At 33.0% G+C, this 84,933-nt stretch carries 79 protein-coding genes and 1 tRNA gene; 42 read left to right on the forward strand and 38 right to left on the reverse strand.

Annotation, left to right across the window (positions count from 1 at the left end):
• Positions 1-223 precede the first annotated feature (223 nt).
• The 10 genes from ASF10_RS07860 (at position 224) to ASF10_RS07905 (ending at position 11,247) form a co-directional block, all read left to right on the forward strand.
• On the forward strand, positions 224-910 hold the full coding sequence (locus tag ASF10_RS07860; protein WP_055095513.1) for an ABC transporter ATP-binding protein: 687 nt from the start codon (positions 224-226) through the stop codon (positions 908-910).
• A gap of 123 nt (positions 911-1,033) precedes the next feature.
• Positions 1,034-1,603, forward strand: a complete 570-nt coding sequence (locus tag ASF10_RS07865) for a cob(I)yrinic acid a,c-diamide adenosyltransferase (protein ID WP_056247423.1) — start codon at positions 1,034-1,036, stop codon at positions 1,601-1,603.
• A 279-nt stretch (positions 1,604-1,882) separates the two neighbouring features.
• Entirely contained in the window at positions 1,883-2,104 is a 222-nt protein-coding gene (locus ASF10_RS07870) for a DUF2795 domain-containing protein (protein WP_007138072.1), read from the forward strand.
• Between the two features lie 87 nt (positions 2,105-2,191).
• Positions 2,192-5,536, forward strand: coding sequence for a preprotein translocase subunit SecA (gene secA / locus ASF10_RS07875; protein ID WP_056247426.1), 3,345 nt, complete (start codon positions 2,192-2,194; stop codon positions 5,534-5,536).
• A gap of 286 nt (positions 5,537-5,822) precedes the next feature.
• Positions 5,823-6,200, forward strand: a complete 378-nt coding sequence (locus tag ASF10_RS07880) for a hypothetical protein (protein ID WP_241774928.1) — start codon at positions 5,823-5,825, stop codon at positions 6,198-6,200.
• 117 nt (positions 6,201-6,317) lie between these two features.
• Positions 6,318-7,121, forward strand: a complete 804-nt coding sequence (locus ASF10_RS07885) for an MbnP family protein (protein ID WP_056247428.1) — start codon at positions 6,318-6,320, stop codon at positions 7,119-7,121.
• Between the two features lie 162 nt (positions 7,122-7,283).
• Complete coding sequence (locus ASF10_RS07890) at positions 7,284-8,324, forward strand: cytochrome-c peroxidase (RefSeq protein ID WP_056247429.1); 1,041 nt, start codon at positions 7,284-7,286, stop codon at positions 8,322-8,324.
• Between the two features lie 332 nt (positions 8,325-8,656).
• Positions 8,657-9,616, forward strand: coding sequence for a hypothetical protein (locus ASF10_RS07895; protein ID WP_056247431.1), 960 nt, complete (start codon positions 8,657-8,659; stop codon positions 9,614-9,616).
• 108 nt (positions 9,617-9,724) lie between these two features.
• Positions 9,725-10,360, forward strand: coding sequence for a DUF2306 domain-containing protein (locus ASF10_RS07900; RefSeq protein ID WP_056247433.1), 636 nt, complete (start codon positions 9,725-9,727; stop codon positions 10,358-10,360).
• Complete coding sequence (locus ASF10_RS07905; protein WP_056247435.1) at positions 10,357-11,247, forward strand: YARHG domain-containing protein; 891 nt, start codon at positions 10,357-10,359, stop codon at positions 11,245-11,247. The genes ASF10_RS07900 and ASF10_RS07905 overlap by 4 nt, the downstream gene beginning before the upstream one ends.
• A gap of 101 nt (positions 11,248-11,348) precedes the next feature.
• On the opposite strand, the gene ASF10_RS07910 is transcribed toward ASF10_RS07905, so the two are convergent.
• From ASF10_RS07910 to cysC, 5 genes are all read right to left on the reverse strand, one after another.
• A complete protein-coding gene (locus ASF10_RS07910) occupies positions 11,349-12,011 on the reverse strand; it encodes a TrmH family RNA methyltransferase (protein WP_056247437.1) in 663 nt (220 codons plus the stop codon).
• Positions 12,012-12,072: 61 nt separating this feature from the next.
• Positions 12,073-12,441, reverse strand: coding sequence for a hypothetical protein (locus ASF10_RS07915; RefSeq protein ID WP_131726518.1), 369 nt, complete (start codon positions 12,439-12,441; stop codon positions 12,073-12,075).
• 33 nt (positions 12,442-12,474) lie between these two features.
• Positions 12,475-13,434, reverse strand: a complete 960-nt coding sequence (locus ASF10_RS07920) for a sulfotransferase family protein (protein ID WP_056247441.1) — start codon at positions 13,432-13,434, stop codon at positions 12,475-12,477.
• Between the two features lie 6 nt (positions 13,435-13,440).
• The gene (locus ASF10_RS07925) at positions 13,441-14,124 is read right to left on the reverse strand and encodes an aspartyl/asparaginyl beta-hydroxylase domain-containing protein (RefSeq protein WP_056247443.1); all 684 of its coding nucleotides are present in this window, start codon (positions 14,122-14,124) and stop codon (positions 13,441-13,443) included.
• 21 nt (positions 14,125-14,145) lie between these two features.
• The gene (gene cysC / locus ASF10_RS07930; RefSeq protein WP_056247445.1) at positions 14,146-14,676 is read right to left on the reverse strand and encodes an adenylyl-sulfate kinase; all 531 of its coding nucleotides are present in this window, start codon (positions 14,674-14,676) and stop codon (positions 14,146-14,148) included.
• Between the two features lie 223 nt (positions 14,677-14,899).
• On the opposite strand from cysC, the gene ASF10_RS07935 reads away from it, so the two are divergent.
• The 3 genes from ASF10_RS07935 (at position 14,900) to ASF10_RS07945 (ending at position 19,551) form a co-directional block, all read left to right on the forward strand.
• A complete protein-coding gene (locus tag ASF10_RS07935; protein ID WP_056247447.1) occupies positions 14,900-15,613 on the forward strand; it encodes an SIR2 family NAD-dependent protein deacylase in 714 nt (237 codons plus the stop codon).
• A gap of 169 nt (positions 15,614-15,782) precedes the next feature.
• A complete protein-coding gene (purB, locus tag ASF10_RS07940; RefSeq protein ID WP_056247449.1) occupies positions 15,783-17,129 on the forward strand; it encodes an adenylosuccinate lyase in 1,347 nt (448 codons plus the stop codon).
• A gap of 172 nt (positions 17,130-17,301) precedes the next feature.
• Positions 17,302-19,551 (forward strand): cation:proton antiporter, encoded by a 2,250-nt coding sequence (locus ASF10_RS07945; RefSeq protein WP_056247450.1) that lies wholly within the window; start codon positions 17,302-17,304, stop codon positions 19,549-19,551.
• A gap of 97 nt (positions 19,552-19,648) precedes the next feature.
• Here the strand turns inward: ASF10_RS07945 and ASF10_RS07950 are convergent, their stop codons facing one another.
• From ASF10_RS07950 to ASF10_RS07965, 4 genes are all read right to left on the reverse strand, one after another.
• On the reverse strand, positions 19,649-20,287 hold the full coding sequence (locus tag ASF10_RS07950; protein ID WP_056247453.1) for a peroxiredoxin: 639 nt from the start codon (positions 20,285-20,287) through the stop codon (positions 19,649-19,651).
• Between the two features lie 229 nt (positions 20,288-20,516).
• A complete protein-coding gene (locus tag ASF10_RS07955) occupies positions 20,517-21,740 on the reverse strand; it encodes an MFS transporter (protein ID WP_056247455.1) in 1,224 nt (407 codons plus the stop codon).
• A 17-nt stretch (positions 21,741-21,757) separates the two neighbouring features.
• On the reverse strand, positions 21,758-22,672 hold the full coding sequence (locus tag ASF10_RS07960; protein WP_056247457.1) for an AEC family transporter: 915 nt from the start codon (positions 22,670-22,672) through the stop codon (positions 21,758-21,760).
• Between the two features lie 64 nt (positions 22,673-22,736).
• A complete protein-coding gene (locus ASF10_RS07965) occupies positions 22,737-23,819 on the reverse strand; it encodes a serine hydrolase domain-containing protein (RefSeq protein ID WP_056247461.1) in 1,083 nt (360 codons plus the stop codon).
• Positions 23,820-23,996: 177 nt separating this feature from the next.
• On the opposite strand from ASF10_RS07965, the gene ASF10_RS07970 reads away from it, so the two are divergent.
• The 3 genes from ASF10_RS07970 (at position 23,997) to meaB (ending at position 26,416) form a co-directional block, all read left to right on the forward strand.
• The gene (locus ASF10_RS07970) at positions 23,997-24,404 is read left to right on the forward strand and encodes an RrF2 family transcriptional regulator (RefSeq protein ID WP_056247463.1); all 408 of its coding nucleotides are present in this window, start codon (positions 23,997-23,999) and stop codon (positions 24,402-24,404) included.
• Between the two features lie 56 nt (positions 24,405-24,460).
• Positions 24,461-25,102 carry an NAD(P)-dependent oxidoreductase gene (locus tag ASF10_RS07975; RefSeq protein ID WP_056247466.1) on the forward strand — a complete coding sequence of 214 codons (642 nt, stop codon included), beginning with the start codon at positions 24,461-24,463 and terminating at the stop codon, positions 25,100-25,102.
• 222 nt (positions 25,103-25,324) lie between these two features.
• Positions 25,325-26,416, forward strand: a complete 1,092-nt coding sequence (gene meaB, locus ASF10_RS07980) for a methylmalonyl Co-A mutase-associated GTPase MeaB (protein ID WP_056247469.1) — start codon at positions 25,325-25,327, stop codon at positions 26,414-26,416.
• A gap of 250 nt (positions 26,417-26,666) precedes the next feature.
• Here meaB and ASF10_RS07985 read toward each other — a convergent pair whose 3' ends face one another.
• The 3 genes from ASF10_RS07985 to ASF10_RS07995 all read right to left on the reverse strand — a co-directional run bounded on the left by ASF10_RS07985 (position 26,667) and on the right by ASF10_RS07995 (position 30,379).
• Positions 26,667-28,601, reverse strand: a complete 1,935-nt coding sequence (locus tag ASF10_RS07985) for an LTA synthase family protein (RefSeq protein WP_056247472.1) — start codon at positions 28,599-28,601, stop codon at positions 26,667-26,669.
• A gap of 60 nt (positions 28,602-28,661) precedes the next feature.
• Positions 28,662-28,889, reverse strand: a complete 228-nt coding sequence (locus ASF10_RS07990; RefSeq protein WP_056247475.1) for a hypothetical protein — start codon at positions 28,887-28,889, stop codon at positions 28,662-28,664.
• A gap of 104 nt (positions 28,890-28,993) precedes the next feature.
• The gene (locus ASF10_RS07995) at positions 28,994-30,379 is read right to left on the reverse strand and encodes an MATE family efflux transporter (RefSeq protein WP_056247477.1); all 1,386 of its coding nucleotides are present in this window, start codon (positions 30,377-30,379) and stop codon (positions 28,994-28,996) included.
• Between the two features lie 191 nt (positions 30,380-30,570).
• On the opposite strand from ASF10_RS07995, the gene ASF10_RS08000 reads away from it, so the two are divergent.
• Positions 30,571-31,089 carry a hypothetical protein gene (locus tag ASF10_RS08000; RefSeq protein ID WP_056247479.1) on the forward strand — a complete coding sequence of 173 codons (519 nt, stop codon included), beginning with the start codon at positions 30,571-30,573 and terminating at the stop codon, positions 31,087-31,089.
• 288 nt (positions 31,090-31,377) lie between these two features.
• On the opposite strand, the gene ASF10_RS08005 is transcribed toward ASF10_RS08000, so the two are convergent.
• From ASF10_RS08005 to ASF10_RS08015, 3 genes are all read right to left on the reverse strand, one after another.
• On the reverse strand, positions 31,378-33,153 hold the full coding sequence (locus tag ASF10_RS08005) for a cytochrome-c peroxidase (RefSeq protein ID WP_056247481.1): 1,776 nt from the start codon (positions 33,151-33,153) through the stop codon (positions 31,378-31,380).
• A 95-nt stretch (positions 33,154-33,248) separates the two neighbouring features.
• Positions 33,249-34,700 (reverse strand): hypothetical protein, encoded by a 1,452-nt coding sequence (locus tag ASF10_RS08010; RefSeq protein ID WP_056247483.1) that lies wholly within the window; start codon positions 34,698-34,700, stop codon positions 33,249-33,251.
• A gap of 447 nt (positions 34,701-35,147) precedes the next feature.
• Positions 35,148-36,026 carry a PPK2 family polyphosphate kinase gene (locus tag ASF10_RS08015; RefSeq protein ID WP_056247486.1) on the reverse strand — a complete coding sequence of 293 codons (879 nt, stop codon included), beginning with the start codon at positions 36,024-36,026 and terminating at the stop codon, positions 35,148-35,150.
• A 127-nt stretch (positions 36,027-36,153) separates the two neighbouring features.
• Here ASF10_RS08015 and ASF10_RS08020 point away from each other — a divergent pair, with 127 nt between their 5' ends.
• From ASF10_RS08020 to ASF10_RS08050, 7 genes are all read left to right on the forward strand, one after another.
• Positions 36,154-36,990 carry a DUF6929 family protein gene (locus tag ASF10_RS08020; RefSeq protein WP_056247488.1) on the forward strand — a complete coding sequence of 279 codons (837 nt, stop codon included), beginning with the start codon at positions 36,154-36,156 and terminating at the stop codon, positions 36,988-36,990.
• 368 nt (positions 36,991-37,358) lie between these two features.
• Entirely contained in the window at positions 37,359-37,859 is a 501-nt protein-coding gene (locus tag ASF10_RS08025) for an RNA polymerase sigma factor (protein ID WP_056247491.1), read from the forward strand.
• Between the two features lie 2 nt (positions 37,860-37,861).
• Positions 37,862-38,827 carry a hypothetical protein gene (locus ASF10_RS08030; protein WP_056247493.1) on the forward strand — a complete coding sequence of 322 codons (966 nt, stop codon included), beginning with the start codon at positions 37,862-37,864 and terminating at the stop codon, positions 38,825-38,827.
• Positions 38,828-38,862: 35 nt separating this feature from the next.
• Positions 38,863-41,025, forward strand: coding sequence for a VWA domain-containing protein (locus tag ASF10_RS08035; protein WP_056247495.1), 2,163 nt, complete (start codon positions 38,863-38,865; stop codon positions 41,023-41,025).
• A gap of 90 nt (positions 41,026-41,115) precedes the next feature.
• Complete coding sequence (locus tag ASF10_RS08040) at positions 41,116-41,703, forward strand: phospholipid scramblase-related protein (RefSeq protein WP_056247497.1); 588 nt, start codon at positions 41,116-41,118, stop codon at positions 41,701-41,703.
• Between the two features lie 112 nt (positions 41,704-41,815).
• Positions 41,816-42,532: a 3-ketoacyl-ACP reductase gene (locus tag ASF10_RS08045; protein ID WP_056247498.1), complete on the forward strand. Its 717-nt coding sequence runs from the start codon at positions 41,816-41,818 to the stop codon at positions 42,530-42,532.
• Between the two features lie 49 nt (positions 42,533-42,581).
• A complete protein-coding gene (locus ASF10_RS08050) occupies positions 42,582-43,091 on the forward strand; it encodes a hypothetical protein (protein ID WP_056247501.1) in 510 nt (169 codons plus the stop codon).
• A gap of 206 nt (positions 43,092-43,297) precedes the next feature.
• Here ASF10_RS08050 and mtaB read toward each other — a convergent pair whose 3' ends face one another.
• On the reverse strand, positions 43,298-44,632 hold the full coding sequence (mtaB, locus tag ASF10_RS08055; RefSeq protein ID WP_056247503.1) for a tRNA (N(6)-L-threonylcarbamoyladenosine(37)-C(2))-methylthiotransferase MtaB: 1,335 nt from the start codon (positions 44,630-44,632) through the stop codon (positions 43,298-43,300).
• A gap of 502 nt (positions 44,633-45,134) precedes the next feature.
• Between mtaB and ASF10_RS08060 the strand changes: the two genes are divergently transcribed.
• Positions 45,135-45,659 carry a hypothetical protein gene (locus ASF10_RS08060; RefSeq protein WP_056247505.1) on the forward strand — a complete coding sequence of 175 codons (525 nt, stop codon included), beginning with the start codon at positions 45,135-45,137 and terminating at the stop codon, positions 45,657-45,659.
• Between the two features lie 106 nt (positions 45,660-45,765).
• On the opposite strand, the gene ASF10_RS08065 is transcribed toward ASF10_RS08060, so the two are convergent.
• The 12 genes from ASF10_RS08065 to hisS form a co-directional block, all read right to left on the reverse strand.
• Positions 45,766-46,293, reverse strand: a complete 528-nt coding sequence (locus ASF10_RS08065; protein ID WP_056247506.1) for a GNAT family N-acetyltransferase — start codon at positions 46,291-46,293, stop codon at positions 45,766-45,768.
• 10 nt (positions 46,294-46,303) lie between these two features.
• Entirely contained in the window at positions 46,304-47,107 is an 804-nt protein-coding gene (locus tag ASF10_RS08070; RefSeq protein ID WP_056247508.1) for a Cof-type HAD-IIB family hydrolase, read from the reverse strand.
• A 65-nt stretch (positions 47,108-47,172) separates the two neighbouring features.
• Positions 47,173-47,391, reverse strand: a complete 219-nt coding sequence (locus ASF10_RS08075; protein ID WP_056247511.1) for a putative signal transducing protein — start codon at positions 47,389-47,391, stop codon at positions 47,173-47,175.
• 27 nt (positions 47,392-47,418) lie between these two features.
• On the reverse strand, positions 47,419-48,234 hold the full coding sequence (locus tag ASF10_RS08080; RefSeq protein ID WP_056247513.1) for an alpha/beta hydrolase: 816 nt from the start codon (positions 48,232-48,234) through the stop codon (positions 47,419-47,421).
• 70 nt (positions 48,235-48,304) lie between these two features.
• Entirely contained in the window at positions 48,305-48,970 is a 666-nt protein-coding gene (locus tag ASF10_RS08085) for a DEAD/DEAH box helicase (RefSeq protein ID WP_056247515.1), read from the reverse strand.
• A 101-nt stretch (positions 48,971-49,071) separates the two neighbouring features.
• Positions 49,072-50,235 carry a sigma-54-dependent transcriptional regulator gene (locus ASF10_RS08090; RefSeq protein WP_056247517.1) on the reverse strand — a complete coding sequence of 388 codons (1,164 nt, stop codon included), beginning with the start codon at positions 50,233-50,235 and terminating at the stop codon, positions 49,072-49,074.
• 108 nt (positions 50,236-50,343) lie between these two features.
• Positions 50,344-51,660 (reverse strand): ABC transporter permease, encoded by a 1,317-nt coding sequence (locus tag ASF10_RS08095; protein ID WP_056247519.1) that lies wholly within the window; start codon positions 51,658-51,660, stop codon positions 50,344-50,346.
• Between the two features lie 100 nt (positions 51,661-51,760).
• A complete protein-coding gene (locus ASF10_RS08100; RefSeq protein ID WP_056247521.1) occupies positions 51,761-52,681 on the reverse strand; it encodes an ABC transporter ATP-binding protein in 921 nt (306 codons plus the stop codon).
• 164 nt (positions 52,682-52,845) lie between these two features.
• Entirely contained in the window at positions 52,846-53,961 is a 1,116-nt protein-coding gene (gene dnaJ / locus ASF10_RS08105; RefSeq protein ID WP_056247523.1) for a molecular chaperone DnaJ, read from the reverse strand.
• Between the two features lie 91 nt (positions 53,962-54,052).
• Positions 54,053-54,631: a nucleotide exchange factor GrpE gene (locus tag ASF10_RS08110; protein ID WP_056247525.1), complete on the reverse strand. Its 579-nt coding sequence runs from the start codon at positions 54,629-54,631 to the stop codon at positions 54,053-54,055.
• A gap of 475 nt (positions 54,632-55,106) precedes the next feature.
• Positions 55,107-55,177 (reverse strand) — tRNA-Trp (locus ASF10_RS08115).
• A gap of 519 nt (positions 55,178-55,696) precedes the next feature.
• Positions 55,697-57,124: a histidine--tRNA ligase gene (gene hisS, locus ASF10_RS08120; protein ID WP_056247527.1), complete on the reverse strand. Its 1,428-nt coding sequence runs from the start codon at positions 57,122-57,124 to the stop codon at positions 55,697-55,699.
• A 179-nt stretch (positions 57,125-57,303) separates the two neighbouring features.
• Between hisS and ASF10_RS08125 the strand changes: the two genes are divergently transcribed.
• Positions 57,304-58,548, forward strand: coding sequence for an ABC transporter permease (locus ASF10_RS08125; RefSeq protein ID WP_056247529.1), 1,245 nt, complete (start codon positions 57,304-57,306; stop codon positions 58,546-58,548).
• Between the two features lie 30 nt (positions 58,549-58,578).
• Here ASF10_RS08125 and prmC read toward each other — a convergent pair whose 3' ends face one another.
• From prmC to ASF10_RS08140, 3 genes are read right to left on the reverse strand one after another with little or no spacing between them, the layout of a single operon-like run.
• Positions 58,579-59,442, reverse strand: coding sequence for a peptide chain release factor N(5)-glutamine methyltransferase (gene prmC / locus ASF10_RS08130; RefSeq protein WP_056247530.1), 864 nt, complete (start codon positions 59,440-59,442; stop codon positions 58,579-58,581).
• A 33-nt stretch (positions 59,443-59,475) separates the two neighbouring features.
• The gene (locus ASF10_RS08135) at positions 59,476-60,291 is read right to left on the reverse strand and encodes a hypothetical protein (protein ID WP_056247532.1); all 816 of its coding nucleotides are present in this window, start codon (positions 60,289-60,291) and stop codon (positions 59,476-59,478) included.
• A 4-nt stretch (positions 60,292-60,295) separates the two neighbouring features.
• Entirely contained in the window at positions 60,296-60,781 is a 486-nt protein-coding gene (locus ASF10_RS08140; protein WP_056247534.1) for a GNAT family N-acetyltransferase, read from the reverse strand.
• A gap of 106 nt (positions 60,782-60,887) precedes the next feature.
• Here ASF10_RS08140 and ribD point away from each other — a divergent pair, with 106 nt between their 5' ends.
• The 3 genes from ribD (at position 60,888) to ASF10_RS08155 (ending at position 63,369) form a co-directional block, all read left to right on the forward strand.
• Positions 60,888-61,937: a bifunctional diaminohydroxyphosphoribosylaminopyrimidine deaminase/5-amino-6-(5-phosphoribosylamino)uracil reductase RibD gene (gene ribD / locus ASF10_RS08145; RefSeq protein WP_056247537.1), complete on the forward strand. Its 1,050-nt coding sequence runs from the start codon at positions 60,888-60,890 to the stop codon at positions 61,935-61,937.
• Entirely contained in the window at positions 61,930-62,532 is a 603-nt protein-coding gene (locus tag ASF10_RS08150; protein WP_056247538.1) for an HAD family hydrolase, read from the forward strand. Before ribD ends, ASF10_RS08150 begins: the two co-directional genes overlap by 8 nt.
• Positions 62,533-62,736: 204 nt before the next feature.
• On the forward strand, positions 62,737-63,369 hold the full coding sequence (locus tag ASF10_RS08155; RefSeq protein ID WP_056247539.1) for an IMPACT family protein: 633 nt from the start codon (positions 62,737-62,739) through the stop codon (positions 63,367-63,369).
• Positions 63,370-63,400: 31 nt separating this feature from the next.
• On the opposite strand, the gene ASF10_RS08160 is transcribed toward ASF10_RS08155, so the two are convergent.
• Positions 63,401-63,805, reverse strand: a complete 405-nt coding sequence (locus ASF10_RS08160; protein ID WP_056247541.1) for an acyl-CoA thioesterase — start codon at positions 63,803-63,805, stop codon at positions 63,401-63,403.
• Between the two features lie 187 nt (positions 63,806-63,992).
• Between ASF10_RS08160 and dnaA the strand changes: the two genes are divergently transcribed.
• The 10 genes from dnaA to scpA all read left to right on the forward strand — a co-directional run bounded on the left by dnaA (position 63,993) and on the right by scpA (position 73,926).
• The gene (gene dnaA / locus ASF10_RS08165) at positions 63,993-65,420 is read left to right on the forward strand and encodes a chromosomal replication initiator protein DnaA (protein WP_041517015.1); all 1,428 of its coding nucleotides are present in this window, start codon (positions 63,993-63,995) and stop codon (positions 65,418-65,420) included.
• A gap of 7 nt (positions 65,421-65,427) precedes the next feature.
• On the forward strand, positions 65,428-65,892 hold the full coding sequence (locus ASF10_RS08170) for a low molecular weight protein-tyrosine-phosphatase (protein ID WP_056247543.1): 465 nt from the start codon (positions 65,428-65,430) through the stop codon (positions 65,890-65,892).
• A 40-nt stretch (positions 65,893-65,932) separates the two neighbouring features.
• Positions 65,933-66,646 (forward strand): SAM-dependent methyltransferase, encoded by a 714-nt coding sequence (locus ASF10_RS08175; protein WP_056247545.1) that lies wholly within the window; start codon positions 65,933-65,935, stop codon positions 66,644-66,646.
• Between the two features lie 53 nt (positions 66,647-66,699).
• Complete coding sequence (locus tag ASF10_RS08180) at positions 66,700-67,827, forward strand: methionine aminotransferase (protein ID WP_056247547.1); 1,128 nt, start codon at positions 66,700-66,702, stop codon at positions 67,825-67,827.
• A 78-nt stretch (positions 67,828-67,905) separates the two neighbouring features.
• Positions 67,906-68,787 carry an SDR family oxidoreductase gene (locus ASF10_RS08185; RefSeq protein WP_056247549.1) on the forward strand — a complete coding sequence of 294 codons (882 nt, stop codon included), beginning with the start codon at positions 67,906-67,908 and terminating at the stop codon, positions 68,785-68,787.
• Between the two features lie 254 nt (positions 68,788-69,041).
• On the forward strand, positions 69,042-69,650 hold the full coding sequence (gene udk, locus ASF10_RS08190) for a uridine kinase (protein WP_055095441.1): 609 nt from the start codon (positions 69,042-69,044) through the stop codon (positions 69,648-69,650).
• Positions 69,651-69,801: 151 nt separating this feature from the next.
• A complete protein-coding gene (locus ASF10_RS08195; RefSeq protein WP_056247552.1) occupies positions 69,802-70,137 on the forward strand; it encodes an FtsB family cell division protein in 336 nt (111 codons plus the stop codon).
• Positions 70,138-70,160: 23 nt separating this feature from the next.
• Positions 70,161-71,525 (forward strand): methylmalonyl-CoA mutase subunit beta, encoded by a 1,365-nt coding sequence (locus ASF10_RS08200; protein ID WP_056247554.1) that lies wholly within the window; start codon positions 70,161-70,163, stop codon positions 71,523-71,525.
• Between the two features lie 44 nt (positions 71,526-71,569).
• On the forward strand, positions 71,570-71,770 hold the full coding sequence (locus ASF10_RS08205) for a hypothetical protein (protein WP_056247556.1): 201 nt from the start codon (positions 71,570-71,572) through the stop codon (positions 71,768-71,770).
• 17 nt (positions 71,771-71,787) lie between these two features.
• Positions 71,788-73,926 (forward strand): methylmalonyl-CoA mutase, encoded by a 2,139-nt coding sequence (gene scpA / locus ASF10_RS08210; protein ID WP_056247559.1) that lies wholly within the window; start codon positions 71,788-71,790, stop codon positions 73,924-73,926.
• Positions 73,927-73,969: 43 nt separating this feature from the next.
• Here the strand turns inward: scpA and ASF10_RS08215 are convergent, their stop codons facing one another.
• The 4 genes from ASF10_RS08215 to dapF all read right to left on the reverse strand — a co-directional run bounded on the left by ASF10_RS08215 (position 73,970) and on the right by dapF (position 77,638).
• Positions 73,970-74,623 (reverse strand): hypothetical protein, encoded by a 654-nt coding sequence (locus tag ASF10_RS08215; RefSeq protein ID WP_056247561.1) that lies wholly within the window; start codon positions 74,621-74,623, stop codon positions 73,970-73,972.
• Between the two features lie 570 nt (positions 74,624-75,193).
• A complete protein-coding gene (mltG, locus tag ASF10_RS08220; RefSeq protein WP_056247563.1) occupies positions 75,194-76,234 on the reverse strand; it encodes an endolytic transglycosylase MltG in 1,041 nt (346 codons plus the stop codon).
• A gap of 10 nt (positions 76,235-76,244) precedes the next feature.
• Positions 76,245-76,778, reverse strand: coding sequence for a GNAT family N-acetyltransferase (locus ASF10_RS08225; RefSeq protein WP_056247565.1), 534 nt, complete (start codon positions 76,776-76,778; stop codon positions 76,245-76,247).
• 77 nt (positions 76,779-76,855) lie between these two features.
• On the reverse strand, positions 76,856-77,638 hold the full coding sequence (gene dapF / locus ASF10_RS08230) for a diaminopimelate epimerase (protein ID WP_056247567.1): 783 nt from the start codon (positions 77,636-77,638) through the stop codon (positions 76,856-76,858).
• A gap of 138 nt (positions 77,639-77,776) precedes the next feature.
• Here dapF and ASF10_RS08235 point away from each other — a divergent pair, with 138 nt between their 5' ends.
• A complete protein-coding gene (locus ASF10_RS08235; protein WP_056247569.1) occupies positions 77,777-79,177 on the forward strand; it encodes a trypsin-like peptidase domain-containing protein in 1,401 nt (466 codons plus the stop codon).
• A 231-nt stretch (positions 79,178-79,408) separates the two neighbouring features.
• Positions 79,409-80,857, forward strand: coding sequence for a glyceraldehyde-3-phosphate dehydrogenase (locus tag ASF10_RS08240; RefSeq protein ID WP_056247571.1), 1,449 nt, complete (start codon positions 79,409-79,411; stop codon positions 80,855-80,857).
• 65 nt (positions 80,858-80,922) lie between these two features.
• Here ASF10_RS08240 and ASF10_RS08245 read toward each other — a convergent pair whose 3' ends face one another.
• Positions 80,923-81,381: an Lrp/AsnC family transcriptional regulator gene (locus tag ASF10_RS08245; protein WP_056247573.1), complete on the reverse strand. Its 459-nt coding sequence runs from the start codon at positions 81,379-81,381 to the stop codon at positions 80,923-80,925.
• Between the two features lie 199 nt (positions 81,382-81,580).
• On the opposite strand from ASF10_RS08245, the gene ald reads away from it, so the two are divergent.
• Entirely contained in the window at positions 81,581-82,699 is a 1,119-nt protein-coding gene (gene ald, locus ASF10_RS08250; RefSeq protein WP_056247574.1) for an alanine dehydrogenase, read from the forward strand.
• Positions 82,700-82,827: 128 nt separating this feature from the next.
• Here the strand turns inward: ald and pafA are convergent, their stop codons facing one another.
• Positions 82,828-84,444: an alkaline phosphatase PafA gene (gene pafA / locus ASF10_RS08255; RefSeq protein WP_056247575.1), complete on the reverse strand. Its 1,617-nt coding sequence runs from the start codon at positions 84,442-84,444 to the stop codon at positions 82,828-82,830.
• Positions 84,445-84,933: the final 489 nt, after the last annotated feature.

Raw genomic sequence — 84,933 nt, forward strand, 5'->3', positions numbered from 1 at the left:
AAAATAATTCAATAAAAAATTAAAAATATGATAATTATGTAAAATCATTTTATAATCATATAACAATTTTTTGAATCAATGAAATATACTAATATTAAAAAGTATTGCTTGAGGAAAGCGAAGTCTTATAAACAGTTGTTTTTGTAACAAAAATCAATTTCAGGCTACTTATCGTTTATTGAAAAGTGTTTTGTACTTTTAAATCCAAAAATTGTAAATCGAAATGGCAAATCCATTAATTAAAATAACCAATATCAAACGAGATTTCGTATTGGGTAACGAAATTGTTTATGTTTTAAAAGGTATAGATTTAGAAATCAACAAAGGAGAATATGTAGCTTTAATGGGACCGTCAGGATCTGGAAAATCGACTTTAATGAACCTGTTAGGTTGTTTAGATACGCCAACTTCCGGAAATTATGTATTAAACGGAAAAGATGTAAGCCAGATGAAAGATGATGAATTGGCGGGAATTCGAAATAAGGAAATTGGATTTGTGTTTCAGACCTTTAATCTTTTACCCAGAACTACCGCTCTGGATAATGTTGCATTACCTATGATTTATGCAGGACATTCAAAATCTGAACGTAATGAGCGTGCAATAGAAGTTCTGAATCAGGTAAATCTTGCTGACAGAATGGATCATCAGCCTAATCAGCTTTCAGGAGGACAACGTCAGCGCGTTGCCATTGCCCGAGCTTTGGTTAATAAACCTTCGATTATTTTGGCAGATGAACCTACCGGAAATTTAGACAGTAAAACTTCTGTAGAGATCATGAAGCTTTTTGGTGATATTCACGCACAAGGAAATACTGTAATTTTAGTAACCCACGAAGAAGACATCGCTGCTTATGCACATCGTGTCATTCGATTACGAGATGGCGTGATAGAAAGTGATACAACAAAGTAATTTTAGAATCGTTTAAAAATTTTAGATTTCTGATTTTAGATTTTAGATTCTTTTCTAAATCTATTTTTTAAGTTTTAATTTTTTTTCAATCTAAAATCATAAATCTACAATCTAAAATAAAAAATGAAAGTATATACAAAAACCGGAGATAAAGGAACAACAGCTCTTTTTGGCGGTACTCGTGTTCCCAAAGATCATATAAGGATTGACAGTTACGGAACTGTTGACGAATTGAACTCTTACATAGGACTCATTCGTGATCAGGAAATGGATTCGCATTATAAAACGATATTAATAGAAATCCAGGATCGTCTTTTTACTGTTGGAGCCATTTTAGCAACTCCGGCAGAAAAAGAAGTTTTAAAGAACGGTGAACTACGATTGAAGAATCTCGGAATTATTGATTCTGATATTGAATTACTCGAAAACGAAATTGATAAAATGGAGGAAAGTCTTCCGCAAATGACGCATTTTGTATTACCGGGAGGACATCCAACTGTGTCACATTGTCATATTGCACGTTGTGTTTGCCGTCGTGCAGAGCGTTTGGCAGTACATTTAAGCCATAATGAACACGTTCCTGAAATCGCAATCAAGTACTTAAACCGACTTTCTGACTACCTTTTTGTCTTGGCACGGAAGTTGTCGTCAGACTTAAAAGCGGATGAAGTGAAATGGATTCCGAGGAAATAAACAGTTTACAGTTGCAGTCACAGTTTTGCACTGAAAATTGAATATTTCGAAAAGAAGTAAAACAGTCGCAGTTTTTCAGTCTTGGGACTACAAACTGCAACAAAAACTGAATACGAAAAAACACAGCAATTAGTAGCAAATTTCAATTTTACCACTGAAAAATGACACTGAAAACTGAATATAAATAGAGACGTTCTTAAATTTTATTAAAATAAATCAAATTTTACTTGTCTTTTTCAGTAAAAAATTTATTTTTGCACAAACTAAACAAGATAACAGATGTATTGGACATTAGAATTAGCATCTTATTTAAGTGATGCGCCATGGCCTGCTAACAAAGACGAACTTATAGACTACGCTATTAGAGCTGGTGCTCCATTAGAAGTAGTAGAAAACCTTCAGTCAATTGAAGACGAAGGAGAGATATATGAATCAATGGAAGAAATTTGGCCAGATTATCCAACAGACGAAGATTATCTTTGGAATGAGGATGAATATTAAAAAATAAACCAAAGAAAAAAGTCTCATCACCGAGGCTTTTTTTTTGGTTCAAATACACATTTACACAAAATAGAAATACAATAAATCATGAGTTTCATAAACAGTATTATAAAAGTCTTTGTAGGTGATAAATCACAAAAAGATGTCAAAGCTTTACAGCCCTATTTAACTAAAATTAAAACATTCGAAACCAGCTTAATGGATTTGTCTCATGACGAATTGAGAGCTAGAACCGTTTTTTTTAAACAAAAAATAAAAGAAGCCAGAGCTGATAAAGATGCTAAAATTGCTTCGCTTAAAGCAGAAGTAGAAAACATCGAAGACATCGACAAAAGAGAAGATCTTTATGATGCTATCGATTCTCTTGAAAAAGAAGCATACGAAATCTCAGAGAAAACTCTATTAGAGATTCTTCCTGAAGCATTTTCTGTTGTTAAAGAAACTGCACGCCGTTTTAAAGATAACTCATTTATTGAAGTTACTGCAACTGCAAAAGACCGCGAACTTTCTGCAACTAAATCATATATCGCTATTGAAGGTGATAAAGCAACATGGGCTAACAAATGGAACGCTGCCGGTAAAGAAATTACCTGGGACATGATTCATTACGATGTTCAGTTAATTGGTGGTATGGTTTTGCACGAAGGTAAAGTTGCCGAAATGCAAACAGGTGAAGGTAAAACTTTAGTGGCTACACTTCCGCTTTACTTAAATGCTTTGACAGGAAACGGAGTTCACTTGGTAACGGTGAATGATTACTTAGCAAAACGTGATAGTACATGGAAAGCGCCTTTATTTGAATTTCACGGTTTAACTGTTGATTGTATCGATAATCACCAGCCAAGTACTGAACAAAGAAAAAAAGCATACGACGCTGATATCACTTACGGAACCAACAATGAATTTGGTTTTGACTACTTAAGAGATAATATGGCACATTCGCCAGCAGATTTAGTACAAAGAAAACACAATTATGCTATTGTCGATGAGGTCGATTCTGTATTAATTGATGATGCAAGAACACCACTTATTATTTCAGGACCGGTTCCTCAGGGAGATCGTCATGAATTTAATGAGTTGAAACCAAAAATCGAAAACTTAGTATCTCAACAACGTCAGTTAGCGAATGGTTTCTTAGCAGAAGCTAAAAAACTAATCAAAGAAGGAAACACTAAAGAAGGTGGTTTCTTATTATTGAGAGCTTACAGAAGTTTACCTAGAAATAAAGCATTAATTAAATTTTTGAGTGAAGAAGGAGTTAAACAATTGCTTCAAAAAACCGAAAATCAATACATGCAGGATAACAATCGCGAAATGCATAAAGTTGATGAAGCTTTGTATTTTGTAATTGAAGAAAAAAACAATCAGGTTGAGTTGACTGATAACGGTATTCAATACCTTTCAGGAGATACAGATCCGGACTTTTTTGTACTTCCGGATATTGGAACTGAAATTGCGGCGATCGAAAAACAAAAACTGGATAAAGACGGTGAAGCAGAAGCTAAAGAAAGATTATTCCAGGATTTTGGAGTAAAAAGCGAGCGTATCCACACTCTTACTCAACTTTTAAAAGCATATGCTCTTTTTGAAAAAGATGTAGAATATGTAATCATGGACAATAAGATTATGATTGTCGATGAGCAAACAGGTCGTATCATGGATGGTCGTCGTTATTCTGACGGTTTACACCAGGCGATCGAAGCTAAAGAAAATGTAAAAATCGAAGCTGCTACACAAACTTTTGCAACTGTTACATTACAGAATTATTTTAGAATGTACAGCAAATTAGGTGGTATGACAGGTACAGCGGTTACAGAAGCTGGAGAGTTATGGCAGATTTATAAATTAGACGTAGTTGAAATTCCAACGAACCGTGCTATTTCAAGACAAGACAAAGAAGATTATATCTATAAAACTACACGTGAGAAATTCAACGCTGTAATTGAAGATGTTACTGAATTATCAAATGCAGGAAGACCAGTTTTAATTGGAACTACGTCTGTAGAGATTTCAGAATTATTAAGCCGAATGTTGAAAATGAGAGGCGTTACACATAACGTTTTGAATGCTAAAATGCACAAACAAGAGGCACAAATTGTTGAAGAAGCAGGAAAAGCCGGAGTTGTAACTATTGCAACAAATATGGCTGGTCGTGGTACCGATATTAAATTATCTCCAGAAGTAAAAGCTGCCGGAGGTTTAGCAATCGTTGGTACAGAGCGTCATGATTCCCGTCGTGTAGACAGACAGTTACGTGGTCGTGCAGGACGTCAGGGAGATCCGGGAAGTTCTCAATTCTATGTTTCTCTTGAAGATAACTTAATGCGTTTATTTGGTTCTGAAAGAGTTGCAAAAGTGATGGACAGAATGGGACTTCAGGAAGGTGAAGTTATCCAGCATTCTATGATGACTAAATCTATCGAGCGTGCTCAGAAAAAAGTAGAAGAAAACAACTTTGGTGTTCGTAAACGTTTATTAGAATATGATGACGTTATGAACTCTCAACGTGAGGTAGTATACAAACGTCGTCGTCACGCATTATTTGGTGAGCGTTTGAAACTGGATATCGCTAATATGTTATATGACACTTGCGAATTGATCGTAAGCCAAAATAAACAAGTTAATGATTTCAAAAATTTCGAATTTGATTTGATCCGTTATTTTTCTATCACTTCTCCAATTTCTGAAGCTGATTTTGGAAAACTATCTGATATCGAAATTACAGGAAAAATATACAAAGAAACACTTGCTTTCTATACAGAAAAAACGGAACGCAGCGCAAGAGAAGCTTTCCCAATTGTTAAAGGTGTTTACGAAGAGCCAAACAATCATTTTGAGCGTATCGTAGTTCCATTTACTGACGGAATCAAAACTTTGAATGTTGTTACAGATCTGAAAAAAGCGTACGAAAGCGAAGGTGCACAGTTAATCGCTGACTTCGAGAAAAACATCACTCTTTCTATCGTTGATGAGGCATGGAAAAAACATTTACGTAAAATGGACGAGTTGAAACAATCTGTTCAATTAGCCGTTCACGAACAAAAAGATCCATTACTTATCTACAAATTAGAAGCTTTTAATTTGTTTAGAGGAATGTTAGACAACGTTAATAAAGAAGTTATTTCATTCTTGTTTAAAGGTGATTTACCGGCTCAAAACGTTCCTGAAATTCACGAAGCAAAAGAAGTACGTCAAAAAGAGAACTTCAAATTAAGCAAAGACGAAATTGTAAACAGTGAAGACATTAACCGCGAAGCTGGAGAAACACAACAACGTCAGGTTACAGAAACCATTGTGAGAGATAATCCAAAAATCAATCGTAATGACAACGTAACAATTCAGGAAGTTGCAACTGGTAAAACAGAAACAATGAAATTCAAAAAAGCTGAAACTCTTTTAGCTTCAGGAGCCTGGATTATTGTAAAAGAATAATTTTTAGTATTCGGTTAAGTATTCAGTCGCAGTTTACACTAATACTGAAATATTTAATACTATATATCAAACCAAACCCGACAGATCTAAAGATTTGTCGGGTTTTCTTTTTTAAATGGTTTATAGTTAAATCTCCATTTTATGTTTGAATAATAAAAACTGTGACTGAAAACTGTGACTAAAAACTAAGTACTGATACTAAAAAACTTTTATGTTAAATGATAAAAATCATAACGAATAAAAGGAATAAAATGTATTTTTGCATTCAAAATAACGAAATCAACTCTTGAAGAAGTTTTATATCATATTACTTTCCTGTATGTTATTAGTGCCATCATTTGGCAGCTTCGTTGTTTATACCTCATTTAAATTAAATCAGGACGAAATTTCTAAAACCATTTGTGTACAGCGCAAAATGGTTTATAATACTTGTAACGGTCGTTGCGAACTTCAAAAAAGTTTGAAAAAATATGCCGACAACGAGAAAAAAATGCAAAACAACCTGAAAGAAAAGTCAGAAGTAGTTTACATTCAAAATACCATCACAAACGAATTCAAATTGGTATCTCCAATAATTTCTAAAGCAAAACTTTTTGCTACTTTGGATGCAAAACCTATTTCGGTTTCAATTGCGACTTTTCGCCCTCCCTCCTATTTTATATAATTTTTTAAATCACATTTCGGCTTTAATCGAGATGCTATTTTTCGTTGTTCAAAAAACAATGAAAACGTGTTTACGCACATCATAAATTTAAAATTACAATTATATAAAATTCATAAAATGAAAAATACTTTATACAAAGCCATCGCTCTTGTAGCAATCTCTATAGCACTTACTTCATGTTCAAACGACGATAATAAAAACGATACTTCAGGATCAGGAAGCCTTGTACTGGAATATGACAACGGTTTTGGTGCAAACGATTTGATTCTAAACACACAAGGAAACACAACTTCTAATAATGAAGTCCTAAAAATAAGTCTGGTTAAATACATCATTAGTAATGTCGTTTTAACAAAAGCTGACGGAACTACTTTTACTTACCCAAAAAGCAAAAGTTATTTTATTGCTGATGAAACTTCTGCAGACGGACACGAATTTAAACTTACAGATATTCCTGCCGGAGATTACGTAAAAGTGAAATACGGAATTGGTGTTGATGAAGAACAATGGAAATTAGGAGCTTCTGGTCAGGGAGATTTTCTTGCTCAGGCTGATAAGGCAGGAATGATGTGGTCTTGGGCTGCAGGTTATAAATTCTTTGCTCTTGAAGGTACTTTTACATCGCCAACTGTTACTACTGCAACTCCTTTTATGATTCATACCGGTAAAACAGGAACTGATTATAATTATACAGAGGTTACGCTTGATTTACCAACAAAAGCATTGGTTCGTACTACAATTACCCCAACAGTTCACATAAAAATTGATCTGTCTAAGACTATTGACGGAACAAACAAAATCAAACTTTCTGACAACAATATGGGCGGAATGGGTGCTATGATTATGAGCGGGGCAAATCTACCGTTGATCACCCAAAACATCTCGACTATGTTTAAAGTAGACCACGTACATAACGACTAATTTTATTTTCAGGAGCACAAAAGTTTCGTCTCCAAAGAAATAACATCCCGCTTTCGGCTATATCTTTTTTGAGACGAAAAAAAATCGTCTCAAAAAAGGATACCGCTCTCTATCGGGGCTATTCCAGAACCTTTTGTGCTTCTAATAAAACATAAAAAAATCATGCTGAAAATAAAATATTTTCTATTGTTGATGATTCCGTTGTTATGTAGTTGTTCTAATCAGGACGACGAATATGTAAATATTCCTTTAGAATTTACCGTTCCGTCAAACTTTCCTGCTTTAGCATACAATATTGCGCAGAATCCGCCAACAGAAAAAGGATTTGAATTGGGTAAAAAACTCTTTTACGACGGGCGTTTAGCGTCTGACGGAGTGGTTTCCTGTGGCTTTTGTCACATACAAGCCAATGCCTTTACGCATCACGGACACACAGTAAGTCATGGTGTAAACGATGCACAAGGAACACGAAACACACCGCCAATTCAAAATTTAGCGTACCAGAGTATATTCATGTACGATGGAGCTGCTGACCATTTAGACTTACAACCTATAATTCCGTTAACGAGTATTATAGAAATGAACGGAGATTTGAATGCCATTTTAAAAATGATGAAAGCCGATAAAGACTACCAAAAGTTATTTGGTCTTGCTTTTGACGATGGCGCAATTACAACCGAAAATATGCTGAAAGCACTTTCGCAATTTATGGTTATGGTTACGTCATCAAATTCAAGGTTCGACAAATACAGACGTAATGAAACCGGCGGGAATCTAACAACTGATGAATTAGCAGGATATGATTTATTCAAATCAAAATGTTCTTCTTGTCATGCTACGGATTTGCAGACGGATAACTCTTTTAGAAATAATGGCTTAGCCGTAAATCCTTTTGTAAATGATGTTGGCCGCTACAAACTGACTGAATTAGAGAGCGATTATTACAAATTCAAAGTGCCTAGTTTACGAAATGTAGAAGTTTCAGGTCCTTATATGCACGATGGAAGATTTGGAACTCTTGAAGGCGTTCTCGATCATTATGCAAGCGGAATTGAAAACTCGGCTACTCTAGACCCAATATTAAAACAGAACGGAAAATTAGGAATTTCCCTTTCTGATACTGATAAAAAACAAATAATAGCTTTCCTGAAAACATTAACTGATAATCAGTATTTGACGGATAAACGTTTTTCTGAATATTAAAATACATTGTCAAAGTATGTCATTTCGACTCAGGAGAAATCACATTAGAAGCTGCGTAAAGAAAAGCTTCAATCTTTGTCGACTAACGAGTTTGATTTCTCCTCTGTCGAAATGACAAGATTGTGTTGACTAGAGGGTAAAAAAATATAATTATAATGAAAACTGGAGTCTTAGCCCCGATTGAAGTGGAAAGCCTTTTTGAAAAAAGACCTAATTTTTCTGGGTTTTATAAAGCGACCAGAGGAAGCTTTGTAAAAACATAGAAAAATGGGATTTTGAAAAAAGCTTGAAACGAAAAGCGGGATCAGCTTCTAAAAATAATACAAATTAAAATGAAAAAAATAATAGTAATATTTGTTCTTTTGGCTGGATTTTCGGCCTTTAGTTTTACGGTAAAAGACAGTATTTCGGCATTTACTTTCCAGCGTTTGGCAATGATGGAAGATTTTGACTGTGACGCTTGCGGATGTTCTGCAAGTGGCGGAAGCATGGGTTTTGGTTCGATGCTGAACAATAATTTTGTAGGCTTGAGATATATGAAACAAAGTTATACGAGCCGCGATGGAATCTTTGCCAATTCGCCGTGGATTGATGAAAACTTTAATACCATTCAGGCTTGGGCAAGAATTCCGGTTACAGAAAAAATCCAGATTTCGGCTTTGGTTCCCTATCATTTTAACGAAAGGAAATTAACAGCCGGCACAGAAAATATTTCCGGTTTAGGAGATATTACGGTGATGGCTTTGTATACTGTTTTTGAAACAAAAAGGGACAGTACATTTTTTACTCATAAAATAAATTTAGGAGGTGGTGTAAAACTTCCTACGGGAAAATTTACAGAAGCCAATAATCTAGGAAGTGTCAACCAGAGTTTTCAATTAGGAACGGGAAGTTGGGATTTTCCAATAATTTCTGAATATGTGGTTAAACACAAAAATTTAGGTTTAAATACAACGCTGAATTATATCTTTAAAACGGAAAATAGTAAAAATTATCAATACGGCGATCAGTTTAATTATGCCGGAACATTCTTTTATTTGTTCGATTTAAAATCAGTTCAGATTGTTCCGCAAGCTGGTTTGGCGGGAGAACTTTATCAAACCAATAAGCAATATGGTTTGGATTTGCCTAATACGGCAGGTGATATTTTGTTTGGTAAATTTGGTATTGAAGCCGGAAAAGATAAATTTTCTGTTGGTATTAATGCCATGTTACCTATCAATCAGAACTTGTCAAGCGGTAATATGGAGGCTAATTACAGATGGAGCGTAAACCTGAATTATACTTTATAATCCTGAAATCAGTTACAAACAAAGTTTCGAAATATTATAAGATCCCTAATTGCAAAAGTAATTAGGGATTTTTTATATTTGAACAACCTAAACACGCTCAATCAAAAATTGAAAAAGAATCTTTGGCTTTCTTTACAAATTATATGGATCATTTGTTTTAGTTATTTTTTCATTTTAATGATCAAAATAACGGGACAATATATTCCGCTAAAAAGTGATGTCGCATTTCTTCAGATAAAACAAACTGAGATTAGTCAGATTCCTTTTTATTATCCCATATTTTATGCTCATGTTTTTTCGGCTATTTTTGTTTTGCTTGCCGGATTTTTTCAGTTCAGTTCCGTGCTTTTAAAAAGGTTTCCGGCAACACATAGAAACATTGGGAAATTTTATGTTTTTGTGGTTCTTTTTTTAAGTGCTCCTTCGGGTTTGTTTATTGGTCTTTTTGCAAACGGCGGACTTTACTCTAAAATCTCTTTTGTTAGTTTGTCTATTCTGTGGTTTTATTTCACGCTCAAAGGTTTTACGGCTATCAAAAACAAAAATATTGCGCAACATAAAGCCTTTATGCTGCGAAGTTTTGCCTTAACATTTTCTGCTATTACGCTACGTTTCTGGAAGGTTATTCTTGTATATTTGTTTCATCCCGCACCTATGGATGTCTATCAGATAATTGCATGGCTAGGCTGGATTCCTAATTTATTAATCGTTGAATATTATCTATATAACCAATTAAAAAAATGAAAAAACTTTTTTGTTTACTGTTATCCATATTCCTTTTTTCTTGTAATTCTAAAGAGAAAAAAACCGTAAAAGACAGCTCTGAAAATCTGGTTAAAGAAATTAGAACTGATTTGTATGGCTCATATGTAGGCAGTTTTACTGTTTTAGAACGTGATACAACCAGACCGGAAAAAGAAAATTACATCAACAAAATAAACATTGTCATCAAGAAAATTACAGGTACAAAGGTTACCGGACAAAGTGTTGTTGCCGGAAACAGCAGACCACTTAGCGGAGAAATGACTGTAGATGGTAATACGATTCATTTTGTACTGAAAGAACCTGGTGACGATAAAAACGATGGGGTTTTTGATTTCGAAATAAAAAATCACAGCCTTTTAGTTGGAACCTGGACTGCCAATAATTCTAAAAAAGAAGTTACGAAAAGGAAGTTCGAACTTACTAAAAAAGAGTTTAAATACGACCAAAATGCAATGCTTCCTGAAGAAGGAATGTATGTTGATTATGTTAATCCAAAAGAGGAACAAGTAACCGAAGAAAGTGAAGATCCGGAAATTAAAGAGAATGAAACCTACATGGAAACTGTATACAGAGAGGCATCAGAAAGTATTTTTAAGATCAATTCTTCTACACAAAAATTAAAAGAATCTGATGTAAAAAATCTAAAGAAAATTGATTTGGAGATTCTTAGAAATACCATTTTTGCCAGACATGGGCTTACTTTTAAAACAAAAACAGTTCGTCAGTTTTTTGATGATGTCGAATGGTACATTCCTGTTTCTGAGAATGTGAATAGTGAATTAACATCACTGGAAAAAGAAAATATCGTTTTATTGAAACGTTTTGAAAAATATGCCGAAGATAACTATGACTCTTTTGGTAGATAATTTTGCTTTAAGTCCTTTAAAGTCTTTTTTTGTCAAATCGAGCGGAGTCGAGATTCTTTTAAATAATAAGAGGTTTCGACTCCGCTCAACCTGACATAATTTTATTTATGATTTTCTTCGTAATATCTGGCTTCGATTCGTTTGATGTCTTTAATTGAATTTTTAGCCCAAGCTAAACGTTTTTCAAGGATTTCTTCTTCGGATAAATGCCAGTCGATATCTGAATTTTGTAATCTGTTGGTTAGGTTTTGAATAATGATCGCTGCCGAAACGGAAATATTCAAACTCTCTGTAAAACCAACCATTGGAATTTTAAGAAAACCATCGGCTTTTTCCAGAATTTCTTCTGATAATCCGTCCCTTTCTGTTCCAAAAAACAAGGCGCTTGGTTTTGAAATATCAAAATCTTCGAGCAAACAATCATTTTCATGAGGCGTTGTGGCAATAATTTGATATCCCTGATTTTTTAGGGTTGAAATACAATTTGTTACTGAATCAAACTGATTGATGTCTACCCATTTTTGGGCTCCCATCGCAATTTCTTTATCGATTTTTTTTCCGTAGCGTTGCTCGATAACATTCAATTCCTGAATTCCAAAAACTTCGCAACTACGCATAACAGCACTTGTATTATGCATTTGAAAAACATCTTCTACAACAATTGTAAAATGTTTAGTTCTGTTTCCCAGAACTTTTAAGAATTTTTCTTTGCGATTGTCTGTCAATATATTTTCGAGGAAAGCGAGGTAATCTAAATCAATCATTTTATTTCTGTTTGCCGCAAAAATACATTTTAAAAGAAGTATGTGTATTGCTTTATTTTAATTATTTATGAAAAATTCCTTCTAACGCATCTTCAAAAATACTTTCGCCCAAGCTTTTCTTTTTGCTCAAAGTGGGATGTGAGTCCAAATCTAAATTGCTCATTTCTCTTTTAAGCAATAAAGTGGTGTGCTTAAAAGAATAGTATTTTTGTGTCTGGATTTTATAAGGATTAAAACCCGGTTTAGGGTTGTAAATAGAAAACTGAACAGGAAAATTCAGGTACTTTTTATAATCAACCAGATAATTATCTTTCTTTGAAAATTGATAACTTGTTATAGTATTATTGTTTCCAAATGATACTATTTTTTCATTGGTTTTTGTTTGAGCAAGTAAAACAGTATTTACTAAAAAGACTAATACTAAAAACATTTTTTTCATAGGATAAAAATAAGAAAAATCATCTTACACCTGAACTAAATTATTATTCAGTTTTAAGTGCAAAATATCAAGTCTTTCAAAATCAATTTGCAAAGGCTCTTCTTTGAATGAATCACCAAAAAAAGCAGCCGTTTCGTTTTTAGAATGCTTTTTTAAGCGGTCGTACATTTTTTCCAGTTCATCGGTAGAATAATCAACATTAATATGGGATGTAAATTTTTCTACAACCGCTTTCATTCCATTGTTATAATTAAGGATTATTACATTTTGATTCTTTTCATAAAAATCAAGAAATCCCTCAAAATATTTTTCAAGAACTAATGCGCCATATTGCTGATAGCTTCTTTCGTTGATTTCTTTATTAGAAATTCCGAAAATATCTGAGGGTAATAAATTTGGTACCATGTGCATTCCCATCAATTTTTGATGCGATTTTAAAACTTCTTCAGGATTTCGATAGAGCAAAGCAAACGGAATTTCAGGAAAAAGCGATCTTAAATAATCTGCCTTAAAAATGTGCCATGCATCGAGTTTTATAATTAAATTCTTTTGTTCAGAGAATCTTTTCTGACCTAATAATTTTATAACAGATTTGATTAGTATGCTTTTTTTATCTAATGCAAAAAGATCGCTTCTTAGTATCTGATCTATAATTGGTGCTTCAGAAATCATTATATTTTCTGAAGAAGTTGCTAAAGATTGGCTCAACATTGTAGAACCACATCTTGATACATGAAAAACCAGTGCTTTTAGCTCAACCGAAATCAAGTCTTTCGACCAATCTATAAGATTATCTACGGTACTTATTACCTTAAATGGTTTTGAATTATAATCATGGCTTTTGCATTTCGCAATCGTTTCGTCAAAAAATGGTTCAGCATATTTTATATCCCCTAAATAAATCCACTCAAAATAAAGCGCATTGTCTTTTTTGATTAAATTAACGGGAATCCAGTTGAAAAGCGGGTGATTTATGTTTTCCATTTCTCTTTATTTTGCTTGTAAATCTGCAATAATTTTGGCAGTCGCTTCTGATGGATTTCGGGAAAGCTCAGCTATTATTTGTTGTTTCATTTCGTCTGAATATTGATTTTGATTTTGCATTTTATTTATCGCAAATCCCATTGAAGCAAACAACTCATCTGACCAGTTATTTCGTATACAATCCAGTGTGAGATGAATTCTTGGTTTATAACTTCTGTTTTCTACACTATGCGGAAGCTGAAAATTAGCGTACCAACACTCTCCCATTTTCATGGGAACCAATTTTTTATCTACATAAAATAACACGTCCGGATTTGTTATTATCGGAATATGAATTCTAAAAAAACCATCTTCATAAGACGTATCATTATCTGTATGTTCCTTGATTTCGCTTTGAGGATCTAATCTAAGCAATCTCACAGCTTCTTTATCACATTGAAACCAATCCATTATTTCTTTAAAATAATGACAGCGATCCAGCAAGCTTGTATTTATATATTCTTTATTTGCAAAAGACATAATATCATTTTCCAAACCAGATTGTGACCTTAACGAAATACTGGTCCAATTTCCCTGATACCTATTTGTATTAAAATGTGGTGTCCATAAATCATTTTCGCATATGACAAGATCTTTTTGCAGTTTGTCTATTAAAAAAGAAACGGGAAGTTTACATGAAGATGGATTCATATGCAGTTAAGTATTAATGATTTAAAAATAAGACAAATTGTTAATGATAAAATCGTAGAGTTTAGTGGTCGAAAAAACTTCAGTTTCCAAATCAGTTTTTAAAACTAAATCTGCATTTGCAGGAATCTCAAAAACATCGCTTATTCCGGTAAAATTATTAATTTTATTACAATCACTATCAGGCAGCAAAGCCTTTTTATACAAACCTTTAGGATCTCTTTTTATGAGATTGTTTACGGAGCAGTCTAAATATACAGTTCGCACAAAATTGTATGTTCTCAGTTCATTACGCAGATTCTCATACGGATTAATGACAGACATTAGTACGATTTTATTTTCCTCGACAAAATTTTGACCTACCGTAAACAAACGTCTGATATTTTCGCATCTGTCTTCTTTTGAAAATCCTAAATCGCTGCAAATGGTTTTTCGATAAACATCTCCATCAACTATTTCGACTTTATAACTGTTATCCAGTAACAAGTGGCGCACATTATGGGCTAATGTCGTTTTACCTGATCCCGATAATCCTGTAAACTGTATTAAAATCATTGAAATCACGTTTGTTTTTGTACTTCATTAAAATTAAATAATTTACAACATTCCGGCAATAAGTATAAATACGCTTTTATTGTCTGCAAAAAATCAAAAGTCAAAATGTCCTTTAGCTACATAATATTGGGAATTCTTATTTCTATCAACATTTATTAGCTAACGGAACAAAGTGTAGGCTTTGATTTTTTTATTCCTTATTTTTAACTTTTAATTGAATAAGATGAAAAAGAAATTGGTTGTTTTAACCGGAGCAGGAATTAGTGCCGAAAGTGGTATTAAAACTTTTAGGGACAGTGATGGTTTATGGGAAGGTCATGATGTAATGGAAGTTGCAACTCCTGAAGGCTGGCATAAAAACCAGGAATTGGTATTGGACTTTTACAATAAAAGACGCCAGCAGCTTAAGGAAGTAAAACCGAATTTAGGACATTATATTTTAGCCGAGTTACAACAGAATTTTGTTGTACATATAATTACTCAAAATGTAGATGATTTGCATGAACGCGCCGGAAGTACAAAAGTCCTGCATTTGCACGGAGAATTATTGAAAGTAAGAAGCACTAAAAATCGTGATTTAATTTTTGACTGGAAAGATGATTTATACACTGGTGACCTGGATGAAAACGGACATCAATTGCGCCCGCATATTGTTTGGTTTGGCGAAGATGTTCCGGCTCTTGAAGAAGCCATACAAATTACTGAAACTGCTGATTATTTTGCAGTAATCGGGACTTCTCTGCAAGTATATCCTGCAGCAGGTTTAATTTCATACACGTATAGTATTACTCCGGTTTTTTATATTGATCCAAAGCCAATTTCGATTCCTAATATTCAGAATAAAGTCGAAGTAATTGCTAAAATTGCGTCTGAAGGTGTAGCAGAATTAAGAGAAAGATTATTTGAAATAGAAAAGATTTCAAGTAAAACTTCATAAAGATTATCATAAAAATGAATTTCATGCTTTTGGTTTTTATTTTAGGATTTGGGGTGAAATTTCAAAAACAACAATTTAATTTCTTAGCTTCTACTATAATAACTCTTCGGTAATTTTCAGAAGTTTTAACAATAGCTTATATTTGCACCTTTCGAAAAACAACATAACAATGACTACTTTAAACGAATTGAATGCTATATCACCAATTGACGGAAGATATAGAAGTAAAACCCTTTCATTAGCACCATTTTTCTCTGAAGAAGCTCTGATCAAATACCGAGTATTAGTTGAAATTGAATATTTTATTGCTTTGTGCGAAGTTCCTTTGCCACAACTTGCAGATGTAAACCCAAATTTATTTGACAGTTTACGTGATATTTATAAAAATTTCTCGACAGAAGATGCTCTTTGGATAAAAGAAACTGAAAAAGTAACCAACCACGATGTAAAAGCGGTAGAATACTTTATCAAGGATGCTTTTGAAAAATTAGGCTTATCTCAATACAAAGAGTTCATTCACTTTGGCTTAACTTCTCAGGATATTAATAACACTGCAATTCCGCTTTCTACAAAAGATGCGTTTGAGCAAGTTTATTTACCATCATTAATTACTTTAATTTCTAAATTAAAAGAATTAAGTGTAGAATGGAAAGACATTCCTATGTTAGCACGTACCCACGGACAACCCGCTTCGCCTACTCGTTTGGGTAAAGAAATTTTAGTATTTGTAGAGCGTCTTGAAGAGCAAATGCGTTTATTGTTTAATATTCCGTTTGCTGCTAAATTTGGTGGAGCAACAGGAAACTACAATGCACACCATGTAGCATATCCGCAAATTGACTGGAAACAATTTGGAAATAAATTTGTTGAAACAGATCTTGGTTTACACCACTCTTTTCCAACAACTCAAATTGAACATTACGATCATTTTGCAGCGTTTTTTGATGCCTTAAAAAGAATCAATACTATCGTTATAGATTTAGATCGCGATATCTGGACCTATGTTTCAATGGATTATTTTAAACAAAAAATCAAAGCCGGAGAAATTGGATCTTCTGCAATGCCACATAAAGTAAATCCTATTGACTTTGAAAACTCAGAAGGAAACCTAGGAATTGCAAATGCTATTTTTGAACATTTAGCGGCTAAATTACCGGTATCAAGATTACAACGTGATTTAACTGACAGTACTGTTTTACGTAATATTGGTGTACCAATTGGTCATACTATAATCGCTTTTGAAGCTTCATTAAAAGGTTTAAACAAATTGCTTTTGAATGAAGGTAAATTTGCAGAGGATTTAGAGAAAAACTGGGCTGTTGTAGCAGAAGCTATTCAGACTATTTTGCGTCGTGAAGCATATCCAAATCCTTACGAAGCATTAAAAGGTTTGACAAGAACTAACGAAGCAATCGACAAAAAAGCAATTCATAATTTTATTGCAACTTTAGAAGTTTCTGACGCTGTGAGAGCTGAATTAATGGCAATTACTCCTAGCAATTATGTAGGAATTTAAAAAAACTCAAAATATTTTCTCAAAAAAAGCTATCTTTATCGATAGCTTTTTTTATTTACAAATCTTGTTAGGAAATAGCACGGATTACTTCTCTTGACTTAATTTCATAGCGTTCAGTGTATCTATTCGAAATAGAAAACTGAATTTACTCCTGAACAACAAATACCACTTTATGATTGCCTTAAATGCCGCTGCAGAAACTACACACCACTTACAACCTCTTATAAGCGACTTGGGATTAATCCTGATGACCGCCGGAATTGCTGTTTTGATATTTAAAAAAATGAAGCAGCCACTTGTTTTAGGATATTTGATTGCTGGATTTTTAGCCGGAAACCACTTTGACTTTTTCCCATCAATCACAGATATGAAAAGTGTTGAAGTATGGGCTGAAATTGGAGTTATCTTTTTACTTTTTAGCCTTGGTCTCGAATTTAGTTTTAAAAAATTAATGAAAGTTGGAGGAACTTCTTCCATAACCGCCATAACCCAAATTTTATTCATGACTCTCATTGGGTATTGTGTAGGTCAATGGATGGGCTGGGGTAAAATGGATAGTATTTTTCTTGGAGCGACACTTTCTATTTCGTCGACAACTATTATTATTCGTGCATTTGATGAACTGGGAGTTAAAGGAAAAAAGTTTGCCGGTATTGTATTTGGTGCTTTAATTGTTGAGGATATCGTCGCTATTTTAATGTTAGTGCTACTATCGACAATTGCTGTTAGCGATCAGGTTTCTGGTGGTGAATTATTACAATCGGTTTTAAAATTAATCTTCTTTTTAATTATATGGTTTTTGGGTGGAATTTTTATTATTCCGACAATCCTTAAAAAAGCAAAACATCTTTTAACAGATGAAATGCTGCTGATTATATCCTTAGCACTTTGTTTAATGATGGTTATGTTTGCAGCAAATGTAGGCTTCTCTCCTGCTCTTGGTGCATTTATTATGGGATCTATCATTGCAGAAACTACACAAGCCGAAAAAATCGAACATTTGATCCAACCAGTAAAAGATCTTTTTGGTGCTGTTTTCTTTGTATCAGTCGGGATGTTGATCAATCCTGAAACTTTAGTAACTTATATGTTGCCGGTCGCATTAATAACGCTTTTGACCATTTTTGGGAAAGCATTTAGTTCCTCTATTGGAGCTTTATTATCCGGACAACCGCTAAAACAATCTGTTCAGACTGGTATGAGTCTGGCGCAAATTGGGGAGTTCTCTTTTATTATTGCCACATTAGGAATGTCGCTTAAAGTAACCAGTGATTTTTTATATCCAATTATCGTGGCAGTATCTGCCATCACAACTTTTACAACTCCTTTCTTAATTAAATATTCTGATCCTTTCTCTGGTTTTTTAGAGCGTAAATTACCTAAAAAATGGGTTAAAAATATCAACCGTTATAGTGTAAATGCGCAAGCAATAAAATCTGTTAGTACCTGGCAAATTGTACTTCGTGCTTCTATCACTCAAATAATATTACATACTATAATTATTACGGCTATTATATTGTTGTCATCAAAATTTGTAGCGCCTTTGGTGGCAGATACGCGTTTTGGCAACACTCTTGCCGCACTTATCACCTTGGTTATAATTGCTCCTTTTTTATGGGCTCTTTCGTTGCGACGTGTAAAAGTCAATGAAGTAGAAGAATTATGGGAAGAAAGAAAATACCGTGGAGCTCTTTTAATGCTGATTTTAATTAGAATGAGCCTTGGTTTATTTTTCGTTGGCTTTTTATTGAATATTTTCTTCTCTCCTTTAGTTGCTTTTGTCGCACTTATAATTGCCATTGGAGCTTATCAATTATTCCCTAAAAAATTAAACGAACAATATCATAAAATTGAAACTCATTTTTTAAAGAATCTGAACGATCGTGAAAACAAAAAAATCGACAGAAGATATGCCAATTTAATGCCTTGGGATGGGCATATGTCTATTTTTGATATTGGTAAAGAATCAAATCTTGCGGGTAAAACTTTAGAAGAATTGCGTATTAGGGAAAATATGGGAATCAATATTGCTTTTATACGACGTGGAGAAATTACAATTCCTATACCTACTAAAAACGAACGTTTATTTCCTGGTGACGAAATTTGTGTTATTGGTACAGATGAACAGATTACACAGTTTACAAATTATCTGCAAAAAGAGATTGAAGCTGCTAAAAATATTGATGAATCTGATATTGTATTGCGTCAAATGGAAATTTTTAATCCAGAATTTATCCAAAAAAGCATTGGTCAGTTTAGAGGTAAAACCGGCGGACTTGTTGTGGGAATTGAAAGAAATGGTAACCGAATTTTAAATCCGGAATCACAATTAAGCTTAGAAAAAAATGATATTATTTGGGTCGTTGGTGACAAAAAACGAATGAACGAACTCATGAAGAAAAGCATAAATGTCGAGTTGTAAAATAAAGGTAATAAGGAACTAAGTTTCTAAGATGCTGAGTTTTTTTTTTTATAAAACTTTAAATCTTAGAAACTTAGTATCTCAGGAACTTAGAACCTTATTTATTAGGTTGCGGTGTCATACGCAAATAGGGTTTAATTGGAGTATGCCCTTTTGGAAATTTCACCGGAATATCACTATCAGGAACGGCAGGTGTAATAACTACATCTTCTCCGTCTTTCCAGTTAGCAGGAGTTGCCACACTATAATCTGCTGTTAATTGTAAACTATCGATAACACGAAGTAATTCATCAAAATTTCTTCCTGTTGATGCCGGATAAGTCAATGTTAGCTTTATTTTTTTATCAGGTCCAATTACAAAAACAGAACGCACTGTAAATTTCTCACTTGCATTAGGATGCAGCATATCATATAAAGTAGCTATCTTTTTATCTTCGTCAGCAATTATAGGAAAGTTAACGACTGTATTTTGAGTTTCATTAATGTCTTTAATCCATTCTTTGTGTGATTCAAGACCATCTACACTTAACGCAATAACTTTTGTATTTCTTTTTTTAAATTCAGGAACATAGTTAGCAACAGTTCCTAATTCAGTTGTACAAACAGGGGTAAAATCTGCAGGATGCGAAAATAAAACACCCCAAGAATCGCCTAACCATTCATGAAAATTGATTGCGCCTTCGGTTGTTTCTGCATGAAAATCTGGAGCAATATCTCCTAATCTTAACGTTGACATAATTATATTTTTTTAGTTCATCTAAAATTAACTAAAAAACAGATAAGGAAAACATCAAATTTTTAAAAATAAGTTAAAATTCTATTTTTTCTATCGAGTTAGTATTTTAATCCACAAAAACCTTATTACAAGACCTGAAATGGCAAGCATTACAAAAGGAAATTGGAATTTTAAAACAAATTATTATTGTGCTTAAGTCTAATTTTTCTTCTGGCAGATTAAAATCCTTTTATAAATTTTTCTTCTTTTGAATATTTGGTAAAAAGTAAGCCAAGACACCAATTAATGGCAAATACGAACTTACTTTATAAACATATTCAATACTGGTTTGATCTGCAACATAGCCCAAAATAGCAGATCCCAAACCTCCCATTCCAAAAGCAAATCCAAAGAATAGACCTGAAATCATACCCACTTTTCCAGGCTTTAATTCCTGTGCAAAAACCAATATCGCAGAAAATGCCGAAGCAATTATAATCCCGATAACTACAGCTAAAATCCCTGTCCAGAATAAATTAGCATAAGGCAAAAGCAAGGTAAATGGTGCGGCTCCTAAAATAGAAAACCAAATGATATATTTTCTTCCAAAATGATCTCCTAAAGGTCCGCCTATTAAAGTTCCTGCTGCTACAGAAGCCAGAAAAATGAATAAGTATAATTGGGAATCCTGCACTGACATCGAAAATTTACTCATTAAATAAAAAGTAAAATAACTAGACATACTGGCCATATAAAAGAATTTTGAAAAGATCAACAATAATAAAACAATAATAGAAATTGTGATTTTCTTGTTTGATAATTGAACTTTCTCTTCTTCTAAGTCTGATTTTTTAGTCGCCCTCAATGCCATATGATTTTCATACCAAAGGGCAATTCTTGATAAAATAAGAATTCCGATAACTCCGGCGATCACAAACCAAATTACATAAGATTGTCCGTGTGGTGCAACTACCAAAGCTACTAACAAAGGACCAATCGCGCTTCCGGCATTTCCTCCTAATTGAAAAATAGATTGTGCCAACCCACGCTTACCTCCAGAACCTAAAAAAGCAACTCTTGAAGCTTCCGGATGAAAGATCGACGATCCTATACCTACAAAAGCAACAGAAACCAATATCATCCAGAATGAACTGGCAATAGACAACAATCCTAATCCTACAATGGTAAAAATCATAGAGATTACAAGTGAATATGGCTGGGGCTTTTTATCTGTATAGAGACCAACAAAAGGCTGTAATAAAGATGCGGTAAGCTGAAAAACAAATGTAATTAACCCAATTTGCGTAAAACTTAAACTAAAGTTTTTCTTTAAAATAGGATACGTTGCAGGAATTACCGCCTGCATTAAGTCGTTTAGTAAATGTGCAAATGCAATTGAAAATAAGACTGAATAAACTGTTTTTTGAACTAAAGCTTTGCTATCAACAGCAATTGTTTGTGTAGATGAATTCATGTTTGTTTTAACCAAAATTAAACGACAAAACTAACGATAAAATACCATATAGCGAGTGTTAAAAATGAAATAGGAATTCCAAAACCAATCATCATACTGCTTAACTTTGGTTTTAAACCATATGTTGATGCTAAAATTGCTCCTGTTATCATAGGTGCCATTGCGATTTCTATAATTGTTATTTTAATAGGTTCAGAATGTTGACCAAAAATAAAAACATATACAATCAAAATTACAAGAGGCGTTACAATGAGCCTGAAGAAAAGTCCGAGCCAAAGAAATCTCCAATGCTGGCTTTTTCGATCAAAAGTAAGTTGTAATCCTACCGAAAGTAAAGCAAGTGGCGTTACTAAACTTCCTATTTTTACTAATACAAATTCCAGATTTTGATTCAGATCGTACTGAAAAACATTCATTAAACAAGCAACGAGAAAAGTAATAAACGGAGGAAAAAAGATGATTTTTTTGAAAATACTAAAAGTATCAGGACTTCCTTTTGAATAAAAAGCCGCAACAAAAACACCCAAAGTAGAAACCACCACAAATGTTCCGGGCTGATCTACAAGAATAGCAGTTTCTAATCCTTTTTTACCAAACAAAGCTTCAACAATGGGATATCCCAAAAAAGACGAATTACTTAATCCTGCGGTAAGTACCAAACAACCAATAAGTTTATTGGACCAACCTAATCGTTTTCCTAAAAAATGAAAAAACAAAAAAGCCAGTAAAAAACTAATCCATCCTGCTAATATGGGAAACAGCAATTCGTTACTCCATTTTATTTTAGGAATATGATATAAGGTTATCGCCGGCAAACATATGTAAATAACAATTTTATTTAAAACCTTATAAATGTGTGTTGGAAATCGCTTAATATGCTGCAAAATCAAACCCAGGGCAAGAAAGAAAAATATAAGTATAAAGTTGTTCATGGCGGTAAAAGCATCAAAAATAAGGATTTATAAATAGCTCGATTTTAAACCGTAACAAAACATTTTAGCTCCCATACTCTTTTTTTAATTTTCTCATTATCAATCGTACTCCGTTTACGGTCGCCTCATTAAAAGAATTCGTAAAAACAATATAACCAATACCTTTTTTTCTATCTATCGCCGCTATTGTATAATAAGTTCCCGCAGTTCCTGAATGTGTCGAAAAATCCTGATTGTTTTCATAACTGTTGAACCAACCCAAAGAATAGTCTTCAATCCCTTTGTGAATAAAATTATAAGTGCTTGCTTTTAAGTAATTATCATGACCTTGAAGACCTTGAATATTTAGCTGAATAAACTTGATATAATCTGTAAGTTTGATATTAATATCACCCGCAGGTTCTGTGTAATCCAGATGATAGTCTGTATTTGAAGGAACAGGACTCAACTTATTGTTTTCAAAAGAATGTCCCCATGTATCTTTTGCTTTTTGGTTTTCCGGCCACGATAACTTAACATTCAGTTTCAAATCTTTATTAAAAACCTGATCGACTAATTGTTCCCAACTTTTTCCGGTAACTTTTTCTACCATCATAGTCGCTAAAGTATAACCTGCATTAGAATATACATATTTGTGCTCTGAGTTAATTTGAACTGGATCTAATGTTAATACAAATTTCCCAAACTGATTTCTTTTTTCTACTGGATTTCCTTTAAAATCAGGAACTGCCGGATCATTTTCACCTTGAAAAGGCTGAATTCCGGCTTGATGTGATAATAGTTTTTCGAGCGTTATCTCATAATATTCCGCTTTTGATGTTTTCTTTAAGTCCGGAAACAAATCAAAAAATTTAGTATTCCATTTTAATTTTCCTTTCTCAACATATTTAGCAATTATAAAAGCCGTCATTGCTTTTGTGTTGGACCCAATATGAAATCGATCATTTATAGTAGCAACATCTTTCAGATCAATTGAATGCAAACCTAATGCATTAATTTCCAAAATTTTATCTCCAGACACAACAGCATAACTAAGCTCCGGAATAGCATTTGATACCCTAATTGAATCAACAAATCGAGTATGATCCTGTCCATATATTAAAATTGGCAGACACAAAAAAAAGACAAAGCTTACTTTAAATTTCATTGCAAGAATTTATAACGTTGCTAATCAATTACAAATCTACTATTAATAAAAAAGATGAAGCTTTTGAAATTGTTTTTATTTTAAGACCTCAACCTATTTATGTTAAAAATTAATTTTCGTTAAAAACTTTTTTTTTCTCTAAAAGCTGACTACATTTGTAACATATTTTATTACAGTATGATTTCAGGTAAATTTGCCATAACGATTCACATTCTTACTTTGCTCACTAAATTCCCTAATGATTATTTATCATCTGAGTTTATTGCAGGAAGTATTAATTTGAATCCTGTTTTGGTTCGAAAAGAAATTGCCAATCTAAAAGCACATCATATTGTAGAAAGTAAAGAAGGTAAAAATGGTGGAACAAAATTGTCTGTTGATGCCACTAAAATTACATTAAAAGAAATTTTTGAGATGACTTTTGAAACCATCAATCTTGGTTATGCAAAAAATCAACCTAATCCGGATTGTCCGGTTGGTAAAAAAATCAATCAAAATTTAAGTGCTTTATATGCTGATATGAATCAAAAAGTTAGTTTGCAATTAGAAGGTATTTCACTCGAAGATTTTTCGAATCAATTCTAAGCTATTTTTTTACCCAAAACTGTAACAATTTTTATTACTAATTAAATTTATATATTATGAAAATCGCAATTATTGGAGCAACAGGATTTGTTGGCTCAGCCATTTTAAACGAATTAGCAACCAGAAATCACGACATTACTGCTATTGCCAGAAATCCTAAAGACACCACAAATGCAAACTGGAAAAGTGCTGACATTTTTAATGTAGATGCATTAGCAGAAATCTTAAATGGAAATGATGTTGTCATAAATGCATACAATCCGGGATGGGCGAACCCTAATATTTATGATGATTTTATTGCAGGATCAAAAGCGATTCAGGAAGCGGTGAAAAAATCTGGTGTTAAGCGCTTTATTACCATTGGTGGCGCCGGAAGTTTATTTGTAGCTCCGGGTTTACAAGCGGTTGACACTCCTGATTTTCCTAAAGAATATCATGCCGGTGCAACAGCTGCAAGGGATTATTTAAATATTTTGAAAGAAGAAAAAGAATTGGATTGGGCATTTTTTAGTCCCGCTTTCGAAATGCATCCCGGAATTACTACCGGAAGAACTGGTAAATATCGTTTAGGATTAGAAAATCCAGTTTTTAATGATGAGCAAAGAAGTATTTTATCTGTAGAAGATTTAGCAGTTGTTATTGCTGATGAAGCAGAAAATGCAAAACATCACCAGGTTCGATTTACTGCAGCTTATTAATTTTTTTAAAGGCTCTAAGAAACTAAGGTTCTAAGTTACTAAGGTTTTTTGCCACGAATTCACGAATTATTTTCCGCATTTGTCATCCTGACGAAAGAAGGATGACATAGAGGATGTGCTATTAGCTAAAAAAAAATCGTGTAAATTCGTGTAATTCGTGGCAAACTTACTTTTTGAAACTGTTTAGGTTTTCTGTACTTTTACAAGATCAAAAAGTAGATTTTGTCAAGTCAAAAAAATCAATCAAGCAGTTTACACGAAAAAGCCGGAATTTCACCTCCTGAAATTACCAATGTTTCTGCTATCAATCAAATTAAAAAGAACAGAAGACTACAACCTACTTCTGCTGAATTAATTGAAGGGATTTTACTTGGAAACAGAACTGCCTTAAGTCGTGCAATCACTTTAGTCGAAAGTACGAATCCTGAACATACCGCAAAAGCAAATGAAGTTATAAACGGATGTTTACCTCATGCTAATAAATCTATCCGAATAGGAATTACGGGTGTTCCCGGTGTTGGAAAAAGTACTTTTATCGAAGCTTTTGGAAGTTTCCTGACGCAATTAGGTAAGAAAGTTGCCGTTCTCGCGGTTGATCCAAGTAGCTCACTTTCACACGGAAGTATTCTTGGAGACAAAACCCGAATGGAGGAATTGGTAAAAGATGAAAATGCTTTTATCAGACCAAGCGCTTCCGGAGATACTCTAGGCGGTGTTGCCCGCAAAACACGTGAATCAATTATTTTATGCGAAGCGGCAGGTTTTGATACTATAATTATTGAAACTGTTGGTGTTGGACAAAGTGAAACTGCCGTTCATAGTATGGTTGACTTTTTTTTATTGCTCAAAATTTCCGGTGCCGGTGATGAACTTCAGGGCATAAAACGTGGTATTATGGAAATGGCAGACGCAATTGTCATTAACAAAGCTGACGGTGATAATATCAAAAAAGCGAATCAGGCAAAACTAGAATTCAATCGTGCTTTGCATTTATTTCCTCCAAAAAAATCAAATTGGCAACCAAAAGTTACGACTTGCAGCGCCATTACAAAAGATGGTATTTCTGAAATTTGGGATACTATTTCCCAATACTTTGAACAGACAAATGAATCAGGTTTCTTTCCTGAAAAACGAAAAGAACAAAATCAGTTCTGGATGATGGAAACCATAAACGAACAATTAAAACTGAATTTCTACAATCAGCGTGAAATTATTTCGCAATTAGAACAAAACAAAAAAGCAGTGCAAAATGATGAAATTTCACCTTTTGCAGCTGCTCAGAGTTTGTTGTCGCTGTATTTTAAAAAACAATAATTTCTTTTAAACCATATAAGTTATATAAGAGAATTTAAGTTTGATCGTATCCTTCGATTAACCATCTGTCAACTCAAACTTCACAATCTTGTCATTTCGACCGAAGGGAGAAATCACACAAGAAACTCCGCAAACAAAAACTAACCTTTGTCGAATTACTAGTGTGATTTCTCCCTTCGTTCGAAATGACAAACAGGGCGAATCCTGATGCCTTTTTAAATGAACTTATATAACTTATATGGTAAAAAAGTTATTTCTTCCTCAACTTATACTTATTTTCTTTATATAAATTTCCTGCTGTAATTACATGTGCTAAAGCATCTTTTGCTAATTCTTCATTTAATTTAACCGGAATTAATGTCGTGTCATTTTTGATTTCGAATTGCAAAGGTTTCAAATTTGGCTGCATGATTACAACCTGATTTTCGACTCTGAATGCATTGATATCATTAAATTGCATGATCGATCTTCCTTGTGTTTTTGGATCTAATTTATTTAGATTTCTTCCTACCATTGGCGTTTCGAACTGAAGCCCTAAATAACTCAACAAAGTTGGCGGAATATCGATTTGACTTGCTAATTTGCTATAAGACGTTCCTTTTGGAACTCCGGGTCCTATAATCAAAGCCGGAATATGAAACTTATTAATTGGTACTAAATTTTTTCCGTATGTTCTTGTGTTGTGATCTGCAATTACGATGAAAATAGTGTTTTTGAAATACGGCTCTTTTTTCGCCATTTCGAAGAATTTCCCAATAGAGAAATCTGCATATTTCATCGCATTATTTACCGTTGCAGGTTTTGCATCATAAGGTTTAATTCGTCCTGCAGGATATTCAAAAGGTTCGTGATTTGATGTCGAGAACATTAAAGAAAAGAAAGGTTTATCTCCTTTTGCTTTAAAATAATTATTTGCTTTAGTAACTAAATCTTCATCAGAATAACCCCATGTTCCTTTAAACGCATATTTGTTTCCATCAGAATCAAAATCTTCCTGATCTACAATATCTTCAAAACCATTTCCGTTAAAAAACGAAGCCATATTATCAAAATTTGCCATTCCGCCATAAATAAAACTGGTGTCATAGCCTTTTTGTTTTAAAGCATCAGCAAGGGTAAAAAATCCTTGTTGTGAGTTTCCTAATTTTACCACACTTTCTGATGGCGATGGCAAAAATCCGGTTACAACAGCTTCGATTCCGCGAACGCTTCTTGTTCCTGTGCAATACAAATTGGTAAACAATAATCCTTCTTTCGATAATTTATCAAATTCAGGCGTTAATGGTTTTCCTCCTAAAATTCCAACATATTCTGCGCCTAAACTTTCTTGTAGAAAAATGACTAAATTATACGGTTTCTTTAAAAGTGTATCTGGTTTTTCTACATGAAGAAAAGGAATTTCGGCATCTGTAAAATCATTTGGTCCGGCAATCATGTATTTTTTTACACGAGCAATTGCTTCGGCTTCTTCCATTTTACCGTACATCTTTGTGTTTCCTTCATTTTTGATAGAATAAGCTGCAAAAGCTACGGTATAAAATGAATTTAAACCTAAAGTATTTGTCAATTGATCTGTTGAAAAAACAGCATTACTAGCATTAATTGGACGTTTTGAAGTAAGACTTGAACGTGCCCCAAAAAATAACAGAAAAGCAACTAATGGAAATACCATTAATTTAAATTTATATTCGGCACTTGTAGTATAGAAATATTTCTTTCCTTTTTTGAACGCCAGATAGATCACAACTCCCAAAATTATAAAAGTCACAATGATAGATGTCAGATAACTTTTTAGAAGCATTCCAACCACTTCTTTAGGATAAATCAGGTAATCTAAGAAAATTTTGTTTGGTCGTGTATCGTATTGTTTTACAAAATCCGGTGAAGCCAATTCTACAAAAAGAATCAGAAACAAGAATAAGAAACTATAAATTACTAGAAATTTATTGGTAAACTTCAGTGCTTTATTAGGTAGAAAAGTAATTAAAACTGCGGGTAGAAACGACAAATAACACAATAAAATCAAATCCATTCGAAGTCCGATTGGAAAGATGTACCAGAAATTTGGGGTTTCGGCTACTCTATCTTTAAAAATAAAAAATAAAAAGATTCGGCTTAAAGTCGTAATTAGCAATCCAATTGCTATAAAATTAAAAATGGGTTTTAAAAAACTTAATTTTTTCATTAGAAAGATCTAAATTATTTTTTGATTGAGAATTATCACAAAACGTACAGAAGTGTTCCTCTACTCTTCGTAACGCGTAATTTCTCTGTCGTAAAATTCATTTGCCAAAACAATTAAACCTTCCATTTCAGCATTTAATTCGGCTTCGTCAAGATCTTCAGCTTCTTCCATAAATTCAACCTCATCATCTTTTAAGTTGATAATGAATCTTGGGTAATCAAGGTGAATGATGAAAATATCATCTGGAAAATCAGTATTGTCTCCGAGTAAAAATTTAGGTAATTCCATATTATTTATTTTTTGTTTTTGTATTTTTTTCTATTAATTAAAAGGATTTTAGAATCTACATGAATACCTCAATCTGTGGCTATCTTATTTTACAAGTTCCAAATTTAACCATTTGAAAGTAAATTTTGGATTAATTTTTTTGTCAGGTAATGAAAGCGGATATAAAGAAAAATTGCTGCAGAAGTTAATCCTGCCAAAAGTCCTATCCAAACTCCTTGCGCTTTTAATTCCGTATATTCGGCTAAATAGTACGAAATTGGAAATCCAATTACCCAATACGCCACAAATGTAATATACATAGGAACTTTTACATCTTGTAATCCTCTCAAAGCACCAAGAACAACCACTTGAATTCCGTCAGAAATTTGGAAAACTGCCGCTATTAAAAGCAATTTTGATGCGATACTTATAACTTCGCTATTATCAAGAATCTGTCCGCTATTCTCCATATTTAAAAAGATATGAGGCAGGAAATTATGAAAAGCGACAAACAGAATTGCGAAAACAGTTTCTATTATAATGGCTAATAAAAATATAGAACGTGCCACTACAATTAAGTTTTTAAAATCCTGCAAACCTCTCTGATTACTTACTCTAATCATCGAAGTGACACTTAATCCCATCGCAAACATAAAAGTAAGTGAGGCCAAACTCAAAGCAATTTGATTTGCTGCCTGGCTTGTTTTACCAATATTACCACAAAGCCAGATAGATGCTGTAAACAAAACGACTTCGAAAAGCATTTGCATTGCTGATGGAAATCCTATACTTATAATCTTTTTTATAGTTTCTTTTTTAATCTCATCAAAACTGAAGTTTTTAAAGAAGCGTTTTAAATCATCTCTTCTGGACAACATAATATGCATGAACATTACCAGGAATATTCTGGAAATAACGGTTCCCAATGCTGCACCGATAATTCCCATTTTAGGAAAAATCCAGATTCCGTATATCAACATGTAGTTTATACCAACATGCAGTACATTTGCCATAATCATGGCGTACATAGAATATTTTGTAAGCGATAATCCGTCAGCAAATTGTTTGTATCCCTGATACATAATTAAAGGAATCAAAGAGAAAGCCACCCAATCAAGATATGGTTTTGCAAGTGCAATTACGTCTGCTGGTTGTTGCAGTAGTTCCATTATTGGTTTTGCCAGAACAATTACACCAAAAAGTACTAATCCTAAAACGGTACACAAAAACAGACCATGATGAAATGCTGAACGAATTTTGCTGTCATTTTTTTCTGCATCGCCTTCTGCAACAATTGGAGTAATTGCTGTAGAAAAACCAATACCTAATGACATTGCTATAAAAATCATGCTATTTCCAAGTGAAACTGCGGCAAGTTCTGTGCTTCCTAATTTACCTACCATTATATTATCTACAATACCTATTAAGGTATGTCCAACCATTCCTAATATAATAGGATATGCTAATCTTAAATTATATGAAAACTCCTTTGTATACTGCTTAAAATTCAATTGTATGCTTTTTTTAGTGGGCAAAGATAATCAGAAGCTTTGAATTCTATCGTATTATTAAAAACATAAGCAAACATTAAGATGATTTTCCATTAAGACTAATATTATATAACAATTTTTTAAAATTATATAACAAAGCCCTTGCGCCTTGAAAGTATTTTTACATTATTAAAAATTCAAAAAAAATTGTCATGAGAAAATTAAAAATGTTATGCCTAGCTGCTTTCGCTTTATTATACGCCAATACTACTTTCGCTCAAGACAGTGAAGTTAAAAATTACGATCAGGGTTTTAGATTAGGTTTTGGATTAAACGGAGGTCTTCCAACTGATAATGCTTACGACTGGTCTTTAGGAGGCGATGTGCGTTTGCAATATGATTTAACAAAAAGAACATCATTAACGCTTACAACTGGTTTTACCAATTTGTTTATGGGAGATGATGAGAATGGAGTTGAAGTAAAAGATCTTGGATTTATTCCTGCAAAAGCTGGTTTTAAAGCTTTTATTTGGGAAGATCAATTCTACGTTTTAGGAGAAGTTGGTGCTGGTTTTGCTGTTACAAACGGTTACGATCAGACTACTTTTTTATGGGCTCCGGGAATTGGATATGCCAACAAATACATTGACATTAGTGTCCGTTATGAGGACTATAACAAATTCAAAACCAACCAAGTGGCTTTACGTTTAGCTTACGGTTTTGACTTATAAAAGAAAAGGTTTATTTTATTTTTTTGTTTTTGGTATAAACCCGAGGGATCGCATAGTCCCTCGGGTTTTGTAATTTATATAAGTGATGAAATAATCTATTAATCTTTGAGAAAAAAATTTAACCGCAAAGACGCAAAGTTTTTTTCGCAAAGTTCGCAAAGTTTTTAAATGTTGGAAGAAGGCAAAGTTCGCTAAGCTGCGTGCTTAAATTTCAATTTCGTAAATCTAACATCTATTCTCTTTCTTCTTTGTTCTATTCTCTTTCCTCTATTCTCTTGCTTCTTTTTTCTATTCTCTCAAATACTTTTTATCCGTCAACGTTTTCATAAAGGCAATTAGTTGTTTTTTTTCCTGATCTGTTAAATTCAGTTTGTCTTCCGGTAAAGTTTGGTTTGGGAGATTAAATCCCAGGCCTAATCCTCCGCCTTCATTATAGAAATCGATTACCTCTTCCAGCGTTTTATAAACTCCGTTATGCATATAAGGAGCTGTAAGTTCAATGTTTCTGATCGTTGGTGTTTTAAATGAATACTTATGAATAGCGGCTTGCGTAATCACAAACTTGCCCAAATCACCGTCGAGTTTTTTATTTTTATTGGGAACGCCTAAAATCTCACTTTCAGAGCGGTTAAAATTTGGCGGAACAGTTCCGTTTGTTAATGGGATAAAATGACAGGTTGCGCATTTAGCTTTTCCGGCAAATAAATTAAAGCCGGCCTTTTCATCTGGAGTAAATGTTGCTTTATTTTGCATGTATTGATCAAACTTAGAATCGTATTGACTTAACGAACGAATGTAAGATGCCAAAGCATTTTTAATCCCAAATTCGTTTATTTCTCCTTTTGGAAAAGCTTTTGCAAACTCCTTAACGTATTCGTGATTTTTTTTAATTGCCAAAGCCGATTTCTCCAAAGATCCGTGCATTTCATTTTCATTACGAATAACTGCAATTGCCTGATCTTCGAGATAACTCACTCGGGAATCTGCAAAAAACACACGCTGAAAAGCAATATTAGTAAGCGTTGGTGTATTACGCTGAATCATCGATTTTCCGTCTAATGCAACCGCTCTTTCTAAACCATCTGTAAAAGCTTTATCTACATGATGACAAGAAGCGCACGAACGTGTATTGTTTCCGGATAAAACAGGATCATTGAATAACTTTTTACCCAAAGCAATTTTTTCAGGTGTTGTTTTATAATCCGGAAAACCAGAGAATGCTTCAGCATCAAAAGCAGCCGCATCGAATAACGTTTGTGCAGTTACTTTTAGACCTCTTTGTTCTTTCAGTAACGGAATTCCTAATTCAGTTTGTGATTTAAAAAGCCCTTTACTTAACGGATTTAAAACTTCTTTTATAAAATAAGCACGATCAAAAGCATTAAAATTAGAATTTGTTTTTAGATATTTTTTCCCTTTTTCCAGAATATCGAGTACGGCTTTTGAGTTCGAAACCGATTCATTTTCTAAATAAACATTATAATATTTTTCAATAGTTTCTAAAGCTACTGAAGCTTCGGGAAGTGAATTTAAAATCACGGGCGAATCAAATCCTGTAATTCCTAAAGTTATAATTCTGTAAACCTCTAATCGCATGGCATCAAAAACGTGCGCATCCGTCAATTCTGTCGAATTAGAAACTTTTTCTAACCTGATTAAATTTGCTGATAAAATACCTAATTCCTGAAGTAATTCTTTTTTACTTTTCTTATTATATTCCGGAAAAATCAATTCTTCGATAACCTGAAATCCTTCTGGCGGAACGGTGACTTTGTCATTTTCTTCAAACTCTGGTATTGCGGGTCCGTTTATCGATTTAGAAACCTCAGGCAAATAATATTCACTTATCATTTCGACCTTTTTATAGCTTTTATGCGCTTCGAGAAATTGTCGCTGAATTTGCGCTTCGGTAGAATCAGCTTGTACTGAATATTTAAGCTTAGCAACTTTTTCTATCAACAAAGTAATATCAGATTGAAAAATCTCATTTACTTCCTGATGTTTGCTTTTTTTCTGACAAGCAGCAAATGCTATCAAGAATAACAAACAATATATTTTTTTCATGATCTAATAACAATTAAGAGAGGAATATTCAGAAAAACAGAAACCACTACTTCAAATAGAAATAGTGGAGAACTGTTTTGTAATGACTTAAAAATTTATCTCGCTAAACCTTTAATTACTACGATTTGACTTGCTTGATTTTCTACAGGACGTTTTGTTCCTCCGTCAGGACTTAAGTATTTTTCTCCAGTCCAGGTATGTGGCTGAACGCTTAACATGAAAGTATCCGGAATACCTAATTGGTCAGATACATCGATCAAAGCACCATATTCCCAATCTCCAAATTTAGAAGTTCCGCCTACGTTATATTTCGCAGCATCTGTCGCTGTACGACGGTGATCTAATTCTACAACAACTTTCAAAGCTTTAGTCGCAATATTGTATTGATAGATATAAGCATCGTGAGTTTCGTCTCCGTATCCGTTAGCGTCTTCCTGAACGTAAACATAGTTTTTAGTTACACAAATATTATCCGGATTCTGGAATTTCCCTGCAATTCCAGAACGGTTATCTCCGTCAAGAATAACTTCAAGAGTTCCTTTTAATGGATCAGCAGCATCAAGATTTAATTTGTAAACTCTACCATATTTAGTTCTTGAACCATCTGCATTTATTCCTGTTGTAGCTTGCCCGGTTACATTAAAATACAATTCACGATCAGCAGTGTCACCACCTTTACGGTAATCTAAATCTTCTACACGACCAAATTTAATGGCTTTTAAAGTATTTACAGCTGCATTAATTTGTGCACCGGTAAGTGTTGTATGATTATCAATTTTCACAAAAGAAACAGGATATGTTTTACTAACTTCCATATCTTTTTCTCTTTGGTTATCATCGTTTCTTTTTAGCATGTATAAAGAACCTCCGGTTAAATCACCCACAGTATTAGATACATACATAAAAACCTGACCTCCGTAAGTTCCGGAATCATCATCACCAATAACAACAACTGTTTTTCCTTTGTAGGCTGAAGATCGTAGTGGCAAAGCATTCTCAGCACTTAAACGACCAAAACCTGCTAATTCTTTAGATACAGATGCGCTTCCTGCACTTGCGTAAGGATCTAAAGCATGTGTACGGGATTCTTCTCCAGATTCTCCACATGTTAAATAAACCGGTCCAAAACCATGCTCTTCTTGTGTAGCCATAGTTGCACCGCATAATCTCCAGGTTCCTCCATTAGAGTTTAACAAATATTCTCCTTTAGTAGGTTTAAATGTTTTGTCAAGCGTAATTCTCGAAACCGCAAAATTGTCTTCGTTATTTACTAAAAATGTAAAAGTTCCGTCAGTGTTTTTTAATAAACCTGAACCGTCAGCAGAACCACCAAAAACAAATTTAGGACTGTCCGCAAAAACATCATCTGAACTAAAAAGAGAATAAATTTTTAAACTTTCAAAACCTGTTTGCGCTTTCAATAAACTTGGCGTTACAGATTGATCTTTTAATACAACACTTGTTGGTTCAGTTTCGTCTTTAGAATCGTTATTACATGATGTAAGTAACGAACCTAGAATAAGTAGAGGTAAAATAATTCGTTTCATTTAGCTAAAAATTGGTTTCTATTTTTTTTACAAAGTAAATCCCTACTCTTTAAGTTAAAATATCTTGAATATTATTAAAAAAACAAGACTTTAACCACAACTGAATTATACGCACTTAAAAAATTAACATTAAATTAGTAATATAAAATACTCATAAACTTGTAGTAACATAAAAGTAAAAAAAAGGGTATTATTTCTAAGATTCTTTTTTTAATTAAAATCCAATTTCAAATCAACTCGAAAATCCACGAAATCTTAAGTTTTTCATTTAGAAAAGTAGTTCTTTTAATGGAGTCTTGTTTACATAATACTGAGTTGAAATAGAAATTTCTTAAAAATAATAATTTGAAATTCTTATTACCATATACACAAAACCCGACAGGTTTTTAAAACCTGTCGGGTTTGACTATAAAAATTATCTGATTTCTTAATTAATAAAATTCCTGATTAACTCTTTTCTAATGTTTTTTTATACTGCTCAAAATTGTCTTTTATTTTTTGATCAAGTTCCGGTTCTTTAATATCAGTGTATTGTTTCATTTCTTCCCAAATAATTTTGGCTACTATATAACGTGCCATTTCTTTATCATCGGCAGGAACAATGTACCACGGCGCATGTTCTGTCGAAGTTTTGTTTATTGCTTCTTCATAATATTCCTGATATTCATCCCAATATTCACGCTCTTTTAAATCTCCGGGTGAAAATTTCCAATTGTGTTTTCCTTCTTCAAGTCGGCGTAACAAACGCTGACGTTGCTCTTCTTTACTCAAATGAAGATAGAATTTCATGACAATAGTTCCGTTTTCGGCAATATGACTTTCAAAATTATTGATTTGCTCTATTCTTTTTTTCCAAAATTTAGGTTTAATATCTTCAACCGAATTAATTCCCGATAAATTCTCTGCCAAAATAAATTCAGGATGCACGCGGGTTACCAAAACATTCTCATAATGCGTACGATTAAAAATTGCAAACTTTCCTTTTTCTGGCAGCGCTATATAATGTCTCCACAAATAATCATGTTCCAGTTCAGCCGAATTCGGCGTTTTAAAACTATGCACTACTACTCCACGCGGATTAAATTCTTTAAAAACCTCCCTAATCAAACTATCCTTTCCCGAAGTATCCATTCCCTGAAGGCAAATTAAAACCGAGTATTTATTGTGCGCATACATCACATCCTGCAAATCGCTAAGTTTTGCCTGTACTTTATCCAGTTTTTCCTCTTTTTCGTCATCATCAGCTTTAACCTTCAACAAAGTCGGAATCTTTGATAATTTTATTTTATCTGTCACTTTAAAATCCTTCGGGTCTATCGATTTCATATATCTTTATTTTTATATTTATAAATATACTAATTTTACGAATTCCGATAACTATCGGAACTGCTATTCATTATAATACTTTTCATTGCTATAAGGGCTAAGCATTATTATTCAATAAAAACATTTCATGGAAAAATTCACATTAGAAATATTATTTCAAATTATAGGTATTGGTTCTGCATCAGGATTATTTTATAATAACGATGCTCTTTATATTATTGGCGATAACAGCGGATTTTTATACGAATATAACATACAGAATCAGCAATTAAACCAACACGCTTTAATTGATAATCCGTCGCAAAATATACCTAAAAACATAAAACCCGATTTTGAATCCATAACAAATCACAACGATACACTTTATGTTTTTGGTTCCGGTTCTACCGAAAACCGAAATAAAATGATTGAGTTTGATCTTAAAAACAAAACTATCTTACAAAAAAATAATCTGGTTGATTTATACGGTTTAATGCAAAGCTTTGGCGAAATAAAACCGGAAGATTTCAATCTTGAAGGCGCTATTTTCGACGGTGAAAACTGGTATTTATTCAATCGCGGAAATGGAATTTCTAATAAAAACACCATTTTCACGATCCATGCAAAAAGTCTGGGCGAAGAATTTGCTTTGGTTGCAACCAATTATAAATTGCCAAAAATAAAAGGCGTTCGTTCTAGTTTTACCGATGCTATTTTAGTCGAAGACAAAATCTATTTCCTTTCTACTGCCGAAGACACAAAATCAACTTACGACGATGGCGATATCTTAGGAAGTTTCATTGGCCGAATTGATCTAAAAACTATGAAAATAGATTTTACTCAAAAAATTACCTCAACTAATAAGTTCGAAGGTTTGACTTTCTATAAAAAATCAAATGATAAAATTGAGTTCTTGCTTTGCGAGGATAATGATACGGAGTTGCTGGAAACTAAGATTTTTAAGTTGAGTTTGCCGGTTAAGTAAAATTAAACACATTTTATGTCATTGCGAGGAACAAAGCAACCACACTAACAAAAGCAAATTTGCTAGTCAAAAAAGTGCTAGATGAGATTGCTTCGTTCCTCGCAATGACTCCCACAATAACGTAGAGGCGCACAGCAGTGCGTCTCCCGCAAAGGATATGCTCAACCAAAGACACACTGCTGTACAGAATACATGTCTACAATGCATCTTTACCTGGAAAATTGTACCTTTAAATACATCAATTAAAAAATAAACGCCTTTTTTAAACTTTTTTTAATCACCTTCCCAACCTTTTTGATTTTTCATCCCTCTTTAGTATAAAGACAACAATTGTGATAAACGAAACGCTAATTTCTAACTGCAAAAAAATGAACCGCGACGCTCAGCGTCAGGTTTATGAGCATATGGCTCCAAAATTGTATCGCCTTTGCAAACGATACCTCAAAAAGGAAGAAGAAATAGAAGAAGCTATGGCTGACGCTTTCTATACCATATTTACAAAACTGGAACAATTAAAAGAAGTTCTGGCTTTTGAGGCTTGGGCGCGAAAAATAACAGTTAACCATTGTTTGGCAACAATTAAGAAACATACCAATTTCAACATGTATCTTGATGATGTCAAATTGCTTTCGCAACCTTTTACAGAAGAAATTAACTCTTTAGAAGAAGAGGATTTACTGAATTTACTAAATCATATTCCAGACGGCTGCAAAACCGTTTTTAACCTTTTTGTTATTGAAGGTTTTGCACACAAAGAAATATCCGCAATGCTGAATATTTCTGAAGGCACATCAAAATCACAATTGAATGCCGCTAAAACAAAGCTAAAGGAATTAGTAAATAAATTGTATTACCAAAAAGCAAAATAGTCATGGACAATCAAGATAAAATATTCGATAAATTTAAAGAAGCCGCAGAAAACTCGGAACGAAAAGACTTCCCGGGAATGGAGAAAGTCTGGGCGCGCGTAGAAGATAAACTGGACAAGAAAGAAGATAAAAAAACTATTTCGTTATGGAAAAAAATTGCCATTGCAGCATCTCTTTTATTATTGATTTCGATTGGTTCTCAGTTTTTAAAAACAGATAAAACAACAACTCAAAATCCAAAAGTTGTCGTTAATGAAACCAATACAGAAGTAACTAAGCAATCTGCAACTGAAAAAGATAATGCAGTTGTTTCTACAGACTCACCACTTGTACCAAAAACGGAAGCAGCTAAAATCCTGGACAAACAAATCCATCAACAACAAGATGTAGCAATACATGAACCACAAGGTTCTGTTTCATATGAATTCGTACCCAATCAAACAGCTGCTGCACCAGTTGCAACCGAAGCAATAACTCCTGTTCCTGTAGAACCTGAATATTCTAACGAAGAAGAAAATTTTGTTTCAAAAGACAAAGCAGTTCAAAGTTTAGGCTATTCAAGAACAGTAGAAAGAGAATCGGCTAAAGTTGCCTATGCTGACAAATCAAACCAGATGGTCAAAAAAAGTGCTCCGTTAATTGTTATCAACGGAAGTGCAATATCTCATAGCAATGATGAGAAAAGGGATAAAATGATGCAAAATGAACTGCCTAATTTAGAGCCTGAAAATGTAGATTCATTAGTTGTATTAGATCAGCCTTTGTATATTATTGACGGAATTTATTATTCTGAAAATGATTTATTTGGCAAAAACCCAACAAGTCCTTATGCACCATTAAATAAACAGGAAATTAAAACAATTACAGTTCTACAAGATCTGGAAGCCACATCAAAATATGGCGAAAAAGGAAAAAAAGGAGTTGTAATAATTACTACTAAAACCGGGAAACCAGCTGCTAAAAACTAGCTAAAAAACAAAATCTTAATTTAAAATTTACTATCATGAAAAACGTAAAACTTATTTCATTAGCCCTTTCTATGCTTATATGTTTCGTATCAATGGCACAGGAAAAAACAATTACCGGAACTGTTACAGACAAGTCAAATCTGGCTCTTCCGGGTGTTACTATTATCGTTCAAAAATCAAAAAAAGCAACACAAACAGATTTTGACGGAAAGTATTCTATTCAGGCACAAACCGGCGATATTTTGATTTTTAGTTACATTGGTATGAATACTCAAAATGTTACGGTCAAACAATCAACTATAATCAATGTAATATTGCAGGAAAATAGTAACCAGCTGCAAGAAGTTGTCGTGGTAGGTTACGGAACATCAGAACAGGAAGATAATAGTTATTATAGACCTGTAGAAAAAAGGAGAACATCTAAACCAGCCAGAGAGCCTAAAGGTAAAATGGTAAGTTTACCCGTTTCCTCAAACTATATACAAGCTGCTCCAAGTCAGCAAGTAGTCATTAGAGGAACTCAATCTATTTCGTCTAAAAATGAACCTTTATATGTTATTGACGGAATTCCGGTAAAGGCAAAACAATTCGCTAAAATTAATCCAAACGATGTACAGGATGTAAAAGTTTTAAAAGATATTGATGCAACTTCATTATATGGATCCAGAGCTTCAAACGGGGTTGTAATTGTTGCTACCAAAAACGGGATTTATAAAAATCTTACAGAGAAAGAACTTGATGCCAAATTGAAAATAGCCAATCATATTCAACCAGTAGAACCAAGTCAGGAAGATTATAATGCTTTCGTAGAAAATGCTTTCGAAAGTCCAAAAACAGCACCGCTTTCTACATTTTCTATAGATGTTGATAATGCTTCTTACACCAATGTGAGACGTTTTATAAATAACGGTCAGGCAGTTCCTAAAGATGCTGTTCGTGTAGAAGAAATGGTAAACTTTTTTAAATATAATTATCCACAGCCAAAAAATTCAGATCCGTTTTCTATTAATACAGAGTTAAGCGATTCTCCCTGGAATTCTAAAAACAAAGTTCTTAAAATTGGTTTGCAGGGAAAAAATATTCCAACAGAGAATTTGCCTGCTTCAAACCTTGTTTTCTTAATTGATGTTTCCGGTTCTATGAGTGAGATCAATAAACTGCCATTACTGAAACAATCCTTGAAAATATTGGTAAATGAATTGCGAAAAAAAGATAAAGTAGCAATTGTTGTATATGCCGGAGCTGCCGGTTTGGTTCTTTCTCCAACTGCCGGAGATGAGAAAAAAACAATTATTGACGCACTGGAAAAACTGAATGCCGGAGGAAGTACAGCCGGAGGCGCAGGAATTGAACTGGCTTATAAAATTGCAACTGAAAACTTTATCAAAGATGGAAATAACAGAGTAATTCTGGCTACAGACGGAGATTTTAATGTGGGAAGCACTTCAAATTCTGACATGGAAAAACTAATCGAAGAAAAAAGAAAAACCGGAGTTTTCCTGACTTGTTTAGGATACGGAATGGGAAATTATAAAGACAGTAAAATGGAAACTTTAGCTGATAAAGGAAACGGAAATTATGCCTACATCGATAATATTCAGGAAGCGAATCGTTTTTTAGGAAAAGAGTTTAAAGGTTCTATGTTTGCAATTGCCAAAGATGTAAAAATTCAGATCGAATTTAATCCTAAACAAATTCAGGCGTATCGATTAATAGGATATGAAAACAGAAAATTACGTCCGGAAGATTTTAAAAATGATGCTATAGATGCCGGCGAATTAGGAAGTAATCATACCGTTACAGCTTTGTATGAAATTATTCCTGCAGGAGTTAAGAGCGATTATCTAAACGAACAACCTGATGATTTAAAATATACAAAAGTAAAAGAAAGCAGTAATAACTATAATGCTGAACTTGCCACAATAAAATTCCGTTACAAAAAACCGGATGGAGATAAAAGCATAGAAATGGTTGAAGTAATCGAAAATAAAACTGTTGGTCTAGAAAAAGCTTCTGATGATTTTAAATTTAGCACTGCTGTAGCATGGTTTGGCTTGAAATTAAGAGATTCAAAATTAATCTCAAATAAATCTTCTGAGGATATTTTGAAATTAGCCAAGCAAGGACTTTCTAATGATGTAGAAGGTTACAAAGCTGAATTTATTAGACTGATTGAAGCTGCAAAATTCGATTATTAACGAAGATTTTTTTACATTTGGTTTCCTTTTGAAAATCCTTCAAAACTTATCAAGTAAAAATAGCTACAAATTAATTTCAAATAAAATTTAATGAATCCTATCCTAAATCAAAATCTGTTTCTTGTAAAAGAACATGTTGGAATGTTTAAAGCCGCAAATAATTATGATATTTATAGTCCTGAAAGCAATGAAATTATCATGAATTGCAGAGAGAATAATCTGGGCTTTTTTACCAAAATGTTCCGTTTTACAGATTATAAAAGAATGACTCCTTTTGATATCGAAATTACTACTGCTTCCGGCGAGAAAATAATTTCAGTAAAACGTGGTATTGCGTGGCTTCGTTCGACTGTTGAGGTTTTTGATGAAAAAGACAGATTGGTGGGAACATTCAAACAGAAAATATTTTCTATTGGAGGAAAGTTTGAAATCCTGGATAAAAATGAAAAAACTGCAGCAACGCTTCAGGGAAAATGGACGGGTTGGGATTTTAAATTCAGCCATGAAAACAAACAATTGGCCCAAGTAAGTAAAAAATGGGCAGGAATAGGAAAAGAATTTTTCACAAGTGCTGATAATTACGTGCTTCAAATAGAAGATACAGTTGCACCTGACAGCCCGTTAAGGCAATTAATTCTGGCAGCAGTAATGTGTATTGATATGGTTCTGAAAGAATAAATAAGTTGTTAAACTTAGATTAAGAAAATAGCTGAAAGCATCGTTTTAGGAAGCAAAAACTGTATTTTTGTGTAACTAAAATGATGCTTTTTGCATTTCTAAAAAACAAATCATGACAGACTTAAAAAATAAAAATGCCTTAATTACCGGAGCAGGAAAAGGAATTGGAAAAGCGATTGCAATTGCTTTAGCAAAAGAAGGAGTAAACGTAATTTTAGTTGCAAGAACTCAGGCTGATGTTGATCAGTTAGCTGCCGAAACTACTGCTTTGGGCGTAAAATCTTTGGCTTTATCTGCTGATGTTTCAGATATCAACTCAATCAATAGTGCTGCAGAAAAAGCTTTGGCTGAATTTAAAACCATCGATATTTTAATTAATAGTGCCGGAATTGCTTCTTTTGGAAAATTCCTGGAATTGGAACCGGATGCCTGGGAAAGAATCATTCAGGTAAACTTAATGGGAACTTATTATACAACTCGTGCCATTATCCCAAATATGATCGAAAGACAAACTGGTGATATTATCAATATTTCGTCTACTGCGGGATTAAACGGAAATGCTTTAACGAGTGCTTACAGTGCATCAAAATTCGCTGTTCTTGGACTTACGGATTCTTTGATGCAGGAAATGAGAAAACACAATATTCGTGTTACTGCTTTAACGCCAAGTACTGTAGCAACAGATATGGCAAAAGATCTAAACCTTACAGACGGTAATCCTGATAAAGTAATGCAATCTGAAGATATTGCCGAATTAATAATTGCTCAATTAAAATTAAGCCGTCGCGTTTTTATAAAAAACAGCAGTATTTGGTCTACAAATCCATAATACGCAATAAACTTTTACAAAGATCTTATCAGCCTTAAAAAAACATATGATGGAACAATATTTAAGACAATTAATTGCAATAGAATTTACAGATAAAAAAGAACTCTTTACCGGTTTTCTTATTGATTATTCTGATGACTGGATCTTGCTGCGAAATAATCCCGAAGATTTTATTCTGGATGGTTTTGTAATTCTGAAAAATAAAAATATTGAAGCCGTACATAGAGATCAGGATCTTGAATTTACCGAAAAAGTAATTCGTTTAAAAGGTCTAAAAACAAATGCAGAGGATATTATCCCGATTCGCGATTTGAGTTCAATCCTTAATTATGTGAATAACAAATATGGTATTTTTCAGATTTCGAAAAAATCAGCCAAGTCAGCTTATTTAGGAAAGTTACTTGAATTAAACGAAGAAGAATTAACTATTGATTTCTTAGATATAAAAGGTCAGTTTGGTGGCGAATTGAGTTTTAATCCAGAAAAAATTCGAGTTATTGAGTTCGATACGGATTATATTAATTCTTTGAAATTGGTAATTCCTGAAGATCAGAAATAGTTTTTATTTTATAAAACAAGAAAGCCCTTTTCTAATAAAAGGGCTTTCTTGTTTTATATTGTTATTGTCATAGCTTCGTTCCTCGCAATTACAAACTAAGCGGCCAATCTTTGTCGAGTTTCTCGTGTGATTTCTCCTCACGTCGAAATGACAAAATTATGCGGATAATTTGTCAAAGTTTGAAACTTTGACAAAGATCTTATATCTTAAGCTTCGGTCAATTTGTTCAAAAACTCTAAACGAACGCTTCCGTCTTCGTCAATTTTTGTCAGGTTGATATCTTGCAATGTATTTACTAATTCAGGATTCCATGGTGTTTTTACTTTTACGTAATTTTCAGTAAAACCGTGAATATATCCTTCTTTATTTTCACTTTCGAATAAGACTGTTCTGTTAGATCCTATTTGGCTTTCGTAAAAAGCACGACGTTTTTTAACGGATAATCCGCGTAACATTTTACTTCGTTTTGCCCTAACATTTGCAGGAACAACTCCAGCCATATTTGCTGCTTCTGTATTATCTCTTTCAGAATACGTGAATACGTGTAAATAAGAAATATCCATTTCATTTAAAAAATGGTATGTTTCTAAAAAATGCTCATCAGTTTCACCCGGAAAACCAACAATAACATCAACACCAATACAAGCATGCGGCATTACTTCACGAATTTTATTTACACGTTCTGTATATACTTCGCGTAAGTAACGGCGTTTCATTAATTTTAAAATATCATTACTTCCTGATTGTAATGGAATATGAAAATGAGGTACAAAAGTTCTGCTTTTAGAAACAAATTCGATCGTTTCATTTTTCAATAAATTAGGTTCGATTGATGAAATTCTCAAACGTTCTATTCCGTCGACTTTATCTAATGCCTGAACTAAATCGAGAAAAGTATGTTCGTGTTTTTTATTTCCAAATTCTCCTTTTCCGTAATCTCCAATATTTACTCCGGTTAAAACAATCTCTTTAATATTTTGAGATGAAATTTCTTTGGCGTTTTGCAACACATTTTCTAAAGCATCACTTCTTGAAATTCCTCTTGCTAACGGAATTGTACAATAGGTACATTTATAATCACAACCGTCCTGAACTTTCAGGAAAGCACGGGTACGATCTCCAATAGAATAACTTCCCACATAAAAATCAGCTTCAGAAATTTCGCAGGAATGAACTTCACCCATATCATTTTTGCTGAGATCGTGAATGTAATCTGTGATTTTAAACTTTTCTGTTGCTCCCAAAACCAAATCCACACCCTCTACATTTGCTAATTCTTCTGGTTTTAATTGCGCATAACAACCTACTGCGGCAACAAAAGCTTTATCATTAAGTTTCATTGCTTTTTTTACTACCTGCTTAAATTGCTTATCTGCATTATCTGTAACTGAACAGGTATTGATGACATAAATGTCTGCTATTTCTTCAAAATCAACACGATCAAACCCTTCATCATTAAAGTTTCTGGCGATTGTAGAAGTTTCTGAAAAATTCAATTTGCAACCAAGCGTATAAAAAGCAACTTTTTTTCTATTTTCCATGGGAATAAACTACGTTTTAAGTAGTAAGATATTATATTTACATCTCTTTTAAAGAGTTTGCAAATTTACGTACAATATTCTTTAAAATAAAATCAATAATATACTATATATCAATATTTTGGAGCAAACCATTATTTTGGTGTATGTTAAAAAACAAAAAATTAAACCAACTAACAGTGCATAAATTCTCTTTTAAAAAAATTAAAGTAGAAATTCAATAAGAATAAAATGACAAAATAATCGATTAAATGCAAATAATATCGATTAAATGCATTTTTCTGAGTCTTAAATTGAAATTTTCTTACATTTAACTTTGTTTAGATTGTTTTTTAGAGGTATATTCACTTCGTCAAAAGCAGTTAAATAAATTTATATTATTTAAATAATAATTAAGTCATAACAATTTTGATTTTCCATCGTTATGTTGTTGTTTTGTTATTATAAAAAATGGGAATGCCGAAAACCAGAAAGAGTAGGCAAAAATTAAAAATTAAAACTCCATATGAAGGCATTTTTACCCACAATCTGCTTGATGTTCTTAACCATTTTTAGCTCGCAAGCGCAAACGAATGCTAGTGCTCCAGCTACTAATCCATTTCCATCTATTAGTACATTGACAAACTGGGCGAGCTTAAACTCTCAATCACAATTTGATATTGCAATTCGTGCGGTTGGATTTAAATTTGAAGTAAAAGAACCAGGTGAAGGCTCAACGGCTTATACTTATATTCGTAAAGTAACTGTAAATGAAGTAAACTATACTGATAGAATTGTTTATAGAATTACAAATAACAATTCGGCAAGTATTATTTCATTAGTAACAGCTTCTACGGATTTGGTAAGCTTGTACACACCGCAGTTGTCTACTTTTAAAAACAACAATTGTAAAACTGAAATGTCTAAAGACAAAAACACTACTTGTACTTGTTACGAAAGTGCTAATTTTGCAATAGATCTTTGCGACGAGCGTGTTAAACTGACAATGGGTGACGGAAATAAATATTTTGTTTCTGTAGCTAAAAAATAATACTTGATGCTTATTTTAAAGTATTAAAAACTACGAGCTGTTTTCCAAATCTTTGTAATCTTAAATAAGAGTTTACAAAGATTTGGAACGCATTTCTTAGGATTCTCTATAAGTTTGGATTTTTTAATTGGTACCAAACTTCCAATTCTTCTTCATATTCAAAAGAATTTACGTAACGCAAACCCAGCTTTTCAAGAATTCTTCTGGAGTTTTCATTTCCTGCATCTGCGTAGGCATAAACTGCTTCTATTTTCATTACATTAAATGCATAGTCAATAAAAGCTTTTCCGGCTTCGGTAGCATATCCTTTTCCCCAATGTTTCTCGATGAAACGATATCCTATCTCATAAAAATCTTTATGATTATTGATTTCGTTTGTAATGAATTTTATTCCGGACCAGCCTAAAAACTCATTTGTTTCTTTAAGAATTACAGCCCAGCGACCAATTCCTAAATCTTTATATTGTTGCTGAATGTTTTTAATTTGATCCAGACTTTCCTGAATATCTTTTACAGGTTTATTTCCCAGAAAAAGATGCACATTAGGATTAGAATCCAATTCGAACATTCCCTCAACATCTGACAAAAGTAATTCTCGTAAAATAAGACGGTCGGTTTCTATTGGTTCTTTCATTTAAATAAATTTAATTCAAAATATAGCGTTGTACAACTTCGGCAACTCCATCATTATTATTCGAAGCTACAATTACATTTGCCCTGTCACGCAACTCAGGCGTTACATTATCAACCCAAACGCCAAGTCCCGCATATTCGATCATTGTTAGATCATTTCCTGCATTCCCTACAGCAATAATTTCGCTTTGATGAATGTTTAGCTTTTCAGCCAATAATTTAATACTTGCCGCTTTATCAATACCATTTTGTGCTGCTTCCAAGAAAAAAGGTTTAGACATTGCAATACTTAAATGTGGCATTGCCGCTTTTAAATCTTTCTCTACTTCTTTTAAATAAGAAGGTTCAGCTAATAAAATACATTTTACTGCAGGTTTTTGAACTGCTGCTTTAAAATCTGATACTTTATTATGCGGTAATCCAGTGATTTCTTTTTCGATCTCAATATACTCAGAATCTGTTTCGCTTATAATTTCACCATCCAGATACGTTATAATGTGGGTTTTCATTTTTACACTATAATCGTATAAATCATGAATTTGTTCCGGTGTTAAACATTGTTCAAACAAAACAAGATCGTCTTTTACGGTACTGATAACGGCACCATTAAACGAAATAATATAAGAATCGTTTAAATCTAATTGTAAATCTTTTGCATAAGCCGTCATTGCAGATGTAGGTCTTCCTGAAGCCAGGACCACATAAACTCCTTTTGCCTGAGCTTCAAGAAGTACTTTTTTGTTAAGCGCTGAAATTTTATGATCGTCTGTCAACAAGGTATCATCCATGTCGAGCACTAGCATTTTATATTGCATATTTTTTGAGTTTTCAGTCGCAGTCACAGTTTACAGTGACTGAATACTGAGACTATTTACTTTCTTTAGATACTCATTCTGAATTCTTCAATAACCGGATTTGCCTTTGCAAAATCAGTTTCCTGAATAAATACCTCAACTGCTAAATCAGATTGTCCAAAACCTCCCAGGCGAGCTGATTGAATATTATCTTTTTTTACTGTTTCTACTCCTGCTTGTTCTAATCTTTCCTGCAAAGCAAGCGCTAAAACTTCACTTCCTGAATACACTTTCATTAATCCCATGAGATTCTGTTTTTGTAATTATTTTATTTATTCTAATATTGTCTTTAACTGATTTTGAAAATCATTATTTTCATTCATTCCAGTATGTTCCTGATCTTTTAATGGGTAAAAATGTCCATTATCCTTTAAAAGACGACTTAATCTAACCGAATTTTCATAAGGAATCAATTCATCCTTCATACCATGAAAAATATAAATTGGCACTTTGATCTTTGGCAAATATTCATATGTTTCCAGACTAAACTTCTTCAGGAAATCAGGAAAAAACCGAACCTTACTACTCGATAATTCTGTAAAGCTATAATATGGCGATTGCAAAATCAAAGCTTTTGCATTGTTCTGTGCTGCCAAAATAGTTGCAAATCCGGAACCTATTGAATAACCGGTTATAATAATTTTATTTTCAGGATATCGTTTGCTTAATGCTTTATAGACAATAGCAACATCTTTATTTAACTGGTCTTCGTTTTCTATTTCTCCTTCGCTTTTGCCAAAACTTCTATAATCCAAAATAAAAATATCATATCCTAAATTGGTGTAGATTTTAGCAATTTTCCCCCAGGTTTCTAACGTTCCTGCATTGCCATGAAGATAGAAAATCAAACCTTTAGAGTTTTCTGCCTTGAATAACAATCCATTTAATTTTATACCATCAAAAGACTTGATGTTCAATTCTTCAAATTTATGCTGATAATCAAACTGATAATCTTTTGGAAGTCTCGCACTCTGAAAAACCATTCCAACTTGGTTGAAATACACATAGAAAACAACAACTACATAAATGAAAACAAAAAATGCAAGAAGCACAATTGTTAAAAATTTAAGCGTTTTCAACATTTCCATAGATTACTTTTTTACTTTTCAATCGCAGTCAAAGTTTTCAACCTGAGACTGAGACTGAAAACTGCGACTTTTATTCCTCTTCTTGTATATCGTCTTCTTCTTCGTCAAGTTCCTCTTCACCTTCTTCATCCATATCAAACAAAAAAGGCTCTAACATCATTTTATCAGCTAAAATTTCGATACGTTCTGTCAGTTGTTCAGCAAAAATAATACGTTGCGTTTTTGTGATACTATTCGAAATACGCATGATTTTAGTTTCATGACGCAATTTTAACATAGGATCTGCATCGTCGATAATAAACATTTTTAAGCGGTTTACATTATATCCTGCAGTCGTAAACATATCACTTAGTTTATTAGGCGTACCAATTAAAACATCTATTCCGGTAGAAATATAATTTTTATCATAATCTGTATCGCCTTTGTCGTGAACACCATAAACTTCAAGATTAGAATATTTTCCGTATTTCTCAAAAAGTTCGACCATCTCCAAAACTTTTGCTTTATCCTCCACAAAAATCAAAGCACGAGGCGATTCTTCTGTTTGACCTGCCAATTGCTGGATTACATTTATTACAATTGTAGTTGATTTTCCGCTTCCTGCTGGAGAAAGGATAATACAATCAGCACCACTTTTTATCGTCGAAAAAGTTTCCTGTTGCAAAACATTTGCTTCTGTTAAACCATTTTCGATTAAAGCGTCTTGTAATTTTTCGTTTATTTTTTTTAGTTTCATTTTTTTTATGCTTTAAGCTTTAGGCAATAAGCCATAAGCAAAAATTATTTTTAATTTTATCAGCCTAAAGCCTATAGCTTAAAGCCTAATGCGCGAAGCAACTATTTGCTTGCAAACATTTTTACATCAGTTTCAGAAATTTCATTACTTCCTAAAATAATCAATCTTTCGACTACATTTCGAAGTTCACGAATATTTCCTGTCCAATCGTATTCCTGCAATAATTTTATGGCTTGCGCCGAAAATACTTTAACTACATTTCCTTGTTCCGAAGCAATTTTTGCCGCAAAATGCCTAATCAAAGCCGGAATATCATCACGTCTTTCGTTTAATGGCGGAACTTTTATCAAGATCACAGCCAAACGATGGTATAAATCTTCACGGAAACGCCCTTCGGCAATTTCAGTTTTTAAATCTTTATTTGTTGCAGCCACAACACGAACATCGACTTTTATATCTTTTTCGGCACCAACTCTCGTAATCATACTTTCCTGCAAGGCACGCAATACTTTGGCTTGCGCAGAAAGACTCATATCACCAATTTCGTCTAAGAAAATAGTTCCCTTATCTGCTGCTTCAAACTTTCCTGCACGATCTTTTACTGCTGATGTAAAGGCGCCTTTTACGTGACCAAACAATTCGCTTTCGATCAATTCACTTGGTATTGCAGCACAGTTTACTTCAATCAAAGGATAATTAGCACGTTCGCTTTTTTCATGCAATTGATGTGCTACTAATTCTTTTCCCGTTCCGTTTGGTCCTGTAATCAAAACCCTGGCTTCAGTTTGAGCTACTTTATCAATCATAACTTTAATATGATTAATGGCTTCGCTCTCTCCTACCATTTCGTAGTTTTTGCTTACTTTTTTCTTTAGGATTTTATTCTCAACTACAAGCTGTTTTTTATCTAAAGCATTACGAACAGTATTTAATAAACGGTTTAAATCAGGTGGTTTTGAGATATAATCAAACGCTCCCAAACGCATGGTATGAATCGCTGTTTCCATATCGCCGTGACCGGAAATCATGACCATCGGAATTTCAGGTTTTATTTTTTTAGCTTCTTCCAAAACCTCAACACCGTCCATTTTTGGCATTTTGATATCGCACAAAACCAAATCGTAATCGTTGTTTTTTATTTTTTCAAGACCCGCAACTCCATCTTCTGCTTCTTCTACCTGATAGGTATCATTTTCTTCTGATAAAATTTTTACCAAAACTCTCCTGATCGATGCTTCGTCTTCTATAATTAGTATTTTGCTCATTTTTTTTTTGAGGTTCTAAGGTTCTGAGTTACTAAGGTTCTAAGGTGTAATTCAAGAAGCTAAAAAACTTAGCAACTCAGAACCTTAGCGTCTTAGCAACTTTAAAAATTAATATTTAAGCCATTTATACAATTCTTTCCAGGTTGGTTTTTTGCCGTACATTAAAATACCAATTCGGTAAATTTTAGCGGCGAACCAAACTACAAGGAAAAACGTAGCAAACAATAATGATACCGAAATTGCGATTTGCCACCACGGCACGCCAAACGGAAGTCGCATTAACATTACAATTGGCGAGGTTAACGGAATCATCGAAAATATCACTGCAATTGTTCCGTGTGGATCATTTACAACTGTAAAAAATCCGATGTAAACACTTAAAATAAGTGGCATTAAAATAGGCAACAGAAACTGTTGCGAATCAGTTTGATTGTCAACTGCAGCTCCAATTGCTGCATAAAAGGAACTATATAAAAAGTAACCTCCTATAAAATAAATTACAAATCCAATTAAGATACTTGCGATTGGCAAATTCCATAATTCGCTAATATACATTTGGGCACTTCCGGACATTTCGTTTTGCGCAGACTGCATTAATTCAGGTGAAATTCTGGCTGTTGGACCCACATTTACTCCAAAAAAAGAGGAAGCAGCAAACATTAAAGTTAAACCAATAATGGCCCAAATAATAAATTGTAACAACCCTGCAAGAGATGTCCCAATGATTTTACCTATCATTAACTGAAACGGTTTTACAGATGAAATAATGATCTCTATAATTCGGTTTGTTTTTTCTTCGATTACGCTTCTCATTACCATGTTTCCGTAGATAATAATGAACATCATAATCAAATATCCAAATGCTCCGCCAATTCCTATTTTAATTTCATTTAATCCTTTCAGACTTTCTTCGCCAGAAGCTTTTATCAAATGCATATTTACAGCTGATTGTGCTTTTTGAATGGCCAAAGTATCCAGCTTTGCTGTTTCAAGATTTATCTTTGTTATTTTCTCGCCAATAACGTCCTGCGTTTTTTCGATAAATGAAATACTTGGACTATTATTCGAAATAAATTCAATTTTACTTTCTAAATCTTTTAAGTTATTTGTTTTTGGAATAATAATTAAACCATCAAAATTTTCATTTGTAATGCTGTCTTTTAATGCTTTTACATCAATTTCAGATAAATTCAAATATTTAAAGGCGGCTTCTTTTTTATTCTGTTTTACAAAATCATTTGCAAACAAACCTGTTTCATCATGAATTGCAATGCGTTTGGTTTCGGCTTTCATCGAACTCAAATACCCAATAAACCCAGCTATTGCCACAAACAATAATGGACTTAAAAAAGTCATGACAACAAAAGATTTATTACGAACTTTTGCAATAAACTCTCTTTTTATAATCAACGAAATAATACTCATTTTTTAGATTAATTAGATTTTTAGACTTTTTTAGATTATTAGATTTTTTTAGATTTCCAGATTCAGTCTAAGAATCTAAGAAATCTAACGATCTAAAAATCTATCCGGTTACTGTTTGAATAAAAATATCGTTTACACTTGGTATTTTTTCCACGAAATGCGTTACTTGTCCTCTTTGAGTCAGTATATTTAATAACTCATTTGGAGTCGAATTTCCAATTTGAATATCTAATTTCAAATCATCATTTAAGGATTTAAAATTTGCCGGCGAAACCGTGAATTTTTGTGTAATATCATACATCAAACCTTCGACATTACTGGTCAAAATTCCAACTTCGAAACTATTGGTCCTAAACTGACGTTTTACATCGCTTAGTTTTCCTTCGATTAATTTGTTCGATTTATGAATTAAGGCAATATGATCGCAAAGTTCCTCAACACTTTCCATACGATGTGTCGAAAAGATAATTGTAGCTCCTTGTTCTTTTAATGCTAAAATTTCGTCTTTGATAACATTGGCATTTACAGGATCAAATCCGGAGAAAGGTTCATCAAAAATCAATAGTTTAGGTTTATGCAATACACAAACCACAAACTGAATTTTTTGCGCCATTCCTTTAGAAAGTTCCTGGATCTTTTTATTCCACCAACCCTGAATTCCCAAACGATCAAACCAATATTCTAATTGCACTTTTGCTTCGGCTTTAGAAAGTCCTTTCATTTGTGCCAAATACAAACATTGTTCACCAACTTTCATAGAAGTATACAATCCTCTCTCTTCAGGAAGATATCCAATAGTTTGTACGTGTTTTGGCTGCAATTTTTCTCCATCCAGAATTATTTCGCCACTATCCGGCAAAGTAATTTGATTGATGATTCGTATAAGGGAAGTTTTTCCAGCTCCATTGGGTCCTAATAAGCCGTAAATACTGCCTTTTGGTACATTTAATGAAACTTCGTTAAGCGCTACATAATCACCGTATTGTTTTACGACTTTATGTACTTCGAGTAAGTTGCTCATGCTATATTTAAGATTTTCAGCTTCAGTTTGATCATTATGATCAACAGCCTGTAAAAGTAAATAATTCGAAGCGAATCTTTGTATAATTACGCAAAAAACCCATTCTAAATTTGCATTAGAATGGGTTTTAAAATTTATTTGCTTCTTTTTAGAAAAAGTTTAGCTTATGAAAACATATCTTTTACTTTCTCAAAAAATGATTTTTCTGATTTTTCAGGGCTCGGAATAAAATGTTCGTCGTTTAAAGCATTTTCAAAAAACTGTTTTTGCTCTTTATTCAACGTTTTTGGTGTCCAAACATTTACGTGAACTAATAAATCTCCGCTTCCGTAACCGTTTATACTTGGAATACCTTTTCCTTTTAATCTTAAAATTTTTCCGGATTGAATTCCTTCTTCTAACTTAATACGAACTTTTCCGTTTATGGCTTCAATATCTTTAGAAACTCCTAAGACTGCTTCCGGGAAACTAATGTACAAATCATAATGAACATTTTCACCTTCACGTTTCAGGAATTCGTGCTCTAATTCTTCGATAGCTACAATTAAATCACCAGGAATACTATTTCCGGGAGCATCGTTTCCTTTGTTAGAAACTTTCAATTGCATACCATCAACAACTCCAGCAGGAATTTTGATTGATACTGTTTCATCTTCCTGAACCATTCCTTGTGCATCTGCCTCAGAAGGTCTTTTATCTAAAATCTGACCAGAACCTCCACAAGTAGGACAAGTAGATGCAGATTGCATTCTTCCTAAAATTGTATTGGTTACACGCATTACTTGTCCCTGACCGTTACAAGTAGAACACGTTTTGTATGTAACGCCTTTAGCCTGAACTTTACGTTTTACTTTTACTTTTTTCTCAACACCATTTGCAATTTCTTCTAAAGTCAATTTTACTTTAATTCGAAGATTGCTTCCTTTAGCACGACGAGGACCACCGCCTCCGCCTCCGCCGAAACCTCCAAATCCACCACCAAAAATATCACCAAACTGGCTGAAGATGTCATCCATATTCATACCGCCGTGGCCACCACCACCAAAACCTCCGGAACCATCAAAAGCCTGATGTCCGTATTGATCGTATTTAGCTTTTTTGTTAGGATCGCTTAGAACTTCATAAGCTTCTGCCGCTAATTTAAAGTTTTCTTCTGCCTCTTTGTCGCCTGGATTTTTATCCGGGTGATATTTCAACGCACTTTTTCGGTACGCTTTTTTAATTTCGGCAGCATCAGCATTTTTTGAAATGCCTAGTATTTCGTAAAAATCTTTTTTCATAATTTAGGTTAAATTCCATCCCGAAATTATCAGGATAAATTCCAAAATCCAATTCTTAAAAAATTGATATTCAGAATCTAATTTACATTTTTTAGTTTCCGATAACCACTTTAGGGAAACGAATAATTTTGTCTCCTAATTTGTATCCTTTTTCAATAACGTCAACAATTTTCCCTTTTAATTTATCAGACGGAGCTGGAATTTGGGTAATTGCCTCAGCAAAATCAGCATTAAAAGCATCACCTGCTCTTACTTCAACTTGCTCTAAGCCTTTAGATACTAAAGTACTTTTTAGTTTTTCATGAATCAACTCTACTCCTTTTTTCAAGTTTTCATCGTCAGATTTATTGATTTCTACAGCCGCTCTGTCAAAATCATCCAAAACAGGAAGCATTGCTAACAAAACTTCTTGGTTTGCTGTTTTAAACAAATCGATACGCTCTTTTGAAGTTCTTTTTTTGTAATTTTCAAATTCAGCAAATAATCTCAAAAACTTATCTTTTTCTTTTGCCAAGTCTTGAGCCAATTGCTCTTCAACACTTAATTCTTCAACAATTAATTGTTCACCGTTGGCGTTGTTCTCTAACGTTACATCATCTAATTCCTGATCGAACTCTGTATTTTCCGTAGTCATATTACTTTTATTTTTAAAAATATTTTTAAACTTCATTTTTTATTCTTTCTGTTGGATTGCAAAAGTACTGCCAAATCTTTCAAAATGTCAAATTGTCACTTTATTACAATTGAGTCTTTTAAAAAGGCAAATTTAATCTCACAAAATTTAATACAATTTTAAGACTATTACGTTTTAGTTTGTAGTATATTTGAGATCCAAATTGGAAATCAAAATTTATTACCTATCAAAATTGAATTTAAGGGTTGGCCTCGGCTTCATAAATAATTATTAATTCAAGTTTACCTTATATTAAAAAAAGCTTCGCCTATTTCAGACGAAGCTTTTTTTTTATGATTTTTGACAAAAAAATTTACCGCAAAGAACGCTAAGTTTTTTACTCTTAGCTTTTAAAAAAAGAAAAAGCTCGCAAAGCTTTATATTGATTTAGCTTTGCGAACCTTTTCTTTTTTCTTAAAAATATCTTAGATAAATTCCTTGCGCTCTTTACGGTAAAAAATAAATCTCATTGCACGGGCGGAGGGATTCGAACCCCCATCAACGGTTTTGGAGACCGCTATTCTACCCTTGAACTACGCCCGTAACTTAAGGCCGCAAATTAAATGCTTTTTTTTCTTTCTCACCAACTATTTCACGCAAATTTCAAAAAGTTTTAAGCAGATAAACGCCAGGATTTATTAACACAATCACTTTCAGAACTTTGTGAATTTTACGTTTTTTTAATCAAAACAAAATCTTTGCGAATTAACCGCAAAGGTCGCTAAGATTTTTAAAAGTATGGTTTTATAAAAACACAAAGCTCGCAAAGCTTTGTATTGATCTGGCTTTGCGAACTTTGTGTTTTCTATGCGTGAAGTAAAATTAAATCTTAGAACACTTATGATTAATCTGCCACGAATTCACGAATTATTTATCGACATTAAGCTCAAAATTTTGTGAATTAACCGCAAAGGTCGCTAAGATTTTAAAAGTATGGTTTTATAAAAACACAAAGTTCGCAATCCCGATAGCTATCGGGATTGTATTGATCTAGCTTTGCGAACTTTGTGTTTTCTATGCGTGAAGTAAAATTAAATTTTAGCGCACTTTGCGGTTAAACTCTTATGTCAATAAAGTAGCTTTTAATCCTTCAAAATCAACAGAGATTTGCTCGCCTGAAACCAGGTTTTTAAGCGAATATGAATTTGATGCAATTTCTTGTTCTCCGGCGATTACTGCAAACGGAATCAAGCGTTTATCTGCATACTGAAATTGTTTTCCCACTTTTACATTATCAGGATACAATTCTACTTTTATATTTTCTTGTCTTAATTTCTGGATTGCCTGCGACGCGTATAAAGCCTCGGCATCTCCGTAATTAATAAACAATGCTTTTGATGTCGCTGCAACAGTTTCCGGGAATAATTGTAATTCTTCCAGAACAAGATAAATACGATCCAGACCGAAAGAAATTCCGACACCACTCATATTTTTCAATCCAAAAATACCAGTAAGATCATCATATCTTCCGCCACCACCAATAGATCCCATCGAAACGTTTTTTGGCGCGGCTACTTCAAAAATAGCTCCTGTATAATAGTTTAATCCACGAGCAAGCGTTACATCAAGATCTAAAGTTGCTGTTGCCAAACCTAAAGTTGTCACATTGTCACAAATAAATTTCAACTCCTCTACTCCTTTCATTCCTTCTTCGGATTCTGCTAATAAATCTGAAAGCTGGCTAATTTTATCCGAAAAAGTTCCTGTAAAACTAAAAAGCGGCTGAACTTTTACCAAAGCATCTTCGGCAATACCTTTTTCGATCATTTCTTTTTTTACACCGTCTTCACCAATTTTATCCAGCTTATCCAGAGCTACTGTAAAATCGATCAACTTATCTGATGCTCCGATAACTTCAGCAATTCCGGATAATATTTTTCTGTTATTGATTTTAATTGTTACACCTTCTAAACCTAAAGAGGTAAAAACTGTATCATATAATTGAACCAATTCTACTTCCTGCCACAATGATTTTGAACCTACAACATCAGCATCACATTGATAAAACTCTCTGTAACGACCTCTTTGCGGTCTGTCAGCTCTCCAAACCGGTTGAATCTGGTATCTTTTAAATGGAAATTCAATTTCGTTTTGGTGCTGCACCACGTATCTTGCAAACGGAACGGTTAGATCGTAACGTAAAGCTTTTTCAGAAATTTTCCCTGTAAATTTATTCAGCTCAATTCTTTGACTTAAATCAATAGTTTCAGCCGAATTAACTTGTAAAGATTCTATAGATTCCGGCAATTCAATTTTATTTTTATTGAAGAAAAAATTCCCTGAGTTCAATATTTTAAAAATCAAGCGATCACCTTCTTCGCCGTATTTCCCCATTAAGGTATCTGAATTTTCAAACGAAGGGGTCTCTATCGGTTGAAAACCAAATTTCTCGAAATTATTTTTTATTGCCTGAATTATATATTGACGTTTTGACACCTCTGCAGGTGAAAAATCTCTTGTTCCTTGTGGAATACTTGGTTTTGAAGCCATCTTTTTTATTTTAGATTGTTGATTTTAGATTTTAGATTCCTTGAAAACTTACCTCTAAATTCTTTAACATTATTTTCTTTTAATTTTAATCGTCCGCAAATATCTAACTTTTTAAAATAAATAATATGAGTTCGAAAACAAACTTGTAACAAAAAACGTATTTTCGTGACAAATTGGTCATGATGCTAAAATTATTTAAAGAAAATATCCGAATTGCTTTTGGTTCTATCAAAACACAATTGTTGCGTACTATTCTTACTGTATTAATTATCGCTATAGGGATTACGGCTTTGGTAGGAATCCTGACTGTTGTGACGGCGCTTGAAAACACAATTTCGACAAATTTTGCTTCTATGGGAGCAAATACTTTCAATATTAACCAATACGAAAACAATCTTAAAAACCGCGGAAGTAACGAGCGTGAAATCGTAAACCCGATTATTTCCTACCCGGAAGCGGTTGCTTTTAAGAATAAATACAGATATCCTTTTACAGAAACTTCGCTGTCTTTTACCGCAACAAAAACTGCAGAAGTAAAATATGTAGATAAAAAAACAGATCCGGAAATCAGCGTTCTTGGTGTCGATGAACATTTTATCTCTAACTCAGGTTTAGAAATAAGTTCTGGTCGCAGTTTTAATCAGTTTGACATTGAAAACAATACCTATTCCTGCGTTGTAGGATCAGATTTTGAAAAAGGTTTATTAAAAGACGTAAATCCAATCGATAAAATAATTTCTATTCGTGGTGCTCGTTTTAAAGTTATTGGAGTTCTAAAAGAAAAAGGATCAACGTTTGGAAACAGTCAGGATTTACGCGTTTTAATCCCGATACAAGTAGCAAGATCTTTATTTACGGCGCCAAATATCAATTATACGTTAAGTGTAATGGTTGCTAAAAAAGAACTTCTTGACGAAGCTATCGATAACGCCACAAGTACGATGCGAAGAGTACGAAAATTGAGTCCTATTCGTGATAATAATTTCGGAATTGGGCGTAGCGATGATTTGATAAACCGTATTCTGGGAATCACAAAATATTTAGGCTGGGCGTCCTGGATTATTAGTGTTATCACTATTTTAGGATCTTCTATCGCGTTGATGAATATTATGATTGTTTCGGTTACAGAACGTACGCGAGAAATAGGTGTTAGAAAAGCTTTGGGCGCAAAAAAAATAACAATCGCTGTTCAGTTTTTTATCGAAACTTTACTGATTGGACAAATTGGGGGTTTGATTGGTATTGTAATCGGAATTCTTTTGGGTTTTGCCATCGCAACCGCAATGAGTTTTGTGTTTGTAGTGCCGTGGGTGGCTATTTTTGCAGCATTTGCAACTAGTTTTACCGTTGCAATTGTTTCTGGTTTATATCCCGCGATTAAAGCGTCTCAATTAGATCCTATTGAAGCTTTGCGTTATGAGTAATTTCATGGCTTTTAATTCATGACTGGATTATTAAGCCATAGAAACTTTGCAGGAAATCATTCTGTCATTATCATAAATATCTTTTCTTAATTCGATATTAGTAAAATTCATATTTTCCAGCAATTCTCTCATTTCGTCACCCAAATACTGGTTGATTTCAAAATACAATTGTCCATTTTGTAAAAGATTATTCTGAGCCAGTTTTGCTATTTTTCTATAAAAAACCAAGGCATCATTATCTTCTACAAAAAGTGCCAGATGTGGTTCATAATCGAGTACATTCTTTTTAATTTCCTGTTTCTCTAAATTACGAACATAGGGTGGGTTTGAGACAATAATATCAAAATCATATTTTAAAACATCAAGTTCTAAAATATTTTTGAACATGAATGTCACTTCTACATTATTGTTCATCGCGTTCTTTTTTGCTGTTTCTAATGCTTTTTTCGAAACATCAATAGCATAAACTTCTGCGTTTGGAATATTTTTTGCCAACGAAATAGCAATACATCCGCTTCCGGTTCCTATGTCCAGGATTTTTATTTTTTTTGAAATATCAATTTTAGAATTTTCATTGATAATCCATTCTACTAATTCTTCTGTTTCGGGCCTTGGAATCAAAACATTTTCGTTGACTTCAAAATCCAAACCATAAAAATTAGTTTTACCCAATAAATACTGGATTGGAACTTCTTTTTTTAATTGAGTCAAAAAGGAATCCCAAATAACGAAATCACTTTCTGAAAAAGTTAATTCATGATTTAGTGCCAAATCAATTTGCCGTAATTTATGCTTGTCTTCTAAAATCAAATAGAAAAAACTTTCCGCTTCGTACGCATCGTAAAAAGGTGATAATTCTTTAATAAACTGAGTACGATATTGTTTGATTTTCATTTTTCTTATATCTGTTATTATAAAAAGATTTGCTTAGCAATCAAATTGCACTGCTATTTCTGAAACTTTTTTTACAGTATCTTCGTTTTTAGCTTTTGATGAAAGAAACAAAATCACACGTTCCTCTTCATAATTTCTATTTGCGCCAAAAACAAAATCCAATTTTCCGTCTCCGTCAATATCTCCTGCAAAAAGCAACTCTACAAATGTATCCTGAAATGAATCTTCTGCCAGAAGCAATTTTTCAACACCATTTCCTATGGTCAAATAAAGTTTATAATTGGCTACATTTTTAAAAATTTCTTCTCCATCATTATCAGAATCTGTTTTAAATTGGGAAAGAACTTTTCCTTCGGCTCTAAAAGCATAACTGACATTGTTAAATGTATATGTTGCTTTTTCTTTAGGCCAAATTTTTCGTTTATTAATTTTTACAGATTTCACACTTCCTGTTTTCAGTTCCGGCAAATCCATAAAAACGATGACTTTATTTTTAGGTGAAATTGATACCAGAGAATCTCCGGTACATTCATCAAAATCTTTTTCTGTTTTAAAATTAGCTTTTCCTAAATAATATGTTCCGTTTTCTTCATACAACTCAATCCATTTTTCACTTAAGGAAGTTGCAGGATTTTTAGCATCATAAGTTCGATAACTTCTTGGTATTAGAATATCAAATTCTTTTTTAAACTCTTCATTTGACACATTTGCTACATTTTCATCCTCTTTAAGAGAATCTTTAGCAATCGTTGTCTTAATAATACTGGCTTTTTCTACCTTTTTTTCTTGAGAACCATTACAAGAAAATAAAACCGAAACTAAAATAATTCCAAAAACATTTTTTTTCATAAGCTTATAAATCTTTCAACATCCACACAGGACAAGAACTATGCCCGGTACATCCCATGGGAGCATCTAAATATTCAAATCCTGATTTTTTATATAATTTTTGTGCGGCATGCATAAATGGCATTGTTTCTATATAACATTTTTCGAAACCAAAATTTCGGGCTTGCTCTAAACATTTTTCCATCATTTTTGTACCAATACCCAAACCACGGGTTTTTGGCAAAAAGTACATTTTTTGTAATTCGCATATAGCTGAATCTCCATTTTCTAATGGTGCGATTCCTGCGCAACCTACAATTTCGCCTTCATTTTCTACCACATAATAAACCGATTGTGGCTTATTATATTCCTCAAACATTAAATCTAAATAAGGATCTTCATAAGCTGTGCCTACTTTTGGTATTTCCATTTCATCAAAAACCGATCTTATTAATTGAGCAACTGCCTGATTGTCTTCCTTTTTAATAGATCTGATAACCCAATTTTTCATATTTCTTTATTCGTATTACCTATTACAAAAGTAAAAATAGTTTTTTGATAGTTTCTTAACTATTGTGTTAACTATCGAACTAAACAAAAATAACTACTTTTGCACTGTGAATATACATGAAAAATACATAAAACGTTGCATTAAATTAGCACAAAATGGGTTTGGAACTACATATCCTAACCCAATGGTTGGAAGCGTAGTTGTTTATGAAAATCAAATCATTGGCGAAGGCTGGCACAAAAAAGCCGGAGAACCACATGCTGAAGTTAACGCAATTCGATCTGTAAAAGATAAATCATTATTAAAAAAAGCTACTATTTATGTAAGCTTAGAACCTTGCAGTCATTTTGGAAAAACGCCTCCGTGCTGCGACTTAATTATAGAACATAAAATTCCTAATGTAGTTGTTGGAACTGTAGATCCCAATGAAAAAGTGGCAGGAAACGGCATTAAAAAATTAATTGCTGCCGGCGTTAATGTTGTTGTTGGCGTTCTTGAAAATGAATGCAACGAACTAAACAAACGTTTTTTTACTTTTCATCAAAAAAAGAGACCTTATATAATATTGAAATGGGCCGAAAGTCAGAACGGTTTTTTATCTCCTGAAAAAGAACCCAATCAAGACAGAAAACCTTTCTGGATCACGAATCAATATTCAAGGCAACTGGTTCATAAATGGCGCAGTGAAGAACAGGCAATTCTGGCAGGAACTCAAACTGTTATTGAGGATAATCCCAAATTAAACACGAGAGATTGGTCAGGAAATAATCCGGTAAGAGTTATTTTAGACCAAAATAATCGCATTTCAAAAGACAGTTTCATTTTTGATAATACTATAAAAACTATTGTATTTACTAAATCTGAAACAAACAGCTCAACAGAAAATACTATTTTTGAAATAATTGATTTTAAGCAGAATATAATACCGCAGATTTTATCTGTATTATATCAACATCAAATACAGTCTGTTATTATCGAAGGAGGATTACAGACTTTACAATCTTTTATAGATGAAGATATTTGGGATGAAGCCCGTATTTTTATTGGAAAAGCAATTTTTTCAAAAGGCACAAAAGCTCCTGTTACCCAAAAGAAAAACCTGACTAAGACTTATTTACTGGGCGACGAATTAATAAACATTAGAAATCATGATTGATACTATAATTTTTGACTTTGGAGATATATTTATCAATTTAGACAAACAAGCCACTATTTCAGGATTGCAAAAATTAGGCATGACAGAATGGAATGCCGAATTGGATCGTCTGAACCTTTTGTTTGAAACCGGAGATATTTCGCATGATGATTTTTTGGCGGGTTTTCAAAAGGAACTTCCAAACGCTTCTATCGAAGAAATTCTAAATGCCTGGAATGCAGTTTTAGCAGATTTCCCTTTATATCGATTAGAGTTTTTGCAAATGCTTTCTAAAAAATATCGTTTGTTCTTATTAAGTAATACAGATGCTATTCATATTGAGACTTTCGAAAACAAAACCGGAATTTCGTTTTACAGTGATTTCTATCAATGTTTTGAGAAAGTTTATTTTTCGTTTGAAATTGGAATGCGAAAACCAAATGCTGAAGTTTTTCAGTATTTAATCAACAAACACGAATTATCCCCAAAACGCACTTTATTTGTAGATGATAAAAAAGAAAACACAGATTCTGCAGCAGCATTAGGTTTCCATGTTTGGAATTTGCAAGTTGGTGAGGAAGATGTCGTGGATTTATTTGATAAAAAAATAATATAAATTATTTAGCCACAGATTAAAAAGATCAAAATGATTTTTTCACGCAGATTGAGCAGATTAAATTATAATCTGCACAGATCGGTTTAATCTTTTAAACATTTAGTCACAGTAAAAAATTAAAACAAAATAGAAAAATCATTTTAATCTTTTTAATCTGTGGCAACAAGAAGCTGTAACAACTTTTAACAATTTACAAATCAACTTTTGGAATACGACGATACTTATAAAACAATTGCTTTTGAATCTGAGGAAATGCTTTTAAAAGAAAAAGGCAGCAAATTCTTTGGCTATGCTTTTCCTATCGAAAATGAAGATGAAGTAAAACCTATTATCGAAAACTTAAAAAAACAACATCCGCATGCAGTACATTTTTGTTACGCTTACCAATTAGGAACAGCTCCAAAAATCTCCTATCGTGCAAATGATGATGGCGAGCCAAGTAATACGGCTGGAGCACCAATTTATGGTCAAATACAATCTTTTGGGCTTACCAACGTTCTTGTAATTGTCGTTCGGATTTTTGGAGGAATAAAATTAGGTGTCGGCGGGTTAATTGCTGCTTATAAAACTACAGCACAAATGACTCTTGAAGTTTGTGAGGTGATCGAAAAAACAATCGATGTTCATTTTTTAATCTCTTTTGACTATAAAAACATGAATAAAGTAATGCGTGTTATTAAAGAAAAAAAGCTGGAAATCAGTTCTCAGGAAATGGAAATCAATGAAGATTCCGGTTTGCCAATTGGCAAAATCAGAACAAAAACGCGTAAAAAAAATGCCGAATCTGTATTCGACATTTTTGATTTAATGTTCGAAATCGACATTAAAATTATATAATTTGGTACAAAAACCTATCTCATTTTAACAATTAGACAAGCGTTTTAAACAATTCTAAAATATAATCCGGAGGGGCAGTTGGGCGACCTGTTTTTAACGAAATAAATACTAAAATAAAAGTGGCAGTTGTTAATAACTCATTCGCTTCGTTATAAATCTCACAGTCAAATTCAATCTTGACAGACGACTGACTTTTGAAAGCAGTATGAATAGTAAGAAGCTCATCGTAGCGTGCCGATTTTTTGTAATTTATTTGCATGGAGACAATCGGCAATCCAATTCCGCTTTCTTCCATACTTTTATACGAAATCCCTTTATTTCTAAGCCATTCCACTCGTCCTATCTCAAAATAAGGAACATAATTTCCGTGATAAACAACCCCCATTTGGTCTGTTTCTGAGTAACGAACACGCACTTGCGTTTGATGATTTTTCATTATTTATATATTAAAAAAAATTAGCTTCCAAAAGTTCACTTACAACATTTTTTTATAAAATTAGAGTCCAAAATATTTTTTTTTACAGAAATTTGTTCACATATTTGTTATCCCGAAATACGGAATAAAATTGCTCCTTTTTTATTAGGAGAATCTTTATCAATAATAAAAAAATTTATCTGAATCTATGACTAAAACTGCTCAATCGGTATGGGAAAACTGTTTGTCCTTTATAAAAGACAATATTCAAGATCAAGCCTATAAAACTTGGTTTGAACCAATCAAATCAGTTGAGCTAACCGACAACGCGTTATATATTCAAGTACCAAGTAAATTCTTCTACGAATGGCTAGAGGAACATTACGTTAAATTATTAAAAGTTGCACTTACCAAAGAACTAGGAAAAAACGCAAAGTTACTCTATAAAATTAAAATGGAGAACACTTATGGCAATAAACAACCGTTTACCGAACAGTTGCCAAGTGCCAACAGAGTGCCAATGAAACCGCAAGAGGTTGATGCTCCGTTTAAAAACTTAAATCCTGAGCTTAAAAATCCTTTTGTAATTCCCGGAATTAGAAATCTTAAAATTGAATCGCAATTAAATGCCAATTACAGTTTTGATAATTTCTTAGAAGGAGATTCAAACCGTTTAGCCCGTTCTGCAGGTATGGCTGTTGCCAACAAACCCGGAGGAACATCCTTTAATCCTTTATTGATTTTTGGTGGAGTTGGTTTGGGAAAAACACACTTAGCTCACGCTATTGGAGTTGAAGTAAAAGATAAATATCCTGAAAAGACGGTTTTATATATTTCTGCCGAAATTTTCACACAACAATATATTGATTCGGTTAAAAAGAATAATCGTAATGATTTCATTCATTTTTACCAATTAATCGACGTTTTGATTATTGATGATGTTCAGTTTTTATCTGGAAAATCAGGAACTCAGGATGTATTTTTCCATATTTTTAACTACTTGCACCAAAACGGTAAACAAGTAATTTTAACTTCGGATAAAGCTCCTGTTGATATGCAGGATATCGAACAACGTTTATTATCTCGTTTTAAATGGGGATTATCTGCTGAGTTACATCAGCCGGATTACGAAACCAGAATTTCGATCTTAAAAAACATTTTATATCGTGATGGTGTCGAAATGCCGGAAGATATTATTGAATACGTTGCCCGTAACATTAAATCTAATGTTAGAGAACTTGAAGGCGCAATTATTTCGCTAATCGCACAATCTTCTTTCAACAAAAAAGAGGTTACGATTGAATTAGCTAAAAGCGTTGTAGAGAAATTTGTTAAAAATGTAAAGAGAGAAATCTCTATCGATTATATTCAAAAAATCGTGTCTGATTATTTTCAGTTAGACATTGAAACACTTCAGTCTAAAACAAGAAAAAGGCACGTGGTTCAGGCGAGGCAATTGGCCATGTTTTTTGCGAAGAAATTTACAAAAGCTTCTTTAGCAAACATTGGTTCACAAATTGGAGATCGTGATCATGCTACCGTTTTACATGCTTGTAAAACAGTTGATAATTTAGTTTCTACAGACAAACAATTCAAAAAATTTGTCGAAGACATCAACAAAAAATTAACGCTATAAACGCATCATGCCAGTAAAAATCTTAATGGTTTGCTTGGGAAATATTTGTAGATCACCTTTAGCCGAAGGTATTTTAGCATCAAAATTACCTAATAACTTTATAGTTGATTCTGCAGGAACCGGATCTTGGCACGTAGGTCATTCGCCGGATAAAAGATCTATTGCTGTTGCCAAAAAAAACGGACTCTGTATAGATACTCAAAGAGGCAGACAATTTAAACCTGCTGACTTCGACGAATTTGATTATATCTATGTAATGGATAGTTCGAATTACAGAGATGTAATTAATCTTGCAAAAACTCCCGAACATAAAAACAAAGTTCAACTTATACTGAATGAACTTTTTCCGGACGAAAATGTAGATGTTCCGGATCCTTACTTTGGTGTTGCTAATGGTTTTGATACTGTATATCAAATGCTGAATGAAGTAACGGATATAATTGCAAAAAAGCTTATCGAAAAACATTCATAGCTTTTTATTTTTTTTTTTAAAACAATATAAAAAACCGCACATGAAACTTCTAGGAAAACTATACTTAATTCCAACTACAATGGGCGAAAGCGATCCTATGGATGTTTTACCACAAACAGTAAAAAGAAGTATCGATTTTATAGATCATTATATTGTTGAAAATGAAAAAACAGCCAGAAAATCTATAAAAGCGGTTTCACCAGAAAAGAAACAATCGGAACTTATACTTTTCACGCTTAATAAACGTACCGAACCAAGCGAACATTTAGACTTTATTAAACCATTATTAGAAGGGAAAAATGTAGGTTTAATGAGCGAAGCAGGCTGTCCAGGCGTTGCTGATCCCGGAGCTGTAATTGTGAAATTGGCACACGAAAAAGGAATTCAGGTTGTACCATTGGTTGGGCCTTCTTCTATTTTATTAGCCATGATGGCTTCTGGAATGAACGGCCAAAGTTTTACCTTCAACGGATATTTGCCCATTGATAAAGACGAGAAAAAATCAGCTTTAAAACATTTTGAGAAATTATCTCAGGATAAAAATCAATCTCAGATTTTTATAGAAACTCCTTATAGAAACAACAAACTTGTTGAAGATATTTTGCAAATCGTAAACCCTTCTACACATCTTTGTATCGCAACTGATATTACCTTACCAACAGAATTCATTAAAACAATGCGTATTGCAGATTGGAAAAAATTGAAAGTTGATTTACATAATCGACCTACGATTTTTATTATCCATAAAATGTAATCGTAAAAATTATCTTATATTGTACTCACAAGTTTTTCTAATTAAACTTTCTCATGAGTAAACTTCCAAATATAACCACAAGTATTTTTACGGTAATGTCTAAAATGGCAACCGAATATAATGCGATTAATCTTTCGCAGGGATTTCCTAACTTTCCTGTAGACGAAAGGCTAACCGATATTATAGCTAGATTATCCAAAGAAAATGTTCACCAATATACTCCAATGGCAGGTTTTCCGCCCTTGATGAATCAGATTGCAAAATTAATTCAGAGTTCATACAACAGAACAATTAATCCCGATTCAGAACTTTTAGTTACAGCCGGAGCAACTCAGGGAATTTTTACTTCGATTTTGGCTTTGGTAAAAACTGGAGACGAAGTTCTTATTCTGGATCCAAGTTATGATTCATATGAATCTCCTGTTTTATTGTGCAACGCAAAACCAGTTCGCGTAGCATTAAATGACGATTACACTCCAAATTGGGAAACGATTGAAAAAGCGAGTTCTTCAAAAACGAAGATGATTATCATCAATAATCCGCACAATCCAACTGGAAAAATTTTAACTGAGGCTGATTTTCTTCAACTTGAAAAATTACTTTCTAAATTTCCTGACATTATTGTTTTATCTGATGAAGTTTATGAATACATTACTTTTGAAGAAAAACATATTTCTGCACACACCAAAAGCTTTCTTTTAGATCGTTGTATAATGGTTTCTTCCTTTGGAAAATCATTTCATATTACAGGCTGGAAAATTGGTTATACGGTTGCGCCGGAATATTTGATGAAAGAAATTAAAAAAGTACATCAATTTCTGGTTTTCAGTGTCAACAGTATTTCTCAAGCCGCAATAAGTGAATATTTAGATGTTGTTGATGTCAATCTTTTAGGAAAATTCTATCAGGAAAAACGAGATTATTTCCAGAAGCTACTTCAAAATAGCCGTTTTGAATTAAAACCCTGTGAAGGAACATATTTTCAAGTAGCATCCTATGCCAACATTTCAAACGATGATGATGTTAGCTTTTGCAAAAAATTAATTACAGATCATGGCGTTGCCGCAATCCCTATTTCTACCTTTTATTCAGATAATAAAGACCAAAAATTAATACGTTTTTGTTTTGCCAAAGATGATTTTACTTTAGAATCAGCAGCAAAAAAATTGTGTAATATATAAAGTTTATCAAAATTTTATAACATTATTATGCGTGCATCCTATTTATTTAATTAATATTGTAATAAAAAGAAAAATAATATGAGCTATACAGATAAAATGTTGAGAGATGACGCTTTAAAAGGTAAGGTCATTGTAGTTACAGGCGGAGGAAGCGGTTTAGGAAAAGCAATGACTAAATATTTCTTAGAATTAGGCGCTCAGGTAGCGATTACTTCAAGAGATTTAGATAAGCTAAAAAATACTGCAACTGAACTTGAAACTGAAACCGGTGGAAAATGTTTACCGCTTCAATGTGATGTTCGTCATTATGAAGAAGTAGAAAACATGCTTCAGGAAGTTTTAAAAACTTTTGGCAAAGTAGATGTTCTTTTGAACAATGCAGCCGGAAATTTCATTTCTCCAACCGAACGTTTATCTGCAAATGCATTTGATACTGTTATAGATATCGTATTAAAAGGTTCTAAAAACTGTACTCTTGCTTTTGGAAAACACTGGATCGACACCAAACAAACATCAGCTACTATATTAAATATCGTGACTACTTATGCCTGGACAGGATCGGCTTATGTAGTGCCAAGTGCTACTGCAAAAGCGGGAGTTCTTGCCATGACAAGAAGTTTAGCTGTAGAATGGGCAAAATACGGGATTCGTTCTAATGCGATCGCTCCGGGACCATTCCCTACAAAAGGTGCCTGGGACAGATTATTGCCGGGAGATCTTGCCGAAAAATTTGATATGGCGAAAAAAGTTCCGTTGAAACGTGTAGGCGATCATCAGGAATTAGCAAATTTAGCCGCTTATTTAGTATCTGATTTTTCAGCTTATGTAAATGGAGATGTTATCACGATTGATGGTGGCGAATGGCTGAAAGGCGCAGGACAATTTAATTTACTTGAAGCAATTCCGGAAGAACTTTGGGATCAGCTTGAAATGATGATAAAAGCAAAAAAGAATAAATAATTTTACGTGCTTACTAAATTCAGAATATTTTATTAAAACTATACTGATTGCACTAAATCCCGAGAGTTATACTTTCGGGATTTTTTTTATATTTTTCACCATATAAGTGATATAAGTTCAATGAAGTAATAAATTGTTTAAATATATGTTTGCTTAAATTTACTTATATCACTTATATGGTTTAATTCGTTAATATATTTACACAATTCACTTAAATTATTATTTTTGCCAAACAAATATCAAACAAAAAACATATGCTCATTATTGGAATTGCAGGAGGAACAGGAAGTGGAAAAACAACAGTAGTACACCAAATCATGAATGAATTACCGGACACTGAAGTTGGCGTAATTTCTCAGGATTCATACTATAAAGAAACCCATAATTTGTCGTTCGACGAAAGAGCATTAATCAATTTTGATCATCCCCGTGCGATCGATTTTGAGTTATTGGTAAAGCATCTAAAAGCTTTAAAAGAAGGAGAAACCATCGATCAGCCCGTGTATTCATTCATACAACACAACAGAACTGATGACACAGTATCAACACATCCTAGAAAAGTTATGATTGTTGAAGGTATTTTAATCCTGACAAATCCTGAACTTCGTGATCTGTTTGATGTTAAAGTTTACGTTCATGCTGATTCTGACGAAAGATTAATTCGTCGTTTAAAACGTGATATTTCTGAACGCGGACGTGATATCGACGAGGTTTTAACCCGTTACCAAAACACATTAAAACCTATGCATGAGCAATTTATCGAGCCATCAAAAGCTTTTGCAGATATTATTATTCCTAATGATAAATACAATACTGTAGCTATTGATGTAGTTCGTGCAGTAATTAATCAACGAATTTCATAATTTTTATCGTAAATTTATTCCATAAAAATTAGGAGCTATATCCCGCTTTCGCCTTTATCTTTTTATGGTAGAAAAAACCATAAAAAGGATATCGCTCTATCGGGGCTAGAACACCAACCGAATTTACAAGAAGTAATCAGTTAAAGAGAAAATGAAAATAAAAAATCCATATAAAGGCAAGCGCTGGTTCAAATTACTGAGCAATAAATACGTTTGGGTTTTACTCTTTTTCGTAGTATGGATGTTATTTTTAGACAATTACTCTTATTTTGATCATCGTTTTCTTGACGGACAGATTAACGAATTACAAGACAATAAAAAATATTATCAGGAAGAAATAAAAAAAGATCAGGAACAGATCAAACAACTTAAAAATCCTGAACAAATAGAAAAATATGCCCGCGAAAAGTATTTCATGAAAAAAGACAGCGAAGATATTTATATCATTCAATTTGAAGGAGATACTATTCAAGACACAAAAGAATAATCAGAAAAAAGTAAACAAACCCAATGGCTACTACCCTATTCGACGATTTTAATCCGATTTCATCCAAACAATGGAAACAAAAAATTCAGTTTGAATTAGACGGAGCTGATTATAACGAGACCGTAATCTGGAATTCTCCAGAAGATATTCAGGTAAAACCTTTTTATCATAGTGACGAATTTTCTAAAGCTGCTTTGGTTAAAACTGAAGCATCAAATTTTAAAATTTGTCAAAACATCTTTGTATACGATATCGAAAAATCGATTCAAAGAGCCTTGAATACTATCGAAAGAGGTGCAGAAAGTTTGCGTTTTACCATCGAAAACGAAAAAATAGACATTCAAAAATTATTAGAAACTCTTCCTTTAGAAAACAGAACCGTTTACTTTAATTTGAATTTTATTTCAATCGATTTCGTAAAAATATTAGATACTATTTCGATTCAGAAAAAAGCTGTTTTTTATTGCAATATCGATCCTATTGGTCACTTTGCAAGAGAAGGAAACTGGTTTACAACATCTGATAAAAATAATTTCGAAACGATTGAAAAAATAGCAAAAGCAACCACCAATCTTTCCTTAATAAGTATCGATTTAGGTTTGTATCAAAATGCAGGCGCTAATCTTACCCAACAAATTGCGTATAGTTTAGCACACGCAAACGAATATTTAAATCGTCTACCAAGTATTACACAACCTTTTGTATTTCAAATATCAGTAGGAACAAATTATTTTTTTGAAATTGCAAAGCTTCGCGCTTTGCGAATGCTTTTCAAATTAATTGCTTCAGAATACAATCCTGATCTAGAATGTCATTTTTTAGTTACGCCAACCAAACGCAATAAAACAATTTACGATTACAACGTAAATATGCTTCGCACAACAACCGAATGTATGTCGGCCATTTTGGGCGGTGCAGATGCTGTGGCCAATTTACCGTATGATTCTTTGTATCATAAAGACAACGAATTTGGCGATCGAATTGCCCGCAATCAATTATTAGTTCTAAAACACGAAAGCTATTTTGATAAAGTAAACAATCCAGCTGATGGAAGTTATTACATAGAAAGTTTAACCATGCAATTGGCAGAAAAAAGTCTGGCTTTATTCAAAGATATTGAAGCAAGCGGAGGTTTTCTTAAACTTTTGAATGAAGGAACTATCAAAAAGAAAATCCAGGAAAGTGCCGCAAAAGAACAGGAATTATTCGATTCTAAAAAAGAAGTTTTATTAGGAACAAATAAATATCCTAACAAAGACGACAAAATGAAACACGATCTCGAACTATTTCCTTTTGTAAAAATAAAACCAAGAAAAACATTAATTACGCCTATAATCGAAAAAAGATTAGCCGAGAAACTGGAACAAGAACGTTTAGAACTTGAATAATATTGATTTCACATTATCAAATTTGAATTTAAACCAAAATAATAATGGAAGCGATTAAAAAAATATTATCCGTTGAAAATGATTCTATAGCTCATTTACCTGTTAAAAATGGTGAAATTGAAATTCCAAAATGGCAAATTGATGAAGTTAGAAAAAGAACAGAAAAATTTTTAAAAGATCCAAATAAGGCTGATGATATTGAGGATTTTTTAAACGAGATTGAAAATGATTTAAATATATTCTAAACACCATTTTTTTACAATTGAGAAAAGACCTTAAACATATAAAGTTAGATGTTAAAAGTGAGACGTTAAATACTGATTCTAAAGATCAACATTTAAAATCTGAGAACTTTTTTACCGCAGAAGGAATCGAGCTCAAAGAAACTTATTCTGAAAAAGATATCGAAGACTTAGAGTTTCTTGATTTTGGAGCAGGTTTTGCGCCTAATTTACGCGGTCCGTACGCTACTATGTACGTAAGACGCCCTTGGACGATTCGCCAGTATGCAGGATTTTCTACCGCAGAAGAAAGCAATGCCTTTTACAGAAGAAATCTTGCCGCAGGACAAAAAGGACTTTCCATAGCTTTTGATTTACCTACACATCGTGGTTACGACTCAGATCATGAAAGAGTGGTTGGCGATGTTGGTAAAGCCGGAGTTGCTATCGATTCTGTCGAAGACATGAAGGTTTTGTTTGACCAGATTCCGTTAGACGAAATGTCAGTTTCAATGACGATGAACGGAGCAGTTTTACCTATTATGGCCTTTTATATCGTTGCAGCAGAAGAACAAGGTGTAACAATCGGAAAATTATCAGGGACGATCCAAAATGATATTCTAAAAGAATTTATGGTTCGTAATACCTATATCTATCCGCCAACGCCTTCGATGAAAATCATTGCAGATATTTTTGAATTTACGAGCAAGAAGATGCCTAAATTCAACTCTATTTCTATTTCAGGTTATCATATGCAGGAAGCCGGAGCAACAGCCGATATTGAATTGGCCTATACGCTTGCCGATGGTTTAGAATATATTCGAACCGGACTTTCTACCGGAATGACTATCGATGAGTTTGCTCCTCGCCTTTCATTCTTTTGGGCAATTGGAATGAATCATTTTATGGAGATTGCTAAAATGCGTGCAGGTCGTATGATTTGGGCAAAATTAGTGCAGCAATTTAATCCGAAAAGTGATAAATCATTAGCTTTAAGAACACATTGTCAAACCAGCGGATGGAGTTTAACAGAACAAGATCCTTTTAATAATGTAGCCAGAACATGTATCGAAGCTACAGCGGCAGCTTTTGGAGGAACGCAGTCTTTGCATACCAATGCTTTAGACGAAGCGATCGCATTACCAACAGATTTTTCGGCAAGGATTGCCCGTAATACACAGATTTTTTTACAGGAAGAAACTAAAATTACCAAAACAGTTGATCCTTGGGGAGGAAGTTATTATGTTGAAAGCCTGACAAATGAAATCCTGAAAAGTACCTGGAAACTTATTGAAGAAGTAGAAGAATTAGGCGGAATGACAAAAGCCATTGAAGCAGGAATCCCGAAACTAAGAATCGAAGAAGCAGCAGCCAGAAAACAAGCCAGAATCGACAGCGGACAAGATATTATTGTAGGTGTAAACCAATATCGTTTAGAAAAGGAAGATCCGTTACATATTTTGGATGTTGACAATCAAATGGTTCGTAAGCAACAAGTAGAAAGACTTGAAGAAATAAAAGCAACAAGAAATACTGAAAAAGTAAACCAATCACTCGAAAAATTAATACTTTGTGCAAAAACCGGACAAGGAAACTTATTAGAAATAGCAATTGAAGCCGCTCGAAACAGAGCAACATTAGGTGAGATTAGCGATGCTCTGGAAAGTATTTTTGGAAGGTATAAAGCGCAAATTAAATCCTTTAGCGGTGTGTATAGTGCAGCAATAAAAAACGACGAGAATTTTGAAAAGGCAAAACAATTAGCTGATGCCTTTGCCAAACAAGAAGGTAGACGTCCTAGAATTATGATTGCCAAAATGGGACAGGATGGTCATGATCGTGGTGCAAAAGTAGTTGCTACCGGTTATGCTGATGTAGGTTTTGATGTAGATATAGGTCCTTTATTTCAAACTCCGGCAGAAGCTGCTAAACAAGCAGTTGAAAATGACGTGCACATTCTTGGTGTTTCATCACTAGCCGCTGGTCATAAAACATTAGTTCCTCAGGTTATCGAAGAACTCAAAAAACACGGTCGTGAAGATATAATGGTTATTGTAGGCGGAGTAATTCCGGCACAAGACTACCAATTTCTATTTGATGCAGGAGCAATAGCGGTTTTTGGTCCAGGAACTAAAATCAGCGAAGCGGCCATTAAAATCTTAGAAATCTTAATTGATTAAAAAAAAAATCCCGAAATAATTCGGGATTTTTTTTATGCTAATTCTAAATTTGATCGTGTATTGTAGCATCACTATCAGCCTCAATACGAGAAAGATCATAACCTGCAAAAGCTTTCATGTAACTTTTTAAAGAAGTTCCGTAAGCATCTCTAAAATGCCTGTTTCCTCTATTTTTAAAAAAGTTCTTTACTGAACCAGCTCCTCCAAGATGTGCCGCTGCTAAAATTCCAGATTCTGTAATTTCAACACCACTAATAATTTTCCCTTCATACTTTTCAATTTCATTGCGCAATATCCATTTGTTTTTGGATAGCAATGCAATAAATGCTTTTTCTTGTAATGCAGGATCTTTTAAAAAGGCTTTGTTATTGTGAACACCAACAGCTCTGAGAGCTTTAGAACCAAATTGGTATTTTCCCATATAACCTAACGAATTTACCAAACGATATTTTCCTTGTGATTCTTTAAAAGCAACTGCTTCTTTGAAACTTATAAGGCGTTTTTCTGTAAATACGACATTTACCTTTTTTTCTACAGGATAATCATCCTCTTCTTTAGATGGAAATAAGTATTCGGATCCATCTGTTTTTTCTATTAAAAACCAAGGTTTGGTTTCTAGATTAAAGGGTTTAAAACCCAAACTCAAAAATGTAATAATAACGATCAAACTCGCATAAAAATACCACTTCTTTATCATAAATTGTTTTTCTTCAAATCGCTGTCACCCCTTTGAAATTTCTACGGTGCAAAGATAACAAATACTAAATAATCCTGATAATCAGTATTTTACGTATTTTAAAAAATACAACTATAGCCAATAATCCCTTTATTGACGCAGATTTCAAGTGATAAACCGGTACTTGGATTTGGTTGTAAAAAGTCTAAAATTTAAATCTAAAAAATGTCATTTTTATCATTTTTTTAGCAAATTTGTTAAAATAGAAAGATTAAACCTACCAAATAGCAAAGATTTTTAAACATAATTTACATCATTTTAATTTGGTTATTTCATTAAATTTATGTAAACTAAAATATGAAACTTCTCTAAATTTTCATTTTTATGAATAAGCAAATAGAAATTATTAATCTGTATTTTCTCAACTATATTTTTAAAATGAGAATTAAAAATCAAAAAGTATCCTATGAAAATTATCATTCGGAAATTTTAAAAAATATTTTTTTTCAAATAAATTCAATTTGAATAAACACCATAAAAAAAACCGAAGCTTAATGCTTCGGTTTTTATTCTTATAATAATCAAATGCAATTATCTTGTCACACCCTGACTAGCGATCCAGTCTGAATATTTCTTTGCATTAATGGTATGTTGTTCGTATGTAGAAGCAAATTCATGATAGCCAAAACGATCTATACTGGCACAGAAATAAATATAATCGTGTTTTTCAGGATTTAAAACTGCATCGACAGCTGTAATATCAGGCATTGCAATTGGTCCTGGAGGAAGTCCTATATTTACATAAGTATTATATGGAGATCTCATAACCAAATCATTATAAAAAACTCTTTTGATAACCTGATCAAAATTATTGTCTCTCAACTTTAAAGCATAAATAACCGTTGGATCTGCTTGTAGAGGCATTTCTAAACGTAAACGATTTAAATATACACCAGCGATACGAGGTCTTTCGTCTTTTTTAACCGACTCTTTATGTACAATTGAAGCTAAAATTGTAGCCTGGACCGGAGTCAAACCTTGTTTCTTTGCTTTTTCGATTCTTTCCGGAGTCCAGAAATTATGATATTCCTTAATCATTTTATCACGGAATTTCTCAGCAGACGTATTCCAATAAATCTCATATGTATTAGGAATAAACATCGCAAAAACATTCTCTTCATTAAATCCGTTTTCTTTTAAGAAAGCAGGATCTTTAATAGCTTTCATTAACGATAAACTGTCAGCTTCGATTTCAGAGCCTATTCTTCCGGCAAAATTCTCTAAACGTTCCTGATTATTAAAAGCTAATTTTACAGGAATATTGGCGCGCATAGCACGAACCAAATCGATATTATTCATGTCTTTTTTAAGTAAAAAACGACCTGATTTTACATTTTCAGGATAGCTTCTTTTATTCGCTACCATTTCAAAATTATCAAAATTCTTAATATAGGGAGCTAATATTTTCTTTACATCTGTATAATTTGCATCGGTTGGAATGTAGACATAGAGCTCTTTTTCCTCGAATTTAGTATTGGCACTGAATATCTTACTTATTAAAATAAATCCGTAAATCATTAAAACTGAAATTACGGCTACAGCAGCTAACGTGATGATTTTTTTTATGCTCAAAGTATAAAGTTTAAATTTGTTTGTTAATTAATTGAAAAATTGCCTCGTCTTGATAGTGGTTATTCAGCAAAATCCAATCTTTTTTAATTCCTATTTTCTCAAAGCCAAATTTAGTAAAAAGAGCTATACTTGCTACATTTCCTACAGCAATATTTGCATATAATTGATGTAAATTTAAATTATGAAAAGAATACTTGATTAAAAGTTCTAATGCCTCAGATCCAATTTTTTGATTTCTATTTTCTCCTTTCTGAATAACAATACCAACGCCTGCCTTATTATTTTTGGGATCGAACTCGAACAAATCTATCAAACCAATAGCCGGAAAATCCTGATCCTGACAAATGGCTAAACGCAATTGTTTCGCTTCATAAATATCCTGCTGTGCATTTTCAAGATACTGACGAACCAAAAATCTACTGTAAGGTGTTTGTGTATTACTAACTTCCCAAATGTTTTCGTCATTTTCCATTGCATAAACAAACTCCAAATCATTAGGTTCTAATGCACGCAGATAAATATTTTCTCCTTTGAGTGTTATCATTTTGCCATTTTAGATATTAGATTGATGATATTAGATTTTGGAACTTATCTTCGACTTCGCTCAGACTGACATCTTTATTATATTTCTATTGTTCCTTTAAAAACAAATTTTGCAGGTCCGGTCAGGAAAACATTTGTAAAATGGTCTCCTAGTTTATCAAATGAAACGACTAATTTTCCGCCTTCAACATTTAAGTTAATTGAAGTTTTATCTGTTTCGCCAATAGCATTCATGGCTATTGCTACTGCTGTTGCGCCAGTTCCGCATGCCAAAGTTTCATCCTCAACTCCTCTTTCGTATGTACGAAGTGAAAAAGTACTATCATCAACTTTTTTTACAAAATTAATATTACTTCCTTTTTCTCCGTATAATTCACCATAACGAATTGCTGATCCATTATCTTTCACATTATAATGTTCCAAGTCTTCAACAATTTGAACGTGATGCGGAGAACCGGTATTTAAAAAAGTATAAGAGTCTTTTTTTTGTACTTCGTCAACATCAATCATTTGCAAAGAAATAATCGCATCGTCTCCAACAGAAGCATGATGCAAACCGTCTGTTGCAATAAATGTAGCTTCGTCTTTAATAACACCTAATTGGTTCGCAAATGCTACTAAACAACGACCGCCGTTTCCGCACATTGAACTCTGATTTCCATCTGAATTATAATACACCATTCTAAAGTCAGTTTCGGCATCATTTTCTAATAAAATAAGTCCGTCTGCTCCAATTCCGAAACGTCTGTCACACAAACGTTCAATCAATTTAATATCTTCTTTTGGAAAGAAATCTGAACGGTTATCAATCATTACAAAATCGTTTCCTGTACCTTGATATTTATAAAATTCTATTTGCATTTTTTCTTGATTAATAATACAAAAGTACAAACAAATAATTAATGAAATGTTAATCAATGTTAAAGAGAGTTAAACCATTTTATTCGTTAATTTTTTGAATTATTTTTACCTAAAATAACTTAAATATAAATTATAATCATGAAAAGACTTTCAACCTTATTTTTGGTTTCACTACTTAGTGGTGCTACAACTCTTGGTGCTTACAAGTTATTATTTGAAAGCAACAATTCTTTTTTTGGAAGACAAAATTCTGTTGTTACTCTTGCCCCTAATTCATTCGGAAGGAATGTTGCATTATCTGCTGAAACTGTCGATTTTACAGCAGCTGCAGATAAAACGATTCATACTGTGGTTCACGTAAAAAATGTTTCGCGAAGAACGGTTAGTAATCCTATGATGGAATTTTTCTATGGTTACGGCGGCCAACAGCAACAAGAACAAGTTGGTACCGGATCTGGTGTTATTATTTCTGAAGATGGATATATTGTAACAAATAATCATGTAATTAAAGACGCTACAGAAATCGAAATTACCTTAAATAATAAAAAATCTTATAAAGCAAAATTAATTGGTACCGATTCTAAAATGGATATCGCGTTACTAAAAATTGATGCTAATGAAAAACTTCCATATACTGCTTTTGCCAATTCAGATTCTGTAAAAATTGGCGAATGGGTTTTGGCTGTCGGAAATCCATATAATTTAACTTCGACAGTAACTGCCGGAATTGTTTCGGCGAAAGCCAGAAATCTGGATACAAACGGAATTCAGTCTTTTATTCAGACCGATGCTGCTGTCAATCCAGGAAATAGTGGTGGCGCATTAGTGAATACGAGAGGAGAATTAATTGGTATTAATACCATGATTTCGTCTATAACAGGTTCTTATGTTGGATATTCATTCGCGGTTCCTTCTAATATTGCCAGAAAAATTATCGAAGATATTATGGAATTCGGAAATGTTCAAAGAGGAATTCTTGGTGTTGAAGGCGGCGAATTGAACAGTTCTGCCTCAAAAGAATTGGGCATTACTGAAACACAAGGTTTTTACATTAGTAAAGTGTCTAAAAATTCAGGAGCAGAAAAAGCTGGTCTTGGTAAAGGAGATATTATCGTAAAACTTGACGATCAAAATATTGCGACTTATGCTGATCTTTCCGGTTATATCAATACAAAACGACCAAATGATGTTGTAAAAGTAACTTATATTAAAGAAGGAAAAACTAAAACAGTTCCGGTTACTTTAAGTAAAAATGAATTTTTCAGTACGGAATTTAAAGGCATTGAATTAGAAAATATTGATGCTGCCGATAAAAAGAAATTCAGAATTGATTATGGTGTAAAGATCAGAACAATCAATAATGAAAATTTGGCGCAATATCAAAACGAATTACAAGGAAATATTATTCTTAGCATCGATAATGTAAAAGCTACAAATCTTGAAACGGTTTCTAAACTTTTAAGCAAAAAAGATGAAGGACAAAGTATACGTCTTGAAATGATCAATAAAAATGGAGAGATTCTTAGAATTATTATCTAAAAAAATAGTCTCAGTATTCAGTCTCAGTTTACAGTCAGAGTATTCAGTTTTTTGAACTGCAAACTGAGACTGCGACTGAAAAATTTAAATAAAAAGCCATCTTAACGAATTAAGGTGGCTTTTTTATTTTCAAAAATAAATCACAAAATAGTTTACGAAATCGATTGAAATGGATACTTTTGCGCAAAATTTAAAAATATTCGTGTATTTATTTTTTCAATTTAATCAATTATGAGCAAAAAATCTTTGTACCAAAAAGAGGTATCATTACAAGTCGACCGAAGAAGAGCTGGTGTCGAATTAATAAAAATCATAAGCGATTTATGGTATGACAAATCCATCGAAATGGTTTTATTCAAAAATCAGTTATTGGATAAAAATGTCAGCGATATTATCAATTTGCATCAATATGCAGGTGAATTTGTAGGTAAGCCTATTACCATTTTTGATTCCGTTGAAATCGCAAAAGTAGTTTTATCATTAGATCTTCCTCCTGCAAAATTAGATCTTGGAAAACTGACTTATGAATATCGTTTAGAAGATGAAAAATATCCGGATGCCCGATATTTTGTAATCGATAAATTGAAAAAGGCCAAATCATCAGAAGAAATTCAACCAAAAGATGTTATTTTATATGGTTTTGGAAGAATTGGCAGAATATTAGCCCGCGAATTGATGTCTAAAACCGGAAAAGGAAATCAATTGCGCCTGAGAGCAATTGTAACCCGTGACAAAAATGACGCATCAACTTTAGAGAAACGAGCTTCTCTTTTGAGATATGATTCTATTCATGGCGATTTTCAGGGATCTGTAATTGCAGATCCTAAAAATAATGCATTAATCATCAACGGAACAACTGTACATATCATAACAGCAAATTCTCCTGAAGAAATTGATTATACGCAATACGAAATCAATGATGCATTAGTTATTGATAATACCGGAGCTTTTACTACTGAAGAAACCTTAAAAAGACATTTAACCTCTCAGGGAGTTAGTAAAGTTTTACTTACTGCACCTGGAAAAGGAGTTCCAAATATTGTTCACGGTGTAAATCATAATGAATACAATCCGGATGAAATTAATATTTTTTCTGCAGCTTCTTGTACTACAAATGCAATAACGCCCGTTTTAAAAGCTATTGAAGATACATTAGGAGTTGCAAAAGGTCACTTAGAAAGTATACATGCTTATACAAACGATCAGAATTTAGTTGATAATATGCATAAAAAATATCGCCGAGGAAGAGCTGCAGCTTTAAATATGGTGATAACAGAAACAGGTGCCGGCAGTGCAGTAGCAAAAGCACTACCTTCGCTAGAAGGAAAATTAACGTCGAATGCGATTAGAGTCCCCGTACCAAATGGATCATTAGTCGTTTTAAATTTAGAAGTTAAAAAAGCAACTTCAATTTCTGCTATTAATAAAATCATGAAAAAATATGCTCTTGAAGGAGAATTAGTAGAGCAAATAAAATATTCATTAAATAACGAATTAGTTTCATCTGATATTGTTGGCACATCTGCTCCATCTATTTATGACAGTAATGCCACAATCGTATCCAAAGACGGAAAAAATATTGTCCTTTATATTTGGTATGATAATGAATATGGTTATAGTCACCAAGTAATTAGATTAGCAAAATATATTGCTAAAGTAAGACGTTTTACTTACTATTAATATAAAACCAAAACCAACTATTTATTTAAACCATCAAGTATTACTTGGTGGTTTATTTTTTTAATTTAAATTGGTAAAACTGTTGTACTCTTCACTTCAGAAATTACAAAAACAGTATTTATCAAAGATACTTCTGGTAATACAGATAATTTCTTTTGATGAAACTGATGGTAACTTTCCATATTCGGAATTATAATTTTTAACATATAATCAAAATTTCCTGAGACATAATTACATTCAACTACTTCTGGTAAATTCAAAATTGATTGGTTAAATCCTTCAGATGTATCATAAGTTTGTTTTGTTAATGTAACCTGACAATAAACCGTTAGATTATTCCCGAGTTTTTTTTTGTTCAAAATAGAAACATATTTTTCAATAACACCTTCTTTTTCAAGGCGTTTAACACGATCGTGAACAGGTGTTAACGACAAATTTATTTTGTTTGCAATATCCTTTAGCGTATAGTGCGCATTTTCCTGCAAAAGTCGTAAGATTTTTTTGTCAATTTCATCTAAAGCCATAACGAAAACGTTTTCTATAATTAATAAAATTTAGTCATTTTTTCTTTTCCAGTAAACTAAAAAGCGCTTAAAAAGAATATTTTTCTGTAAAAGTATTAAATAAAATAATATTTTCTTATTTATCACTGGATAATCCATAATATATTCTCTATCTGTAGTTTTGTAAAACAATTTCAATAAAAACAAAAAACATAACAAGATGATAATAGGTGTTCCAAAAGAAATAAAAAATAATGAAAACCGTGTAGCTTTAACTCCTGCAGGTGTTTCTGAAATGAAAAAACACGGACATACAGTTTATGTTCAGGCAACTGCCGGATTAGGAAGTGGTTTCGCTGATCAGGAATATGCAGATGCTGGTGCAGTAGTTCTTGCAACTATTGAAGAAGTATATACTATTGCTGAAATGATTATCAAAGTAAAAGAGCCAATCGCTTCTGAATATCCTTTAATCAAAAAGGACCAATTATTATTTACATATTTTCACTTTGCTTCATCAGAACCTTTAACTCATGCTATGCTTGAAAAAGGTGCTGTATGTTTAGCTTATGAAACAGTAGAAAAAACAGATCGTAGTTTACCTTTATTAGTTCCAATGTCTGAAGTTGCTGGTCGTATGGCTATTCAACAAGGAGCTAAATATCTTGAAAAACCATTAAAAGGAAGAGGAATTCTTTTAGGTGGTGTTCCGGGCGTGCCGCCAGCTAAAGTTTTAGTTTTAGGTGGAGGAATAGTTGGAACTCAGGCTGCAAAAATGGCCGCTGGTTTAGGAGCTCAAGTAACCATTATGGATTTAAGTTTGCCACGTTTACGTCAATTAGATGACATCATGCCAGCAAACGTAAATACAGAAATGTCTAACCATTATAATATTACAAGAGCAATTAAAGATGCTGACTTAATTGTTGGAGCAGTTTTAATTCCAGGAGCAAAAGCACCTCACTTGATTACTCGTGATATGCTTAAATTAATGCGTCCGGGAACTGTAGTTGTTGACGTTGCAGTTGACCAAGGCGGATGTATCGAAACTTGTACACCTACAACTCACGAAAACCCAACTTTTATTATTGATGATATTGTTCATTATTGTGTAGCAAACATGCCAGGTGCTGTACCTTATACATCAACTTTAGCTTTAACTAATGCTACTTTGCCTTACGCAGTGCAATTAGCTAATAAAGGATGGGAAAAAGCTTGTAATGAAAATGAAGAATTGAAAAAAGGATTAAACATTGCAAATGGAAAAATCCTTTACAAAGGGGTTGCAGAAGCTTGGAATTTACCTTTCAATGAAGAATTAGTGTTAACAAACGCATAGTGTTAACATTAAAATAAGTGCTTACTAAAAAGACTATAAAAGACTTTTCTTAATTGAAAAGTCTTTTTTTTCATAAAAAAACCTGTCATAGATATGACAGGTTTTAATTTTATATAGAAATCAGAAAACTATTTTTCATCTAAAACTTCTTGCAATACTTTTGCTTCAGTCCCATTTGGAAAAGTAACTTTAATTTTTTGAGCAATTGTTGGAGCAATTTCGGTAATTGCTTTTTTATCATAAGACTCTCCTTTTTTGATATGCCAGCCGTAAAAAATAGCCGGAACATGAGTATCATAACTATAAGGTGTTCCATGAGAAGTACCTGTAATTGAATATTCGATATCTCCTGGTTTATCAATGATAACCAAATCACCATTTTGTGTTACATCATAACCTTTAGCAACAAAATTTAAATAATAATCATTTCCCGAATTAGCTAAAATTTCTTCCTCAGTATAAACCTTCTTAACTTGTGGTTGTGCAATTAAAAATTCTTTAAAAGCTTGTTTTACTTTCACTAACTCTAATCCTTTATCCTTGATAATTTGTTTATTAAAGAAAATATTAAAATTTGAGTAATTTAAAATTAGGTCAACACCAAATGTTTTTGTTGAGAAATCCTGCAAACTCTTTTTAACATCTTTTGAAGGATAATTATCTACATTATATTTTCTGTCTTTTAAGTATATTACATTTTCAGCACCAGCATGATCTGCAGTCAGGAAAAGCAAATAATTATCCTTTCCTACTGTTTTATCCAAATAGTTTAAAAAGTCTGCAATAGTTTGATCCAATCTTAAATAAGTATCTTGTAGTTCCATAGAACGAGGCCCTAGTAAATGACCAACATAATCTGTAGATGAAAAACTAACCGTTAAAAAGTCCGTAATATTATCTTTGCCTAATTCTTCTTTTTCAATAGCTTTCATAGCAAATTCAGCTAATAAATCATTCCCATAAGGAGTAGCTCTAAGAATTCCTGCATCATTCTTTTCATACATTGATTTTAAATTATAAGGAAAAACCGGAGCGGCACTACCATATAATTTCCCTTCATAGGGATTATTATCTGGTAAACTTTCATTGTAAGTAGAAGCAGGTTTGTACAAATCCCAGCCTTTATTGATATAAGGCATGTAATGTTTCTCATTATTGAATTGAGTAACCCATTCTGGTAATTTTTCACCATAAAAAGTACTAGAAATAAACGCACCTGTTTTGCTATACCAAAAAGCCCAGTTTGCAAAATGACCTGCTGGCAAAATCGCACCGCGATCTTTAAGGCTCATACCAATAACTTTTCCCTCAAAATTAGTAGCCATTCTTACTTCATCAGTAATTGTAGTGCTTTGAAGGTTTTTTGGAGACATAGCACCTTCCTCAGCAGTTCCATCACCTACTGTTTTTACTCCAGCATCATCTGTACAGTACATTTCTTTACCAAGCGTTCTACTGAACCACTCATTTCCAACAATTCCATGTGTCGCAGGCGTTGTGCCAGTATAAATTGAAGCATGTCCTGGAGCCGTGTAAGTTGGCATATAATTATAATGCATATTCTGAAAAGTATATCCATTATCCATTAATCTCTTAAATCCATTTGGAGAAAAATCATCTGAAAACCGATACAAATATTCCATTTTCATCTGATCTACTACAATACCTACTACCAACTTAGGACGCTGTTGAGCACTTAAATTTGAGATAACAAACAATGTCAACAATACAATACTTTTTTTCATATTTAAATTATAATATTTAATACAAAAATACAGATTCACATTTAGATAGGCTAACCTGCCATAATTTAAAACCTAAAATTGATTATAATTTAACAGAAATCGTTACCGTAAATTATTCACAGCATCGATTTTAGCGCTTGCCTAAGTTTGACAACTTGTTAAATATTTTGAAAGAGAGTTTTTTTGAAGAAAATGTAATAAGTAAAAAAGTAAATAGCTTTTATTCCTGCAGCAAAAGATATATAAGAAATCCCAATCTTTAATTTTTGTTGCAGATTGATTCACACATATAAGGACTTAGGTCTACATTCTTAAAAATATAAGACTAAATCAAAATTAGTATTGATTTATTTGGGCTAAAAAAGGGATAAAAACATCAACTATTCTAAAACAAAAAACCCTGATTCTTTGGAATCAGGGTTTTTAAAAAGAAAGGCGACGACATACTCTCCCACATAACTGCAGTACCATCTGCGCAGGCGGGCTTAA

Origin of the sequence: Flavobacterium sp. Leaf82 (assembly GCF_001422725.1) — a bacterium.
GTDB lineage: Bacteria > Bacteroidota > Bacteroidia > Flavobacteriales > Flavobacteriaceae > Flavobacterium.

Coding starts and splice junctions, on each gene's coding strand:
- ASF10_RS08110 (WP_056247525.1), bottom strand. CDS start 54,631: ATGAAGTTTAAAAATATTTTTAAAAATAAAAGTAATATGACTACGGAA.
- ASF10_RS07975 (WP_056247466.1), top strand. CDS start 24,461: ATGAAAATCGCAATTATTGGAGCAACAGGATTTGTTGGCTCAGCCATT.
- ASF10_RS08050 (WP_056247501.1), top strand. CDS start 42,582: ATGGAACAATATTTAAGACAATTAATTGCAATAGAATTTACAGATAAA.
- ASF10_RS08000 (WP_056247479.1), top strand. CDS start 30,571: ATGAGAAAATTAAAAATGTTATGCCTAGCTGCTTTCGCTTTATTATAC.
- ASF10_RS08160 (WP_056247541.1), bottom strand. CDS start 63,805: ATGAAAAATCATCAAACGCAAGTGCGTGTTCGTTACTCAGAAACAGAC.
- ASF10_RS08235 (WP_056247569.1), top strand. CDS start 77,777: ATGAAAAGACTTTCAACCTTATTTTTGGTTTCACTACTTAGTGGTGCT.
- ASF10_RS08205 (WP_056247556.1), top strand. CDS start 71,570: ATGGAAGCGATTAAAAAAATATTATCCGTTGAAAATGATTCTATAGCT.
- ASF10_RS08045 (WP_056247498.1), top strand. CDS start 41,816: ATGACAGACTTAAAAAATAAAAATGCCTTAATTACCGGAGCAGGAAAA.
- ASF10_RS08020 (WP_056247488.1), top strand. CDS start 36,154: ATGGAAAAATTCACATTAGAAATATTATTTCAAATTATAGGTATTGGT.
- ASF10_RS08060 (WP_056247505.1), top strand. CDS start 45,135: ATGAAGGCATTTTTACCCACAATCTGCTTGATGTTCTTAACCATTTTT.
- ASF10_RS07970 (WP_056247463.1), top strand. CDS start 23,997: ATGATTTCAGGTAAATTTGCCATAACGATTCACATTCTTACTTTGCTC.
- ASF10_RS08025 (WP_056247491.1), top strand. CDS start 37,359: ATGAACCGCGACGCTCAGCGTCAGGTTTATGAGCATATGGCTCCAAAA.
- ASF10_RS07905 (WP_056247435.1), top strand. CDS start 10,357: ATGAAAAAACTTTTTTGTTTACTGTTATCCATATTCCTTTTTTCTTGT.
- ASF10_RS08180 (WP_056247547.1), top strand. CDS start 66,700: ATGAGTAAACTTCCAAATATAACCACAAGTATTTTTACGGTAATGTCT.
- dnaA (WP_041517015.1), top strand. CDS start 63,993: ATGACTAAAACTGCTCAATCGGTATGGGAAAACTGTTTGTCCTTTATA.
- ASF10_RS08040 (WP_056247497.1), top strand. CDS start 41,116: ATGAATCCTATCCTAAATCAAAATCTGTTTCTTGTAAAAGAACATGTT.
- ASF10_RS08100 (WP_056247521.1), bottom strand. CDS start 52,681: ATGAGCAACTTACTCGAAGTACATAAAGTCGTAAAACAATACGGTGAT.
- ASF10_RS07990 (WP_056247475.1), bottom strand. CDS start 28,889: ATGGAATTACCTAAATTTTTACTCGGAGACAATACTGATTTTCCAGAT.
- ASF10_RS07885 (WP_056247428.1), top strand. CDS start 6,318: ATGAAAAATACTTTATACAAAGCCATCGCTCTTGTAGCAATCTCTATA.
- dapF (WP_056247567.1), bottom strand. CDS start 77,638: ATGCAAATAGAATTTTATAAATATCAAGGTACAGGAAACGATTTTGTA.
- ASF10_RS08170 (WP_056247543.1), top strand. CDS start 65,428: ATGCCAGTAAAAATCTTAATGGTTTGCTTGGGAAATATTTGTAGATCA.
- ASF10_RS08090 (WP_056247517.1), bottom strand. CDS start 50,235: ATGAGCAAAATACTAATTATAGAAGACGAAGCATCGATCAGGAGAGTT.
- ASF10_RS08075 (WP_056247511.1), bottom strand. CDS start 47,391: ATGGGATTAATGAAAGTGTATTCAGGAAGTGAAGTTTTAGCGCTTGCT.
- ASF10_RS08010 (WP_056247483.1), bottom strand. CDS start 34,700: ATGAAACGAATTATTTTACCTCTACTTATTCTAGGTTCGTTACTTACA.
- ASF10_RS08030 (WP_056247493.1), top strand. CDS start 37,862: ATGGACAATCAAGATAAAATATTCGATAAATTTAAAGAAGCCGCAGAA.
- ASF10_RS08085 (WP_056247515.1), bottom strand. CDS start 48,970: ATGAAACTAAAAAAAATAAACGAAAAATTACAAGACGCTTTAATCGAA.
- ASF10_RS08240 (WP_056247571.1), top strand. CDS start 79,409: ATGAGCAAAAAATCTTTGTACCAAAAAGAGGTATCATTACAAGTCGAC.
- udk (WP_055095441.1), top strand. CDS start 69,042: ATGCTCATTATTGGAATTGCAGGAGGAACAGGAAGTGGAAAAACAACA.
- ASF10_RS07925 (WP_056247443.1), bottom strand. CDS start 14,124: ATGAATCCATCTTCATGTAAACTTCCCGTTTCTTTTTTAATAGACAAA.
- ASF10_RS07910 (WP_056247437.1), bottom strand. CDS start 12,011: ATGATTGATTTAGATTACCTCGCTTTCCTCGAAAATATATTGACAGAC.
- ASF10_RS08140 (WP_056247534.1), bottom strand. CDS start 60,781: ATGAAAAATTGGGTTATCAGATCTATTAAAAAGGAAGACAATCAGGCA.
- mtaB (WP_056247503.1), bottom strand. CDS start 44,632: ATGGAAAATAGAAAAAAAGTTGCTTTTTATACGCTTGGTTGCAAATTG.
- purB (WP_056247449.1), top strand. CDS start 15,783: ATGACTACTTTAAACGAATTGAATGCTATATCACCAATTGACGGAAGA.
- ASF10_RS08195 (WP_056247552.1), top strand. CDS start 69,802: ATGAAAATAAAAAATCCATATAAAGGCAAGCGCTGGTTCAAATTACTG.
- ASF10_RS08175 (WP_056247545.1), top strand. CDS start 65,933: ATGAAACTTCTAGGAAAACTATACTTAATTCCAACTACAATGGGCGAA.
- ASF10_RS07915 (WP_131726518.1), bottom strand. CDS start 12,441: ATGTTTTTAGTATTAGTCTTTTTAGTAAATACTGTTTTACTTGCTCAA.
- ASF10_RS08015 (WP_056247486.1), bottom strand. CDS start 36,026: ATGAAATCGATAGACCCGAAGGATTTTAAAGTGACAGATAAAATAAAA.
- hisS (WP_056247527.1), bottom strand. CDS start 57,124: ATGGCTTCAAAACCAAGTATTCCACAAGGAACAAGAGATTTTTCACCT.
- ASF10_RS07935 (WP_056247447.1), top strand. CDS start 14,900: ATGAAAAAGAAATTGGTTGTTTTAACCGGAGCAGGAATTAGTGCCGAA.
- ASF10_RS08135 (WP_056247532.1), bottom strand. CDS start 60,291: ATGAAAAAAAATGTTTTTGGAATTATTTTAGTTTCGGTTTTATTTTCT.
- pafA (WP_056247575.1), bottom strand. CDS start 84,444: ATGAAAAAAAGTATTGTATTGTTGACATTGTTTGTTATCTCAAATTTA.
- ASF10_RS07920 (WP_056247441.1), bottom strand. CDS start 13,434: ATGGAAAACATAAATCACCCGCTTTTCAACTGGATTCCCGTTAATTTA.
- ASF10_RS07945 (WP_056247450.1), top strand. CDS start 17,302: ATGATTGCCTTAAATGCCGCTGCAGAAACTACACACCACTTACAACCT.
- ASF10_RS07870 (WP_007138072.1), top strand. CDS start 1,883: ATGTATTGGACATTAGAATTAGCATCTTATTTAAGTGATGCGCCATGG.
- ASF10_RS08070 (WP_056247508.1), bottom strand. CDS start 47,107: ATGCAATATAAAATGCTAGTGCTCGACATGGATGATACCTTGTTGACA.
- ASF10_RS08095 (WP_056247519.1), bottom strand. CDS start 51,660: ATGAGTATTATTTCGTTGATTATAAAAAGAGAGTTTATTGCAAAAGTT.
- ASF10_RS07860 (WP_055095513.1), top strand. CDS start 224: ATGGCAAATCCATTAATTAAAATAACCAATATCAAACGAGATTTCGTA.
- secA (WP_056247426.1), top strand. CDS start 2,192: ATGAGTTTCATAAACAGTATTATAAAAGTCTTTGTAGGTGATAAATCA.
- ASF10_RS08150 (WP_056247538.1), top strand. CDS start 61,930: ATGATTGATACTATAATTTTTGACTTTGGAGATATATTTATCAATTTA.
- cysC (WP_056247445.1), bottom strand. CDS start 14,676: ATGATTTTAATACAGTTTACAGGATTATCGGGATCAGGTAAAACGACA.
- ASF10_RS07890 (WP_056247429.1), top strand. CDS start 7,284: ATGCTGAAAATAAAATATTTTCTATTGTTGATGATTCCGTTGTTATGT.
- ASF10_RS08225 (WP_056247565.1), bottom strand. CDS start 76,778: ATGATAACACTCAAAGGAGAAAATATTTATCTGCGTGCATTAGAACCT.
- ASF10_RS07960 (WP_056247457.1), bottom strand. CDS start 22,672: ATGAACAACTTTATACTTATATTTTTCTTTCTTGCCCTGGGTTTGATT.
- ASF10_RS08065 (WP_056247506.1), bottom strand. CDS start 46,293: ATGAAAGAACCAATAGAAACCGACCGTCTTATTTTACGAGAATTACTT.
- ASF10_RS07865 (WP_056247423.1), top strand. CDS start 1,034: ATGAAAGTATATACAAAAACCGGAGATAAAGGAACAACAGCTCTTTTT.
- ASF10_RS08035 (WP_056247495.1), top strand. CDS start 38,863: ATGAAAAACGTAAAACTTATTTCATTAGCCCTTTCTATGCTTATATGT.
- ASF10_RS08125 (WP_056247529.1), top strand. CDS start 57,304: ATGATGCTAAAATTATTTAAAGAAAATATCCGAATTGCTTTTGGTTCT.
- ald (WP_056247574.1), top strand. CDS start 81,581: ATGATAATAGGTGTTCCAAAAGAAATAAAAAATAATGAAAACCGTGTA.
- ASF10_RS08245 (WP_056247573.1), bottom strand. CDS start 81,381: ATGGCTTTAGATGAAATTGACAAAAAAATCTTACGACTTTTGCAGGAA.
- ASF10_RS07985 (WP_056247472.1), bottom strand. CDS start 28,601: ATGAAAAAATTAAGTTTTTTAAAACCCATTTTTAATTTTATAGCAATT.
- ASF10_RS08185 (WP_056247549.1), top strand. CDS start 67,906: ATGAGCTATACAGATAAAATGTTGAGAGATGACGCTTTAAAAGGTAAG.
- ASF10_RS08080 (WP_056247513.1), bottom strand. CDS start 48,234: ATGGAAATGTTGAAAACGCTTAAATTTTTAACAATTGTGCTTCTTGCA.
- ASF10_RS07965 (WP_056247461.1), bottom strand. CDS start 23,819: ATGAAATTTAAAGTAAGCTTTGTCTTTTTTTTGTGTCTGCCAATTTTA.
- prmC (WP_056247530.1), bottom strand. CDS start 59,442: ATGAAAATCAAACAATATCGTACTCAGTTTATTAAAGAATTATCACCT.
- dnaJ (WP_056247523.1), bottom strand. CDS start 53,961: ATGAAAAAAGATTTTTACGAAATACTAGGCATTTCAAAAAATGCTGAT.
- ASF10_RS07950 (WP_056247453.1), bottom strand. CDS start 20,287: ATGTCAACGTTAAGATTAGGAGATATTGCTCCAGATTTTCATGCAGAA.
- ASF10_RS07955 (WP_056247455.1), bottom strand. CDS start 21,740: ATGAATTCATCTACACAAACAATTGCTGTTGATAGCAAAGCTTTAGTT.
- ASF10_RS08215 (WP_056247561.1), bottom strand. CDS start 74,623: ATGATAAAGAAGTGGTATTTTTATGCGAGTTTGATCGTTATTATTACA.
- ASF10_RS08200 (WP_056247554.1), top strand. CDS start 70,161: ATGGCTACTACCCTATTCGACGATTTTAATCCGATTTCATCCAAACAA.
- ASF10_RS08005 (WP_056247481.1), bottom strand. CDS start 33,153: ATGAAAAAAATATATTGTTTGTTATTCTTGATAGCATTTGCTGCTTGT.
- ASF10_RS07895 (WP_056247431.1), top strand. CDS start 8,657: ATGAAAAAAATAATAGTAATATTTGTTCTTTTGGCTGGATTTTCGGCC.